The sequence below is a fragment of the Streptomyces sp. NPDC002698 genome (genome assembly GCF_042888945.1).
Taxonomy (GTDB): Bacteria; Actinomycetota; Actinomycetes; order Streptomycetales; family Streptomycetaceae; genus Streptomyces.
In genome coordinates this window covers 114,689-230,031 of sequence record NZ_JBIAQM010000008.1, presented here as the reverse complement: position 1 = coordinate 230,031, position 115,343 = coordinate 114,689, and the positions used below count along the sequence as shown (strand labels likewise).

Sequence of the window (115,343 nt, the reverse complement as noted above, 5' to 3'; positions counted from 1 at the left end):
CGGCCCGAGGTGGCATGGCAGGCCCTGGCCACCGTGGCCGCCCACCGGGCATAGCCGACACCTTCCAGAAACGGAGCAACAGTGGCCCTCAACGACCACGACCTTCCCGAGAGCGGTACCCCCGGCACCGTCGGCGAAGCCGAACTGCCCTACCTGCGCCGCTGCGTCGAGCTGGCGGCCGAGGCGGTGGAGGCCGGTGACTGGCCGTTCGGATCCGTGCTCGTCGACGCCGACGGCAAGATCCTGGCCGAGGAACGCAACCGCGAGTCCACCACCGGCGACCCGACCGCGCACCCGGAGTTCGAACTCGCCCGCTGGGCCGCGGCCCACCTGAGTCCCGAGGCACGGGCCACGGCGACCGTGTACACCTCGGGCGAGCACTGCCCGATGTGCGCGGCCGCGCACGGATGGGTCGGGCTGGGACGGATCGTGTACGCGAGCTCGTCCCAGCAGGCTCGGGACTGGAAGGCGGAGTGGGGCGTGCCCATCACCTCGCCCTTGAGTCCGCTGTCCATCCAGGACGTCGTCCCCGGTCTCGAAGTGGCGGGCCCCGTTCCGGAATTCGCCGAGCAGGTACGAGACCTGCAGTGGCGCTTCCGTACCAGGAACAGCACGACCGGCTGACCGCCGCACGAACGCCGGGCCTGGCAGCGGAAATCCGCTGCCAGGCCCCGGTCGTTCCCACGTGTTCGCGGATCAGACCATGAACTGGTCGTACTTCGCCATGTGCTCCTGCAGTTCCTCCAGGCTGGGGTTGCGCCCGTTGGCCGTGAGGCGCCCCAGGCCGCGGAAGTAGTCCTCACGGTTGTAGATCGGGTAGAACATGATGAGCAGCGTGGCGTCCTCGTTGCCCCTGTTCGTGAACCCGTGCGGCTCGCCCTTGGGTACGTAGGCGAACGCCCCGGGCTCACCCACCACCTTGCGGTCGCCGATGGTGAACTCGATCTCGCCCTTCACCACGTAGAACATCTCGGTGGACTGCTTGTGGATGTGCGGGCTGGCACCGCTCGCCTCCGGAGCCATGTGGTGCTCGAAGAAGCCGAACTCCCCGTCGGAGTCGGCCGTGGTGAGCTTGAGGTAGGTCCTCTTCGTGTCCCGGATGTTGACGAACTCGCCTTCGCCCGAGGGGACATACAGCGGAACGGACATTTCTCTCCTTGAATGCTGATCAACTGTGCTGAATCGACTACGGGTTCGGTGTGCGGGGATGGTTACGTGGCCTCGGCCAGGCTCGGGTCCGCCGGCGTCCTGCTGTCCGCCTGTGCCTGCGCCCACCGGCCGATGAGCGGCGCCGCCAGGCCGCAGACGGCGAACAGCGCGGCCAGGACCGCCCAGCCCGTGGCGCCGCTCGTCACGACCACGCTGACCAGGACCGGGGCCGCGATCTGCTGTACCGCCACGCCCAGCCAGAAGACCGAGAGGTAGACGCCTTCCTCTCCGGGCACCGCGAGCAGATAGGACCCGCCCCAGCCGCCGGCGGACTGGAACAACTCGCCGCCGGTCAGCGCGACCATGGCCAGCAGCAGCACCCCGACGGCCAGGACGACCGGCAGCTTCGGCGCCGCGACGAGCAGCAGGCAGCAGACCGCGAGGCAGATCCCGGCCCGCACCAGCGCCCGCGCCGCTCCGGCGATGGTGTCGGTGTCCCGGCTGGCTCGGACCTGCAGGGCGACCGCGAGCACGGTGTTGACCGCGACCAGGGGCGAGATCAGCGCGGAGGAGACAGCGGTGTGCCCGACGATCCACAGCGGGATCCCGATGCTGAGCAGGGTCATGTGCATGGTGAGCACCGCGTTGATGCCGGTGAACGACAGGAACGATCCGTCGCGCAGCACACTGACCGAGAAGCGACGGCGCAGGCTCTTCACCGGCGCGCCGAGCACCGGCAGCCGGGCGGCCAGTGTCGCGAGCACGGCGAAGGAGGCGGCGTTCACCAGCAGGATCGCGGAGTACCCCGCCCGGCTGTCGATCAGGAGCCCGATACCGCCCAGCAGGGCGCCGACCGTGAAGCCGACGTTGCGCAGCGACCGCAGGATGGCGACCACCCTGACCCGGTCGTCGGTCGCCGTCACCTGCCCGACCAGAGCCTGCTCCATCGGTGCCGCCGCCTTGTCGACCAGGCCGAGCAGACACACCACGGTCAGGAACTGCCACAGGTTCTGGACGAACGGGTAGAGCACGAAGCAGGCGCAGCGCCACAGGCTCACCCCGACCAGTACCTTCTTCGGGCCGATCCGGTCGGCCAGGATGCCGATCGGTATCGCCGTGCCCAGGGCGATGGCGGCGGACAGCGTCAGGCCGAGACCCAGGCTGCCCTCCGACAGCCCGACCGACCTGGTGATGAACGGCACGGACACGGCCAGGAAGGCACCGGTACCCACCGCGTCGATCATCGCCATCACGGCCAGCCGGATGCCGACCGAGCCTCCGGGCATGGATCCGCGCCATCCGCGGACGCGCTGCCACAGAACAGACATGTGTTTCCTCAATCGGTTGCGATACGGATGGCGGTCTCCGCGTCCAGGACGCGATGCCGCGTGGTGTTCGCGTCCGGCCCGGTCGCGATGACGTGCCCGGCGCGGTCCCAGGAGGACGCCCACGGCCGGACCTCCTGGCCGGGTTCGGCGTCCACCTCCACGACCTGGACGCCGGGCAGCGCCCGGGCCGTGTCCACGCCCACGACCTCGGTCACGGTGCCGGGACCGGCGGCCAGGAACCGGATCGCCGAGGTCCGCTGCGACGATCGGGGCAGCGTGACCGGACGGCCTGCCAGCAGGTCGATGAGGGTCAGCCTGATCCGTGTGTCGTAGGCCAGGTCGATCAGGTCGATGAGGTAGTCACCCGGGCACCTGCCGGCACATTCGACCAGGGTCGGTCCCGAGTCGGTCAGGATCCACTCGGCGTGCAGGATGCCGGTCCCGAACCCGATCGCGGTGACCAGCGCCCGCATGGCCGTGGCGAACGCGGTCTCGGTGTCCTGGTCGAGCGGCGCGGGCAGCAGATGGCCGAGTTCGACCGGATACGGTCCCGGAATCACGGTCTTGGCCGTGATGTTCCGGAAGACGATCTCGCCCCGCTGGACCAGTGCCTCGACGCTGTACTCGGGACCCCGCAGTCGTTCTTCGGCGAGGAAGCGCCACGCCAGTTGCCGGTCGGGCACCTGCTCGTACTCGGCGGCGGACGAGGTCCGCTCCCAGGCCTGTGCCGCGGTGGTGGCGTCGACCGCGTCCAGGAGCTGTACGCCGACACTCGCCTGCCGGTTCGCCGGCTTGACCACCACCGGACCGTCGCCGGCGAACTCGAGGATGTCCGCGGGCCCGTGCACCTCGCGCCAGCGCGGATTGCGGACGCCCCCGGCGCCGGAGACCTCGCGCAGCCGGACCTTGTCCCGCAACGCCTGCGCGGCGGCCTCGGTCGCGCCGGGCAGCCCGAGCTTCTCGGCCAGCGCGGCCGCCGCCGGCACCGCGTACTCGAGCCCGGGGACGACCGCCGCCACCGTTCGCGCGGCCGTCAGCTCGGCGGCCAGGTCCAGGGCTTCGGTCGACTGCTGATAGCTCGCCGGCACGATCCGGTCCAGGCAGTCGAAACCGGCCGCGGCGTCGCCCAGTTCCCGCTTGCGGATGATGTCGGGTTCCTCGATCACCACGACCGACCTGCTGGGAACCCTCCCGTCGATCGCGCGCAGGTAGGCCGCGTTGTAGCCGACGAACACCACCTGCGCGTCGGTGGGGGCGGCGGTCATGGCGACCTCCTGGTTGTCGTTGGGGACCACTGCATGGCCACTGCCTTTCTGCGGGGTGGGGGGACTCGTGACCGACGGTGCCCGTACGGGCGTCCCGGCCCGGCCGTCCGCCCGTACGGGCGTTTCGTCGATGACGACTTCGATCGCGGAGAGCACCTGCGCGCAGCGGGCCCTGGCTTCCTCGGGAGTGGGACCGGAGACGATGACGTGCCCGTGCCTGCTCTTCGAGTCGGTGACCGCCGCCACGGTGTCGCCGGGGCGCAGCCTGATGGTCAGCTCGTCGACGTGACCGAGCTCCGCGGCTGCCTCCAGGCCGCGGATCTCACCGACGCGGCCGGGCGGGAAGGTGAAGAACCGTACGATCGCCGTCGCCCGCGCCGCGACCGGCTCGGCCGCCGTGCCCGCGAGGCCGGTGAAGATCGCCTGTTCGATGTCCAGTCCGGTGGCCAGCTCGACGAGCCGCGGTATCCGGTCACCGCCGAGCCGGGCCTGTGACTCGACGATGCGCGGGCCGTGCGGGGTCCAGATCACCTCGGTGTGCGCGGGGCCGAACCGGTACCCGCACGCCGTGAGGAACTCCGTGGTGAGATCCTCGACGGTCCGCCGACGGTCCTCGGGCAGGGGCGCCGGATGGACGTGTCCCACCTCCACGAACAGCGGCGGCGGACCCAGTACCTTCTCGGTGACGCCGACGACCAGGTGCCTGCCGTCCTTGCTCAGCGTCTCGACGCTGTATTCGGGACCCCGCAGGTATTCCTCGACCAGGAAGGGGCCGTCGTAGCCGTACTGGTCGACGAGCGCGCTCCATGCCGACCGGTCCTCGGCGTCCCGCCAGAGGAATACGCCTCGGCTGCCGGCGAGCGCTGTCGGTTTGACGACCGCCGGGTAGCCGATCCGCTCGACCGCCTCCGGTACTTCGTGCCGGGTCGGTGCCGCCTCGAAGGACACCGGGGACAGACCGTGCCGTGCCAGCAGGTCCCGCATCGCGTGCTTGTCGACGAGGTGGCGGATCGCCGCGGCCGGGTTGACCTCGGCGTGCAGGTCCTCGGCCACCTCGTAGGCGGTGACCATCGTTTCTTCTCTGCCGATGTGGTAGATCACCGTGGCGTGGTGCTCCCGGGCCACCTCGCGAAGGGTGCGGCGCAGCAGCTCGGTGTCCCGGAAGTCGACCGCCACGAACAGGTCCGCCAGCTCGCGCACGTCGTCGAGGTACTCGGGTGACTCGAGCCGTGGGTCCCAGATCGCGCCGACCCAGAAGCCCTCGGCCTGTGCCTTCCGCACGAACTGGCGGTACGGCATCACCATCAGCAGGCGCGGCCGGTCGTCGGCGGGTGCGGGTGCTGTCACCGGGCACCTCCGCCGGCGGCGGCCCCGGAGGGTACCGGCTCGGTCTCGCGGCCGAGCAGGCTCAGGTACCGCTCACCGGTGTCGGGCAACAGCGTCACGATGCGCTTGCCCCGGTACTCCGGACGGCTGGCCACCACACCGGACGCGTGGACGACCGCACCGGCCGAGACACCGACCATGAGGCCCACGCCGAGCGCGAGCCGCCGGGTGGTGTCCAGCGCGTCCTGGTCGGAGACCGCGATCACCTCGTCGATCAGGCGTCGGTCCGTGGTCGGCGCGATGAAGCCGCCGTTGAACCCCGGAATGGAGTGGGTGCCGGGCTCACCGCCGGACAGCAGTGGTGACCCCGCCGGTTCCACCGCCACGATCCGGACGGCGGGGTGCCGCTCGCGCAGGTAGCGCCCCACACCGCTGATCGTGCCGCCGGTGCCGACTCCGCAGACGAACACGTCGACCCGCCCGTCGGTGTCGGACCAGATCTCCGGACCGGTCGACTCGTAGTGCGCACGGGTGTTGTCCGGATTGTCGTGCTGGCAGCAGAACCACGACCCCGGGGTCTGCCGGTGGAGTTCCGCGGCCTTGTCCACCGCGGCCTGGTAACCACCCGTGTGCGGTGTCCGCACCACCTCGGCGCCCAGCGTCCGCAGCATGGCCACGCGCTCCTGTGTGGCGTTGTCCGGCAGCACGATGACACAGCGGTAGCCGCGGGCCGCGGCCAGCGCGGCCAGCGAGATCCCCGTGTTGCCCGAGGTCGCCTCGATCACGGTGCCGTCGCCCGGGGTGAGCAGCCCTTGTTCCTCGGCGCCGCGCAGCATCCACAGCGCGGCCCGGTCCTTGCTGCTGGACCAGGGGTTGAACGGCTCCAGCTTCGCCAGCACCTCAGCATCGCCCGGGACACCGTCCGTGATGCGGTCCACCGGCAGCCGGAGCAGCGGTGTGCGGCCGATCAGGTCGACCAGGGAGTGTGCGACAGGACGCCGGGTGACCGGCTCCGTGCGGATGTCGATCTCCTGCACGGCGGCCTCGGCGGTCCGCGCCGCGAGCTGGGCGGTTTCGGCCACCACGAGGACATGACCGGCGCGGTCGCCGTTGCGGCGCAACTCCCGCAGCACAGAGCCCGGTTCCGGCTTGACGACGACCTCCTCGACTCCGGGCAGCGCGGCGGCCCGTTCCCGCCCGCTGACCGACACCACGCGGCCGGGCGCCGCCGTGAGGTAGCGGATGGCGGCACCGGCGACCGGCCGCTCGGGCAGTACCCGGGCCGGGAGCGGCTGTCCGAGGTACTGCCGGGCCACCAGTTCCAGTGAGCGGATGCCGAGGGCACGGTCGACGAGGTAGGTGATCTTGCCGCCGGCGGGCCTGGGGTTGATCTCGATGAGCTTGGGCCCGGACTCGGTCACCTTGATCTCGACATGGGCCATGCCCAGGTCGAACCCGACCGCTCGGAGCGCCTCCACGGCCAGGTCGCCGCAGGCACGGACCATCGGCTCGGGCAGGCTCGAGGGGAAGCTGTGGGCGAGCTCGACGAAGTAGCCCTGGCCGATCACCGACTTGTCGGTCACCCCGAACACCTCGTACCGGTCGCCGTCGGCCAGGACCTCCACACTGACCTCGGGGCCGCTGAGGTACTCCTCGACCATCAGCTCGTGGTGGCGGGCCTGGCCACGCGTGTTCTCCCGCCGTGACCGGATCAGCGCGACGTGCTCGGCCGCCTGGGACGCGGTCTCGACGAGCCGGACGTCGGCGCTGCTGGTCTCGTCGGCGGGCTTGACCACACAGGGCAGGCCGATCTCCGCCGCCGCCGCCTCCGCCTCGGCCGGGGTCTGCACGGTGCGGAACGCCGGTATCGCGACGCCTAGTTCGGCGCAGCGCCGGCGCATCGACGCCTTGTTGCGCGCTGTCGCCACGCCGTCGACGCTCACCGTCGGGAGTCCGAGGTGGACCGCCACCTGGGCGGCCACGACCACGTCGTACTCGGCCAGGGTCAAGAACGCGTCGAAGGGGTGCCCGGCCCCGGCCGCGTGCACATGCGGCAGGAGTTCCTCGAAGATGTTCGTCTCACAGTGGACGATCTCGTCGACGTAGTTGTCGAAGTAGGCCGGGCCGCCCGGTACTTCCAGGTACCGGTCCAGGTCGCGGGTGAAGAAGGTGACGCGGCAGTCGAGTTCCTTGATGATCTGCAGGCCCTCGAAGCCGGAACCGGAGAGGTTGCTCTCCACGACACCGACGTGAATCATCTATGCCTCCGATGGCATCCCGACGCGTGGTCGGGTTTGAGCGGGACGACGGGCGGCGGGTGAGAAGCGGCGCACGGAAACCGCGCACGACGAGCGACGGACGGCGACCGGTGAACCGGTCCGGGCGGACCGTCACCAGCACCCGGACGTGGCCAGCGAGCGCAGCAACTGGTCCGACTCCTCTCGGTCGGCGGCCGAGAGCCGTGGCACGATCTCCGCCACGGGGGCCATCACCCGGGCGCCCGAAGGCACATCGCGCAGTACGAGCGAACCCGCGCCGATCAGCGCGTCGTCGCCGACGGTGACCGGACCGAGCACGATCGCGTTGGTGCCGAGCACCACGCGGTCGCCGACGACCGGATGCCGTCGGGCGCCGGGCTCGCGTCGCCCGTCCCGCCACCAGCCGACCGCGCCCAGCGTGACCTGGTGGAAGATCGTGACGTCGTCGCCGACCTCGGCCGTCTCCCCGATGACCACCGCGGCCCCGTGATCGATGAACACGCGCCGGCCGAGCCTCGCGCCCGGATGGATCTCGATGCCGCCGGTGACCGCGCGCGCCAGGTAGGCCAGGAGCCGGGCGAGTTGACGGTGCCCGCGGGCGTAGAGGACGGAGGCCAGCCGGTGGGTCCACAGCGCCGGCAGCGCGGGGTGCAGCAGCGCCTCCGCGCGCGTGCGGACCGACGGGTCCCGCGCGACGATCACGGAGAGGTCCTCTCTCGCTCTCATGATCACCCTGCGCATGCGGTCCTCCGTGAATTCATGTCCTGGTTCTCCGTCGGCACAGTCGAATTCGGTCGCAGGCTTCAGTAGTTCGGGGCTTTGACCAGATTTCCGGTGCCTTCGACGATCTCCGGTATGTACACCCGCTCGGTCCAGGCGTCCTGAGCGACCGGTTCGAGGGCGATCGAAACCGCGCCCTCGTCGACCGAGAACGCGGTCCGGACCGCACGGGTGATCGCGTCGACGAGGGCCGATATCTGGTCGGCTGCGAGGTTGTTCGGGAAATGCTTGATGCTGACGTGGGGCACTCCGATGACCTTTCCGGGGAGTTGTGCGGCCTTGATGGCGGTGACGAGTTCGTCTATTCCGCTCGCGCGCAGCAATTCGTAGTGATCGGCCTTGAGCCGGCTGATCCTGGGGGGTGTGCTCGACAGCGTGTGACCGGTGTCGATGAAGGAGTCCTGGTCGCCGTCGGCGCGGAACACCGTGATCGGCGCGGTGATTCCGCGCCGGGCCAGTTCGTGCGGGGCGTACTCGAACAGAAAGGTCTGCCGCACCACGCCGACTATCCTGCGCACGAGCGCACGCTCCAGATGGGCGAACCGGCCGCAGACGAAGGCGATGAACGAGTCCTCGTCGTGGGTCGCGGCCAGACACGCGTCGACGGCCGACCGTTCGAGGTTCCCGGAGAAGACCGAGTAGAGAATCGCGACGAAGGTGGTGTCGGTGAAGCTGACCGCCACCTCGGCGGACGGGCGGGTCCCGGCGCGTTTCCCGACCGGTGGCTTGCCCGGGGCGATCAGGATCACCTCGTCGACCTGCTCGCCGGCGTACTCCAGTTGGCGGGCAGCCTCGAACGCGGCTCGGGCCCCGAAGGAGTAGCCCCACAGCGTGTACGGGCCGACCGGTTGGACCTGCCGGATGAGTTCGACGTCCTTGGCGACCATCTCGTCGAACGACGGGTAGGCGGTCTCGCCCGCGTTGATGCCGTGGGCCTGGACACCGAGAAACGGCCGGTCCTGCTCCAGCCGGCCGGCCAGCAGCCGCAGGCTCATCGGGTATCCGCCCAGACCGGGCCAGCAGAAGACCGGCCGGCCGCCTTCCGCGGTGTGCAGCCGCACCAGCCTCGACAGCGCGCTCGTGGGCTCACGGTCGACGCGCCGGGCCAGCTCCGCGATGGTCGGAGCGTCGAACAGCACCTGGAGCGGCAGGGCGCTGCCGAGTTCCCGGTTGATGCGGCCGACCAGGTTGACCGCGGTCAGCGAGTGGCCCCCGGCGGCGAAGAAGTTGTCCCGGATCGAGACCCGTTCCTGTCGCAGCACCTTCCGCCACAGCCCGGCGATGGCTTCCTCGGTGGGCGTGCGCGGGGGGACGACCGGCGCTTCGCCGTCCTCCACGGCGGCCTTGTCGAGGTCGCGCAGCGCCTGGTGGTCGATCTTGCCGTTCGGGGTGAGAGGGAAGGCGTCCAGGACGGTGACCCGGTTGGGCACCATGTACGGGGGCAGGGATTCTGCGAGATTGTCCTTCACGATCTCGGCCGGCCCGCGCATGTGGACCGAGTCCTCCTTCATGCCTTCGCTGAGCCGCTGCTCGGCACTGACGCGGCCGCCGACGGCGAAGTAGGAGGCCGTGTCCGGGCCGAGGCCGACGATGTCCGCGATGCGCCGGGCCGACGGCAGGGGGTTGCCGGTCTCCGAGCTGTAGCCGGAGGACATCAGCCCCAGATCGAGGCCGTTCGTCTGGAGGCGCTGCAGTTCCCGGCCGAGGTCGACGTAGCGCCGCCAGGGTTCGGACGCGTGGCCGATCAGGCTGACGCCGAAGTCCGCGCGCTCGTAGACCTCCTGGTTGATGGCGATGACGTCCTGCTTGCGGATCAGCTCGTCGGACACCCGCACCAGCTCGCCGTCGGCATAGCGGTACTGGCCGCCGTCGAGATCCACGATCCGGCCGGGATGAGCCTGCACGTACAGGTCGACCGGGCTGTCCTTCGCCGGGGTGTCCGCCTCCTCCACCTCGTACGTGGCCAGGTGGTAGTCCTCTTTCGGGCAGCGCAGGACGTCCTTGACCTCCGGCGCTTCCGGGCGGGCGCTGATCCGCAGCCCGTACGCGGGCAGCACATGGTCGAACAGGCCGGCCATGTGACCGGCTTCGAACCTGAGGACTTCCTGGATGTTGTTCCGGTAGACGGGCTCGATCGCCGACCGGCGCCCGATGACGTGGACGCGCAGCCTCGAAGCACCGGCGGGAGCACGGCTGATCAGCAACAGCCGATGACTGACCGGGTGGTAGTAGTAATAGCCCGGTTCGAGGCCCGCGACGCCGGACAGTTCCAGGTACAGCTGTGCGGCGTAGAGCGAGCCCGGCGAGGCGTACCCGTATTTGGGAAGCAGCCGTTCGCCGCTGGGGAACTGCCCGAAATAGCGCAGCAGGGAACCGAGTTCGGGAAGCGTCAGGGTGTCCGGCGTCCGGGGCGCGTCCGGTCGGCCGGCCGGCCGGGCGAGCAGGCCCAGGAGGTCGGACCGGGTTGTCGCGCCGCCTTCGAAGAACCGGTACGTCTTGCGGGCGAACACCGTGCGCCGCTGCCGGACCGTGGCCGTCCGTCCGGGCAGGTCGACGTACGGTGCCCCGCCCTCTTCACGGACTCCCGGATTCGAGAGCTGCGCCTTGAGTTGAAGCCTGCTGCCCTTGGACTGGTGGTGAGCGCCGTGGTTGCCCTGGTCCATCAGCGCGGCCCGCTGAGGGTCGAGCTCGATGAAGGCGATGAGGTTGGTGCCGATTCTCGCGTCGTCCCGGACCAGGACGGCGGCGCGCTTGACCCAGTCGTGTCTCTCGATGGAGACCTTGACCTCGTCGAGCTCTACCCGGAAACCGCGCAACTTGACCTGGGTGTCGGTACGGCCGAGGAACTGCGCGGTGCCGTCGTCGTTCCACCGGGCCAGATCACCGGTGCGGTAGAGACGGGCGGATTCGGGACCGGTGGCGAACGGGTTGGTGACGAACCGCTCGGCGGTCAGCTCGGGGTTGTTCAGATACCCGCGGGCGAGTTGGGGTCCCGCGATGTGGAGTTCACCCGATTCCCCCCGCGCGACCGGCCGGCGGGCGGGGTCGAGGATGTGGAAACTCATGCCGCGCACCGGCAGGCCGATGGAGACGTGGTCCGGACCGTTCTGGACGGAGCCGCGGTCCACCACGTGGGCCGAAGCGTTGATGGTGCACTCGCTCGGGCCGTACAGGTTGACCAGTTCGCAGCCGGGTAACGCGTCGAGCAGCTCGATCGCCAGGCTCTTGGTGAGTGCTTCGCCGCCGCTGAAGACATGGGTGAGCGAGGTGCAGTCGGAGAGCCGTCCGGTGTCGACGAGCGCCTGCAGCAGGGTCGGCACCCCCTGCAGAGTGGTCACGTCGTTCGCCACGATCAGGTCGATGAGCCCGCCGGGGTCGGCGTAGACCCCCGGCTCGCTCATCACCACGCTGCTGCCGCAGGCCGGCGCGAGGATCTCCCACTGTGCGGCGTCGAAACTCAGCGGTGTCTTCTGCAGCACCGTTCTGCTCGCGTCCAGGCCCCGTTCGTCGGCGAGCCAGCGCATCTGATCGACGATGCTGTGGTGTTCGATGCCGATGCCCTTCGGCTTGCCCGTGCTTCCCGAGGTGTAGATGACGTAGGCGAGGCCGGCACCCTCCACAGGGCGAGGGGCCGTTGGCGGGACGGCCCGGGGCTCCGGCTCGGTCACCCGGTGGGCACGTGTCCGGTCGAGGATGACGATCTTCGTCCCGGGCGGCGTCATCGCGGACAGGCGGGGCGCCAAGGACTCGTCCGTCAGGACGATCCTGGTCTGTGAGTCGGCCACCATGTAACGCACGCGCTCGTCCGGGTACTCGGGCGACAGCGGGAGGTACGCGGCGCCCGCGTGCAGGACACCCCAGACGCTCGCCATGAGGTCGACGGACGGCCCCATGAAGATGCCGACGGGGTCGTCCGCCGCGGCTCCGAGCCGTCGCAGACGGTCCGCCACGTCCTCACTGCGCTCATGGAGCTGCCGAAACGTCAGCCGCTCCGTGCCGCAGGAGACGGCAGTCCGGTCGGGTTGGGCGTGCGTGGCCGCACGCAGCATGTCTGACAGGGAAATCTTGTCGGGCCCCGTTGGTTTCGCCATCGTCCTTCGAACCTAGAATTCGTCGTTTCCGAGCAGGTCGACGCGCGTAACATGCCCTGGGAAATCAGGCATGGGAAAAGCGCGATCGGTGATGGATCTGGTTTCGAACACAAGCAGCCGGAACACTGGACTTCCATGGAATCGCTTGCTTGATCAGCGTCGCGACCACATGGTGTGAGGCCGGCACTCGGACCGTCTCGTACATCGCCCAGTGGGGTGCTGCGCTCGTTCAAGAAGTCGTGCGGACATGCCTTTCGCGCCTCCCCAACCAAGTCTCCGCGGCCGCATTTCGAGAGTCCGGGGCCGATACAGCACTGCCGCGGACCATGACGGTCTTTCACGGCACCCCGAGGGTGCTCGCAGGAAAACCAGAGCATTTCCTGCGGGCAATCGGAAGGTACACGATCGAGATGGGTGACGTGAGATCAGGAAATGGAGCGTCTTGCCCCTTTTGAACAAGTCCTCGCCCCGGCTTCCCGGTCGGCCACGCATGGCCGAAGTGTTGCGTGGCGCAAACAGGGTGACGCTGTTCCGGTTTTCGCCGTCGACATCAATGAGGAGGGAGGCCGATGGCTCCCGAATCGACCACCAGGGCCGAGCGGACGGAAATCGTCAGACAGGTTCTGGGCACCTGCTTCCCGCCGGCCGACGTCGAGCCCGTCCGCAGTTCTTCGGCACGCGAACGTTCGCAGCCATATGCGGCAGCGAATGCCCTGTGCAGTCAGTTGGACGGCGCGGGCGGCCGCTGGAAGCCGGGGCCGTCGGGAACAGTTCACGGAGCTGCAATGGAGGACGCCACCGGAACAGCCCGTACCGCCCCACCACCGTCACCTGCGGCCCGCCGAACGTGCCCCGCGACCCCCCGCACGGCACGGCAGGGCGGGACAGCCGCCGGGGAGTCGCCAGGAGTCGCCCTCCCCTATTTCCTATTGTTTTACTAGGAAAGCGTTGCGGCCCGCCCGACGAGTGCGCAGGATGGTGCACATGCCCGCTACGCAGCAACGGCTCGCCGGCATGCCGACTTCGGTCACGTCGTCAGCGCCGCCCGCTGACGCGCGTAGAGTGCGCAGCGGTCTGCTGTCACGCGCAGGGCAGGCAGCTCACATGTCGCACGTGCCCCTCCACCCCCTCTTCCGCCACCAGGCGATCAGGTGGACCCACGCCACTGCGCCCGGACGCCCAGACGCCCGACACACTCCCGAAGGACGACCGTCATGACCACGGCACCTCCGGCCCAGGCCACCCCGCAGGCTTCACCACTCTCCGACGCGCGCCGCCTCCGCCTTGTGGGCGACACCGCTCAGGGCCGCCCGGAGGCGCACGGTTCCGCACCCCTCGTCGGCTACCTCATCCTCGTCCCCGAGGGCACCGACCCCGCTCAGCTCTTCGCCGAGGGCGTGACGCGACCGGAGATCCGACGGGTCTCCTACACGGACCCACCTCCCGCGCAGGAAGCGGGAGTCAGCGTCGTCCACATCGATCCGACACGGCATGCCGCGGAACTCGACGGGCGCGAACTCGATCTCACCCAACTGGAGTTCGGACTGCTGGCCCATCTCGTCCGGGATCCCCACCAAGTGCATTCGCGAGAGCGGTTGATAGCCGGCGTCTGGGGCTACGACCACATCGGCGACGGCCGTACCGTGGACGTCCACATCGCGCGGCTGCGCCGCAAGCTGGGTAGGGCCCACCGGCACCGGATCGTCACCGTACGAGGCGTGGGCTACAAGTACGTTCCCGACCCGCGGTAACCCTCCGAGGTGCGGCACGAGGGACACCGGCCGGGGCGGAGGGGAACCGGACAGGAGCGGTGCGGGATACTACGCACATGCGGATCTCAGCCAGGGCGGACTACGCGGTACGTGCCGCACTGCAGCTCGCCGCGTCACGGGATGACGCGCCTCTGAAAGCCGAGGCCATCGCCGACTCACAGGACATCCCGCACAAGTTCCTCGAAAGCATCTTGAACGACATGCGCCGGGGCGGTCTCGTCCTCAGCCGACGAGGCGGCAACGGCGGTTACCGACTGGCCAGGCCCGCCGAGGACATCAGCATCGCCGACGTGATACGCGCGGTGGACGGACCACTGGTCTCGGTACGGGGGGTGCGTCCCCCGGAACTCTCGTACACCGGCCCCGCCGAATCGCTGCTCCCCTTGTGGATCGCGCTGCGCTCCAACGTGCGCGAGATCCTTGAGGGTGTGTCACTCGCCGACGTCGCGTCCGCCCGACTACCCGCCAGCGTATCCGCGTTGACCGACGCTCCGGGAGCCTGGACGAACCCCTGAGGCGCCGGGTCGTCCCCCATCGCGTCCCATAAAGCGAGACGGCAGGGTCCAACATCCGAACACCCCCTTGGGGTGGAGGCCACCTTCTGCCACGATCCCTACCAGCCAGGTAGGAATACCGGGGATCGGGGGGTGGCCATGGGAATGCTCGACTGCACAGGGCGGACGCTGCCGCTCCTGACCTCACGTCGCCACATCGACCTCGGCCGTACGTCCAGTGCCATCTGTCGGCCCGTCTGACGCCGCGGAACCCGCACCTTTCCGAGCCGCGACAGCTTCCCCGCCCGCCACGTCCGTGCCCGGCGGATCGGACACCCGTCCCCCGGCCGCGACCCCAGCGTTCCCTTTCCCCGCCTTCGGCTGCACGCGTGCCGCGGAAGGCGGGGAAGGGGCGTGCCGGTGCGCGCCGACGCGTTGTCGCCGCGCGGTTTCACACCTTCCTCGACCCATCTTCCGAGAGGACACCTCAGTGTCTGCCGCAAGACCGCTCTCCGCCCTGCGCACCATCGCCGTCATAGCCGCGGTCCCCCTCCTGCTCACCGCCTGCGGTTACGGTTCCGACTCCACCGACGACGACAAGCGGACCGAGGTCGCGGCGGGCGCCAAGAAGCTCTCCGCCGACGAGGTGAAGATCGGCTACTTCCCCAACCTCACGCACGCCACGGCTCTGGTGGGCGTCCAGGAAGGCCTGTTCCAGAAGGAACTCGGCGGCACCACGATCAAGGCCTCGACCTTCAACGCCGGCCCCTCCGAGATCGAGGCGCTGAACGCCGGCTCCATCGACATCGGCTGGATCGGCCCGTCGCCGTCCATCAACGGCTACACCAAGTCCAAGGGCAAGAGCCTCAGGATCATCAGCGGTTCGGCCTCGGGCGGCGTCAAGCTCGTGGTGAACCCCAAGAAGATCACGTCCCTGAAGGACGTCAAGGGCAAAAAGATCGCGACGCCGCAGTTCGGCAACACGCAGGACGTCGCGTTCCTCAACTGGGCCGCGGAGCAGGGCTGGAAGGTCGACGCCCAGAGCGGCAAGGGTGACGTGTCGGTCGTCCGCACCGACAACAAGATCACCCCGGACGCCTACAAGTCCGGCTCCATCGACGGCGCCTGGGTGCCGGAGCCGACGGCCTCCAAGCTGGTCGCCGAGGGCGGCAAGGTACTGCTCGACGAGTCGGACCTGTGGCCCGACAAGAAGTTCGTGATCACGAACATCATCGTGTCGCAGAAGTTCCTCAAGGAGCACCCCGACGTCGTCGAGGCCGTGCTGCGCGGCTCCGTGAAGACCAACGCGTGGATCAACGCCAACCCGGACAAGGCCAAGGCGGCCGCCAACGCGGCGCTGGAGAAGCTGTCGGGCAAGGCTCTGCCCGCCGAAGTCATCGACCCCGCGTGGAAGTCCATCGCCTTCCTCGACGACCCGCTGGCCTCCACCCTCAGCACCGAGGCGGAGCACGCGGTCAAGGCCGGCCTGCTGGACAAGCCCGACCTGAAGGGCATCTACGACCTCGCACCGCTGGGCAAGGTCCTCGAGGCCGAGGGCAAGGACAAGGTCGACGACGCCGGTCTCGGCGCCGAGTAACGACAACGGGACCCGACGACCTCCCAGGAGGTGACGACCGTGGCCACCACAACGGCCACGGTCGTCACCTCCTGGGGGCCCGGGACTGACGGCGGGTCCGCCCCCGTACACACGACTGACAAGAAGCTGTCACACACGAACCGGAATGCGGGATCGGACGCGGGCGGTTCTGACTGGCATGACCGTAGGAGTAGCACTCAACGCATCCGACGCGGAGAACCAGGTCGACGCCTCCGTGAGTCTGGCTCGCGAAGCCGCGGAGGCCGGCCTGCGCTCGGCCTGGTTCGGACAGACCTTCGGCGCGGACTCGCCGCAGCTCGCGGCGATCGTCGGGCGGGAAGAGCCCCGGCTCCACGTGGGCACCTCCGCCGTCCCCGTCTTCGGCCGGCATCCCCTGCTCGTCTCCAGTCAGGCTCAGACCGCCCAGGCGGCCACGCACGGCCGCTACCACCTCGGGCTCGCCCTGGGCACCAAGCTCATCACCGAGAGCGGCTTCGGTCTTCCCTTCGAGCGGCCCATCGCCCGCCTGCGTGAATTCCTCACCGCCCTGCGGCAGTTGACCCGGACAGGCACAGCCGACTTCCACGGTGAGCTGCTGACCGCCGCCCCGCCGATCTCCGCTCGCGTACCCGGCGCCGAGAACGGAGTGCCCCTGCTCGTCGCCGCGATGGGCCCGCAGGCCCTGCGGGCCAGCGGTGAACTGGCGGACGGGATCCTGCCCTATCTGGCGGGCCCGCGCGCTCTGGAGGAGCACATCGTGCCCGCTCTCACCGCCGCGGCGGCCGCCGCCGGCCGTCCCTCGCCACGGATCGTGGCCCTGGTGCCCGGCGTGGTCACGGACGACGTCGAGGCCGTACGCGCGAAGGCCACCGAGCAACTGGCCTTCTACGAACAGATCCCGTCCTACGCGCGGGTCGTCGAGCTCTCCGGCGGTCGGCGGGCCTCCGACGTGGCCGTGATCGGCGACGAGAGGACAGTCGCGGCCGAGGTACGACGCTACCGGGACGCCGGAGCCACGGAGGTGGTCTTCACCTCCACGGACATCGCCGGGGAAGCGGACCGGCGGCGCACCTGGGCACTGCTCGGCGAACTGGCCGGATGAGCGACCACCGGGCACATGGACACACAGGTCCCCGGAAGATCCACACACCGTCGCGAGGCCGGACCTCGCGGGACGAAGGAGCACTCATGACCACTGAGCTCACGACGACGGACCTCCAGGCCTTCACCGAGGACTGGCTGGGCTGGTACCGCGCCCAGGAGGAACGGCTCGCCGATCCGCACGGATTCCTCGCGATCACCGGCCTGCACTGGCTCGACGACCGCCCGCGGCGCTTCCCGGACGCCCCCGGCTCGTGGTGGACCGACGCCGACGGGGTCACCGTGGCCCTCGACGACGGCGAGGAACTGGTCGTGGAGGGAACGCCGGTGCACGGCGAGCACCGCTTCGGAGTACTGCCCGAACGCGGCGGCGTCGACGCGGTCTGGGGAGACGCCGTGATCGAGGTGGCCAAGCGCGGCGGGAACGACATCGTGCGTCCCCGGCACCCGGACGCGCCGCTGCGCACCGCCTTCACCGGAACGCCCGCCTACGCACCGGACCCGCGCTGGGCCGTGACCGGCCGCTACGTCGCCTTCGACGAGCCCCGGCCCACCACCGTGGGCGCCGCGGTCGAGGGCCTGGAGCACGTGTACGTCGCTCCGGGCCGCGTCGAGTTCGAACTGGACGGCCGGTCCCTGGCCCTGACCGCGTTCCCCGGACACACCCCGGGCGGGCTGACGGTGCTCTTCACCGACGCGACCTCAGGAGTCACGACCTACGCCGCGAACCGCTCCCTCAGTGTGGACGCGCCGGCCGCCGACGGAACCGTCGTGCTGGACTTCAACCGCGCGGCGAACCTGCCGTGCGCCTACACGGACCTGGCGACCTGCCCCCTGCCGCCGGCGGAGAACCGGCTGCCCGTGGCCGTCGAGGCCGGCCAGAAGATCCCCCGCGAGCGCGGAGGGTCCTGAGCACGCCGGGCCGGGAACCATCGGCCCCCAGGCCGGGAAGGACGTCAGGGCCGGTCGGTCACGAACCGGTCGAGCACGGCGGTGAGTTCCGCCGGCTTCTCCACGGGCAGTTCGTGACCGGCGTCCACGATCCGCACCACGGCGTCCGGGTAGGCCTTCGCCATCCGGAGCATCTGCGAGACGGGCAGTTGGACGTCGTGGTAGCCGTGGACCAGGAGGGTGGGGGTGCGGATCTCGCCGATCCGGTCGAGGACGTCGAAGGACCGCATGGCGCCGTAGCACGTCATGACCACCTCCCGGGGCGTGCCGGCCGAGGCCCGGACGTACTCGCGGATCTTCTCGCGCGGGTAGCCGGGGGCGAAGGCCCGTTGGATGTTGGCGGCCACGAACAGCTTGAACGGCACCATGGTCGAGACCGCCATCAGCAGGCCCCTCCCCCGGCTGTACGTCATCCTGCTGATCGAGTTCACCAGCACCAGCCGCTCGACCCGCTCGGGATGGTCCAGCGTCAGGGTCTGCGCGATCATCCCGCCCATCGAGTGGCCGACGAGTACGAACCGGTCGAGTTCCAGGTGGTCGAGTACGGCGAGTACGTCACCGGCCAGTTCCGCCACGGTCCGGCGCCCCGACCCCCCGCTCTCCCCGTGCCCGCGCAGGTCCAGGCGTACGACCCGGCGCTTCTGGGTGAAGTGGTCCAGCTGGTGGTCCCAGCGGTGCCGGTCGGCCGTCCAGCCGTGGATGAACACCAGGGGCACGCCGTCGCCGTCGCGGGGGCCCTCGTCGTCGTACGTCAGCGCGGCGCCGTCGACTTCGAGCTGCGGCATGGGGCCTCCTGGAATGTGGTCCGGTGGTTACTGGTCGGTACGGTATCCGGCGGAGGGGGCGCCGTCACCGGCGTTCGCCGAGGAATTCGAGGATGTGTCCGAAGACATCGAGTGCGGCGCCCCGGCCCAGGAACGTGTCGAGGTGGCCGTAGCCGGGGATCTCGGTGTACGACACGTCCAGCTCGGGCCGGCGGTGGGCCAGCACCTCGTGGCAGAGCTTCTGCGAGTCCAGCCACAGTCCGTTCTCGCTTCCCGCGAGCAGCAGCACCGGGGTGTCGATGCGGGCGGCCGCGTCGAGCGCGTTGGGCGGCAGGGCCCGGTAGCGGTGGTCGGTGTCGTGCCAGCGGACGACGCTGCGGGCCAGTTCGATCCGGCGCAGGTGCGGCAGGATCCACAGGGGAGCCGGCCCGAGGAGTTCGGCGAGCCGGTCGTGGGTGGTCTCGGACAGGTTCTCGTGCAGGAACAGCGAAGCTCCCGACCCCCAGGCCGAGTTGTGGAGGATCTGGCAGGTCGGGTCCGGGCACGCCGCCCCGCGGGAGGCCAGCGCGAACAGCGGTGTGTACCTCGACCGGAGACCGACCTTGCGGAAGTCGACCGGGATGTGGTCGATCCGGTTCCTCAGCAGCTCACCCGCCACCGTCATCCGCAGCGAGGTGCGTCCCGCGAGCTTCGGCGTCAGGAACACGCCCTGCGAGACGACGCCCGCGAGCCCGGGCACCAGCCCCGCCGTCAGGCTCAGGGACAGGGCGAGGGAGCCGATGCAGTGCGCGACCACGAACAGCGGCCGGTCGCCGATGCGTTCGCGGATGCGCGCGACGGCGTCGGGGATGTCGTGGAGAGCGACATCGTCGTAGGTGTACCTCTGGCCGGTCTCGTTGTAGGGAAGCCGGCGGCTGCCCCGCCAGTCGAGCAGCCAGGGCTCGTAGCCGTCGTCGAGCAGGACGTCGACCAGGTTGCGGGTCTCGGGGAGCAGGAACATGTCCGCGGACGCGGTGTGGCCGTGCAGGAGCAGCACAGCGGGCCGGTCCCGCTCCCCGCCGCCGACGCGGGTCAGGCCCAGGCGTACGCCGTCCCCGGCGTGGAACGGGATCTCCTCGACCTGCTCCGGGTCGAGGCGGTGGCGCAGCGGCCGCAGGACCGTGCCCGTCCTGACCTTGCGGATCGTGGGCCTGGTACGGGAGTTGGCGGATCTCAGGATCATCGGTGGCGCTCCGAGGGGGTCAGGGTGCGGCGCAGGTCGAGGAGGTCCGCGGCGGCGCGGGTGAAGGGGCCGAGCAGGCCGCGGCCCATCTCCGCGCCGAACCAGGCGAGCCAGGTCAGCTTGGCGGCGCGCTTCTCCCGGCCGGTCAGACGGGGGTCGACCTTGATGCCGTCGATCTGGTCGCGTACATAGCTGTCGGCGGGCACGACGAGTTCGCCGGTGAGGCTCGCCGGTTCGCCCTCGCGGCCGATCTCGACGCTCAGCGCGCGGGTCTGCCGCCATACGTCACGGCGGGCACGGGCGTACTTGTGGCCCTCCAGCCACCAACGGCCCCCGTCGGCGTCGCACAACGTCATCCGGTAGCGCAGGAGTTGGTGGCGCATTCCGTGGCGCTGCGGGATGCCCTCCTCGGGGCGGATCCAGACGTCGCCGTGTTCCACGAGGAGCGGCGCGGGATGGGCGGCCGCGCACACCAGCTCACCGCCGACGTCCACCCGGCGCTCCTGCACCAGTTGGTGCATGCTCGCGATGGAGAGGGTGAGCGCCATCGAGCAGGGGGTGTCGGCTCCGGCACCAGCACCGGCCGGGCCCACGGCGCCCTCGGTCGTCTCGGAGAACCACAGGTACGGCTGGTCGTCCTTGTCCGGCAGCCGGGCCAGTCCGTCCTCGGCGAGCCGCTCGAACGTCCTCAGCTGGGCCCGGGCGTCGTAGCGCGTCGCGGGCCGCAGTCCCAGTGCCTCGACGAGCGCGGCGGTGCGTTCGCCGCCGGCCGCCGGACCCTTCAGGGTCGCCTCGCACAGTTTGAGGGCGGTGGGACTTCGCAACACCCTTGTGAGGAAGTCGAGTTCGGGAACGGGTTCGGCCTCCAGCCGGGCCAGGACGCCGGTGCGCCACTCGTCCCAGTCCTGTACGCGCACGTGCATCCCGCCGAACGCCATGTCCCGTACGACGTCGTCGAGGGTGTTGGGTACGCCGGTGAGGTTGTAGTCGAATCCCCAGGCGTCGGGTTCGCAGATGACGGCGGCCGCGACCCGGCTCACCCAGTCCACCGGGGCCGCGTTCAGGCAGCGGAAGGCGGGAACGGTGCGGAAGCGGCCGAAGGCCGCGATGAGGCCGCTGCTGAGGTCCTGCGGGTTGTGGGCGCCCGTCCGGGTGTGGCCGCCGATGCCTCCCGGACGCATCGCGGTGACGATCAGGCCGTGGTCGCGGGCCCGCCGCAGGGCGACCTCCGCGGCCCATTTCGTCTGGTCGTAGCCGGCGACGAGACGGTCGGCGTGGGCGAGCGGGTCGTCCTCGCCCATGGAGGCGATGCCGACCTCGTTGAAGACCGCGATTGAGGAGATGTGGTGCAGCGGCTTGGGCGGGCCGGTCGCCGCCAGTTCGGCCAGGGTCAGCGCGCCGATGACATTGCTCTGCCGCAGCGACTGGTAGCCGCGCAGGAAGTCCACGGCCGCCGCCACTCCCACGATGCTGTCCAGCTCGTGGGCGAGTTCGTTCCAGCCGCTGTCGGACAGGCCGAGGCGAGGACGCCTGATGTCGCCGGGGAGCACCGTCACCCGGCGGCGGATCTCCGCGGACCAGGGCAGCCGGTGGCTCTTCAGCGCCTCGCCGAGACGGGCGGTGGCCGCTTCCTCGTCGGCCGCGCGCACGAGGCAGTGGACGTGCGCGTCACTGTGCCTGAGCAGATCGAGGAGCAGATGACCGCCGAGGAAGCCGGTGGCGCCGGTGAGCAGGATCCGGCGGGGCGGCAGGGGCTCGGGCGAGCCGGTCCAGGGCAGGCGGTCGGCCAGGGAGAGGTCGGCCAGGATCTGGTCGAGGTCCTCGGGGCGGGCGGTGGTGTACGGGGTGCCGCCGCCGCTCGTCCGTGCCGTGGCCGTCGCCCCGGACGGAACGCGGGGAGACGGGACGAACGGGGTGTCCGTGGCGGGAGCCGGGCTGGATCCCGGGGCGGAAGCGGGGCTGGTTCCCGGGACGGGGGCAAGAACCGAGGGCGGTGCCGGAACCGGGAGGGGAGGGGTGTCCGCGGCCCGTGCGGTGCGGGTCGTACCGGTCGCCGGGGCCGGGGTCCGTGCGGCCGGCGGGACTGCCGGCACACCCGGGGCCGAGAGGGCGGCCGTGGTACCCGCGGTCGCCAGCCAGCGCACGGCGAGGCTGCGCGGCCGGGCGTCGGCGAACACCTCGTCGAGGTCGATCTCCATGCCCAGCTCGTCCTCCAGCGCCGCGACGAGTTCCACGGCGCCGACCGAGGTACCCCCGGCGTCGAAGAAGTCCGTGTCGGGCGACAGATGCCCTCCGGGTACGAAGCGGCCGGCCGTCGCGGCGACGACGACGGCCAGGCCGTGCGCGTCGGGGCCGGCGGGGGCGCCAGGAGCGGGCTGGGCGCCGACGACAGGATCCGTCCCGGCACCGGTGTCGTCACCGGTGTCGTCACCGGCCCCCGCGCCGAACGGCGCGGTGGGCGCGTTCGCGTACGGATCCGTGCCGGCCCCGGACCGCCCGGCGACCCCACCGGTGTCCGCATCCGCGTCCCCTCGGGCACCGGACGCGCGGGGGTCCGCCCCGGCCCCCGCGCCCGGCTCCGTGCCGGTTCCGGTCGCCGTGCGTGCGGCGGCGGACTGTCCGATCCTGGCCAGCAGGGCCTCCACGCCCAGCTCGCCGTCACCCCGCTCGATCGCCTCACCGGTCGCCCGCTGTCCGGCGTACGCCGACGCGTTCTCGTTCATGTCACTCATGAGAGCCCTTCGCCCTGTGCACTGTTCATTTCCGCACCGCTCCCGCGGGCCGGGCCGCCGGCCCGCTCACCGGCGTCGCCAGGAGCGGAAGGTCCGCAGTTGTTCCGGGGTGGCCACGGTCTCCAGGCGTTCGTCGTCCTGGTCTCCGCCACCGAGCGCCGACAGCAGGCGCCGGGCCGGTACGTTGCGGTCGGTGCGCTCCGCCGTCAGCCGCACCTTCACGCAGCCCAGCCGGTCGGCTCGGTCCGCCAGCCACCGCAACAGCCGTTCCTCGACACCTCGGCCGAGCGCGCGGCAGCTCAGCTGCCATGCGAGGACGTCGAGTCGATCACCGTCCACGCGCAGTGCGAGCAGGCCGATCTGGCCGTAGTCGCCGAAGCGGTCCCGCGCCGCGGCCGTCCAGACCTCGCCCTGTTCGCGCCACCGCGCCAGATCGCCGCCGTCGGCGGACCGGGGGCGCAGGGTGAACTGATTGGTGCGGCGGACGAGTTGTTCGGCCCGCTCGACGTCGGCTCCGGACAGGGCCCGGATGTCGACCTCCAGCTCCAACCGGGCGAGGAACTCCTCGAATCCGGCCTGCTCGCGCACCGCGTCCCGCTGCCGCTCCTGCGCGTAGAACCCCGCCCGCAACCCGTCCTCGGCCGTCGCCGCCGCCGGAACGAGCGGCCACAAGCGCCGCAGGAAATCGTCCAGTTCGGCCGTCGGGGGGCAGGTCACCGACAGCACCTCCGGCAGCGCCGACCGCATCTTCTCGATCTCGACCGGGTTGTCGTCGAGGAAGAGGAAGCTGTCCAGACCCAGGCCGAGGGTGCGCGCCGCCTCCGTGAGCCGGCCCGGCTTCGGACCCCAGCCGGCCGAAAGCGAACTGAAATGCTCCGCCTTCAGCGTGCTGTCCGGACGGTCCAGGACGGCCCGTACGGTGTCCTCGTCGTTGTTGCTGACCAGCGCGAGCAGCGCGCCTGCCGCACGCCATCGCAGCAGTGTCCCCGCCAGCCGGGCGCGCGGTCCGCTCACGTCCACCGCCTCGGGGCCGATCTCCCCGGCGACCCCGCCCCACAGGGTCTCGTCGCCGTCCACCGCGATCACCTTCGGCGCGGGGCGCAGGACCGCTCGTACCATCTGGGCCAGCCGCAGGGCCACCGCCGCCTGGAACCGCGGGGTGAAGGGGAGATGGGCCAGCCGCTCGGTCCGTTCGTCGAATCGCTCCGTGACGGCGTGGTGGCGGGTCCACTCGTCCGGGCCGAGCACCGCGATGCCCGGCTCATCGGTCAGCTCGGCGACGAGGCCGCTCTCCCATCGCGCGAGGCGTTCGTCCTGCCGCGCCGAGGGAAGGACCCCGACGATCAGTGGTCTGCGGGTCCGCTCGGACAGGGACCGCAGCGCGGCCGGGTACGCGGCGCGCAGTTCGGTCAGCGCCTCGTCGGTGACCGGGCCGAAGCGTTCCAGGTCCGCCGCCCGTAGCAGCACCACGCCCACCGCTGTCGTGGGATCGGTGAAGACGCCCGAGGGATCGCGCAACGCGGCGAGCACCTGGTGGTACGGGGCCTCCGCCACCGTCGACCCCCCGTCCCGCGTTCGCTCCCCCTCCCGCGTTCCTTCCCGGGTGCCCTCCTCGATCGCCGCCTCGCACAGCAGCGGCAGATTGCCGAGGGCGAAGGTGGCGGCGAGCGCGAGCGAGCGGCGAGGGTGGGCAACGACGCCCGGAGCGACCGGAGTCGATGCCACGACCGTGGCTGCCGTCGTACCCGTCGCAGCAGGACCCATCGCGACCGGCGTTGCCACCGCGCCCGTCGCGGCGGCCGCCGTCGTACCCGTCGCACGGACCGCCGCTGCCGGGTCGTCGGCCGTCGCCGCGAGCAGCCGCAGGAACGCCTCCGCCAACTCGGTGGAGGTCTCCGCGTCCAGGATGTCGAGATTGTGATCCAGTCGCACGCGGCCGGCGTCCGGGGTCATGGTGACCATCAGATCGAGGTCCGAGTATCCGGTTCCGGCCGGGAGCACCTCCAGTCGGCCGAAGCGGTCCGCCGAGGAGCGTACGAAGTTGAAGTACACCTCCACGAGCGGGGCGTTCGCCCGGTGCAGTCCCTGCCCCGCCAGTGTGGACAGCACGTCCGAGAACATGGCGCCCTTGGCGAGGACCCGGTTCAGGCGCGTGTCCGTCCGGCGCAGTACGTCCTCGATCCGCTCCCCCGCCGCCGCTCGTGCCGGGAACGGCACCGGTACGCCGAAGAACCCCACCGCGTCGTACGCGTCGGCGTGGATGCGGGTGTCGACGGGCACGGCGAGCACGAAGCGCTCCCGCTCACGCGTCCTGGCCAGCAGGACGGTCAGGGTGCCGAGGCAGAAGGCCGCCGGTGTGACGGCCAGCCTGCTCGCGGTCGCCGACACCCGCTCCATCAGCCCGTCGGGTATCGCCACGGTCACGCTCCCGGCCCGGTACGAACGCGTCGCCGGGCGCGGCCGGGCGAGCGTCAGGTCGAGACGCTCACTGCCGTGGAAGGCCTCGCGCCATTCGGCGTCGGCGCCGGCGCCCGTGCCGACGGAGGCATCGCCGGTCCGCTGTGCCTCGATGAGCAGGTCGATGTCACGGTTGGTGACGGCGTCGCCGAGCGAGGTACCGGACAGTTCGGCGTCGATCTCCCCCGCGACGAGCAGCAGCGACTGGAGATCGCTCACCGCGTGGTGCGCTCCGAACACCAGCACCTGGCCACGAGTACCGGCGTCGAGCAGCTCGAACCGCCACAGGGGCGCCCTCGCCAGGTCGAACGGCGGCTCCAGCAGCCGGGACAACCGGTCGTCGGCGTCCGGTTCGGCATCGGCGGGCAGCTCCGTCCAGCGCAGCAGCGGCTCGGCCGGCTCCCGCACCACACACAGCTGTCGGCCCCGTCCGCCGCTTCCGGCGATCGCCGTGCGCAGGGCCGCGTGCCGTCCGGCGAGCCGGGTGACGACGTCGGTGAGTGCCTCGCGGGTGGTCGGCGTCGTGAGCCGGACGGCCAGGCCGACGGAGTGCGCCGCGCCCGGCATGCCCGGCTGGGCGCTGCGCAGCAGCCGTACGACGTCGCGGGTCGCGGGCCGCAGCTCGCTCTCGGGCACCTCGGAGGTGGCGTCGGGCTGTGGCTCCTCGCTCCGGGGCCCGGTGGCGCGTTCGGGCAGCACCTCGCCCAGGGCCCGTGCGAGGCTCCGGATGTCGGACGCCGAGAAGACGGCGGCGGCCGGGAGTTCGGCGCCGAGCTCGCGGGTGAAGGCGTTGCGCAGCCGGACCAGCATGAGCGAGTCCAGGCCCAGTTCCTTGAGGGCCGTCGTCGCGGACAGCTCCACGGCACCGCCGGAGACCTGGCTCACCTTGGCCCGTACATACGCTTCGAGGCGCCCGGCCCTGTCCTGGTCCGTCGTCGCCGCGAACACCCGGGCGACGAGGTCGTCCGTGCCCGCGGGGTCGGCTGCGACGGTGATCAGGTCGGCGAGGATCGGGCGGGTGCGCGCCGCTTCCTGGTCGAGCTCCAGTGCCTCCGGGTCCAGGGCGAGGGGGGCGAGCTGGCGGCGGGAGGTGGCGAGCACCCGCTCGAACAGGTCGCCGCCCTCCGCCGGGGTGAACGCGACGAGACCCGAACGGCTGGTCTCGGCCGCCCTGGCACCGGAACCGGCGACCATGCCGACCTCCGTCCAGGCGCCCCAGTCCAGGCTCAGCGCCCGGCGGTCGGTGCGGGAGAGGTGGTGTGCCCAGGCGTCGAGGAACGCGTTCGCCGCCGCGTACGGGCTCTGACCGGGCGAGCCGAGGACACCTGCCGCGGAGGCGAAGAGGACGAACCTCTGGGCCTCCGGGGCCAGTTCGGTGAGCAGGGCGGTGCCCAGGACCTTGGGGGCGAGCACGCGCAGGACGCGTTCGTCGGTCAGGTTCGCCAGCGTGGCGTCGTCGAGGACACCTGCCGCGTGGACGACGGTGGCGATCGGTCCGGCCTCACGTCGTACGGCGTCCAGGGCGGCCGTGAGCGCGGCACGGTCGGCGACGTCCGCGCGGGCGAGGTGGACGGTGACACCGCGTGCTTCGATCCCCTTGATCCAGCTCTCGGCCACCGCGTCGGGCCCGCCCCGGCTCAGCAGGGCCAGCCGTCGGGCACCCCGGCGGACCAGCCGCTCGGCGGCCACCCGGCCGAGACCGCCCAGACCGCCCGTGATCAGGTGCACGCCGTCCGGGGTGATCCCGTCGTGCCCTCCCTCGTCCGCTCGGGTGCGGGCGAGACGTGGCACGAGTCGGCCCGATTCCCGCAGCGCGACGAGCCGTTCGTCGTCTGCGTGCCGGAGCTGCGTCCACAGGCCGTCGTCGTCGTTCGTGGCCGGCAGGTCGATCAGCGTGGTGAGCAGTTCCGGGTGTTCCTGGGCCACGGAGAGTCCGAAGCCCCAGGCGAGAGCCTGCTGAGGGTGCGTCACCCGCGTGCTGGCGCCGGCCGCCTGGCTCCCCCGTACGACGACGAACAGGCGCGGCGAGCGGCCCCGGGGCCGCTCGGCGAGCGCGCGCACCAGGTGCAGGGTGCTCAAGCAGCAGCAGCGCGCGGCCTCTTCGGCCGTGGCGGCGTCCTCGACGGCCGGCGCGTCGAGGGCGGACAGCTGCACCACCCGCTCCGGCGGCCCGTCGGGAAAGGCCTCGTCGAGCAGGCGGGTCAACTGCCCTGGATCGGACGGGTCGAGGACATAGCGGCCGGGGCCCTGGGCGCCGAACGCCGCTCCCCTGCGCACGACCACATGGGGCACGGCGGCCAGGGCCAACCGTTCCGCGAGTGCGTCGGCCACGCCGGTCTCGTCGGCCAGGACGAGCCAGCCGCCGTCGACGGGCCCCTCCTGCGCGGGCGGGCGCGGCTGCCAGCGGGTCTCGAACAGCGCGCCGTCCAGCGGCGAGAGCGCGGCGAGCTGGAACTCCGTCGCCTCCAGGACCAATTGGCCCTGCTCGTCCCAGAGCCGCAGATCCAGGAGTGCGGTGTCGCCGTCCACGGTGCGCAGTCGGCAGGTCGCCCACGCGGGAGCGGAGCGCAGGCCGGTGAAGCGCAGCCGTCCGACACCGGCGGGCACGAAGGCCCGGCCCTCGGGCGCGTCGGCGGGCAGGGCCGCCGTGTGGAAGGCGGCGTCGAGGACCGCGGGGTGCAGCAGGTGACCGGCCGCGGGCCGACGGGTGAGTCGGCCGACCGCGGTGGTCGTCGTGCGGTGGCCCTGTTCCAGGAGCCGGAAGGAGGGGCCGTAGTCGATGCCCAGGGCCGTGAGCCCCGCGTAGACGGCGGGCAGGTCGGCCTCTTCCCCGCACCGTTCGCGCAGCGCGGCGAGCTCCTCTCCCGCGTCGGGCGCGGTGGGCGCGGGTTCGGCGGCGCCGTCGACGACCCGTCCGGTGACGTGCCGCTCCCAGGGCGCGTGCCGTTCCCCGGTGGCCGCCGAGGCGATGGTGAAGTCCCTCGAACCGTCCTCCCCGACGGGATGCAGGACCAGTTGCAGCCGTACGGGCTTGTGCGCGTCGAGGGCCAGGGGCCGTACGAACCTCACGTCGGCCAGTCGTGCCTCGCCGCCGTCCCGCAACGCGGACGCGGCCTCCAGCGCCAGGTCGAGGAAGGCGGCGCCGGGCATCCAGACCTCGCCGGTGACCTGGTGGTCGGTGAGGTAGGCGAAGCGGCTGTCGCGCAGGTCGATGTCGCTCTGGAAGACGTGCCGGCCGGGCGTGTCGCTGGCCTCGACATGGGTGCCGAGGAGCGGTGAACCCCCGGCCGGTCCAGTGGCCGGGGCAGGTGCGCGCCAATGGCGTTCGCGGGCGAAGGCGTAGGTGGGCAGGTCGGTCCGGCGGCCCTCGGGGAGCAGCACCGGCCAGTCGGGCGTGTGCCCGGCCTCGTACAACTCCCCGACCCGGCCCAGCAGAACGCCCCGTCCGTCCCTCCCACGGCTCAGCGAGCCGACCGCGACCGCGTCGATCCCGGCCTCGGCCGCCACCGCCTCGACGGACGCGGTGAGCGAGGGATGCGGGCTCAGCTCGACGAAGTAGCGGTAGCCGTCGTCCAGCATCCGCCGGATCGTGTCCGCGAAGCGGACGGGGCGTCCGAGGTTCGCGTACCAGTGGTCGGCGTCCAGCCGGTCGCCGGGCACCGGTTCGGCGAGCACCGTCGAGTACAGCGGGGTCGCCGTGCGCGTGCCCCTGATGCCGGAGAGCCGGTCCAGCAGATCCGCGCGGACCGGGTCCATCAGGGGGGTGTGGGAGGCGAACGGCGTCGACAGCCGCCGTACCGGGACGTCCCGCGCTTCGAGACGCGCGCGCAGTTCGGCCAGTGCTTCGGTGTCGCCGGAGACGGCCGTGGAGTGCGGGCTGTTGACCGCCGCGACGAACAGCCGGCCGGGGTGGAGCGCGAGCAGCTTCTCGGTCTCCGTACGCGGCAGTTCCAGGGCCAGCATGCCGCCTTGTCCGACCAGCGGGGCGACCGCGCGGGCGCGCCCGGTGACCACCGACACGGCGTCGTCCAGGGTGAGGGCGCCCGCGCTGTACGCGGCGGCGATCTCGCCCAGGCTGTGTCCGATCACGGCGTCCGGGCGGACCCCGAGCGCGCGCCAGGCCGCGACCAGGGACGCGTTGACGGCGAACAGCACCGGTTGCAGGAACTCGGTGCGGCCGAACGGAGCGAACTCCTCCGGCGCCCGCAGCACGTCGAGCACCGACCAGCCGACCTGTCCGCGCACCACCTCGTCGATACGGGCCAGCTCCTCGCGGAAGGCCTCCGACTCGGCCGCCAGCTCCACACCCATGCCGGGCCACTGGCCGCCGTGCCCGGCGAAGACGAAGGCCACCTTGCCCGTCCGCTCCGCGCGGATCGGCGCCAGCGGCAGGCGTCCGGTCGCCAACGCGTCGAGCCGTGAGCGCAGTTCGTCCCGGTCGCCGGCCACGATCGCCGCTCGCTGTTCGAAGTGGCTGCGGTGTCGCGCCAGGGTGTGGGCGACGTCGGACAGGGAGACGTCCTCGTCCAGGTGGCGGGCCAGGCGGGCGGCCTGCCCTCGCACGGCGGCCTCACCGCGCCCGGACAGCGCGAACAGCCGTGCGCCCGGGACGATTTCACTCCGCGTCGGGGCCTCGGCCCGCTCGGCCTCCTCCACGATCAGGTGCGCGTTGGTTCCGCTGATCCCGAAGGCGCTCACACCGGCCCGCCGTACGCGTTCACCCGACGACGGCCAGGCGACCGTCTCCCGCAGCAGGTGCAACCCGCTGTCGTCCCAGTCGACATGGCGACTGGGCGTGCTCGCGTGCAGGGTGCGCGGCAGGGACCGGTGCCTCAGGGACTGCACGACCTTGATCAGACCGAGCACGCCCGAAGCCGCCTGCGCGTGACCGATGTTGGACTTGAGCGAGCCGAGATGCAGGGGCCTGTCCTGGGGGCGGGAGGTGCCGAAGACCTCCGCGAGGGCGTTCGCCTCGATCGGGTCGCCGAGGGTGGTGCCGGTCCCGTGCGCCTCGACGTAGTCGATGTCGGCGGGTTCCAGGCCGGACAGCTCCAGGGCCCGCCGGATCACCTGTTCCTGGGCCGGACCGTTGGGCGCGGACAGGCCCTGGCTGCGGCCGTCCTGGTTGACGGCCGTACCGCGCAGCACGGCCAGCACCTCGTCGCCGTCGCGCCGCGCGTCGCCGAGCCGCTTCAGTACGACCATGCCCGCGCCCTCGGCCCAGATGGCACCGTCGGCGTCGTCGGAGAAGGAGCGGCAGCGGCCGGTCGGCGACAGTCCCCGCAGCCGGCTGAACTCGACGAAGGTTCCCGGCGTCACCATCAGCGTCACCCCGCCGGCGAGCGCCAGATCGCACTCGCCCGACCGCAGTGCCTGCGCCGCCAGGTGCAGCGCCACCAGGGACGACGAGCAGGCGGTGTCCACCGTCAGCGCCGGTCCGTTCAGCCCGAGCGTGTACGCGAGCCGGCCCGAGGCCACGCTCGGCGCGGACCCCGTGCCGACGTAGCCGTCCAGTTCGTCGAGCCGGGAGCCCGCCAGGTAGTCACTGCCGAACATGCCCACGTACACACCGGTGTTGCTGCCGGCCAGCTCGGCCGGCACGATCCCGGCGCGCTCCAGTGCCTCCCAGGCCGTCTCCAGCAGCACGCGCTGCTGCGGGTCCATGCTCTCGGCCTCCTTCGGAGTGATCCCGAAGAAGCCGGCGTCGAAGGACTCCAGGTCGTCGAGGAAGCCGCCTTCCTTGGCGTACGACGTGCCCAGGGCCTCCGGGTCGGGGTCGTGCAGCGACTCCACGTCCCAGCGGTCCGCCGGGAACGGTCCCACCGCGTCGCGTCCCTCGGCGACGAGGCGCCAAAGTCCCTCGGGGTCGCTCACGCCGCCGGGCAGGCGGCAGGCCATGGACACCAGGGCCAGCGGCTCGTCCGCCGTCACCGCCGGGGCGACGGGGGACCGGGGATCGAGCGTGCCGCGCCGGGTGGTCCGGCCGTCCGTGGCGAGCGCGGTGGACAGCAGGTGGGCGGAGAGCCGGGCCGCGGTGGGGTGGTCGAACAGCAGGGTGGCGGGGAGCCGGGCGCCGATCCGGGTGCCGATGCGGTTGCGGAGCTCCACCGCCGTCACCGAGTCCATGCCGAGCTCGCGCAGCGGCTGATCGGGACGGACGGACTCCGCCGCGGGCAGGCCGAGCGCCCGGGACGCCTCCTCACGGACCAGGGCCAGGACCCGTGCGGCGCGGTCGGCCTCCGGGAGCCGGGCCAGCCGGTCGGCCAGACCGACGCCGCCGTCCTGACCGGTGCGGGGTGCGGGCAGCAGCGAGCGCCACAGGGCCGCCGTACCGTCGTCCGCGGCGGCGGTGGCCGCGCGCAGGCGGGGCAGGTCCAAGGACGCGGCGATCAGGTGCGGTGCGCCTCGGCCCAGGGCGAGTTCGACGAGTTCGCGGCCCTGGTCGGGGGTCAGGGCGCGGTGGCCGAGCCGGGCCATCCGGTCCAGGTCGGCGTGTTCGGCGGCGAGACCCTCACCCGCCCAGGCACCGAAGGAGACGGAGACCGCGGGCAGGCCCAGAGCCCGCCGGTGGTGGGCCAGTTGGTCGAGGAAGACGTTGGCCGCGGCGTAGTTGCCCTGGCCCGGGTTGCCGAGCACGCCGGCCGCGGAGGAGATCAGCAGGAACAGGTCGAGCGGTGTGCCGGCGGTGAGCCGGTGCAGATGGGCGGCCCCGTCCACCTTGGGGCGCAGCACCCGCGCGAGGCGTTCGGGCGTCAGCTCGGCGACCACCCCGTCGTCCAGGATTCCGGCGCAGTGCACGACTCCGCGCAGCGGCGACGCGTCGCCGGCCCGGGCGAGTACGCCGGCCAGGGCCGCCGCGTCCGCGACGTCGCACTCCGCGATCTCGACCTCGGTTCCGAGCGCGGTCAGTTCGGCGGTCACCTCGGCGGCACGTGGATGCGCGGCGCCTTGACGTGAGGTCAGGAGCAGTCGGGGGACGCCGCGTTCGGCCAGGAGCCGGGCGATGTGCCGGCCGACGGCACCGAGCCCGCCGGTGATCAGCACGGTGCCGTCGGTGGGCACGGGGGTGCTGCGGCCGACGGGGTCGAGGGCGACCGGGGTGTCCGACGCTTCGCCCCGCCGGAGCGCCTCGCGCGCGGCGGTGACGGGCGGGATCCGCAGGGGGGTGGCGGCGCGGGCACGGACCAGCCGTGGAACGAGCAAGGAACCTTCGCGGAAGGCGAGTTCGGGCTCGCCGGTGTGCGCGAGGGCCGCCGGAAGGACGTCGGCGGGATCGGCGGGATCGGCGCCGCCGAGGTCGAGCAGAGTCAGCCCGAGGTGCGGGTGTTCGGCCCGGGCGCTGCGGGCGAGTCCCCACAGCACCGACTGGGCCAGGCCGGGCACGGTGTCCTCGGCACCGGTCGCGACCGCGCCGCGGGTCACCCAGACGGTCCGGGCAGGCGGCGGGTCGTCCGTGAGCGCGATCAGGGCGCGCAGTTCGGCGAGCGCCGTCGCGGCCAACTCCTGTGCTGCTGCGGCCGGTTCGGCATCGAAAGCCGGACGCGGCCAGAATCGTACGACGATGTCGGCGCCGGAGTCGCGCACCTGGACGCCCGCCGCCGTCAGGCCCCGCAGGGCGGCCGCGACCTCCGGGTCGGAGCGGTCGCCGCGCAGGGCCCACACGGCCTGCGACGCTGCCGCGGGCTGTTCGGTCACCGGCGGTTCGGTCACGGCCGTCCACGCCACTTCGTACAGGTGCCGGTCGTTCTCCGAAGCGCCGTTCAGGTCCGCCGGGTCGGCGGCCCGCAGCCGTACGTCCTCCAGCCGGCCCGCCGGGAGGCCGTCGGCGTCCCACAGGGTCACGTCGAGGGCGAGGTCCGTCGCCGAGCCGCCCGTCCGCCGTACCAGCGCCGTGAGGTCGCCCGCGCCGCCGGGCGGCAGGACGCAGCGGCCCACCGCGACCGGCAGCAGCACCCGGCCGTCGGACGCGTCCAGCGCGGCGGCCACGTGCAGTGCGGCGTCCAGCAGAGCCGGGTGGACGGGGTAGGGATCGGCCGAGCCGCGGGCCACGGCCGGCAGCGACAGCCGGGCCAGCACTTCGCCGTCGGCGGTGGTCGTGACCGCCGACCGGACGCCTTGGAAGGAAGGACCGTAGCCGAGACCGAGAGCGGCCAGCCGTTCGTACGTCCGCGCGCCCCAGGCGGACTCGGCGGCCTCCGGCCACACCGGCGGCAGCGCCGCGGTCGCCGGGGCGGGGGCGGACGCCGACGCGGTGGCGTGCAGGGTCCAGCCCGGGGCCTCCGGGCCGCGCGGGCGGCTGTGCACGGTGACCTCGGGCGCGGATCCGGTGGTGACCACTTCGACCGACACCTCGACCGTGCCGGTCCCGGGCAGCACGAGGGGCGCGAGCAGGAGCAGATCGGTCACGTCGCCCGGGAGGTCCGGGCGGGCCACGGCGAGCGCCGCACGGCACAGCTCCATCATGGTCGTGCCCGACACCACGGTCCGCCCGAACACGGTGTGGTCGGCCAGCCAGTCGGCGGTGGCCGGGGACCATTCGTTGCGGAAGGTCCAGCGGGTCTCGTCCGCCGAGCGCAGCTGAACGCCCAGCAGCGGGTGCGCGGCACGGTCGAAGAGGCCGGAGGCCACCGGCCCGGACTCCGCTTCGGGGCCGGTCCAGTACGACTGTGGATCCCAGGCGTATGTCGGCAGTTCGGCCGTCGCCCCATCGGGAACGACGCGGCGCCAGTCGATCCGCCGTCCGTGGACGTGGAGTTCGGCGGCGGCCCGGTCCAGGCAGGCGGGTCCGTCCTCGTCGCGGCGCAGTGATCCCACGGCGACCAGGTCGTCGTGGCCGTGGTCCTCGGCGACCGTGCGCACGGCGGTGACGAGGGAGGGGTGGGGGCTGAGTTCGACGAAGTGGCGGTATCCGTCGGCCACCATGCGTTCCACGGCGGACGCGAAGCGCACGGGCTCACGCAGGTTCGTGTACCAGTAGTCGGCCTCCAGCTCCTGGGTGACCGGCTCGCCGGTGACCGTGGAGTACCAGGCGACGGTGGTCGGGGAGGTGGTAACGCCGTCGAGTTCGTCGAGGATCGTCGCGCGCAGTGGCTCGACCCGGGCGCTGTGGGAGGCGTAGTCGACGTCGAGGCGGCGGACGAACACCTGCTCCCGGTCGAGGTCGGCGAGCAGGGCGTCGAGGGGCTCCACGTCACCGGAGATCACCGTCGAGCGGCCGCTGTTCACGGCGGCGACGGACACCCGGCCGCCGAGGCCGGCGAGGCGCGCCTCGACCTCGCTGTGAGGCAGGGCGACGACGGCCATGGTCCCGGTGCCGGACATCTCGGTCAGGGCCTGGCTGCGCAGGGCGACCACCGCCGCGGCGTCGTTGAGGCTCAGCGCCCCGGCGACGCAGGCCGCGGCGACCTCGCCCTGACTGTGTCCGACCACCGCGTCCGGCCGGACGCCACGGGCCCGCCACACCGCGGCCAGGGAGACCATCACGGCGAAGAGGACCGGCTGGACGACGTCGACCCGTTCCAGGGAAGGAGTGCCCTCGTCGCCGCGCAGGACGGCGGCCACCGACCAGACGGTGAACGGGCGCAGCGCGGCGTCGCAGCGGTCGAGTTCGTCGGCGAACACCGGTGAACGGTCGAGGAGTTCGCGTGCCATGCCGGACCACTGGGCGCCCTGTCCGGGGAAGACGAATGCCAACTTGCCCGATGGGAGGGTCTGTTGCGGGCCCACGACCAGATCGGGGTCCGGCTCCCCCTCGGCGAGGCCGCGGAGGGCGGTGAGCAGTTCGTCGTGGTCGCCCGCCCTCACGACGGCGCGGTGCTCGAAGTGTGTGCGGTGGTGGGTCAGTGTTCCGGCCACGTCGGGCAGTTCCGGCCGCGGTTGCGCGGCGAGTACGTCGAGCAGGCGGGCCGCCTGGCCACGGAGGGCCGAGGGGGTGCGGGCGGACAGCGGGAAGAGCGCGGGTTGCCCGGTACGGGGGTGCCGGGCGGGCGTCGGAGGGGTGGTCGGCGTCGTGGCCTGTGTCGGAGTGGCGGCCGGTGTCGGTGTCGCGGTCTGCACCGGGGCGGGGGCGGGAGTCGGCGCCGCCGTGGCGTGTGCCGACGTGGCGGCCGGTGTCGGTGTCACGCCCTGTGTCGGAGTGGCGGTCGAAGTCAGGGGCGCAGCCTGCGTCGGTGTCGCGGCCGACGTCGGTGTCGCACCCTGCGTCGGTGCCGCCGTCGGTCCCGTCAGGTCCTGCGGTGACTCCTCCAGCACCACATGCGCGTTGGTGCCGCTGATCCCGAACGCGCTCACCCCGGCCCGCCGCACCCGGTCGGCCCGCCGCGGCCACGGCTCGGCGCCGCCGTGCACGCGCAGGCCGCCCTCCGCCCAGGCGACGTGCTCGGTCGGGGTCTCGGCGTGCAGGGACGCGGGGAGGCGTTCATGGCCGAGGGACAGGACCGTCTTGATGACGCCGCCGATGCCCGCCGCGGCCTGTGTGTGACCGATGTTGGACTTCAGGGAGCCGACGCCCAGCGGCCGGTCCGCCGGGCGGCCAGGTCCGAAGACCGACGCGAGTGCGCGACCCTCGATGGGGTCACCGAGCGGCGTACCCGTGCCGTGGGCCTCGACGTAGTCCAGGTCGCCGGGCAGGAGCCCGGCGTCGTCTAGGGCGGCGCGCAGCACCCGTTCCTGCGCCGGACCGTTCGGCGCGCTCAGGCCCTGGCTGCGGCCGTCCTGGTTGATCGCCGACCCCTTGACGACCGCGAGGACCCGGTCACCGTCCCGGCGCGCGTCCGCGAGCCGCTTGAGAAGCACCAGACCGCAGCCCTCGGCCCACACCACCCCGTCCGCGTCGGTGGAGAACGGGCTGCACCGACCGGACGGCGACAGCCCGCGCAGTCTGCTGAACTCGACATGCCCGCGGGGTGTCACGAGGAGTGTGGCGCCGCCGGCCAGCGCGAGGTCGCACTCTCCGCCGGCCAGTGCCCGCGCCGCCAGGTGCAGGGACACGAGAGAGGAGGAGCAGGCGGTGTCGACCGTGACGGCGGGCCCCTGGAGTCCCAGGGTGTAGGCGATGCGCCCGGACGCCACGCTGGACGCCGAGCCCGTGCCGACGTGCCCGTCGAGCCGGTCCAACGGGGCCGAGGCGAGGTATCCGCTGTCGTACAGGCCGACATAGACGCCCGTCCGGGTGCCGTTCAGCGACTCCGGGACGATCCCGGCGCGCTCGATCGCCTCCCAGCCGGTCTGGAGCAGCAGCCGTTGCTGCGGGTCCATGGCCGCGGCCTCGCGCGGCGAGATCCCGAAGAAGGCCGCGTCGAAACGGTCGATGCCGGTCAGGAAGCCGCCACGCAGGGAGTACGCCTTGCCGGCGGCGTCCGGGTCGGGGTCGTGGAGCCCGTGGGTCTCCCAGCGGCCCGCGGGCACCTCGCCGACGGCGTCCTCGCCCGCGGCCAGCAGCCGCCAGAGCGATTCCGGGTCGTCCGCGCCGCCGGGGAACCGGCAGGCCATGGAGATGATCGCGATGTCGTCGCCCCCGCGCACGGACCGGCCGGCCGGTGTCGAGGCCGGGGCCAGGGCCAGATCGGGCGTGCCCAGGGGCTGTTCGTCGAAGACGGCTGCGGCGATCCCCGCGATGGTGGGGTGGTCGAAGACCACGGACGGCTCGAGAGGCCGCCCGGTCCACTCGGACAGGCCCGCGACGAGCGTCACCAACTGCACTGACCCCAGCCCGAATTCGGCGATCGGGCGCTCCGGCGCGACGGCCGACGGGGCAAGCCCGGCAACTTCCGCGACGGCGGACGTCAACCAGGCCCGCGCCCCCTCGGAGGTCTTCGGGGACATCTCGGTGTACCGCTTCGGGGACTCGTTCGCAGGCATCTGGGCTGGTGTCCTCGTGAACTTGGGCGCAGGTGGATTCCGTACGGCCGACACGACGGTGAGCACGGCGGCGTACGACCGCTGCCGCCGACAGTGCACGGCAGACGGCAGACGGCAGACGATGGAGGGTGGAGGGTGGAGGGTGGATTCGGGTGAGGAGCGGCGGATTCCGGCGGTCGTACGAGCGCCGTACGACTCCCATGGCGCCGGCGCTGACGCTGGCGCCGACGCTGACGCTGACGCACGACCGTCGCAGCACCGTCCGCGACCACCGAACAGACGTGTCCGAAGCGGCCGTTGATCCGCCGGCGGCGCGTGGGCGCACCGCCGGCGGACGCCGTCAACTCGTCTCGGGCCCGCCGACCAGGGAGAGCGTGCCGTCGAGATACGCCGCCCGGGACGCACGGCGCTGGATCTTCCCGCTGGACGTCTTGGGGATGGTGCCGGGGTGGACGAGCACGACGTCGCGTACCGGCAGGCCATGTGCCTCGCTGATCGCGCCGCGGATCAGATCGATGATCTTCTCGGACTCGCCCACCGCCTCCGGTGCCGTCTCGGCCACGACGACGGGTTGCTCGCCCTCTCCCCCGACGTCCACCGAGAAGGCGGCGGTGCAGCCGGGCCGCAGCGCCCAGTGGGACATCTCGGCGGACAGTTCCAGGTCCTGCGGGTAGTGGTTGCGTCCCTCGATGACGATCAGGTCCTTGAGACGACCGGTGACGAAGAGTTCGCCGTCCCGCAGGAACCCGAGGTCTCCGGTGCGCAGGAAGCGGCCCTCGCGCCCCGCGAGGCCGGCCCGGAAGGTCTGCCGGGTGGCGAGCGCGTTGCGCCAGTAGCCCTTGGCGACACTCGCGCCGGACACCCAGATCTCGCCGACCTCGCCCTCGGGCAGTTCTTCCTGCCGTTCGGGGTCGGCGATCACCACGGTGATGCCGGGGCCGGGCCGGCCGGAACCCACCGCCGCCGCGTCCACCGACCTGACCTCCGACGCGATGGCGCGCGCCCCGGTCCCGTCAGTGGAAGTGGCGGTGGTGGCGGCCGCGGCTGCGGTGGCCAGTGTGGGCGGGGCGTGCACCGAACCGCCCGTGACGATCAGCGTGGCCTCGGCCAGGCCGTAGCACGGATACAGTGCCTCGCGGCGGAACCCGGCCGAGCCGAAGGTCTCGGTGAACCGGCGCAGGGTCGCGGCCCGCACGGGTTCGGCGCCGTTGAAGGCGACCTTCCACCGGCTCAGGTCGAGGGTGTCGAGAAGCTCCGGTGTGGTGTGCTTCAGGCACAGCTCGTAGGCGAAGTTGGGACCGCCGCTGGTGTGCGGGCGGTACCGGCTGATGGCCGTCAGCCAGCGTTCGGGCCGTTGCAGGAAGTGCAGCGGGGAGAAGAGGGTGGCGGTCACGCCGAGGTAGGCCGCGTTCAGGACCGGGCCGATGAGGCCCATGTCGTGGTAGACGGGCAGCCAGCTGACGAAGAGTTCATGGTCGTACTCCTCGATCACGTCGGGTGTGTGGCCCATCCGCTCGGTGATGACCCGCTCGTTGTCCAGCAGATTGCCGTGGGTCACCATCACCCCGCGCGGGGCGGAGGTGGATCCGGAGGTGTACTGGAGGAAGGCGACGGAGTCGGCGGTGAGGTCGGGTTCACGCCAGGAACCGGCCGCCTCGTCGGGGATGTCCTCGGTGGCGACGCAGGTGATCCCGGCCAGTTCGGGCAGGTGTTCCGCCATGGTGGCGAGGGCCGCGATCACCTCGCGGCCGCCCAGGATCACCTGGGCGTCCGCGTCGGCGATCAGGCGCTTCATCCGGAGCAGGGCGCGGTGGTTCTGTGACCGCCCGTGCGGCGGCAGGCCCGGCACGGCGACGGCCCCGGCCGAAAGACAGCCGAGATAACCGCAGATGAACTCGATGCCGGGCGGATACAGCAGCATGACGCGGGAACCGGCAAGGCCGCGCTCCTGGAGCCAGGCGGCGATGGCCCGGGACCGCTCGGCGAGCCGCGCGTAGGAGATGTCCTGGATCTCTCCGTCGCAGTCGCCCGTGACGAGGTACCGGTAGGCGGTCCGGTCGGGTTGCCGGGAAGCGTGCAAAGTTAATAGATCGACCAGGGAACGAGCCATAGGACGAGTCTCACCTGTTCGGATGAGTGAGCGAGAAGACTGGAGTTCGAAGGCCGCGTCATGGGTACGCGCAGATACCGCGTCCGCCTGGCCCCCTTGCCAGAACGTCCGTCTCGGCCAATCCGCCCAGGCAGCGCCGGCGACATGCGCGCCGGCCTCCCGGGGCCCCCTACGGATTGCTACCAACGAGTAACACGATAGCAAGCTCGATCGACTCGACAGATGTAACCCCGGGTACTAAATGCGGAATTGGCCGTCCTGACGGTCGGTCACCACACATGAACCGAGCGAAGTGGCTGGTAAGCGGGGTGCACCGGGAAAACATGTGTGCCGCATCACGTCCTCCGAACAAGGTTCGAGCCACCCGGCCACCTCGTGACCCACCGCTGCCGCTGCCGCTGCCCCTGCCCCTGCCCCTGCCCCTACAGCTCCGCCCGCAGGGTCGACGCGGGTGGGCGTCGATGTCCTGCGGGCGGAACCTGCGAACTGCCTAGCGTTCGGGAGTGATCCCGGGTGTCCGCGTCAGGAGCGACGCGCGCGGCGGGACACGACGACCGCACCGGCTCCGGCGACGATCACCAGGGCCGCACCCGCCGCGATGGGCCCGAGCGGGCCGCTCGCACCGGTCTCGGCCAGCGGCGGCGTGCTGCCGCTGGGCGACGGCGACGGGGTGGCCGGCGGCGTCGACGTCAGCGGGGGCACGTCCGGCGTCGTGGAGGGCGTGCTGGACGGCTTGGGACCGGCGGGCTCCGTCGTCTTGTCGGCCGGCGGCTCGCTCTCCGCGGGGGTGGTGGGCGTGGCGGGGGTGGACTCCGACGGGGAGGGCGAGTCCGGTGTCGCGGGGGCGCACGGCTTCTCGCCGCCGTTCCAGGCGGCTATCAGGTGGTAAGGCGTGGCGATGTTGTCGGGCTGATAGGGCAGGGGGCCGTGACCCTCCCCGGTCTTCCCGTCGTACGAGACGTCGTCGCCGTACAGGTCGATCTGGCCGTAGCAGTCGGGCGCCCGCACCTCGAGCTTCTGCCAGGTCTGCTTCGCGTCGGCCGAGTCCGCGACGTCCGCGGCGGTGAGGTAGACGGTGGCCTTGTCGACCAGGGCCTGGTGACCGGAGACGAACCAGTTCGGCCCCTCGGTGGTGTATTCGGCGAGGGAGACGGGGTACTTGCAGCCGTCGCCGACGCTCTGGCCGGGGGCCAGCCGGACCTCCACCGTTCCGGGGACGGTGTCCCACTGGTGGAACCCGCCCTGGGAGGACCAGTCCGCGCCCACGGGCTTTCCGTCGGCGTCGACGATGCGGTACTGGACCGTGGCGGACTGGCAGTCGCCGGACGTCGTGGCGCTTGCGGCCCCTGCCCCGACGAGGGGAACCACGGCACCGGCGAAAGCCGTTGCCGCGAGGGCGGTGAGGAATCGTGTTTGTTGCGAACGCGACAAGATGAGCCTCTGTGAAGGTCAAGGATGTGGGAGGTGGCAGAGTGCGAGCGGGCGATACGGACGGATGCCATGAAGACATGACCGACGAAGACGTGGACGCCTGTGTCACTCACGTCGCTCGCGTCACTTCGCTCTCTTCAGACACAGCGAAGCGAGCCACATTCTTGTCGCCTTTCACAACTCCCGTCAATTCTGCACGGGTTGAGCACAGCCACCCTCTCGACGGGCGGCTCCCCCGTCGGCGACCGACAGTGCGAAGCCGACTCGGAGGACGGCCGAGCCGCCGTCTGCCGCACGGTGGAAGGCCGTACTGAGCACAGGCGGCCATGGGCGTGGCGGAAGTGCGGATCCCTACCCGGAGGCTGCGGGGCGGGAAGACCTCGAGCGCCCTGTCGGCGCCGCGTTCCGGCCGACCCCGGACCTCGGCGGCGGGCGGGTCACAGCTTGAGCACATGGATCTGGAGCGGGCGATGCACAGACGATGATGCCTCCCTCGGCTCGCACGACCAAGGGAAACCATGCGCACCCGAACCCCCACCGTGACCGTCGCCCTGCTGCTCACCGCCGTCACGGCCTGCACCGGCGGCGGCGCTCCCGCGGAGTCGACCACGAAGCCCGGCACGACAAGAGCCGCCGAGGAAAGCACCGCCGCGAAGCCGGACCCGAAGCCGGACCCGGACCCGAAGGCGCCCCGCGCGCTCGGCACACCGTTCTCCTTCACGACCGACGGATCGACGATGGCGATGACCGCGCTCCGGTACGAACAGGGCACGTTCCACCTCCGGCGTTCCGCCGACGAGGAGTTCGGGACGACCGGGTTCACTTGGGCCGCCGTCGAGATCAGGGCGTGCCTCAAGAACGGCTTCGCCGTGGTCACTCGCAACTCGTGGGTACTCGCGTACGCGGACGGAACGCGGATCAAGCCCAGCCGCGTGACGTACGACGACCTCCCGCGACCGGAGTACCCCCTCATGGGGACCGTGAAGGCGGGCTCGTGTGTGCGCGGGAAGACGGTGTTCGCGGTGCCGGCGAAGAAGCGGCCCGTGCGCGTGCTGTACACCTCGACGGCACCGGAGGCACCGGCGGAGTGGTCGGTGCCGAAGGCGTAGCCGACCCTCGCGTGTGCACACCGCTGCCACTCGTCGGGGGGTATCCCCGGACCGGAGCGGGCGAAAACACCGGGAGCGCCTTGGTGGGTGTCCGGCGATGGGCACGTCGTCGTATCTGCGCCCCGGTACGCCACGACCACAGGAGCTAGTGCTGTGACCGCATAGGTTCGCCGGGTTGCGGCAGGCGGTGCAGGGCTCGCGGAAATCCATTTCGACCGTTGCCCTGGCGCCTCTACTGTGGCGCGGTGATGACTCAGGTGATCGTTGTCAACGGTGGTTCCAGCTCGGGGAAATCCGGGATCGTTCGGTGTCTGCAGACAGTCCTGCCGGATCCATGGCTGGCTCTCGGGACAGACACGCTGGTTGAGGCGATGCCGGCGTCCATGCAGGCGTCGGATGGCGGGATCGAGTTCGTTCCGGATGGAACGGTGATCGTCGGTCCTGAGTTCCGAACACTGGAAGCGGCATGGATCGAGGGGGTCGCCGCGATGGCCCGTGCAGGCGCCCGGGTCATCGTCGATGAGGTCTTCCTCGGCGGAGCGTACTCACAGCAGCGATGGCAGAAAGCCCTGGGTGAACTGCAGGTGCTGTGGGTCGGCGTCAGGTGTGACGCGGCGGTGGCCGCAGGCCGTGAGGTTGCACGAGGCGATCGGACCATCGGGATGGCTGAATCCCAGGCGGAAGTGGTGCACCAGGGCGTGGCCTATGACCTGGAGGTGGACACCACACATGCGGAGGCGATGGAGTGCGCACGGACCATCTCCGCACACGTCAAGTGATCGACATGCCGCTGCGACGCCGGGACGAGTCATGCGGCGGTGGCGGTGTTTTTGCGGCGGCGGTTGACGCCCACAGTGTGTCGTCGCCGACGGAGTAGCAGCCGTGGAAATAGGTGACGCCGTGGGTGCGGCGGTAGGTCGCGGGCAGCCGGTCGGGCCTGCCCTGCTTCGCCCAGCAGGAGCCGGCGGTCGGCCGGATCCCGAGCGGGCCGAACTCGTCGAAGGCAAAGACCCGCTCCGGGAAGAGCTCCAGGACGTGCTCTATCCGGTCGAGCTTGACATCGCGTTCGGGGCAGCTTCTGCCCTTCTTGATCGGTCAGTCTGCGCACGCGTACAGGCTCCGCCACCGCACCTCCAGTGGTCTGAATGGACGTCCCAACCCATCCAACCGCCCCAACCAACCCGGCCAACCTTCCCGGTCAGAGCACTAGGCAGGCCTGCGCGCCTGGATTCGAAGGTGCGACCCGATCGAAACTGGACGGGAAGATCCCTGGAGGTGAGGTGACACATGCGCGCGATCGACGCCGCGCCGAACCCGACCCGTCCGACTGGCTGACTGACCATCAGCAGGTCCTGCGGTACTGCGGAGGGCACACAGCGCGAGCGGACGTTCACGAAATTCGGCGACACGGCACTCGCGTCGCCGGTCGAGTGCCATGATCACTCGGCGGCCCCACGCCTCGGCACGTCTTCCGGCGGCTCCGGGGCCGTCGTGACGACGTAACCACCGGAGGGAACCCGGCATGCGCAAACTCGTCCACTACATCGCCACCACTCTCGACGGCTTCATCGCGGGCCCGGACGGCGACGACCCCACCGGGCCGAACGGCTTCTGGCCCATACCGGCGGACTACATAGAGCATCTCGTGGCCGAATACCCGGAGACCTTGCCGGTCCAGGCCCGGCAGGCACTGTCCGTGACGGCGGAGGGCACGCACTTCGACACTGTTCTCGAAGGGCGACGCAGCTACGAGATCGGTCTTGCGGCCGGAATCACCGACGCCTACCCCCACCTGCGTCACCTGGTGTTCTCCCGGACCCTGGCCGAGAGCCCGGACCCGGCCGTCGAACTGGTCGCCGACGACCCGGTGGCGACCGTACGCGAACTCAAGCAGCAGGACGGCAAGGACATCTGGCTGCTCGGCGGCGCGGAGCTCGCCGGCTCCCTGTACACCGAGATCGACACCTTGATCCTGAAAATCGGCCCCCTGACCGTGGGCAACGGGATCCCGCTGTTCTCCCGCAAGGCCGCCTTCGACCCTTGCACCTGGACACTCGCGGACCACACCGTCCTCAAGAGCGGCGCGGTGTTCCTCACCTACACGCGCGTCGACGGCTGAGCGCGCCACGGGCCGACGGCGCTCGTGCGAGCCGGAGCGACGGAGCGCTCTGACGGCCGAGCAGGCCTCTGCCGTGGCGACGTACCACGGCAGAGGCCGGCCGCAAGGGAAGCGAGTACGGCAGGGACGCCCCTCACAGTCCGCGCGCGGCTCGACCGTCGGTTTCTCATGCCCCATGAGGAGGGGCTGGCCACGGTCGCGCGGGTCCAGCGCTACGGGCGAGTTCGGCGGCCCCGCGTCGGACGATCGTCCCGCGCTCCGAGTACAACCATGGGCGAACTTCGGGTGTCTTCTGGGTGAGCGGAAGAGGGCGTCGTTCTCACCGCGCTGTCGGACCAGGGGGCTTCGCATGACTCCATGCCGCGTCGCGGCGGGCACCACGTCGTTCCGAGCCTCTACGACCGTCAGCACCCACAGCGTTCTGTTCGGCGGTGTCGCCGGTGAACGGCCGACTGCGTACGTGTACCGCCCCCAGGCCCCGTCCGACCCCTCCGCCTCGGCCGAGCAGGACGCCGCGGGCAGTCCAGAAACTCAAGGAGGTTGGCTCCTGTGCGTCACATCACCCGCGCGGCCCTGACAGCCGCGGCAGTGTTCGCCCTCGGTGGCGGCGCGATGATCGCGGCCCCCGCGGCACAGGCCGTGGCACCCTTCCCGTCCATCGGCTGGCAGCAGCACAACTGCGACTTCGACGGCAACGGGTTCGACGACGTGCTGATCGGCGCCCCGGGCGCCACGGTGAGCGGTGCCAAGGCCGCGGGCTACGTCTCCGTGCAGTACAGCTCGTCGAGCGGTCTCAGCACCACCAAGAAGAGCGTCCTTCACCAGAACACCTCAGGCGTTCCGGGCGCCTCCGAGGCCGGCGACGGCTTCGGCAGCGCCGTGGCCTCCGGTGACCTGGACAACGACGGCTACGACGACGCGATCGTCGGCATCCCCGGCGAGGACCTGGCCGGACTGTCCGACGCGGGCGGTGCCGTCGTCTTCTGGGGCTCGCCGAGCGGGCTGCACGGGTCCGACAGCACCTGGCTGGAGGACACCGGCCGATCGCGGGCCGGCGCCAGGTTCGGTCTGGCCGTCGAAGCGGCCCGGTACTTCGCCCCGGATCCGGCAGAGCCCGACGCCAGCCCGCGCGACAGCATCGCCGTCCTGGAGAACGACACGCTGCTGTTCTTCACCTCCGCGCCAACGGCGACCGCCCGACAACTGAGGGCGGTGGACGCGGGAGTCCGTGCCCGGGACGTGAGCCCGCTGGAGACCGGCTTCGCCTTCCGGAGCCTCAGCCACGGCAATTACAACGAGGACTCCTGGGCCGACCTGGCGATCTCCGGTGTGACCACCGGCGACCGGCCCGGCATCGGTGCCACCCAGGTGCTCCACGGCGCGCCCGACGTCGATGCGCTGGGCGACGGCGGCGCGTTCGAGGGTGGTCCTTCGGTCGTCTCCAGCGACTTCAACCACGACGGCCAGGACGACCTGGCCATCGGCGACACGGGGGTCGGCTCACCCGTCGGCGGGTCCGTCTCCGTCTACCTGGGCAAGGGCGACCTCTCCGGCCTCGACCCGGCCCCGGCCCAGACGTGGACGCAGGACTCCCCCGGCGTCCCCGGCACGGCCGAGGCGGGCGACCGGTGGGGTGCCGAGCTGTCCTCCGGTGACACCGACGGCGACGGCCGCCCGGATCTCGCCATCGGGGCACCCGGGGAGGACGTGGGTTCCGTGTCCGACGCGGGTGCGGTCTGGACGCTGCGTGGCGCACCGGGCGGGCTGACGGCGACCGGGGTGCGCAGCTTCGACCAGAACTCCTCCGGTGTTCCCGGCGCGGCGGAGGCCTCGGACCGCTGGGGCGGCCAGGTGCGGTTGATCGACGCCAACGCCGACGGCCGCTTCGGTCTGCTGGCGGCGGCACCGGGGGAGAACACGGACGACGGCTTCGTGTGGGTCCTTCCCGCGTCGTCCTCGGGACTCACCGCCACGGATTCGTGGACCTATGACGGGGCGCGCCTCGGAGCGACAGCGGCCGACGCGCGGTTCGGCGCGGCGATCGACGAGTAGCGGAAATCCCGGGGAGGCCTGAGAGTTCGCCGGATTCGCGTCGGAACCCACCCTTCCTGTTCCGGCCTCACGGGCCGGTGCGAGGTGTGCACCGGCCCGTTGTCCGTGCGTGTTCCTGATCCCTGACGCTGCCGATCGGCCATGGGCCGGCGTCGGGGCGCGGGGTTATGGTCGTGGTCGCGGTGGTTCCGGGGAGAGGACGAGTGGTGCAGACGGCGTTCGACGAGTCCGAGCGGCGTACGTGGACGGGGCGGGCCGATGCCTATGCCGCGAGTTTCGCCAGGCTCTGCGCGTATGCGGTGCCTGTGCTCCTCGACGCGGCCGGGGTCGGGGAGGGGGTACGGGTCCTCGATGTAGGGGCGGGCACGGGTACCGCCACCGCGGTCGCGTGTGCGCGGGGAGCGAAGGTGACGGCGGTGGACGCCGAACCCGGCATGGTCGCCCGGGCCGCGTCGGCGGTTCCGGAAGCTGACGTGCGGCTTGCCGCCCTCCCCCGCCTGCCGTTCGCCGACGACGCGTTCGACGCCGTGGTCGGCAACTTCGTCCTCAATCATGTCGGACGGCCCCGGGATGCCCTGACGGAGTTGCGACGGGTGACACGGCCCGGCGGACGGATCGCCGTCACCGTCTGGGCGCTCCCCCCGGCCGCCGGACAGGCACTGTTGGGCAGAGCTGTCCGAGCGGCAGGTGTCACGCGGCCGGCTCACCTGCCGGTCCTCGCTCCCGAAGACGACTTCCTCCGTACGGAACAGGGCTTCGCCGCGCTGCTCGGTGAGGCGGGTCTGGCGGACGTCGTCTGCGACGCCTTGGCCTGGGACCATCGGACGACGGTCGAGGAGTGGTGGGGCGGAGCCGCCGCGGGAGTGGCGACGATCGGCCAGATCGTGACGAGTCAGGAGCCGGCGGTCATCGCCGCGATCAAAGACCACTTCGAGTCGTTGTGCGCGGAGTTCACGGGTCCGGGCGGTGTACTGAGTCTGCCGCACGCGGCGCTGATGGCGCACGGCCGGGCTTGACGTCGCCCGGCCCTCGTGAACGGCCCGCGTGAACGGGCCGCGCCCATGGGCCTCGACCGGTCAGGCTGCCCCGCCTCCGCTTTTCGGGCCCGACAGCCGGACCGTGCCGGCCACCGACGCCACGCAGCCCAGGACGAAGAACCACGCGCCCGAATCGAGGAAGGACAGGTCCCCCCGCCCTCCGAGGCCCAGAGCGACGTAGAAGGCGAGGAGCCCTCCGGCGAGTGCGGTCGCCAGGTAGTGCAGGCGCCGGACAGGACGGGGGACCGGGCCTGTCGGGAAGCGCCGAAGCCGGGTCAGCACGGCGACGCAACCGGTGATCGCGAGCACGGCTGTGAGCACGAACGGCCAGGTGCCGCCGAACGGCCAGTCGGACGTCCACCACGGCCACCAGTCGATGGTCAGCCGGGATCGTCGGCCAGTTCCGGCCGCATCACCTTGACCGCGACCAGCCGCCCGCTGGGCGAACAGCCCATATTAGACACCACCGGATCACCGGCGCCCGCACAGATCACCGTCCGCTGGTCTCAGGCCCGCCCGTCACGCAGTACGGCGCGAGCGGGGAGGCTGACGGCGAGCAGGCCGAGGCCCACGGCGGCCGCGGCGAACGCCCCGTACACCAGTGGGGGCACGTACGGGGACTCCCCCGTCAGGCCGCGCGTCATCGGGACGAGCGTGGCCGCGGCGATGGCCGTGCCCAGGACCACGCCCGCCACGGCCACCAGCAGACCCTCCCAGCGGAGCATCCGCATCACCTGGAGCCGGGTGGCGCCCACCAGGCGGAGCATGCCCAGTTCGCGGCGTCGGGCGAGGACGGTCATCACCAGCGTGTTGGCGGAAGCGACGGCCGCGAAGCCGCCGAGGACACCGGCCATCGTGTAGTTGGCCCAGGCGTTGAGCTCGCGCTCGGCGTCCTGCCCGACGGCGTAGCCGGAAGCGTCGGTGACCTCGCCGAGCGGAGCCAGGGCTCGGGCGTCGCCGCCCCGTACCAGCAGCGTGCTGTCGAAGCCCGACGTGACGTGGGCGGCCAGAGTGGCCCGGTCCATGGTCACCGTCGCGAGACCGAGGCCGCGGCCGTACACGGCGACGACCTCGGGACTGACCCTGGTGCCGTCCGGGAGGTGGAGCGGCAGCCTGTCGCCGATCTCGACCTTCGCCGACGTGGCGAGCGTCCTGCCGATGGCGATCCGGCCTCTTTCGACCCGTTCCAGGCTGCCGCTGAGCACGTCGAGGTCCTGCACCTTCGCGAGCTGCGCGCCGGAGCCGGAGATGCCTTGGGTCGCCGCGCCCTGGAGCCACCGGTCGCCTCCGGAGCCGACCGGCACGAGTACCTGTGTGTCGAGCAGGCCCACGGCCACGTCGACACCGGGCATCCGGGCGGCCCGGTCGACCGCGTCGGCGGGAAGTCCGGCCGGATCCGTGACCACGTGGTCCGCGGTGACTCCGGCGCGCACCTGCCGCGCGGCGACGTGGCTCTCGCTCGTGTGCATGAAGACGAGCGTCGAGGCGAAGGCCACGGCCAGCACGATGGGGGTGATCGCGGACGCCAGCCGACGGGCGTTCGTACGGGAGTTGGCGGCCGCGAGCGAGGCCGCGGCGCCGCCCTCGCGCAGCGCCAGTGAGAACAGCGTGGCACAGAGCCGCGCCACCGAAGGACCGAGGAGCGCGACGGCGAGCATGAAGAGCATGACGACGCCGAGAGCCGCGTTGGCGGCGTCGTCCCCCGCCGAACGGGCGGCGAGGCCGGTGAGGAACCCGCCCCCGGCGAGGGCGCCGACGCCCAGCCCGGTACGGATCACACCGGGCCGCAGCCGCTCCACCGACGCCTCGGTGAGCGCCTGTCCCGGCTTGATCTTCGCGGGCCTGCGGCCGGCGGCCCAGCCGGCCGCGAGCGCGGTCAGCAGTCCGACGCCGACGGCGACGACGAGCGGGATGAAGGACACGTGCAGGTTCACGGCCCGCGGGACGGCGCCACGGTCCTTCAGCTGCCCGAACCACCAGTGCGCGAGGCCGACCCCGGGCAGGCAGCCGGCCAGTCCCGCGGCGGGCGCGATGAGCAGCGCCTCGGCGGCGACCGCGCGGCGGATCTGCCGCGGGGTGGCCCCGATGGCGCGCAGCAGCGCGAATTCCCGGGCGCGCTGGGCGACGGACAGCGCGACCGTGCCGGCCGCCGTGAAGACGGCGACCACGGCGGCGATCCCGCCGAAGGAGCCTCCGAGACCGGTGAGCGTCTCCTTCGCGTACCCGAGACCGCGCTCCTCCACGGCGCCACGGTCCTCGCCGGTGTACACCTTCGCGCCGGCGTGGGCGAGCGCCCTCTTCACGTCGGCGGCAAGGGCGTGGGTGTCGACTCCGGTCCTCGCCAGTACGGCGATCGCGTCGGCCTTGCCCGGATGCCCGGCGAGGGCCGGGGCTTGCGTGTCGGCGAACCAGCCGGTGGCGTCCCTGGTCACGTCGCCGGGTCCGGCCTTCGCCAGCCCGGAGATCCGGAAGTCGGCACGCCCGGTGGCGGTTTCGAGCGCGACCGTGTCGCCGATGCCGGCCTTCGCGGTCCTGGCGGCCCGGGCGTCGAGCACGACCTCGCCGGTACGGGGCGCGGCCCCGGAGACGAGCGCCGCGCCGGTGAAGGCGTGCGATCCCCAGCCGTGCCCGGTCAGTGTGCCGTCGCCCTGGCGCACCGGGAACACGAAGTCCGGCACCGCCGCCCTCACGCCGGGCACGCGGGCCGCCTCGCGCGCCAGGGCGCCGTCCACGCGCGCCGTGTCCGGCAGCGGTGCCGGGGAGTCCGACCGGCTGTCGCCGCTGCCCGTGACCAGGTGGGCGTACTGGTCGGCCGCCACGACGACCGGCGCCCTCGCGTAGCGCTCGGCCGGCACCGAGGCACGGGCGCCCGTCTCCAGGAGGATTCCGCAGGCGGAGACGATCAGCGCCGACATCATCAGCGCGATGAACGTGCCTACGAACGAGGCGGGTTCGAAGCGCACGGCCGCGCGGGCGAGGCCGTTGGGGGCGAGGCTCCTCACGCCGCGGCCCTCGCCATCGCGCCCGTCCGGGAGGTCAGGGCGGCCATCCGCGCCGCGATCCGCTCCGGCGAACCACGGTCGAGGCCACCGGCGAAGACGCCGTCCGCGAGGAACAGCACGCGGTCGGCCCAGGCGGCCGCGGCGGGGTCGTGGGTGACCATGACGACGGTGGCGCCGAGGGTGTCCACGGCGTGCCGGAGCAGGCCGAGGACCTCGGCGGCCGTGGTGGAGTCCAGGGCGCCGGTGGGCTCGTCGGCGAAGATCACGTCTGGGCCGGCGACCAGCGCGCGGGCGATGGCGACGCGCTGCTGCTGGCCGCCGGAGAGCTCGCCGGGCCGACGCCCGGCCTTGTCGGCGAGCCCGACCTGCGCCAGCACCTGGGCGGCGCGGCGGCGGTCCCGGCGCTGTCCGGCCAGACGCATCGGGAGCAGCACGTTCTCCTCGACGGTGAGGGACGGCAGCAGGTTGAAAGCCTGGAAGACGAAGCCGAGGCGGCTGCGGCGCAGTTCGGTGAGCCGGTTCTCACGCATACCGGTGATCTCCGTACCGCCGAGGCGCACCGACCCGGCGGACGGCCGGTCGAGGCCGGCGGCGCACTGGAGGAACGTGGACTTGCCGGAGCCGGACGGGCCCATGACGGCGGTGAAGGTACCGCGGGACAGCACGAGATCGATGCCGCCGAGGGCGTGCACCGCGCCCTTGCCGCGGCCGTACTGCCGCCGGACGCCGCGCAGTTCGACGGCGAGACCGGACGTGTCCTGAGGATCCGGCCGGTCGTCCGTCTTCCGGCGCCTGTTCCCGCGCAGCCTCAATGTCCCGCCCTCTCACGATCTTCGCGTAGCGATACCTCGAAGCTACGGATCGCGGTCACGGCGGACCATGGCGGCTGCCGGCGGATCGGGGGTGGGGTTAACCCGAGACCGGGTGACGACGCGGCTGCCGCCGGGCACCTCGACGTCGGACCTCGGACCTCGGACCTCGGACCTCGGACCTCGGACCGACAGGGCGTACCCCGTCCCGCCGGAGCGGCCGACGGGCGGGACCGCGGGGGGCACGGCTCGCGGGCCGCTTCGCCGCAGGGGCCCTCCTCGCCGTAGAGGCCCACTTCCTGACCGGGATCAGGCCTTGCGGGCCATCCCGGCGGCGATCAGGTGTTCCCAGACGGTGAGTTCCCGCTCCCCGCCGTCGCCCCACGGCTCGCCGACCGCCGCGGGGCGCCACAGGGAGGCGGGGACGACTCCCGGCTCGAGGATCTGCAGACCGTCCAGCAGGGAGGCGATCTCCTCGTCGGTGCGCCAGCGGCCGCGGCCGAACGTCTGCTGGAGGACCTTCTCCGCCTCGGCCGTCTCCGGGTTGTTGCCGGAACGGAAGTGGCTGACGAAGAAGTAGCTTCCGGAGGGCACGCGGTCGCGCCAGTACCGGACGATCGCGGCAGGGTCCTCCTCGTCGTTGACGTGGTGGAGGATGGCACTGAACACGACGGCGACCGGGCGTTCGAAGTCGATCATTTCCCGGGTCTCGGGGTGGTCGTAGACGGCCTCGGGGTCACGGACATCGGCCTCGATGACCCGGGTCCGGTCGTTCTCCTCCAGCAAGGCACGCCCATGGACGAGCACTTGAGGGTCGATGTCGACGTACACCACGCGGGACTCCGGGGTATGGCGTTGCGCGACCTGGTGCACGTTGTCGGCGGTCGGCAGACCACTGCCCAGATCGATGAACTGGGTTATGTCGGTGGTCGTAGCAATCTCCGCGACCGCCCGGGTCAACGCGGAGCGGTTGGCGAAGGCGATCGCCACCGAGCCGGGAAGGTCGCGTTTGAACACGTCGCCGATCTCCCGGTCCACGGCGTAGTTGTCCTTGCCGCCCAGCAGATAGTCGTAAACACGCGCGATACTGGGCTTGGTCGCGTCGATCGAGGTGCCTTCGCTCGTCATGACGACCATCCTCCCCCGCGCGCGATCCCGCCGCCCAGCACTTCGGACGATCGAACCGGCCGCGGGGGTGTCCCCCACGGGGTCCGGCACCTTGTGCTTCTCTTCAGCCCGGGTACGAGATCGAGCCCAGCGGCGGACAGGGGCTGAGCGCGGTGCCGACGCCGGGGCGTTCGACGAAGGCCCGTGCCGCGGCGGCTTGTCGGCGCTGGGATTCCAGCTCGTCGGCCCGCCGGGCATCGCGCCTGGCGCGCGAGTGGTCCCACGAGTCGTCGATGACGCTCAGGCCGATGTTGCCGGAGCTGCGCTGGATGTCCGAGTCCGTGGCGGCCTGTTGGAGCGAGGTCTGGGCCGCGGCGAGATCGATGCGGGTGATCAGGACGCCGGCGGTGTTCGGTGTGCGGGTCGGGAGGGGAGCCTGGGGCAACAGCGACACCCCGACGTCGCGGCGGCCGATGTTGTCGATGCTCGTCCTCTGGGCGTCTCGTGACATGACCCGCATCTCCTGGTGCAGCCAGAAGAACTCGTCGAGGTCGGCAGGTGTGACGCGCATCCGCTGGTACACGGCACGGAAGTGGGGATCGTTGTGCAGCGGTCGCAGAGCGGGCATGTGGAGCGCCACGCAGTCGTTGTAGCCCGCTGTCACCGCCACGTCGAGGTGGGAGAGCGCCTGCCCTGTCTGTCGCCGCGCGACGGCCAGGCCGGCGAGCCCGGCGTTGCCCGCGGCGACGAGCCAGGTGCCGTCGGGGCCGAGCGCCGTGGCGCGCGCGACGACGTCATGGAAGCCCGCGGTGACGTCGACCTGCTGGGGGACACCGAGGAACGTACGCGCGAGCGAGGAGAGGACGCTCTGTCCCGGAACCACCGCGGCGGCAGCGTTGGCCATGTTCGCCACCAGCAGTTCGTGAACACGTGCGGCCAGTGAGTTGACCGTGTCGACCATGGATTTCCTCGGATCTCGGTGCTGAACAGTGCCTGCGCGGAATTCTTTCCGGGGGACGATCCGGGAAGATCAAAACGGCCGAATCCGGGATCCCGCAGGCCGCCCGGTGGTAGGCCGCCGAGGCCGAGGGCCCCGGTATCGAACCGTTGGCCTGCCGCGAGCCGCTCCGGCGGGAACGGGCGGATGATCGCCGCCCCGCCCGGAGGACCCGTCGAGCCTCCACCGATCGCCACCGAGCTCGCGGCGGGTCGGCCGGCACGTGCCGTATGGGAGAACGAGCTCGGCGGACTGACGTTCCGGATCGGCTCCGGTGATACGCGACGGTTTGCGAAGTGGATGCCGGCCGGCGGTGGAATCGACCTTGCGGACGAGGTGGCGCGCCTCCGGTGGGCGGTGGGGTACACCGTGGTGCCGCGGGTGCTCGGTGAGGGTGCCGACTCCACGGGTTCATGGATCATCACCCAGGGCCTGCCAGGGCGGGCGGCGGTGGACGAGCGCTGGAAGCGGGACCCCGGCACCGCGGTGCGCGCGATCGGATCCGGGCTGCGGGCGTTCCATGACGCGCTGCCCGTCGCGGACTGCCCGTTCGACTGGTCCGCCGAAAGGCGTCTGGACCGTGCTCGGTCACGAGCGGCGGCGGGCCGGACGAGTCCGGCGGACCGGCATCACGACCTTCAGGAGTTCGGCACGGTCGAGCGCGCCTTGGGCGTCCTCGCGGACATGCCGCCCGTCGACCGGCTCGTGGTCTGCCACGGTGACGCCTGCGCTCCCAACACCCTGGTCGGCGAGGACGGCACGTGCAGCGGCACGTCGACCTCGGCACGCTCGGTGTCGCGGACCGCTGGGCCGACCTCGCGGTCGCCACCTGGAGCACGCAGGGGAACTACGGCCCGGGATGGGAGGAACCGCTGCTCGAAGCCTACGGGGTCGAGCCGGGCCGGGAACGGATCATGTACTACCGGCTGTTGTGGGAACTGTCGGACTGAGCGGTGCGTCCGGACTGACCTATTGTGCTCGGGCACCGGGTGGCCGCCCGGAAGTACTTCGCGTACGGCTTGGCCCGGTCGGCGTCGCGGTACTTGAGGTGGCGCGGCTGCGTGACATGGCCGTCCGGAGGAGCCGCACGATCAGCGGTGCTCGGCTCATACGGCATCGGGAGTCTCCTTGCGGGCTCGCGACACGCCAGCAGGGCGGGATCAAGGGGAGGACCGAGTCATGCCGATCGGTCTCTGCGTTCGGTGCCCAGGCGGGCGTAGTAGTCGATGAGGTCGGGCGCGTCCACCGTGGCCGGGTTGAGGACTTCTTCGGCCGGGGAGCCCTGGAGGAGGCGTTTGACGGGGACTTCCAGTTTCTTGCCGGTGCGGGTGTGCGGGATGCCCGGCACTTCGATGATCTCGTCGGGGACGTGGCGGGGTGAGACGCCGCTGCGGATCGCGTCCTTGATCTGCTTGCGCAGGTCGTCGTCCAGGACGGCTCCGGCCGTCAGGGTCACGAACAGCGGCATCCAGTAGCCGCCGTCGGGCTCTTCCGCGCCGATGACGAGGGCTTCGGTGATCTCGGGGAGGCGTTCGACGATGTCGTGGATGTCGGCGCTGCCCAGGCGGACGCCGTTGCGGTTGAGGGTGGAGTCGGATCGGCCGTGGACGATGACCGAGCCGTGCCGGGTGAGGGTGATCCAGTCGCCGTGGCGCCAGATGCCGGGGTAGGCGGTGAAGTAGGCGTCGTGGTAGCGGGTGCCGTCGGGGTCGTTCCAGAAGTACAGCGGCATGGACGGCATGGGGCGGGTGACGACGAGTTCGCCGACCTGGCTGGTGACGGGGAGCCCTTCGGTGTCGTAGGCGGCCAGCGCCACACCGAGGTGGGGTGCTGAGAGTTCTCCGGCCCAGACGGGGGTGTTGGGTGCGCTGCCGGCGAAGCCGGAGACGATGTCGGTGCCGCCGCTGGTGGAGGCGAGCAGGACGCCCTCGCCGACGTGGTCGCGGACCCAGGGGTAGGCGGAGGCGGGCAGGGCGGAGCCGGTGCAGCCGACCACGCGGACGGACGACAGGTCGTGGACGGCGGGATCGATGCCGGACTTGGCCATGCCCAGCAGGTATTGGGGGCTGGTGCCGAAGACGGTGACGCGGTGGCGGGAGGCCAGTCTCCACAGGATGTCGGGTTGTGCCAAGGGGGCTGGGCTGCCGTCGTAGGTACAGGCCGTGGCACCGGTCAGGAGAGTGGAGGCGATCAGGTTCCACATCATCCAGTGGGTGGTCGTGTACCACAGGAGGCGGTCGGCGGGACCGAGGTCGGAGTGCAGGCCGAGGGTTTTGAGGTGCTCCAGCAGGACGCCGCCGTGGCCGTGCACGATGCCCTTGGGCAGGCCCGTGGTGCCGGAGGAGAAGACGACCCACAGGGGGTGGTCGAACGGTACGGGGGTGCAGGTGAGTTCTTCCGAGCGGGTGGAGGCGTCCTCCCACGGGACGACGAGCGAGGGACGGTCGCGGGACGGCCAGGGCAGGCCGACGTGGTCCACGAGCAGGGTGGCCTTCAGTGTGGGCAGCGCGCCGGCCAGTTCGAGGGCTGCATCGCGCCGGTCGTGTGTGGTGCCGTTGAAGAGGTAGCCGTCGGCGGCGACCAGAACGGTCGGCTCCAGCTGGGCGAACCGGTCGGCGGCCGCCGTGGGGGCGTAGTCCTGCCCGCACACCGACCAGACGGCGCCCAGGCTCGCGGCGGCCAGGAACGCGACGATGGCGTGCGGGGTGTTGGGCAGGTAGCCGACGACGCGGTCGCCGGGGCGGACGCCCAGGTCGCGCAGGGTGGCGGCGACGGAGGCGACGTGCGCGCGCAGCTGCCTGCCGGTCAGCTCGTAGGCGGCGCCGGTCTCGTCCAGGGCGATGACGGCGCTCCGGTCGTCCGGGAGATGACGTAGGGCGTGGTGGGTGTAGTTGAGGGTGGCTCCGGTGAACCAGCGGGCGCCGGGCATGGTCTCTTCGGCGAGCACCTGCTCGTAGGGGGTGTCGGCGTCGATGTCGAAGTACTCCCACACGGCACGCCAGAAGCCTTTCAGGTCGGTGACCGACCAGTGGTGCAGGGCGGCGTAGTCGGTGCCGTCCAGTCCCACGTGGCGGGCGAAGTCGGCGATGCGGCTGTCGGCGACGTCCTTCGGGTCGGGTGTCGTGAAGGGGGCCGGGTCGGGGCTGGTGGTCATCGGGTGGCGCTCCTCAGCGGGCTCTTGCGGGCGGTCCGTGGGCGGGGGCGGGGGCTGCGCGTGGTGTGCAGGAGGAATGCCCAGGCGGCGGTGTCGGTGAAGGCGCCTCTTCCGGTGGGGATGACGTCCAGGACGACGCGGTCGGGGCGCAGGAGGACGGCGTCGGCCCGGCCGGCGCGCAGCCAGGCGGCGAGGGTGCCGTCGTCGCCCAGTTCGGTCACGTGGATCGGGCGGGCGCCGAGGCTGTGGGCGAGGGCGCTCAGCGAGGGGGTCGGGGCGTCGGCGGTCAGGATGGTGAAGGAGTCGCCGAGCAGGTCGTCGAGGCGGGTTCCGCCGGTGCCGGTGTCGGTCCACGGCTGCGGGCAGTGGGTGCCCGCGAGGCCGCGCCGGCCGGGCCGCGTCCGGCGTCGTACGAGCGGCCCGGTGGTCAGGGCGGGGCTGAGGTCGCGGCCGGCCGCAGCGGTCAGGCCGGGTATGCGGCAGGCCGCGGCCAGGAGTCTGCGGCGGAGTGCCGCGGCGCCGTCCTGGCCACCGGTCATGGCCCAGCCCATGGCGACCGCGAGGCGGATCACGTGCCGGGCGTGTGGTCTGCGTTCACTCTCGTAGGTGTCCAGCAGCCGTTCGTCTGCGCCTTGTTCGAGGACGCGGGCGAGTTTCCAGGTGAGGTTGTAGGCGTCGCGCAGGCCCGAGCACAGCCCCTGCCCGACGAAGGGCGGAGTCAGGTGGGCGGCGTCGCCCAGGAGGAAGACGCGTCCGCTGTGCCACCGGTCGGCGACCAGCGCCCGGAAGGTGTACTGGCTCTCACGGACGACCTCGAAGTCTCCTTCGTGCGAGGGCGGCAGCCATGGGGCGAGGAGTTCACGGACCGTCTCGTGGCCGTCTTCCAGGCGGAACTCCCAGCGATAGCGGTTCTCGCCGACGCGCATGAAGGTGGCCGGCCGGTCGGGGTCGCAGATCTGCTCGACCCCCTCCCAGCAGCGGACGTCGGCATCGGTGCGGATGTCGAGGACGGTCCAGCGCTCTTCGAAGCGCAGGTCCTCCCAGGCGGCGCCGATGGCGGTGCGGGTGATGCTGTTCGCACCGTCGCAGCCCAGGACGGCCTCCGCCCGCAGCTGGTGCTCGCCGTGCTCGTCGCGGTAGGTCACGCGGACGGGGCCCGTGCCGTCCGGGCGGATGCCGGTCACTTCCGCGCCGCTGCGCAGTTCGCACTCCGGGCGCAGGGTGAGGGCGTCGCGCAGCAGCCGCTCCAGCTCGGGCTGGTCGAACATGCTGGTCTGCGGGTAGCCGTGGTGGCCGAGCGCCGCTCGCGGGAACTCGGCCATCACCCGGTGCCGGGCGTCCAGCAGCCGCAGTCCGCGGGCCGGGCGGCTGATCGCGGTGAACTCCTCACCGACACCGGCGGCCTGGAGGATCCGGTGGACCTCGTCGTCGGCTGCGACGGCGCGTGGCAGCGGATAGGGGGCGTGGTGGCGTTCCAGGACGACGGTGCGGACTCCGCGCCGGGCCAGGAGGAGGGCTGCGGTCACGCCCACCGGTCCGGCGCCGATGATCACCACGGGTATGTCGGCCGGGATGTGCTCGACGGTCATGTGCGGCTCGTTTCGGGTTCAGTTCACGTCGGTCACGTCGCGTCGGACACGGAATTGCGCTGCTCGCCGAGGTCGATGCGCCCGTCCGGGGTGGCGATGGTCGCGGTCACGACGTCGCCGGGGCGCAGGTAGTGGGGATTGCGGGCCTGGCTCTTGAAGAACGTCTTCCATTTCACTGCGGGCGGCAGGAGGGCGCCGATCTTCTCGATGGCCTTCGGCGGGGCTTTGAGCGCGGTGCCGCCGGGGGTTCCGGTCAGCAGGAGGTCTCCGGCGTCGAGGGTCTGGAACCGGGCGAGGAGTGTCAGCGCCTCGGCCGGCCGCACGATCATGTCGGTGAGGGTGCGGTCCTGGCGGAGGTCCCCGTTGACGCTCAGCTTCAGTCGCAGATCGAGGAGGTGGGCGAAGTCTTCCGCGTCCAGCAGGGCCAGGTGGGGGCCGGTGGGGGTGAAGGTCGGGTACGACTTGCTCTCGTAGAACTGCGTCTTGGTCAGCTGCACGTCCCGCGCGCTGACGTCGTTGGTGATGACGAGGCCGGCGACGTACGAGGGCAGGTCACCCTCCTGGACGACGGTGCCGACGGGCAGCGGCGCGGCCATGACCAGGCCGAGTTCCACCTCGTAGTCGAGGAACCGCACGTGCTGGGGGCGGACGATGGCATCGCCGGGGCCGCTCACCGAACCGGACGCCTTGCGGAAGAAGGCGGGCGGGATGTCGCCGGTGAAGCCGGAGTCGCGTGCGTGGCTGCGGTAGTTGACCATCTGGGCGACGACCCGGCAGGGGGTGGTGACCGGGGAGAGGGCGGCGAGGTCCGCGACGGGTGTGCCCGAAGCGGTGCTCTCGGCGGCCTCACGGACGGCCTGGCGGTCGGCGATCAGGTCGGCGGTGGTGACGGCCTCGGTGCCGACGAGGACGGCGCGCTCGTCGCGCACCACCCACCAGCCGTCGGCGGTGCGCAGGATGTTGGTGCTCATGTCGGTGCCTTTGTGTGGGGGCGGGTCAGGAGTTGGTGGCCTTCATCAGGCCGAACAGACGGGCGGGGTCCATCTCGTTGTCGCCGCGCAGGGCTTGGACGACGTCGCGGATCCGTCGCGGAGAGGGGCTCGCGCCGAGGAAATCGCGGGTGGCGGGCGGCCCCCACTGGGCCAGTCCGCTGGTCGACATCGGCGCCCAGCCCGGTTCGAGGTCGCGGGAGAACAGGTCTCCGTCGGCGAAGTGCTCCAGCATGAAGCGGTCGGGGTCGCGCCAGTAGTCGAACAGCTGGCTGCCCTGGATGTGCCGGCCGATGCCCCAGCTGCGCTTGTAGCCGCGCTCGCCCAGGTATTCGCCGCCTGCCGCGATCGAGTCCAGGTCGGTGACCTGGTAGGCGGAGTGGACGTAGCCGTTGGCGGGGCCGAGGTGCATGGCCAGGGTGTGGTGGTCGACGGCCAGACCGCCCTGGTCGCAGCGGATGAACGCCATCGTCGGACCGCGCCCGCGCTGCCCGTCCAGGAACAGGAAGTCCGACACGATCATGCCGAGGGTGTCGAGGTACCAGTCCAGGGCCCGCGCGAACACCCGCGTCTCCAGCACCACGTGCCCCAGACGCTGGATCCGGGACGGCTCCCGCGGTGGGCGCTGGGTGGCGTCGGTGCGACGCCGCTCGGTGCCGAAGTTGAGGAGCTGCGGCTGCTGCCCCGGCAGTTCGGGGAGCGGTTCCGCGCAGTGCACGACCCGTACCGGAAAGCCGGAGGGGTCGAGCAGGTCGACCACCGTGCCGCCGCCGGGCACGTCCGCGCCGCGCACGTCGCCACCGGTGGCGCGCGCGAGGCGGTCCAGGTCGCCCCGTTCGGCCGCGCGGAAGGCGGGCCCGATGAAGCGGGACGTGCGGCCGCGCCGGATCACCATGCAGGGCGATCCGGAGAAGGTGCCCCGCAGCCACAGTTCGTGCTCGGTGCGTGCGGCGGTCTGGAAGCCGAAGTCGCGGGCGAAGACTTCCGCCCGCTCCAGGTCCGGCTTCTCGAATTCCAGCCAGGCCAGGTCCGCCACCTTGATCACGGGGTTCCGGGAGCGTCCCGGATGCTCACCGCGCTGGGCACCCTGCTCACTGTGGAGGTCTTGATGGGCCGTCTTTGCGTCAGCCCCGTTGAGGCGGGTTTCCGACATGGTGTCCTCCCAGCAACATCGCCGTAATGATGAAATCATCAACTGTGATGGTTCCGTCGTCAATACGTTCGCGACGGGAAATGATGAGTTCATCAAGATTGCGACAGTCATCGCCACGGCGGTTAGAATCTGCGCATGCCTACGTCAGCCCCGCCCGGCAACCGGTTCGACCGCCGCCGCGCCAAGACGCGCGGCGCCCTCGTCCACGCGGCCCGGCAGATCCTCGCCGAATCCGGGGACACCAGCGCCAGCATCCAGGTGATCGCCGAACGCGCCGACGTCGGCTTCGGCTCCTTCTACAACCACTTCCAGTCCAAGACGGAGCTGTTCGACGCGGCCGTGGTCGACGCCCTGGAGGAGTTCGGCAGGACCTTCGACGAGCGCCTGACCGGTATCGACGACCCGGCCGAGCTCGTCGCGGCCGGTTTCCGCCTCAGCGCCCGGCTGACCACGTCCCACCCGGAACTGATGCAGGTCCTGCGCCGCTGCGGCCTGTCCCACATCCACTCCGACAACGGCCTGGCCGCCCGGGCACTGCGGGACCTGCAGGCAGGCATCGCCTCCGGCCGCTTCACCGCCCTCGATCCGGCGGTCGCCCTCACGGCTCTGGGCGGAACCCTCCTGTCCCTGGTGGAGCTGCGGTTCGCGCGCCCCGACCTGGACGGGGACGAGGCGGCGGCGAACCTCGCCGAGATGGTCCTGCGCATGCTGGGCGTCCCGCCGGACGAAGCCCGCGAGGTCGCCCGACGCCCTCTTCCCGACCTCGCCTCCCCCGTCGTCTGAGGCGTGGTGCGGAATCCCCTGACTTGCAGGTCAGGGTCTGGCCCGGGTGCCCTGATCGCGCGGCCAGGCGAGATTGCGCATGCGGGCGGTGGCCTGGACCGCTCCGTGGAGGCCGTCGCCGCGCTGCCGGACGTGCTGGACGTCGCGGCGGACGCGGGCGGGAGTGAGCCTGTACGACGGGGTTGGCCTCTCCCACCTCGTCTCTGTCGGGGGTGGGAATGGAACGGGCGGTTCTCGAATCCGTCAGGTACTCCGCCGTGTGCCCGGACTGCGGTTCGGAGCTGGAGTGCTGGGGAGTCCAGGCACTGGTGGATGGCCTGTTGCGATGGGACGTCGAGTCAACCTGCTTCGCCTGTGGCTTTGCGATAGCCGTGTGCGATGGCGCCCTGCCGGCCGAACGGCGGGATCAGATGCTCTCCGAGCACGGACTCGCGAGGCTGCAGGTGAGTAGCCCGCCGGCGAAGAGCGTCGCCATCATGCGCGTGCTGCGCGCTGAGCTCGGGCTCGATCTGATGAACGCCAAGGCCGTGCTGCGCCGTGTGCTGGACGGTGACTGCTCAGGAACGCTTCCCGAGATGGAACGACTGGCCCGCAGGCTTCGGGAGTCCGGCATCGCTGCCGCGGCTACTCGCCCTCAAGGCTCCTCGCGCGAACTCCCGCAACAGCCGGTTGAGTTCCCCCGTCGGGACGCGCCGAGCCGGCGAAGCGGAACGTGATCTCGAACTTCCGGCGGCAGCCCCCTTTCCTGGTCAGGTCCCTCCAGGATGGGCAGGACAGGCGGAGCGTGAGATCACGGCGGGCGCGAGGGAGCGTGCCGTCGTCGACTCGCCACCCGGGCATCCGAAGGGCGTGGCGTTGATTCTCAAGGGGCGGGCCGGGGAACGCCGTGTCCTCGAAGGGTTCGTGGCAGGGGTTCGTGACGGGCTCAGCAAGGTGACGGTGCTGCGCGGGGACCCCGGGATCGGCAAGACCGCGCTGCTGGAGTACGCGGCGGCGGAGGCCGCCGACCTGCGCGTGGTCTCGGTGGCGGGGATCGAGTCCGAGAGCGCGGGGTTCCCCTTCGCCGCGCTGCACCGGATGCTCATCCCGCTGGTGGACGGACGGGACGGCCTGGACGCGCTCAAGCACTCCGGCGCGCTGCCGCCCACCCAGCACGACGCGCTGCGCGTGGCCTGCGGACTGGCCGACGGCCCGCCGGCCGACCGGTTCCTCGTCGGGCTCGCGGTGCTGACCCTGCTCGCCGAAGCGGCCAGGAAACGCCCTGTGCTGTGCCGCGTCGACGACATGCAGTGGCTCGACGACGAATCGCTGGGTGTCCTGTCCTTCGTGGGACGACGGCTCCACGCCGAGGGCGTCGGGCTGCTGTTCGCGGCCCGTACCGGTTTCGAGGTGCCCGCGGGGCTGCCGGTCATCGAAGTAGGCGGCCTGGCGGACGAGTTCGCCCTGGAACTGCTGCGCGAGGCCGTCCCCGGTCAGCTCGACGCCCAAGTCGCCGCACGGATCGTCACCGCGACCTCCGGGAACCCCCTGGCGCTGGCCGACCTCGGACAGGAGCTCTCCGCCGAGCAGTTCTCCGGCGGACTCGCCCTGCCCGAACCGCTGCCTCTCGGCGGCCGGTTGGAGGCCCACTACCTCCGGCAGGTGCGGGCGCTGCCGGAACCGGCCCGGACCTGGCTGCTGCTGGCCGCCGCCGAGCCGGGCGGCGATCTCGGATACGTCACCAGCGCGGCGCGGCGCCTCGGCGTCGACCCCGAGGCCTCCGGCCCCGCCGAGACCGAGCGGCTCGTGGTACTGCGGACCACCGCGCGGTTCCGGCATCCCCTGGTGCGGTCCGCGGTCTACGGCGGCGCGAACGACGGCGAGCGCCGACGCGCCCACCGCGCCCTGGCCGAGGTCACCGACCGCCCGGCCGACTCCGACCGGCGCGCGTGGCACCTCGCCGCGGCGGCGCTCGGCCCGGACGAGGCCGTCGCCGCCGAGGTGGAGCGGGCGGCCGACCGGGCGGGCGCGCGCGGCGGCTACGCGGCCCGCGCCACCTTCCTGACCCGGGCCGCCGAACTCACCTCGCAGGCCGGGACGCGCGCCGAGCGGCTGCTGGCCGCGGCCGAGGCCGCGCTGCGCGCCGGAGCGCCGGTGCAGGCGGAATCGCTCCTCGACACCTTCGACGTCAAACTGCTCGACGACGTCGGCCGGGGCAGGGCGCTGCTCGTCCGCGCGCACACCGTCATCGCGCTCGGCGACGCCGGTTCGTTCGCCAAGGCACCGGCGCTGTGCCTGAACGCGGCCCGTTCCCTGACCGGCGGAGCACCCGGCCTCGCCCGTGAGGCGCTGCTCAGAGCCGTCGAGCGTGTCATCACCGCCGAACACCTCGCGGAGGGAACGACACCGGCCGAGATCGCCCGTGCCATCGAGGAACTGGTGCCGCGCGACGCGCCCGCCACCGGTGTCGACCTCGTGCTGCGCGCGTTCGCCGTCCTGGCCACCGACGGGTACGAGAGCGCCGTACCCCATCTGCGGAGGGCCGCCGCGATGCTGCTCGACCCGCGGACCGGCGACGAGGACGTGCTGCGGGGCCAACTGCCCGTCGTCACCATGACCATGGTCCTGTGGGACGAGGAGGCGCACACCGCCGTCATCCGGCGCGGTGCCGACATCAGCCGACGGGCGGGCGCCCTGTGGCAGTTGGACTCCGCCCTGTACTGCGCCTCCATGTCCGAGACCAATCTCGGCGAACTGGCCGCCGCGGACGACCTGCTGACCGAGGGTCACCAGATCCGTTCCGCGATCGGTGCCAACGACGAGGTGTGGGCCATCTACCGGCACCCGGAACTGCTCGCCTGGCACGGTGAGGCCGACGATCTCGACGCCGTCCTGCGCGGCTCGGCGGAGGCCGGAACCCGGCTCGGCGCGGGCGCCGTCGCGTCCATCGCCCGCATCGGCGCCGTCGTCCTGGCGCTGAGCCGCGGCGACTACGCGCAGGCACGCGCCACCGCCCACGAACTGATCGAGCACGACGCCCTCGGGGTGCACTCCCGTCTGCTGCCCCACCTCGTCGAGGCGGCGGTGCGCTGCGGCGACCGCGTGCTGGCCTCGGCCGCGCTGCGTACGCTCACCTCCCGCGCCAGGGCGGCGAACACACCGTGGGCGCTGGGCGCACTGGCTCGTTCGGAGGCGCTGCTCGCTCCCGCCGACGAAGCCGAACCGCTCTATCGCGAGGCGGTCACCCTGCTCTCCGGCACCAGGGCCCGCTCCGATCGTGCCGTCGCCCATCTGCTGTACGGCGAGTGGCTGCGCCGCCGCAGGCGCCGGAAGGACGCCCGTGAGCAATTACGTACGGCCCTGGCGATGTTCGACGGCATGCGGGCCATGGGCTACGCGGCGCGCAGCGCCCAGGAGCTGGCCGCGACCGGGGAACACCCCCGTCGTGGATCCGCGGGGCCGCAGCCCGCGCTGACCCCGCAGGAACTCACGATCGCCCGGCTCGCGAAGGACGGCGCGACCAACGCCGAGATCGCCGCACAGCTCTTCATCAGCGCCGGCACGGTCGACTACCACCTGAGAAAGATCTTCCGGAAGCTCGACGTCACCTCCCGACGCCGGCTCGGCGAGGCGCCGGGGCTCTGAGCCCGGAGCGGGCCCAGGCACTCCCTTCGGACCCGCGGCGCAGGGACCGGTCCGCCCGGTCCGGGCGACCGGGCGGACCGGTCGCAGGGCGGTCACCCGGTGACGCGTCCGGCGCGCGGCGGTCACGACTACGCGCCGTACGGGATTCGGGGCCGCCCGGTCCCGGCGGACGATCAACCGGTCGGAAATCGTCCGAAGACGGGAGCACCCATGCCGTACGTCACCGCGGCCGACGGAGCGCGGATCCACTACAAGGACTGGGGCCAGGGCAGGCCGGTCGTGCTCAGCCACGGCTGGCCGCTGAACGCCGACAGCTGGGAGGCGCAGCAGCTGTTCCTCGCCGCGAACGGCTTCCGCGCCATCGCCCACGACCGGCGCGGGCACGGCCGTTCCGACCAGACCTGGAACGGCAACGAGATGAACACCTACGCCGACGACCTCGCCACCCTCATCGACACCCTCGACCTGCGCGACGCGACCCTCGTCGGCTTCTCCACCGGCGGCGGCGAGGTCGCCCGCTACGTCGGTCGGCACGGCACCGCACGCCTCGCCCAGCTCGTCCTGGTCTCCGCCGTACCGCCCTTCATGCTCAAGACCGACGACAACCCCGGCGGGGTGCCCCTCGAGGAGTTCGACGCGCTGCGCGCCGGCTCCCTCGCCGACCGCTCACAGCTCTACCACGACCTCGCCGACGGACCGTTCTTCGGCAACAACCGGCCCGGCGCCGAGGTCTCGCAGGGCATCCGGGACGCGTTCTGGCGGCAGGGCCTGGAGGCGGGACACCGCAACGCCTACGAGTGCGTCGCGGCCTTCTCCGCCACCGACTTCCGGTCCGACCTGGACGCCTTCGACGTCCCCACGCTGGTCGTCCACGGCGACGACGACCAGGTCGTGCCCTTCGAGGTCGGGGGCAAGGCGTCGGCCGCCCGTATCAAGAACGCGACCCTCAAGGTCTATCCGGGCGCACCGCACGGCATCACGGACACGCACAAGGACCAACTGGGCGCCGATCTGCTGGAGTTCCTCAACTCCTGAGCGGGAGCGAGCGAGCTTCCCGCATCGTGCCGGGCGATTCCTCGCCCGCTGTCCGGAGGGCCTCCCGCCCGCCCGAGCCGAAGGAGCCATACCGTGACCTCCCCCGCCCACCCCCGCCGCCGCGTCCTCGGCGGCCTGCTCGCGACCGGCGCGTTCACGCTCGCCGGTGGCACCGCGTCCGCCTCCGCGACGGCCCGTACCGGCGACACGAGCAGACCGACCGTCGTCCTCGTCCACGGCGTGTTCGCCGACGCGTCCGGGTGGAACGACACCATCGCCCGGCTGCAGAGGGCCGGCTTCCCGGTCATCGCCCCCGCCAACCCGCTGCGGGACCTCGCGGGCGACTCCGCGTACGTCTCCAGCGTCGTCGACACCGTTCCGGGTCCGGTCATCCTCGTCGGGCACTCCTACGGCGGCGAGGTCATCACCAACGCGGGACGCGGGCACACCAACGTCAAGGCACTGGTCTACGTGGGTGCGTTCGCGCCCGACGAGGGCGAGAGCGCGCTGCGACTCGCCTCGATGTTCCCGGGCAGCATGCTGCCGGACGCGCTGCTGACCCGGCCGTTCCCCCTGCCGGACGGCACCCCCGGCGGCATCGACGGATACATCGACCCGGCCAAGTTCCACGACGTGTTCGCGCAGGATCTCCCGCGCTCCGTGACACGGCTGATGGCGGCGACCCAACGCCCCGGCTCCGTGGGCGGGTTGGGCGCCGGAAGCGGTGTCCCGGCCTGGAAGAGCCTGCCGTCCTGGTACGTGATCCCGACCGCCGACCACGTCATCCCGCCCGCGGCGCAGCGCTTCATGGCCGAGCGGGCGGGCAGCGCGACCGTCGAGGTCAAGGGTGCCTCGCACGTCGTGATGATGTCCCACCCGGACGTCGTGGTCCGCCAGATCCTGGCCGCGCACCGCGCCACCCGCTGACACCTGTCACCGCCTCCCGAGGAGCTTTGATGAGCACTGCCCCCGACACCATCGTCCTGATCCACGGTTTCTGGGTCACACCCCGTAGTTGGGAGCACTGGATCGACCGCTACGAGAAGCAGGGCTACCGCGTGATCGCTCCCGCGTACCCCGGCTTCGAGGTGGAGGTCGAGTCCCTGAACGCCGACCCCGCGCCGATCGAGAAGATCACCGCCCCGCGGATCATCGAGAGCCTGGCGAACGTGGTCCGCGGGCTCGACAGGCCGCCCGTCCTGATCGGCCACTCCGCCGGCGGTGCCTTCACGCAGGTCCTGCTCGACCATGGCTACGGCGCGGCCGGCGTCGCCATCAACTCCGCCCCCACCGAGGGCGTATCGGTGGTGCCCCTGACGCAGGTGAAGGCCACCTTCCCGGTGCTGAAGAACCCGGCGAACCATCACAAGGCCGTCGGCCTCACCCATGACGAGTGGCACTACGCCTTCACCAACACGTTCACGGAGGAGGAGTCGCGCGCGCTGTACGAGCGCTACGCGGTCCCCGCCTCGGGCCGCATCCTGTGGAACAGCGTGCTGGCCAACCTCCAGCCCGGCCACCAGGACATCTGGGTGAACTACCACAACGACGACCGCGCGCCGCTGCTGTTCCTCTCCGGCGAACTCGACCATCTGATGCCGCCCAAGGTCCAGCAGTCCAACGCCCGGCACTACAAGTCGGACACCGTCACCGAGGTGAAGGTGTATCCCGGTCAACCGCACCTCATGCCGGCCTCGCCCGGCTGGGAAGAGGTCGCGGACCACGCCCTGTCGTGGGCGCTGGAGCACGCCACCCGCTAGACGGAACCGAACGGCACGGCACGGCACGGAACAGCCCGGCCGGGGCGGACGTACGCGATCCGTCCCGGCCCGGGGGACCGCGTGCGGCCGACACCGCATACGGTGACACCGCGAACGGCTGGACGGCCCCGGTGACACCGCGAACGACCGGACCGCACAGGCGGCACCGCGGACGACGAGACTCCGGACGACGAGACAGCCGACGACGAGACCGTGAACGGGGACCGGCATGAGCGAAGCACGCATCACCCACATCGGCGGTCCGACCACCCTGATCGAGGCCGGTGGCTGGCGACTGCTCACCGACCCGACGTTCGACCCGCCCGGCCACCGCTACCGCTTCGGCTGGGGAACGTCCTCGTACAAGACGGCCGGCCCCGCGCTCACCCCGGCCGAACTCCCTCCGATCGACGCCGTTCTGCTCAGCCACGACCACCACGGCGACAACCTGGACCTCGCGGGACGGGCCCTGCTCGCCTCCGCGGACACCGTCCTCACCACGCCGTCCGGCGCCCGCCGCCTCGGCGGCAACGCGCGCGCCCTCGCTCCCTGGACGACCCACCGCCTGGAGGCTCCGGGCCGACCGGCCATCACTGTCACGGCGACCCCCGCGCGCCACGGTCCACCGCTGTCCCGCCCCTTCACGGGCGAGGTGACCGGCTTCGCCCTGCACTGGGAGGGGCAGCGGCACGGGGCCCTGTGGATGTCGGGCGACACCGTCCTGTACGACGGTGTACGGCAGGTGGCCCGGCGTCTGGACGTGGGGACGGCCCTGATGCACCTGGGCGGTGTCCGCTTCCCGTTGACCGGCCCGGTCCGCTACACGATGACGGCGGCCGAGGGCGTGGAACTCTGCCGTCTGCTCGCCCCGCGCACCGTCATCCCGGTCCACTACGAGGGCTGGCACCACTTCCACGAGAGCCGCGCGACCATGGAACGGCACCTGGCCGCCGCCCCCGAGGACATCCGGGACCGCTTCCGCCTGTTGCCCGCCGGGACGGGTGTGGACATCACCCTGTGACGGTGAACGCCTGTGCCGGTGGACGATGGCGGAAACGCCAGGTTCCCCGACGGCCGGACCGGCTGGTACGCCGCCGCACCAGAAGCTCTAGGCGCCGCCGCCCCGGGGCCCGTCCAGGGTGATGTCATCGGCGTAGTAGGTGCCCTGCGCGTACCAGCCATGCACGTAGACCGTCACGCTGGTCTGGGAGGCCTTCGTCGTGAAGGAGACGGTCAGTGGGCTGTATCCGGAGGGGGAAGTGGTCCAGGTCGAGGCACCGCCGTTCACGCCCAGGTAGACGTTGGAGCCGCGGACCCAGCCGCTGAGTGAGTAGGTGGTGTCCGGCCGTACGGCGACGGTCTGGTCGCACTGCGCGGTGTCGCTCGAACTCACCTTCCCCTGGAGGGCCTTGGAGCCCGCATGGACCGGGGAGGAGACGATCGAGCCCAGGTTGCCGGTGCACCTCCACGGCGAGAGGCCGCCCGACTCGAAGCCGGGGTCGGTCAGGACGTCGGCGGCCCCGGCCGCGCCCGGGACGACCGGCGTCGGGGCCGCCGACGCGCTCGCCCCGGGTGCGGCCGGGGTGGCGTCGGTGCGGCCGGGGATCAGGAGGGAGCCGCCGAAGCCGACGACGGCCGCCGCGACGACCGCGATCACCACGGCTGCCCGGCGCTGTCCGGGCCCGAGGCGCGGGCGGCCCGAGGAATGCGGTGGGCGGACGTCGCCGTCGGGTGCGGGACGTTCCTCCGTCTCGCCGCCGGGGACAGACTCGAGTTCCTCCGTCTCGCCGCCGGTCAGGGTGTGTGGGTCGGGTGCGGCCACGGTCTCGTGACCGCGGTAGTCCTTGTCCTGGCGTATCTCGTCGAGCAGCTGGGCCAGCGCGTCGGTGCGGCGCGGGCGCAGCACGCGGATGGGCTCCAGCGCGTGGTCGTCGTCCGATGAGCCGGACGCGGGCGGTGTGGGCATGGCACTCTCCTTCCGTCCCGTGGTGGAGACCTGAGCTGTCCCTCCGGAATTGATACGCAACGCCCGCTCCGGAGGTTCAGCCGACGCCGGCGCCCGGGGAAGCCGCGCGGTCGCCGCTGATGCGGCAGGTCCTTCACCACCGGGCTCACTCGGCGCGCTGCCCGACACGGAGGACGCTCAGGTAGCGGCGTGCCGCTCGGTCGCCCATCCGGGTGCGGACGCGTTCGGCGATCGCGTCGAGCAGGGGTTCTCGGACGCCGCGGTCGAGCCTCCGGTACAGCGACGTCGAGCGAAGGAGATCGGCGAAGCCGTCGCCGTCGAACCACTGAACGGTCGGGTACCAGCGCACGATCGTCGGGCCGAACAATCCGCCGGGATCTTCGACCGGTCCCCAGCCCTCGCCGGTGGTGCGCACGGCGCTCTCCAGCGGCGGATGGCCCCAGCCGGGGTTCCCGGGGCAGAACCGCTCGTGCAGATCGGCGGTCTCGGCGTACACCTCCGGCTCTCCCGTCCGGCGGACGACGACGTTGCCGAGCAGTGCCATCCAACCTCCGGGATTCAGCACGTCGTGCGCCCGTCGCCAGCCGGTCGACGGGTCGACCCAGTGCCACGACGACGCGGCCACGAGGACGTCGAAACGTCCACCGCCGTCGTCCCACTCCTCGAAGGTCGAGGTCTCGATCTCGACGTTGCCGAGAGCGGCGATCCGTCGGCGAGCGAGTGCGGCCATTCCCTCGCCCGGTTCGACAGCGGTCACGGAGCATCCGAGCGCCGCCAGCGAGCGCGTCGCCTGACCGGTGCCGCAGCCCACCTCCAGCACCGACGACCCTTCGTCCATGCCGGTGACCGTGACAAGGTCCGCGAACAGCTCGTCGGGGTATCCCGGCCGGACCCGGTCGTAGAGCTCCGGCACCTCGTTGAACAGCCGACCGAGGTCTTGTCGATCGAGGTCTTGTCGATCCGGGCGCGTCTTCGGGTCATCAGTCACGGGCGCACAAGCTGTGCGGCGTTTCCACCTTGCTTTCGGGCAGGGTGCCCGGTTCTTCGGGGCCGGGGTGAATGCCCGCTCGGCCGGCTTCCGTTCGCAACGTGCGCGCTCGCTCGGCCGGGTCGTAGTCCGGGCCGACGCCCTCGATCAGCACCAAGTCGCCCTCCACGTGGTCGGTGCGCAGACGCAGGATGGCCCGGTAGGCGGGAGAGTCGTACCAGGCACGGGCTTCGGCCAGGCCGGGGAACTCGATCAGCACCATGCTGCCGGGCCACGTGCCCTCCACGACCTCGACCGGCGGACCGTGGATGACGAAGCGGCCGGCGAAGGGGTCGAGGGTCGCCTGGATGCGTTCCAGGTACTCGATGATGTCGGAGTGATTCCGGCGGCTGCGGAGATGGGCGAAGCCGTAAGCGGGCACCACAGGGCTCCTTTCGTTCCGGGGTGTGCGATGACCGGAACGTAGCCGAGGGTGGTTGGCCCGTGCGATTACCTCGGAGGTAATCGCCGGGCGTCGCGTCGAGGACACGCGCCGGGGCCGGAGCCCGCCCAGGCGTTCTGCCTCTCACGGCATGTGTGCCAGGACCCCTGCTCTAGAGCACGCGCAGGACGCCGACCACCTTGCCGAGGATGCGCGCGTCGTCGCCGGGGATCGGGGCGAAGGACGCGTTGCGCGGCATCAGCCACACCTGTCCGTCCTGCCGGTGCAGGACCTTGACGGTGGCCTCGTCCTCCAGGAGAGCGGCGACGATATCGCCGTGTTCGGCGCTGTCCTGCTTGCGGACGGTCACGATGTCGCCGTCGCAGATCGCCGCGTCGATCATGCTGTCGCCGGACACGGTCAAGGCGAACAGCTCCCCCTCACCGACCACCTGACGGGGCAGGAAGTAGACGTCCTCGACCATCTCGTCGGCGAGCAGGGGCGCGCCGGCCGCGATCCGTCCGACGAGCGGCACCTCGGCCGGCTTCGAACTCCGGGCGGCGAGCTCGGGGGCCCAGGAAGGGCGCACACGGTAGGCGCGGGGACGGTGCGGGTCGCGGTAGAGCACACCCTTGTGTTCCAGGGCGCCCAGTTGGTGGGAGACCGAGCTGGTGCTGGAGAGCTCCACGGCCTGGCCGATCTCGCGCATCGACGGCGGGTACCCCTGCCGGGCGACGGACTCGGTGATGTAGCGGACGATGGCCGCCTGGCGGGCCGTCAGCTCACCTTCGACGGCCTGTACGCCCGGGGGTCGTCCCCGGCGTACTGGCGTGCTGTTCTCCATCCGCCGGCCCCTCCGTACATGATCCTCGCGGAACCCGACCCTAACCCGCGATCCCGTGCGCGGGGAACGCCGGGATCGGAAACGCCGGCTGCCGGGACGCGGAGGGGACTTCTCGACAGCCGGGCCGGCGGCGCCCGGCGTCGAGCGCGGGGTCGCCGACCCGTCACCAGTGCGGCGTGGGCACGGTCGGCGAGTCGTCGTCGCCCTCGCGCAGCGGGCGCGGAGGCTGGTCGAGGATCTCGCGTGCCGTGGTGCCGGCGCCACCGCCTCGGCGCCGCCGGGCACGCACCCGGTGGCCGAGCACGGTGAAGCGCTCGAAGAGCAGGACGAATGCGCCTTTGGCCGGTTTCACAGTGATTCCTTCCGAGGGGGTCTGGGAAACTCCATCGCACATCTGAACAATGGACACAGCAGCGGCTGCTGAGGTCTTGTGGCTGATGAGGGGGCTGGGTGGGCGGCATCGGTGAGGACGGCACGGTTCCGGTCCTGCGTACGGCGGCGGGGTGGCCGTCGCACGAAGCGCAGTTGTCCGAGGACGCCGTCCGGGTGTTCCGGTGGGTGAGCGACCAGGGATCGTGCGACGCGGGGACGCTGGGCGCGACGCTGGGGCTGCCGGAGAGCCGGGCGGCCTCGGCGGTGGCGACGCTGACCGAACTCCTGCTGCTGCGCCGTCTGCCCGGGGACCCCGACCGGTTCGTGGCGATGGCGCCGGACGCGGCCCTCGCCGCGCTGGTCGCGCCGCGGGAGGCGGGGTTGCGCCGGCAGCTCGCCGAGATCGATCGGCTGCGGGCAGAGCTTTCCCTCCTGGCGCCGTTCTATACGGAAGGCCGGCGGCAGTGGCAGGGGCGGGCTCCGCTGACGGAGATCACGGACCTGAAGACCGTCGTGGGAATGATCACCGAGGCGACCATGCGGTGCCGGAAGGAGGTCCGCACCTGTCACCCCGGCGGCGGCCGCTCCCCGGCGCTGCTGGAGCAGGCGTTCGTGCAGGACCGCGACATGCTGCGCCGCGGCATACGGATGCGCACCCTGTACCAGCACACCGCCCGCTACCACCTGCCCACGCAGGAGTACGCGCGGCGGATGACCGACGAGGGCGCCGAGATCAGGACGCTGAGCGAACTCTTCGGCCGCATGGTCGCCTTCGACGGGGAGACGGTGTTCATCCCGCACCAGGACGACCTGGACGCGGCCATCGTCATCCAGGAGCCGTCCACGGTCTCCTATCTCTGCGCGACCTTCGATCACGCCTGGTCCCTGGCCGAGCCCTATCAACCGGCCTGGACGGAGAGTTCGGCGCGGGACGAGGTGAAGCAGGCGATCGTCCGGCTGCTGGCCGAGGGCATGAAGGACGAGATGGTGGCCCGGCGGCTCGGGATGTCGCTGCGCACCTGCCGCAAGCACATCGCCGAGATCATGGAGCAGTTGGGCGCGGCCAGCCGCTTCCAGGCCGGATATCTGGCCCGTGTGCAGTCCTCCGGTCCGGCCTCGGCCACGACGGGCGGAGCCTGACAGCCCTGCCGGGGCGAGCCTCGGGCCGCTGAGGGCCGGGCGACGCGCCGATACCGATACCGGTGCCGATACGGATACCGGTGCCTGTACCTGTACCCGTGCCGGTGCCTGTACCCGTGCCGGTGCCTGTACCCGTGCCGGTGCCGGTGCCGGTGCCGATATCGATCCCGGTGCGGAGCCGGCCTCACCCGTCACGACACGTCGGCCGCCCCAGCACGGCCGTGGCCACCGTCGTCGGCCTCCTGATCCCGCTCCCAGGAGATCGCGGACTCGGCCCGGGGTCCGTCGTTCGGATCAGGTGGCGGCGGAACCCGGCGCCTTGCCGGCCGGCCCGGGCGGGCCCCGCGTCCCGCCGTGTGATCCGGACGACAGGCCCTAGCACCGCTCTCCCGACGCGGCTGCCTGCTCGCGGGCGAACAGCAGGGTCAGCCAGGGCAGTTCGTAGCGCACCGCTTCCGGGGCCGTGGTCGTGTGCGCGGTCACCTCGGGCAGGGACGGCGGTGGCAGGACGCCGACGTCGATCAGCTCCTCCAGGGAGCGCTGCGCGTCCCGTCCGGCCTTGCCCAGGACGCGGGCGGCGGAGGGGAGGGTGAAGGAGACGTCCGGCAGTGCGGCCAGCGCGTGGAGGGAGTCACGGACGGGAACGGGCAGCCGGGCCCAGGCCCCGGCGAGACGGGCGCGGACCCCGAGGCCGCCGGACGCGAGTTCGTCCAGCGCCTCCCGAGGGTGTTCGAGGCGGTCCGCGTACTGGCCGAGCGGCATGTGGCGCAGCACGGACAGGCGGTTTCCGGCCGCTCGCAGAGCGAACGGGAGGAACCCCGTGGCGGCGACGACACGTTCCGCCGCCGCGCGCTCGGCGGCCAGCCGGGGCCGACCGATGATTCCTCCGAGCAGGTCCCGTGCCTCCTCGGGGGACAGCGGCGGGAGTTCCACCCGGTGCGCGCACTCCAGGCAGGGCAGCCGGCCGCGGGAGGTGACCAGCGCGGCGGCGCTGCCCGACGGCGGCAGCAGCGGGCCGAGGGCGGTGGCGTCGGGGGCGTCGTCCAGGAGCAGCAGGATCCGGCGCCCGGACAGCCAGGAGCGCCAGACGGTGGCGGCCTCCTCCCGGTCGGCGGGCAGCCGCTCGGTGCAGCCGAGGGATCGGGCCAGCTCCGCCAGTACCGACGCCCAGGGACGCGTCGAGCCGTCCTCGGCGCACAGCCGGGTGGCGACCACGCCGTCGGGGTAGTGCGCGGCGAGACGGTGCGCGACACGTACGGCGAAGGCCGACTTGCCGACGCCGACCGCGCCGGTGACGAGGACCGGGGGGCCGCCCTCGGTCTCCAACCGGGCCCGGACGGCCTCCAGTTCCCCTGTGCGCCCGGTGAAGTCGGCGAGGTCCGGCGGGAGCAGCAGCCGTGATCCGGTGGGGCCGCCGCACGGCCGGGGCGGGGCCATGTCGTCCAGCAGGGAGCGGTAGGCGCCGTGCAGCGCCGCACCGGGCTCCAGGCCCAGTTCCCGGGACAGCCGCTGGCGGCAGTCGTCGTAGGCGGCCAGCGCCTCCGTTCTGCGGCCCACCTGGTGCAGCGCGGTGAGCTGGGCGGCGCGCAGCCGCTCCCGCAGCGGGTGGCGGCTCACCATCTCGTCCACGCTGTCCGCGACCGGGCCCGGGTCACCGATCTCCAGCTGCGCCTCCGCCCAGGCCTCGTAGACGGCCAGTCGCCGGGCGTGCTGCCGTTCGACGGCGGCGCGCAGCACGTCGGCCCGGGGGGCCAGGTCGCTGAAGGGGTCGTGCCGCCACAGGTCCAGCGCCTGGCGGTACGTACGGGCCGCGTGACTCGGCGCGCCCGCGCGCGCCTCGGTGTCGCCGCGCCGGGCGAGTTCGTCGAAGCGCAGGGTGTCGCATTCCTCCGCGGTGAGGTGCAGTACGTAGCCGCCGGGACCGTGGCTCAGCCGGCCCAGGTCGTCGGGGTCGAGCACGCGGCGCAGGACCGACACGTACGCCTGAAGGTTCTTGCGGGCCGTACGGGGCGGGTCGTCCGGCCAGAGGGCGTCGGTCAGTTCCTCCACCGACACCGGCGTGTTGGGGCGAGTGAGCAGGACCGCCAGGACGAGGCGCTGCTTCAGCGGTCCGAGCGCGAGCGGCAGACCACCGCGGGAGGCCCGCAGCGGCCCGAGGAGGGTCAGCCGTAAGGGGGCGGCGGTTTCACGGCCGATTTCACCGGCCGGCTCTCGCGGAATTCCGGGAGCCGATGCCGTGCCGCGGGTTTCCGTGAGTGCTTCGGCCATCTCGCCCCCTCAGCCCCTTCCCCAGCCGGTGTCGTCGGAGGTCTGACAGAGGAAGGGAATTCTGTGCACGAAAGCCTCCGAGGAGCGGCAGGGGGTGAGGGAATCCGCGAGGAGCCGTGAACCCTTCGGGAATTCGGTGGAATTCCTTCGGCCTTCACAGGATGCGCACGGGCCGGTTCCGGGGCCATGGACTCGAGGATGGCTCAAGGTGCATGCAGCAACACACCCGCCGGGATAAAGAGCGAACAAGTGCACAAATCTGCTCGAATCGACCGGCCGTGCCGCGGTCCGCCCCCACGGCCGGTCCGCCCCGCGCCGCGTACCGGCTCCGAACCGTCCGCCAACCACGACCGAACCGGCGCACCGCACGCTGAGCCCGCACGTCCCGGTGGCCTACGGAGGTGACGAGATGCGGCTGGCCGAGATCATCGAGCTACGTCCGGTGCCGGCGGCCGGGCTCCTCGCCACCCTCACCAGGCGCTGCCCGCTGAGCTGCGCCCACTGCTCCACCTCGTCGGGGCCGCGCGGCGAGGACACCCCGGCCGAGGCGCTGCGCCGCTTCGTCGGCGGCTTCGCCCCCGGCGACCGTCCGGAGGTCCTCATGCTCACGGGGGGCGAGCCGCTGCTGCGGCCCGCGCTCGTGACGGACCTCGCGGAGCTCGCGACGGCGGCCGGAACGCGTACGTCGGTCCTGAGCGGCATGTTCTTCGCCGCCGACGGCCGGGTCCCTGACCGCATCCTGCGCGCCCTGCGGCACGTCGCCCACTTCTCGGCGAGCATCGACGTGTTCCACGAACGCGAAGTACCGCGCGCCGCGGTCTTTCGCGCGATGCACCGCATCAGGGAAAGCGGAATCGACGTGAGTTTCCACGTGGCGGGAACACCGGCGGACGACGCCTATCTCGCGGACATCACCGCGTCCATTCGTACGGAATTCCACGACCAGGCGGCCGTCCTGGTCAATCACATCCGGCCGGTGGGCCGGGCGGCGGGCTGGGCGTCCGCGCGGACCGTCCGGTTCCGGGACACCGCGGAGGAGAGTTCCTCCGGGGCGCCCCCGGCACCGTGCGCGATGGCCGCCTGGCCGACCGTGGCCTTCGACGGCACCGTCGCGGCCTGCTGCAACCAGCGCGTGGTGGACGCCCGCCCCGTCCCGGAACACCTGCGCCTGGGGCACATCGCACGGGACGACTGGGCCACGATACGGCGCCGCTGCCAGGCCTCTCCCGTGCTGCGCACCATCCGTACGGCCGGAGTCGGATCGTGCGCGGACTGCCGAAGTCTGGCCCGGCGGCCCGCGGCCCTGGACGCGGCCGAACGGTCCGGTTCGCGCCCAGCGGCCGGTGCGATGGACGCGCTCGGCGCCCGGCTCCAGCACGACGCGGGGGCCGCCTCACTGCTGCGACGGTACGGAAGCGACCGGTACGCACCGCTCGTGCTGCTCGGAGGTCCCGGGGACGAGGAGGTGTCCGGGTGAGCCCGTCGGCCGTCGCGAGCCTGCGACTCGAACTGTCCCTCGTACGGCCCGTGCTGTGGACCGCCACCGCGCGCATGTGGCGAACCGACTCCGGGCTCCCCGGCCGCTACCGGCGCTACCTGTGCGCCATGCACCAGGTGATCCGCGCCTCCGTTCCGCTCATGGAGCGGGCCGCCACCCGCTGCGAAGCGCTGCCGCGGGACCCGGTGGCGCGCCCCCTCGCGCGGTACCTGCGGGCGCACGCCGAGGAGGAACGAGGCCACGACGACTGGCTGCTCACCGACGCCGCGGCGGCCGGGACTCCGCCGGACGAGCTGACCGGCACCGTGCCGCCGGCCCATGTGGCCGCCCTGGTGGGGGCCCAGTACTACTGGATCGAGCACAGTCATCCGGTGGCCCTGCTCGGCTACATCGCGGTACTGGAGGGCAACGCGCCCGCGCCCGGCCTGGCCGGCCGGCTGGCCCGCGAGACCGGGCTGCCGCCGGCCGCCTTCGAGACCGTACGCCTCCACGCGGACCTCGACGACGGACACGGCGCCGACCTGGACCGGCTGATCGAGCGGCTGCCCCTGGACGCCGCGCAGCGTTCCCTGGTCGCCGTCAGCGCGCTGCACACGGTCGCCTCCCTCGCCGAGCTGTTCGACCGCATCACCGCGGTACCAACCGAATGGGAGAGCACCGATGACTGACCCCGCACCCGATCGCGACCGCCTCCGCGCGCTGGAGGACGCCGGGTTCCCTCTGCACAGCCTCTCCCCCGAGCAGCGAGAGGTGCTCCAGGACCTCAGCGCACAGGAGCTGACCCTGCTGCTGGGCCTGAAGGAGCGACTGGACGCGGCCGAGCCGGAGGTGCAGGCGCACAGCGAGATCGCCGGCGGAGCGCTGTTCTGATGACGGGCTCGATGACCGGCGGCACGCGCGTGAAGTGCCCGCGGTGCCCCGAACCCCCGCCGGACGGCGCGGCGTTCTGCCCCCGGTGCGGAACCGCGTGCGTGGCCGCGGGCGACGCCGCCGCGGCCGAGGAGCGCCGGGTGGTGACGGTGCTCTTCTGCGACCTCGTCGGATCCACGGCCCTGTCCGGGCGGCTCGACCCGGAGACCCTGCGCACGGTCACCCTCCGGTACTTCGCGCTGATGCGGGCGCGGATCGAGGAGCACGGCGGCACGGTGGAGAAGTTCATCGGCGACGCGGTGATGGCGGTGTTCGGGGTGCCCGTGCGCCACGAGGACGACGCCCACCGGGCGCTCGCAGCGGCGCGCGGCATGGTCACCGGCCTCGACGGGCTCAACGCCGAGCTGGAGCGCGAGCACGGCGTACGGCTCGCCGTCCGCATCGGTGTGAACACCGGTGAGGTCGTCGTGAGCGTCGATCCCGCCGCCCGGCAGGCCCTCGTCTCCGGCGAGGTCGTCAACATCGGGGCCCGGCTCGAACAGCACGCCGGCGCGGGGGACATCCTGATCGGCCCCGCCACACTCGACGCCGCCGGTCCCTCGGCGGTCACCGAATCCGCCGGATCACTGTCCCTCAAGGGCGTCGGAGTCCCCGTCCCGGCCCACCGCCTGGTCGCACTCCACGAGGACGACCCGGAGCGGGTACGCCGGTTCGACACCCCCTTCATCGGGCGGGAGCAGGAACTGGCCGAACTCCGCCTGCTGTCGCGCAAACTGGAGACGGACCCGCGCTCGCACCTGGTGACCGTCTACGGCGAGGCGGGCCTCGGCAAGACGCGCCTGCTGCGCGAGTGGCTGCGGGACTGCCCGGCGTACGGCGAGGGCCGGTGCCGGCCCTACGGCGAGTCCGGCTCCCTGTCGCCGCTCGCCGAAGCGGTACGCCAGGTCCTCGGCGCCGTCGGCGAGGACCTGGCCCTCGCCGCGCTGCCGGCCCCCGAGCGCACGGAGGCGGAACAGGCGCTGCGCCTGCTGCGGACCGGCCTCCTCGCGGACGGCACGCCCAGCCCTTCGGCGGACGACACCCTCATGGCCCTGGCCTGCCTCCTGGACGCGCTGTCCCGTGAGCGGCCCGTGGTGCTGGTGCTGGACGACTGTCACTGGGCGTCCGGGCCGCTGCTCGACCTGGCGGACCGGCTGCTGGACGAACTCGACCGCTCCCCCGTGGCCCTGGTGTGCGTCGCGCGGCCCGAGCTCCTGGAGACCCGTCCCGGCTGGGGCAGCGGGCGGATGCGGTCCGCGTCGCTGCTGCTCACACCACTCACCCGGGAGGAGGCCGCCGCACTCGCCGGGGAACTGGTCGAGGTGGCGGCCCACCGGCAGGACGTGCTGGAGGGCGCGCTCGACCGCGCCGAGGGCAATCCGCTGTACCTGGAACACCTGACGGCGATGGCCGCCGAGTGCGACGACCTGCCGCTGACCGTGCATGCCCTGCTCGGCGCCCGCATCGACGCGCTGCCCCCCGAGGAGCGGACGCTGCTGCAGGTGGCCGCCGTCCTGGGAAGGGAGTTCCAGCGCGCCGACCTGACCGAACTGGCCACCGCCGAGGAGCCCGGGGACCCGGCGGAGTCCCCCGGCGGTCTGCTGCGCGGCCTCGTGCGACGGCGGCTCATCGAGACCGGTGGCCGCGCCCGGTCCACCGGCTCCGTACTCCGGTTCGGCAGCGCGCTGGTGCAGGAGACCGCGTACCGCGGGATGGCCAAGAAGGTACGTGCCCGGCGCCACGAGCACGCCGCCCGGGTCCTCGTCCGCCACGACGCGGGCGATGCCGCCGTCGGCTCCCATCTGGCCCGCGCCCACCGTCTGCTCACCGAACTGGGCATCCACGACGGCGACACCGACGCGTTGCGGACTCGCGCCGCCGCTCTGCTCACCCGGGCCGGTACGGCCGCCCTGGCGCGCTCCGACCTGCCGTGGGCCGACGACCTGCTCACCCAGGCCCTGGACCTGGCCGCGCCCGGCGAGCCCGTCGCCCGCGCGGCCGCCCGCCGGCTCGGCGAGACGAAGGCCGCCCGCGGTGAGCCCGAGCGCGGCCGGGAACTGCTGGCGGACGCGCTCGACGCGGCGGACCGGGCCGGGGATCCGCTGGACGCCGCCCACGCCCGGCTCGCGCTGACCGCGCTCGACCCCCGGCACGGTTCCGCCGCCGAGGTGGCGGAGGCCGCCCTCCCGCTGTTCGCCCGGGCGGGCGACGACCAGGGAATCGCCCGTGCCTGCGTCCGTATCGCCCAGGACCGTCAGCGGCGCGGACTGCACGCCGAGGCCGAGGAACTGCTCCAGCGGGCCCTGGAACACGCCGACCGCGCCGACGCCGAACCCGAACGGGCGCTGGCGCTCGGCGCGGTCGGTATCTCCCTGTGGCGCGGACCCACCCCGGTCGGGCGCGCCGTCGGGCGCTGCGAGGAACTGCTGTCGGCCCACGGCGCCGGCCGGCCGACCGTGCGCGCCACGCTGGGCTGCCCGCTCGCCGTGCTCCTGGCGCTGCAGGGCCGGCACGAGGAGGCACACGTGCGGCTCACCGAGGCGGCGCGGCTGGCCCGCGGCCTCGGCTACGCGGAGAGCGCGTTGTTCATCCCGCTGTTCGCCGCGGAGGTCGAGGCCCTGAGCGGTACGCCGGCCCGTGCTCTGCCGCTGCTGGAGGAGGCGGAACGCGCGGGCCGTGAACTGGGCGCCACGGGCGTCCTGCCCGGCATCGCCCGGGAGCGGGCGCGGATCCTGCTGGACCGCGGAGAGCCGGCGCGGGCACTGGCTCTGCCGGACCCCGAGCGGTCCGCGCTGCCTCCGGCCGAGTCCGCCGACGCCTACGGACTGCGGGCCCGTGCCCTGGCGCTCGCCGGTGAGCCGGACCTGGCGCGTGTCTGCGCGGGCCGGGCCGTCGCCGCGGCGGGTGAGACGGACTCCCCGGTCGTACGGGGTACCGCGGCCCTCGACCTCGCTCACACGCTGCGCGCACTCGGCCTGGCCGCGGACGCGGCGCGGGAAGCGCACACGGCACGGGGACACTTCGCCGCCAAGGGACACCGGCCGGGCACGGACCGCGCGTCCGTGTTCGCCGACGAGACGACGGCCACGGTCCGGGGCGCGGAACGCCCGGCCGGACGGGAAGGCGGGACCGGATGACCACAGGAACGGCGGGAGGGCTCACCTGGAGCCTGCGTGACCGCTCCCCCGAGGACCTCACGATGCTCGCCGACACGGTGCCGGACCTGCCCGCCGATCCCTCGGCGTGGTCGGACGGCGCCGGGGTGCGGGTGTGCGTGGTCGACACGGGGGTGGAGTGCGGCCACCCCTCGGTCGGCACCGTCCAGGGTTCGTACGAGGTGGCGCAGGCCCCCGACGGAGGCCTGCGCGTCGTCGACAGCGGCCCGCTGCCCGACGGCGCCGGCGACGGCTGCGGGCACGGAACGGCGTGCGCCGGCATCGTCCGGCGCGTGGCACCGGACTGTGAGCTGTACAGCGTGCGGGTGCTGGGCGAGGGCTTCACCGGCACGGGCGAAGCCCTGCTCACCGGGTTGCGGTGGGCCGTCGACCAGGGTTTCGACGTGGTCAACCTCAGTCTGTCCACGACCCGTCCGAAGTTCCTCGAAACGCTGCGGGCCCTGGCCGACCAGGCGTTCTTCACCGGGACCACGCTCGTGGCGTCCGCCCACAACACACCGGTGGAGAGCTTCCCCTGGCGGTTCTCGTCCGTCATCTCGGTCGGTACGCACCGCGAGGACGACTCCGGGCTCTTCCTCTACAACCCCGCGCCACCCGTCGAGTTCTTCGCACCGGGCCAGAACGTGCAGGTGGCCTGGACGGGCGGCAAGACCATCCGCACCACGGGCAACAGCTTCGCCACCCCCTTCATCAGCGGGATGTGCGCACGCCTGCTCGGCACGCACCCGAAGCTGACACCGTTCCAGATCAAACACGCGCTCTACCTCTCCGCCGCGAACGTGCGCATCGGCGAACCAGGAATCAGAGGTGACTCATGACCCAGTCCCCCGGCCTCGTCCCCGCCACAGGCGTGGATCCCGCGACAGGCGCCGGCAGCGCGGAGCACGATCTGCTGCAGTCCGTCGTCGACACCGCGCGGGCCATCTTCGGCGCCGCGGCCAGCTCCGTGCTGCTGCACGACCGGGAGACCGACGAGCTGGTCTTCCAGGCCGTGGCCGGGGAGGGAGAGGACTCCCTCGTGGGCTCGAGGTTCCCCGCGGGGCGGGGCCTGGCGGGCTGGGTGCTCGTCTCGGGTGAACCCATGATCGCGGACGACCTCCGGGAACAGAGCATGTTCGCCGAGGACGTCGCGAAGTCGACCGGGTACGTGCCGAACGCGCTGATGGCGGCGCCGCTCGCGCACCGCGACCGGGTGCTCGGCGTACTCGAAGTGCTCGACCCCGCCGAGCAGTCCCGTTCCAGCCTCTCCGAACTCGACCTCCTGGCCCTCTTCGCCCGGCAGGCCGCGGCGGCTCTCGCGGTCATCGCCGACCGGCGCCACGAGGAGACGCCGTCGGCGGTCCGCGCCCGGGGCCTGGAACTGCTGGCCGCGCTACGGGACGTACTGCTCGACGGAGTACCGCCCCAGGGGTCGTACGAGGGGTGAGGTGGGACCGGGGCTGCCGCCGCGCTTTCGGGGGCGGCCCCGGCCCCCGCATTCCCGCCGGGACTCGGGGAACAGCCCCTTGGCGAACAGCCTCCGGAATTCAGTGTGCCGCCGATTCCACGGCGTCGGCGGCACGACTCTCGCTCTTGCCCTCGGCGAGCAGGCCGCCGATCTCCTCGGCGCGCGCCCGCAGTCGGGGATCGCGTGCTGTCGTCTCGACCGCGGCCCGCAGTTCCGCAGCGGGAGCGCCCGGCTCCGGCAGCCTGCGGGCGACGCCGGCGCGCAGGCAGGCGGCGGCCAGGACCTGCTGTTCCGAGCCGTTGGGGGCGACGAGCAGGGGTTTGCCGTGAAGGAGGGCGGCGAGTACGGGGGCGGAGGTCGCGTTCGTCAGGACGAGGTCGGCCCGGTCGACGAGCGGCCCCATCCAAGGGCGGCGGCCGACGATCAGGTCGGCGTCGGCGGCGGCCTCGGGCGCGCCCGACCGTCCCAGTTCCACGACGGCCCGGTAAGTGCCCGAGGCGAAGGCCGCGTTGAGCCGCGGCCAGAGGGAAGCGCCGCCGAAGGTCCGGCCGAGATGGACGTAGGCCAGGGGTTTGGAATCCGGCAGCGGTTCGGTGGACGAAGGCTCCGGCTCCCACCAGCAGGGGCCGGCATGCCGTACGGCCGGGGGCAGTTCGGCGCCGGCCGGTTCCAGAGCGGGGTGGCCGCGCAGCAGGAAGGCGGTGCCGAGCAGCGGGGTGTCGGGGTGGCGGTCGTGCCGTGGTGCGAGGCTGGCAGCTTCTCGTACCGCTTGATAGTGCTTCAGGGTCTCCGTCAGCCGCCACGCGCGGTCGTGCGTGTCCGCCGGGCCGGTGCCTCCGGAGCGGTAGGGCCACAGGTGTGCGGTGAGTCCGAGCACCACGACCGGCAGGCCGGCGGCCTCGGCGGCCACGAGCGCGCCGTGGCAGAGCACGGAGGTGACCAGGACGTCGGGCCGCAACCGCCGCACCGCCCGCGCCACCTCGGTGTACTGCTCGGGGCCGCGGACCGTCCAATGGGTCACCGACACGGCTGTGGCGTCGGTGACGGCGGACACCTCCAGGCCCGCCGCGGTCGTCGGCGGAGCGGCTCGCGGCCCGGCGAGGACGTGCACCGTATGGGCGCGGCGGCGCAGTTCGCGGCCGACCGCGAGGGCGGGGTACAGGTAGCCCGGGTCGTTGAGCGGGCACAGCAGCACGTTCATGTCAGCCGTCCCCCGGCAGTGGAAGGCCCAGATAGTGGGCGAAGAAGGCCATGACGTCCGCGTAGAGGCGGGCGCTGCGCGAGGTGGCACGCGCGCCGTGTCCGACGCCGTGCTCGGTGCGCAGCACGACCGGCGCGTCACCGGTACCGGCCCATTGCAGGGCGGCGCACATCTTGCGTGCGTGCGCGGGGTCGACGCGTGTGTCGCTGTCGAAGACGGCCAGCAGCACGGCCGGGTAGCGCGCGCCCTCACGGACCTGGTGGTAGGGCGAGTACGACAGGAGACGGGTGAACTGAGCGGGGTCCGCGGCGCTTCCGTACTCGTCACGCCAGCTCGCCCCCATCCCCGACAGTTCGTAGCGCACCATGTCGAGCAGGGGTGCCGCGCAGACGACGGCCGCGTAGGTCTCCGGACGGCGGGTGAGCGCGGCGGCGGCCAGCAGGCCGCCGTTGGAGCTGCCGAGGACGCCGAGCCGGCCGGGCGCGGCCCATCCGTCACGGAGCAGACGGTCCGCCGCGGCGTCGAAGTCGTCGAAGGTGTTGTGCTTGTGCTCGCGGCGCCCGGCCCGGTGCCACTCCTCCCCTTCCTCTCCCCCGCCTCGCACACAGGCCACCGCGTACACCCCGCCCGCGCGTACCCAGGGCACGGCCTGTGGGGTGAAGCCGGGGGTCATCGAGGCGCCGAAGCCGCCGTAGCCGGTGAGGACGGCGGGGCGGGGTCTGTCGGGGCGGCCCGTGGGGGACATCACGAACATGCGCACCTCGGTGCCGTCGCGGGAGCGCAGGACCTCCTGGGTGACGTTCACGCCCTCGGCGGGGGCCACCGCCGGGAAGTGGCCGGGCCAGGGACTCAGACGTCCGGCGGCGGCGTCGTAGTGCAGGACGACGGCGGGTGTGACGTGGTCGGTGTACGTGAACCAGAGTTCGTGGCCAGGATTTTGACGTGCGGTCAGGGACGTGATCGTCCCCCGTCCGGGCAGGGGCACGGTCCCGGTCGGGGTGCCGGTGCGGGCGTCGTGCAGGGTCAACTCGCCGACGGCGTGCCGGGTTCGTACGACCGCCAGCAGGGTCCGGTCCAGCGCCGGGCCGTCCAGGACCGCGAAGTCCTGCAGTACGGTGCCGGGTTGCTCGGGGACCAGGGTGCGCCAGCGGCGCGGATCCGTGGCGTCGCGAGGCGCTGCGGCGATCCGGCCGCGCGGCGCGCCGACGGTGGTCCTCAGCAGCAGCGGTCCCCCGCCCGGCCTGAGGCGGACCGCGGTGTGGCCGTCGGCGCCGTGCTGGAGGCGGCGCAGGTCCGGCCGGCGGGGACCGGTCCCGGTCAGGTCGGCGGTCCAGAGATCGGTGCGCGGGGAGGTGCCCTCGCTGGCGCCGACGACCAGGAGCCGGCCGTCGGGTGCGGTGGCCACGGTGTAGTACTGGGTGTCCGACCGTCCGGCCCCGAAGATCTCCGCGTCCTGGTCGGCCGGTGTGCCGACCTGGTGCAGATACACGCGGCGGCGGGGTCCCGCCCCGGCGGCCGTGTGCCCGGACGGGAGGCGGCGTACGTAGTAGAAGGCCCTGCCGCCCGGCAGCCATGCCACGGGGGAACGGCGGACCCGGTCCACGGGCCCGTCGAGCGTCTCGCCCGTCGCCGTGTCGAGCACACGCAGCACCGAGTGCTCCGTTCCGCCCGAGGACAGCTGGACGGCGACGAGGTCGCCCTCCCAGGAGGGTTCGAAGGCGTCGAGGACCGTCGTACCGGACGGATCGGTGTCCAGCGGGTCGAGCAGGATCCGCGTCCGGCCGGCCTCGCGCACGGCCAGCGCGGCGAGTTCGCGCCCGGGTTCCCTGCGCAGGTGGAACTCCCGCCCGCCGCGCGCCACCGGCGGACGGGCGCCTCCTGCGGCGAGCAGGGCGGTCATCCGCGCGAGCAACGCGTCCCGGGCCGGCCAGCGGGCCTCCTCCTCGGCGTAGAGCAGATCCTGGGCGGCGCACCACGCGGCGGTGGCGGGGTCCTGCGGATCCTCCAGCCAGCGGTAGGGGTCGGTCACCCGCACTCCGTGGATGATCTCCTCCGGTCCGCTGCGGGGGGCCGGCGGGTAGGTGTACGGGGCGGGCGCCGGCCTGGCGTCGCGGGGCGGGGACTGGGTCATCGCGGCGCTCCAGGGAGAACGGATCACGTCGGTCACGTGGAGGGGGACGGGCTAGGCGTCACCGGTGCCCGGGCGTTGCGCGGGGGACGCCGGAGACGGGTCCTCGGGCGTGGAGCCGTCGGCCGGGGCCGGTTCGCCGTGCGCCTCGACCGCCGGCCGCTCGGCACGGCTCGTACCCGCGAGGGCCGGAGTGTTCAGGAAGCCGGAGGCAGCGATGGTGTCCGCGGGCTCGGGCACGTCCGGGAGGCCGACGGGGCGGACCCTCTTCACGTCGGCCGCGACGGCGCCGAGGTGGGACCCGAGGTGGGACCCGAGGTGGGACCCGAGGTGGGACTTCTTCACGTCGGGCGCCACGGCGTCCACAGTGGACTTCTGCGCGTCGGCCGCGACGGCGCCGAGGCCGGTGTCCTTCGCCTCGTCCGCCACGGCGTCGACGCCGGGCTTCGCGTCGTCCGCCACGGCGTCGAGGCTGGTCTCGCGCAGCAGGGGCACGGAGGACACCACCGTGACGACGGCCGCTGTCCCGGCGAGTGCCAGCCAGGTGTGGCTCGCCCCCAGGGAGTCCACGAAGGAGCCGGCCAGGAGCGGTCCCAGGGAGGCGAGACCGGCCATGACCAGTCCGGTCGCGGTGCTGACCCTGCCGAGCAGGTCCCGTGGCGCGAGCACCAGCATCGCGCGGCCCACGACGATGCCCGCGGGCGGGCTGAAGAACACGACCACGACCAGCACGGGGCCGATCGTCCAGGGGTGCGTGGTCCCGGCGAACACGGCGAGGCCGATCGCCCAGACGGCGCCGATGAGCAGGAACAGACGGGCGGCGGTGATCCTCTTGATCAGCCATGGCGCCGCGGCGGCGCCCAGCATCGCCCCGATGCCCGCGCAGCCCATCACCGCTCCGATCGCCGTCCCGCCGGCGCCGCTCTGCCGCAGGGAGACGACCATGGTCGTCTGGGCCGCCGCCGAGACGACGTTGATGCCCGCGGCGAACAACAGCGCTGCCAGGAGGGTCCGTTGGTGCGTCAGCCACCGGAGCCCGGCCGTGAGCCGGTCGTCGCGGTCGGTGGCGGCCACCGGGCGAGGGGGTTTGGTGGCGATCCGCAGCAGCAGGACGGCGGACACACCATAGGAAAGGGCGTCGGCGGCGAACGGCAGCATCGGATCCATCGTGTACAGCCAGCCGCCGAGGAACGGGCCGAGGAGCGAGCTCGTCGCGATGGCGGCCTGGCTGCGGCTCAGCGCGTCGGTGAGGTCCTTCTCCGGGACCACGTCGCGGACGGCGATCGTGGCGGCCGGCGCGAAGAGCGCGGTGGCCGCGCCCTCGACCACGGCGACGCCGAGGAGGTGTGCCTGCCCGAGATCTCCCAGTGCCGACGCCAGGGGAATGCTGGCCAGCGCCACGAGCCGCAGCAGATCGGTCCCGACCATGATCATCCGCCGGTCGAGCCGGTCGGCGAGCTGGCCCGCGGGCAGGCGCAGCAGGGTCCGGGTCACCAGCGAGAAGGTCGCGACCGTACCGGCTTGTGCCGCGCTGCCGCCGATGGAGAGGACGAGCAACGGGAAGGCGAGCAGGGACAGTTGAGAGCCGAGGGTGGACAGGGTCGTACTGAGCCAGTAGCGGCGGAAGTCGGCGTTGGTCCGCAGGATGCCGGCGCTCTTCACCCCAGCCGCCCGACGGCGTGGAGACTGTCCAGGACTCCGGCGTCGACCCGGTCCTGGAAGACGGCGCGGACGGCGGCTTCCTCGTCGTACTGGTAATGGTCGTGGCAGCTGACCCAACGGCCCTTCGTCTGCTCGGCGTCGAGATAGCCGTCGGTGATGGTGCCGACCTCCATGCCGGGCTTGCCCGCGGTCTCCCAGCAACTGGCCAGGACCCCATCGGCGTTGACGACCGCGCCGTAACGGCCGTCGGCGAAGGAGCAGGCCTGGCAGGGGACATGGGCGCGCGGACGGGCCACCGTGAAACCGAGTTCCAGCGCGCGGGCGTGCCAGCGGACGAAGTCGTCGACGAGGCCGTTCTCGTGCAGCAGGTTGTTCGCGTAGCCGACGCCGACGTCGCCGACGCGGGCGAAGTGGATACCGCAGCGGGCCGGATCGAGACGTGCGCCGAGCCGTTCGACCAGGTCGTCCACGCCGTGGCTGTTCAGGTGCGAGACGTTGACCCGCAGCATCCAGCGCAGGGACGTCTTCTCGATGGCGCGCGCGATGTTGGAGACGATGACGTCGAAGGTGCCGCCTCCGGAGCGGCGTACCCGGATGGCGTCGTGGTCGGCCCGGTCGCCGTCGAAGGTCACCTGCACGGAACCGAGGCCCGCGGCGTTGAGCTCCTTGGCGACCAGCGGGGTGAGCAGGGTGCCGTTGGACGTCATCGACGCGGTGAGGGCGCCGAGTTCACCGGCCCTGGTCAGCAGGTCGCGGCAGCCTCGCGGGTTGAGCAGCGGCTCGCCGCCGAAGAGCAGCAGCGACAGCTTGTCCATGCCGGCCGCGGTCATGCGTTCCCGGGTGAAGTCCAGGACCTGTCCCACGGCTTCGGGGGTCAGCCGGGCGTGCCGGATGCGCGGCGGCCGGCTTCCGCCCTTGGGGTCCTGTGCGGTGTTCTGGAAGCAGTAGCCGCAGCCGAGGTTGCAGTCCGTGCTGGTGAGCACGGTCAGCGAGTACGAGGTGTAGGGCTGTACGTCGTACAGGCCCGCCTCGCGGAGATAGCGTTCGGCGGAGGGCCGCAGGGTGCCGTCGGCCTCCACCTGGCCGGGACGCATCAGCGCGTATCCGCCCGCGCCCAGGAACCACCACCCCCTGTCGGCCTGGATCAGACGGGCCCCGGCGGCGGGGACGGCGACGGACTGCGTACCGGGCACGGCAACCTCCGGAGCGGGGGCGGGGGATGGGGGCGGGCGCGGCCCGGTCGCGGCGGCGTCAGGCGCCACCGCGACCGGGAGGACCGCGCCGGGGGTGAGCCGATCAGGCGTTGTGCTCCTGGTGGACGCCGCACCAGGGGGTGTCCTCGCCCTCCTCGGAGTGGGCGATCACCTCGGGCTCGTCGACGGCGGACTCCTGGTGCACGCCACACCAGGCGACGTTCGACGCGGCGTGCGCGACGACCTCGGGCTCGTCGACGGCGGACTCCTGGTGCACCCCGCACCAGGCGACGTTCGACGCGGCGTGCGCGACGACCTCGGGAGTCTCCTCCGCGGGCGTCTCGGTGGTCTCCTCGTTGGGCTCGACGTTCTCGGCCATGATGGTCCTCCATACGACGGGCGTTCGGGACGACGGACGGCAGCGGTGCGCCGACCGGCAGGAAGCTAGGAGGAGGGGGTTCGACACCGGTTCACCGCCGGTTGGCCCGTGGTGAAACCCCTGGTGGGCACGTCGGCTCAGCCCATGACGGCCGGCCGGGACCGCGACGGGGGGCCAGGCGTCTCGGGGGTGTCGCCGGCGAGGCGGGCCGCGCCGGCCGCATACCGGAATCGCACCGGGCGCGAACCGGCGGGCAACCGGCCGTTCCTACGGTGGCCGCCGCACGCTCCGCGACCGCGAGAGGACGCCTCCGTATGGACACCGAGCCCGTCGTCACGGCCGCGCCGTCCGCCCAGCCCGCGGCGGCGCGACGGCAGCGACTGCCGGAGCCGCTCGGGGCCGCGTTCCTGGCCCGTCCCGAGGAGACGCTGGCCGGGATCCGGGAGACGTGTCCCGTGGCCCGGATCAGGACGCCCGCCGGACGGCCCGCTTGGCTGGTGACCCGTGCCGAGGACGTGCGGGCCGGGTTCCTGGACCCCCGCCTCTCCCTGAGCGGCGGCCACGTTCCCGACCCTGGCGTGCGCCGACGCGCGCTGGACGTGACGCTGGTCAACTACGATCCGCCGGACCACACGCGGATCCGCCGCCTGGCGACTCCGGCCCTCACCCCGGCACGCATGGCCGCCCACCGGGAGCGCATCGGGCAAGCCGCCGGTGAACTGCTCGACGCGGCGGACGCGGCGCGGGGGCAGGGGCCGCTGGAGCTGATGGACGCCTTCGCCCGCCCGTTCGCCTTCCGGTCGCTGTGCGAGGTGTTCGAGGTACGTGAGGAGGAGCGGGCCGCACTGTACGAACCGGTGGCGCTCCTCGCGGAGAAGGCGGGCCGCTCCGCCCGCGCCGTCGAGGAGAGCGTGGCCCGTATCGACGCGTTCGTCCGCGGCGAGATGGCCCGCCGCGCGGCCGCTCCGGGTGACGACGTCGTCTCGCGCGTCCTCGCGGCATGGCGCCAGCAGGGCGGCGCGACCGAGGACGAGGTCGCCTCCCTCCTGGCGATGCTGCTGCTGGCCGGCTTCGACAGCACGGTGCAGGCGATCGGCATGAGCGTGGTGGCGCTGCTGGGTCACCACGACGTACAGGACTCCCTGCGGGAGGAGCCGTCGCGGATCCCGCGCGCGGTGGACGAGTTGCTGCGCTGGGACACCCCGGGGCCTTTCAGCACCAAGAGGGTGGCGCTGGAGGACGTCCGGTTCGGGGACACGGTCATTCCGGCGGGCAGCGGAGTCCTGCTCTCCGTGGCGGCGGCCAACCACGACCCGCGCTGCCATGCCGACCCCGGCACGCTGGACCCGGACCGCGGTACCGCCGCACGCCACCTGTCCTTCGGCCTCGGTCCGCACTACTGCCCCGGATCGGCTCTGGCCCGTCTTGAGCTCACGGTGGCCCTGACGGCCGTGCTGGGCCGCTGGAGCCGACTGGAGCCGGCGGTGCCGCTGAACGAACTGACGTGGGGCGGCGGCTATCTGCACCGCCGGCTGGCCGCGCTGCCCGTGCAGCCGCACGGGTCCGCCTGACGGATATCGGAGCACCGCGCACGGGATTCGGTTCAGGTCGGTGAGCGACCTCGACTGCCCGCACAAAACGGTGATTCGGTTCGGCCGTCCTCGTGCGACGATGCTCCGGCCCGCCTCGGCCAGGGGCCCGGCAAGAGGGAAGAGAAGAGACAGCACCCTTTGAGCGATCACGAGAGTTCTGCCGGCACGCCCGGCCCCAAAGCCCACGAACTGGCGAGGTTCTACCTCGACGCCCTCGAAGACATCATGGATCCCAAGGAGTACGCGGACCTGCGTCTCCTCGTCTTCACGCTGCTCCAGGCGATGACCGAGCCCATCGACCCGGACGATCCCGACCCCGAGCGTCACCTGGAGGTCGTCATGACCCCGGCCGTCCATGACGAGTGGCTGACCATCATGGGCATCCTTGGCAGCGGTCGCCTGGACCAGACGATCATCGAGGTCGGTGACGGCTCCCGCACGGTCGTGGACAGCGACACCGCCGCCGATCCTCGAGCCCTGGCCGCCTACTGCGCACAGGTCCGGGAGCGGAACCGGATACGCGAAGAGGAGCGGGCGATCCTGAAGGGGATAGAGGCCAGTTCCGCCTGACGGCTCGCCATCGCGATGACCGCTTCGCCCCCGTCCCGGTCCGTGGTCCCGGCCGACTCGGCGCCTCCGGGAGGGCGGTGACGCGGGCGCCTCAGACCGGACGGGCCGGGGCGGGGGCGAGGGCGGCTATCGCGCCGACGACACGGTCGACGTCGGCCGCCTGGACCGCCGCGTCGGGGTGTTCGCCGCGGCGCAGCAGGGCGTTGCCGCCGAGAGCGATGACGATGCGCATGCCTCAGTCCTCCAGGGTGGCGACCGGGGGCGGCCTCGACGGGGGCGGTCGGTTCCGCGCCGGGTCGCTCCGGGTGAGTCGGTCCGGACACGATCCTTCGCGACGGCGGCGACCGTGGTCAGTGGCCGAACCTCCCCGGCCGGGACCACTGGTCCCGGCCCGTCCTGTCCCGATCGGCCCACCGGCACGGCGAGTCGTCGGCCCACCGGTGCGGAGCCGACCGGCTGTCGTCGGCCCCCGGCCGACGAGACGGTGCCGGTCCGCGAAGACATCGGAGGACATCACCCGGCGCGGGCGCTCCTGCACGTCCCCGTCGCCGCGCATCCATCCGCCGCGGCCGTGTGTCACGGTGGGAGCAGCACGCTCGCGAAGGTGGGCCGACCGGCCCCGCGAAGGGGCCCGACAGCACCTGCCCCTCCGTCCGCGCCGGTCGGAGGCTGGAGTCGCACGCTCCGGCCCGCAACCCGACAGAGGAGACCGGCGACATGGTCCGCTACGTGTACGACTTCGCAGAAGGCGGCCGCGACCAGGCCGACCTGCTGGGCGGCAAGGGAGCCAACCTCGCCGAGATGACCCGGCTGGGGCTGCCCGTCCCGCCGGGCTTCACCGTGACCACGGACGCGTGCCGGGCCTTTCTCGCCACCGGCAGCGAGCCGGCCGGCCTGATGCGGGAGATCTCCGACCGGCTCACGGTCCTGGAGGAGGAGGCGGGACGGCGGCTGGGACAGCCGGACGATCCCCTGCTGCTGTCCGTGCGCTCCGGGGCCCGCTTCTCCATGCCCGGCATGATGGAGACGATCCTCGACGTCGGACTCAACGACGAGTCCGTCCTCGGTCTGGCGAAGGTCTCCGGCAACGAGCGCTTCGCCTGGGACTCCTATCGCCGCCTCGTGCAGATGTTCGGCAGCACGGTCATGGGCGTCGACAGCGCCCTCTTCGAGGGCGTCCTCGCCGACCTCAAGCGGGTGCGGGGCGCGGCGAGCGACGTGGACCTGACGGCGGCGGACCTGGCGGGACTCGTCGAGTCGTACCGGAGTCTCGTGCGCCAGGCGACCGGTGAGTACTTCCCGCAGGCGCCCGCCGAGCAGCTCCGGCAGGCGGTGCTCGCCGTGTTCGAGTCCTGGAACGGCGAGCGCGCCCGGATCTACCGCCGCCGTGAACACATCCCCGACGACCTCGGCACCGCGGTCAACGTGCAGACCATGGTCTTCGGCAATCTCGGCGCCGACTCCGGCAGCGGGGTCGCGTTCACACGCGACCCCGCCACGGGACGGCCCGGCATGTACGGCGACTACCTCGCGAACGCTCAGGGCGAGGACGTCGTCGCGGGCATCCGCAACACCGTCCCGCTGACCGCTCTCGCGGAGCTGGATCCGGTGTCGTACGAACGGCTCCTCTCCCACATGAGGACGCTGGAGTCGCACTACCGGGATCTGTGCGACATCGAGTTCACGATCGAGCGCGGCCGGCTCTGGATGCTGCAGACCCGGGTCGGCAAGCGCACCGCGGAGGCCGCGTTCGCCATCGCCACGGAACTGGCCGAGGAGGGTCTGATCACCCCGGACGAGGGGTTGGCCCGGGTCAGCGGGGAGGGTCTCGCCCGGCTGATGTTCCCCCGGTTCGACACCTCGGCCGTCGGCGAGGCCCTGGCGCACGGCCTGCCGGCCTCCCCGGGCGCGGCCGTGGGCGCCGCGGTGTTCGACTCCGCGGAGGCGGTACGGCGGTCCGCGGCCGGCGAGAAGGTCGTCCTGGTCCGCCAGGAGACCACCCCGGACGATCTGCCCGGCATGATCGCCGCCCAGGCGGTGCTGACCAGCCGGGGCGGCAAGACCAGTCACGCGGCCGTCGTCGCCCGCGGCATGGGCACGGTGTGCGTGTGCGGGACCGAGGAGATCACCGTGGACACCGCGGCGCGCCGGTTCACGGTGGGGGACACCGTCGTCGAGGAGGGCACGGTCGTCTCCGTCGACGGCTCGGAAGGCGCCGTGTACCTGGGCGCCGCCCCGCTCGTCGACTCCGCGGTGATGCGCTACTTCGAGACGGGTGAGCGGTCCGACGGGCTGGTCGGGGCCGTCGCCGGCGCCATGGAACGGGCGGACGGCCTGCGGCGCCTGGAGGTCCGTGCGAACGCCGACACCCCCGAGGACGCGGCCCGCGCCCGGCGGTTCGGCGCCCAGGGCATCGGCCTGTGCCGCACCGAGCACATGTTCCTCGGCGAGCGCCGCAAGCTGGTCGAGGCGATGATCCTGGCCCGGGACGATCGCGAGCGTGAGCGGGCCCTGGCCGCGCTGCTGCCCCTCCAGCGGCAGGACTTCACCGGCATCCTGGAGGCGATGGACGCTCTGCCGGTCACCATCCGGCTCATCGACCCGCCTCTGCACGAGTTCCTGCCCGACCACACCGGACTCGCCGTGCGGATCGCCGCCGCCGAGGCCCGGGGCGAGCGGCCGGACCCGCACGACACCGAACTGCTCGACGCGGTGAACCGTATGCACGAGGAGAACCCGATGCTCGGGCTGCGCGGCGTGCGGCTGGGCCTGGTCGTCCCGGGACTGGTCGCCATGCAGGTCCGCGCGATCGCCGAGGCGGTCGTGGAGCGCACGCGGGCCGGAGGCCGGCCCAGGGCGGAGATCATGGTGCCGCTGGTGGGCGCCGTCGAGGAACTGCGCATCGAGCGGGCCGAAGTGGAACGCGTCCTGGCCGAGGTCTCCGAGGAGTCGGGCATCCCCGTGCACTGCCCGGTCGGCACCATGATCGAGCTCCCGCGAGCCGCGCTCACGGCCGGCCGGATCGCCGAGGAGGCGGAGTTCTTCTCCTTCGGCACCAACGACCTCACCCAGACCACCTGGGGCTTCTCGCGCGACGACGTCGAGGCGGCGTTCTTCTCCGCCTACCTCGACAAGGGCATCTTCACCACCTCACCCTTCGAGACCCTCGACCGTGACGGTGTGGGCCGACTGGTCCGCATCGCGGTGGACGAGGGCCGCGCCGCACGCCCCGACCTGAAGATCGGCGTCTGCGGTGAGCACGGCGGGGACCCCGACTCCGTGCACTTCTTCCACGCGGCCGGGCTGGACTACGTGTCCTGTTCGCCGTTCCGCGTCCCCGTCGCACGCCTGGAGGCCGGACGGGCCGCACTCTCCTCGACGCGGACGAGCGACAGCAGGTGAAGCACGGTGGAGGAAACCAGGACCGCGTGAGTCCCTGAGGACAGGGGCCCGGTCGGCGTCATGCACCGACCGGGCCCCTGTGCGTGGCTCAGGCCGCGGGAACGGCGAGGTCCTCGTGCGACGGTGCGCCGAGCACCACCTTGAGGGCGCCGGTGTCGGCGGCGCGGGAGAAGACGTCGTACGCCGTCTCCATGTCGTCCAGCGGGAAGGTGTGGGTGACCAGCTCCGCGGTGGGCAGCCGGCCGGCGGCGGCCATGCGCAGCAGGGTGGGGGTGGAGTGGGTGTCCACCAGGCCGGTGGTGATGGTCACGTTCTTGATCCACAGGTCTTCCAGGTGCAGCGTCGCGGGTTTGCCGTGGACGCCGATGTTGGCCACGTGGCCGCCGGGCCGCACCATGCGTGTGCACAGTTCGAAGCTCTCCGACACCCCGACCGCCTCGATGACCACGTCCGCGCCGAGACCGTCGGTGAGATCGGCGAGCAGCTGCTCCGGGTCCTCCCCCGCGTCGGCCACCGCGTCGGCGCCCAGCCGACGGGCCGCCTCCAGCCGGGATGCGGCCAGGTCGACGGCGACGATCCGCTCGGGCGAGAACAGCCGGGCCGTGGCGATCGCCGCGAGTCCGATGGGCCCCGCCCCGACGACCGCGACCGTGTCGCCCGGACGTACCCGCCCGTTGAGGACACCGACCTCGTAGGAGGTCGGGAAGATGTCCGCGAGCAGGACGGCGTCCCTGCTCTCCACGGTTCCGGGCAGAGCGTGCACCGACAGGTCGGCGAAGGGGACGCGGACGTACTCGGCCTGGGTGCCGTCGATCAGATGGCCGAGGATCCAGCCTCCGCCGCCCCGGCACTGGCCGTACACGCCCTCCCGGCAGAAGCGGCAGCGGCCGCAGGAGCTGATGCAGGAGACCAGCACCCGGTCGCCGGGGCGTACGGTCCGCACATCGCCGCCGACCTCCATGATCTCGCCGACCGCCTCGTGTCCGAGGACCGTTCCGGGACGCACTTCGGGGACATCGCCCTTGAGGATGTGCAGGTCCGTGCCGCAGATGGTGACGGCGCCGACCCGCACGATGGCGTCGGTGGGTTCCTTGACCGCCGGGTCCGGGACATCCTCCCAGGCGGACTGCCCGGGACCGTGGAAGACGTAGCCCTTCATGATCGCCCTCACCCTTCCCTGTCCGGTACGAGATGACCTCTCGAGTCCAGCTTGTTCCGTTGCGCGGTGTTCCGCTTGGGCCGTCCGGCCCTCGATACCCGCCGCCCGGCCTCGGCCCCGGCCCCGGTCCCGAGCGGCCACGCCACGACACCTACCGGCCGCTGACGACGTGTTCGCGCGGCAACGCGCCGAACGGCAGTCGGTCCGCCCCGTGGTCCTGCACGACGTCCCGCCGACCGCCTCCGGGCCGGGCGCGGGCTCCGGCCGTCCTCGGCGGCCTGGCGTTCGGTGCCGGCGCGGTCGCCCGCCGACGGCTCGGCCGGCGCCGTTTCGACGCGTGGGGCCGGGAACGGGTTCTGGTGGAACCGCGCCGGGGGCGCAGGACCGGCCGGCCGAAGGAGCCACTACAGCTGACCGGAGAGCCGCTGCAGGCGGGCGAGCGAGACCGCGATGCCCTTCGCCCACTCCTCGATGACACCGAAGTCCCGGAAGTCTCCGCCTTTCCCGGAGCTGATGATCATCTTGGCGATACGCCCCTTGGCTCCTTCCTTCAGGCACCCGCCGAAGGTGACGTGGCCCTGGACATCCAGCTTGTTCATGGTCCGCCGGACGCCCCGCACCGGCGGGATGTCCCGGTCGGCGGCGGAGTTGTCGAGCGGTCCGCTGCTGAAGAGCCACACCGGACGGTGCGCGAGCTCCGCGCGGTGCCGGCGGACGAACCCCCGCGCGTCCTTGTGCCAGCGTCCCGCGTAAAGTCCGCCGCCGACCACGACGGCGTCGTAGGGCGCCACGCTGGTGACCGACCGGGCCGGAAGGGCCCGGGCGGTCAAACCGCCCTCGCGCAGGGTTTCCGCGACCGTTTCGGCGATCTCCGCCGTCGATCCGTTCGTCGTTCCATAGGCGACCAGCACGGTCTCGGCCATGACGGTCCGCCTCCTTTCACTGTCCGCGTTGCGCGGTTCACGGTCGGCCTTTCACAGTCGGCGCAGCCGGTCCTCCTGATCCTCAGCGCAGTCTGCGCAGGTAAGGGTCCTGAGAGCGGCGTGGCAGCGGGCGCACCCGTGCGTCGAGCACGGTGATGCCGCCCGGCGCCGCCAGCACGGGATTGAGGTCGGCCTCGGCGAGCTGCGGCAGGTCCGCGGCCATCCGGGACAGCCGCTGGAGCAGTTGCTCCAGTCCTTCGAGGTCGACGGGGGCGTTTCCGTTCGCGCCCAGCAGCAGCGGGGCGCACCGCGGCGAGGTGATCAGCTCGTGGACGTCCCGGTCGGTGAGCGGAGCGAGGCGGGCGGCGTGGTGCAGGACTCCGTGGGCGACACGGCCGAGCTGGAGCCCGAAACGGCCCTTGTCGCGCCGGGCACCGACCACCAGCAGACCGGCGTCGCGGGACGCGTCCAGGAGGACATGGCGGGCCGGTCCCTCGACGGTGCGGCGACGCAGATCCACGTCGGCCGGCACGTCCTCCAGCGCCTCGCCGAGCGCCTTGACGGCCTGCTCCTCGTGCAGCCGCGCGGGCTCACCGGCGAGCAGCGGGTGGTCCACGCTCTCGTGCGCGGGGCAACGCCAGGCCCGTACGGCGTCCAGGGGTGCCCGGCGCAGCCTCGCCTCCTCCACGGCGAACCGCAGCGCCGCCGACCCCTTGCCCGTGCCACCGACACCCACGACCACGCGGCGCGCGGGCGCGGCGCCGACCTGGTTGTCGTGGCAGCCGCGCAGCACGACGACCGGGCAGTCGGCGTACGCGGCCACCGCCAGACTGACGGAGCCGAGCAGCGTCTCGACGAAATCGCTGCGGCCACGGGTGCCGAGGACCAGCGCGGAGGCGTCGCGCCCTTCCCGCGCCAAGGCGTACTCGGGCTCCTCGGCCAGGATCTCGGCCGATACGTCGAGGTCCGGGTGACGCTTCAGGACCCGGCGGAGGCCGACCGCCACGATGTCCTCGGCGCCGACCGCCACGATGTCCTCGGCACGGACCTCTTCGAAGGGTTTGTGCTCCGCGGCGAGCGCCGTGCCCTCGTAGCGCTCCCAGAGGGAGGCGTAGACCACACGCAGGGGGACACCGCGCAGCGCGGCCTCGTCGGCCGCCCAGTCCGCGGCCCGCAGACTCGGCTCCGATCCGTCCACGCCGACGACCAGCGGGGCCTCGCGGGAGGGGAGGGTGTCCGCGGGGGCGGCTTCCTCCGCCGCGCCGGGCCCGGAGTCGGACGCGGCCGCGCGGTTCCCGCGCGGGGAGGACGGGCGGAGACCGGAGCCCTGGTGCGGGTGCTCGTGAACGGCCATGGCGGAACCCCTTCGGGAACGGTCGGATCATTGCCTGACCCGTCTCACCGTCGTCCCCCGCGACGCGCGGCACCCGATGCCGAAGGGCCGGCGCCGTGGGGCCGAACGGCCCTTCGTCCGAGGCCTGTTGGCATCCGTTCCGCCGTCCCGGCCAGGGCCGCCGTCCGTCACACCACACTCACCGGATGCCGCACCACCGCGCCGAACAGGTATCCCTGTGTGTTCGGTACGGCGGTGTCCGGCTGGGTCCGGCCGGCTGTGTCCGTGGCGCGCGCCAGCAGGTGGGTGGCGCCGGGTGTGTCGGGGCGCCAGCCGAGCGACCACCGGGTCCAGGTGCCGGTCCGGGGCCGGTCGTGCAGCCGGGCGGGCCGCCAGTTGGCACCGCCGTCCGTACTGACGTCGACCTTGGTGACGCCTCCGGCCCCCGACCATGACCGTCCGTGCAGGACGTGCCTGTTTCCGGCCGTGAACGTGGCCCCGCTCGCCAGTTCGAAGGCGCTCTTGGTGGCCTGCCGGGTCAGCGGAGCGCTCCCGCCCTCGGGGTGGGCGGGGCCGAACAGCCGGTAGAAGGTGGTGTTCCAGGGCGAGTAGAGCGGCTGTGCGGACACTTCGATGTCGCCGACCCACTTGATCGACGCGATCCCCACCCAGGAGGGCACCAGCACCCGCACCGGATGACCGTGGTCGTACGGAAGCGGTTCGCCGTTCATCTCGTACGCGAGCAGTACGTCGTCCAGGGCTTTGGCCAGCGGCAGCGGACGTCGTACCCGCCCCAGGCTCTCGCCGCCGCTGACGTACTCGGCGTCCAGACCGCGCGGCTGCACGTCCACGGCGCGCGGGGACAGCCCCGCCCTGCGCAGCACGTCGCCGAGCCGCACCCCGCGCCAGCGGGCGACGCCGATCGCTCCCAGGGTCCACGCGGTACCGGTGACCGTCTCCCCCTGTTGCGTCGTGTAGTAGGAGCGGCCGTTCCCGGCGCATTCGACGAACGCGGTCCGGGTGACGGCCGGCAGTGCGCGCAGATCGTCGTACCCGAACTCCACCGGACGGTCCTCGCCGTGGTTGCCGCGCAACCCGCTCCCCCACAGCCGCAGCCGCCAGTCGTCGGCGTTCAGGACGGGTGTGGCGGTGTGGTTGCGCACGAAGAACAGTTCGTTGGGGGTGTGGTGGCCGGTTCCGCGCAGCGCCTCCCACCGGGTCTCGGCGTTGGTGCCGCGCTCGATGAACCACTCGGCGGGCAGCGGCTTGACGATCGGCCTGTCGGCGGCGCGGGCGGGCTGCGGGGTGCCGAGTGCGGTTCCGGCGGCGGCAGCGGTGAGCAGGGTGAGCAGCCGGCGGCGGGTGACCCCCTCGGCTCTGGCCTCACCCGCGAGCCACTGGCGCAGCCTGCGGCGGTCGTACTCGGTTTCGTAGCGGCGACCGACGGGGGTGGGCGAAGGCATGGCGGGTCCTCGTCATGACGGGGCGAGAGGAACGAGAGGGCTCGGCACAAGTCGGCGCGGGCGTGCGCGAGGTCGACCGGTATGCGCTCTACCGGCTTGTCCGGAGCGGAAGTTCGCGGAAGCGCGTGATCAGCCGGTCGTCCGACACAGCGCGGCGGCGACGCGGACGAGGTCCACGGCGCGGCGGCGGGTCAGTGGCTCCGACATCGGCATGGCGGGATGAAAGCACACGGGGCGGAAGGCGTCAACGGAGCACTCGTGCCGGTGAACCAGGCGTCCGGGCACGTCGGTTGGCGTGGCCGGCGTGGCGGCCGCGCCCCCGCGATCCCGCACCTGACCGGCGGACCTGCGCGAAGGTGTCCGTTCCCGAACGCCGGATCTCCCCCACCGTGACGGCGGCCGGCCCGTGCCCCCGGCACGACCGCGGCCTACCCCGTGTCGCCCGACATGTCCGCGGCCGGCCCCGGGTCGCCGACATGACGGGCGGCCGGCCGGTGCTCTCCGGCGGAGTCCGGTGCCGCCATTGACGTACGTCAGAACCGCTCCGTACGATCACGAACGGCATCGAGTGTCAGCGTCAAGCCCTGGCTTGCTGACCGGCAACCCTCCCGCGCGGTGGGGTGCTCCAGGTGAAAGCCCGGCGGGATCAGCGACGATCCGCGCAAGCGCGTGGCCCCATGACCGGGGCCGGAGATGGGGGGAGGACCGTTATGCGACACGGTGGTGGCCCTCGTGCCTCCTTCTCCGTCGCCATGGTGTTCTCCCGGCTGGCGCGCCGGCGCCACATCGATCTGAAGCGCTCGACCAGCTGCTTCTGTCAGGCCTGACGGCCCTTTCCGCAGCGGAGCGCTGACGGGCCTGCCCGCCGAGGGTCCCCGTCCGTGACCGGCGATCGGGGTATGTGTCCCCGCCCGGGTCCCGCTTCCTCCCGCTCCTCCTGATCCTTCGGATCCACCTTCCGACTGGCCCCTGTCCGCAGGGCATCACCCCCGTCACGGCACCGCGCCGGCCGGGCCGGCACGCCTGTGCGTGGCCGTGCCCCGCGCGGTGTCACGTGCCTGGCGACACCATGAGGAGAACCCTCCGTGAGAGCACTTCCGGACTTCAGATCTCCCCGATGGGCGGCGCTCACCGCCCTTCTCACCACCAGTGTGCTGCTGACCGCCTGCGGGCCGGGCACCGGCGGCTCCGGCGCCGGTGGCGGCAAGCCGCGTTCCGGCGGGACCCTGACCTTCGCCGTGGGGTCGGACGCCGGCTGTGTGGATCCCCAGCAGGTCGGCAGCAACGACACGATCTACTCGGTGCGCCAGGTCGTGGACTCCCTGACGGACCAGGACCCCAGGACCGGCAAGATCGTGCCGTGGCTGGCGAAGAGCTGGGACATCAGTGCCGACGCGACCTCCTTCACCTTCCACCTGCGCTCGGGTGTCACCTTCAGCGACGGATCCCCGCTGACCGCCCAGGTGGTCAAGGACAACTTCGACGCGGTGCCGCGTCTCGGTGTCCTGGGGACCCTGGCCGAGGGCTACCTGAGCGGCGTCAAGAGCACCACGGTGGTCGACCCGCTCACCGTCAAGGTCACCTTCCAACAGCCCAACGCCCAGTTCCTGCAGGCGACTTCCACGCATTCCCTGGGGATCGAGTCGTCGGCGAGCGCGAAGAGGTCACCGCAGCAGAAGTGCAGTGACGGGGTCATCGGATCCGGACCCTTCGTGCTGAAGCGGTACGTGCAGAACCAGTCGATCACCCTGGCCAAGCGCCACGGCTACGCCTGGGGTTCCTCACGGTGGGACAAGAAGGGCGAGGCGTACCTGGACGAGCTCGTGTTCAAGGTCGTGCCGGAAGCGGGCGTGCGCGCCGGCAGTCTCCGCTCCGGCCAGGTGGACGCGATCGGCAGTGTGGGCCGGGCCGACGAGGCGGCGCTCAAGGGCGGCCAGGTCACCCTCCAGAGGCGGGCCAACCCCGGCATCGTCTTCGGACTCGGCTTCAACAACGCGCGGCCCCTCCTGAAAGACGCCAGGGTCCGCCGGGCGATCCTGTCCGCCATCGACCGCGAGCAGATCGCCGACACCGTCTTCCCCACCGGCACCCGGGCGGCGACCAGCGTCCTCGCGCACACCACGCCCGACTACACCAGCCTCGCCCCGGACCTGGCCTTCGACGCGGCCAAGGCGAAGTCCCTGCTGGACGCGGCCGGCTGGAAGGCGGGCGGCGACGGCACGCGCACCAAGGACGGCAGGAAGCTGAGCCTGACCATCGACTGGGTTCCCAACGCGGCCACGAATCAGCCCGCGTTGGAGCTGATACAGCAGCAACTGAAGGCCGTCGGGGTCCAGGTGACCCTCAAGCAGCTCCAGCTCACCCAGCTGACACCGACACAGCAGTCGGGCGAATTCGACGCGACCTGGGGGAACATCACCCGCGCCGACCCCGACATCCTGCGCAGCTCCTTCTCCACGAAGCTGGCCAACTTCTACCGCGTTCCGGCGAGCGGCCTGGACAGCACCCTGTCCGCGCAGGCCGCGACCACCGACCCGGCGGGGCGCAGCAAGCTCGTGGCCCAGGCACAGCGGTCGATCGTGCGCGACGCCTACAACGTGCCGGTGGTGGAACTGCAGACCCAGCTGGGCCTGTCCACGAAGGTGCACAGCCTCGCCTTCGACGCCTCCAGCCGGATCCAGCTGCACGACACGTGGATCGGCTGACCCGTGCGCGGTTACGTGCTCAAACGGCTCGCGCAGGCGGTCGGGGTGCTGTGGGCGGCGTACACCGTGTCGTTCCTGGTGCTGTACTACCTGCCGGGCGACCCGGTCACCGCGATGGCCGGTGCCGGGATGGACTCGGGGCAGGTCGATCCCCGGCAGATCGCCGCCCTGCGGCACGAGTACGGCTTCGACAAGCCGGTGCTCACGCAGTACGCCGAGTACCTCGGCCGGGCGGTGCGCGGGGACTTCGGCGACTCGGTCGCCACCGGCCGCCCGGTCGCCTCGACACTGGCCGACGCGCTGCCCCAGACCCTCCAACTGACGGCTTCGGCACTGCTGTTCGCGGTGGTCCTCGGCGGCGGGCTGGCGGTGGCGGCGACGTACACCACACGGCGCTGGCTGCGGCAGCTGCTGCTGTCGCTGCCGCCGCTGGGAGTGTCCGTCCCGACGTTCTGGGTGGGACTCCTGCTCGTCGAGGCGTTCTCCTTCCGGCTGCGCTGGTTCCCCGCGTTCGGCAACGACGGGCCGAAGGGGCTGGTGCTGCCGGCACTGACCCTCGCGGTCCCGACCGGCGCCCTGATCGCGCAGGTGCTGGCCAAGAGTCTGCTCACCGCGCTCGACCAGCCGTATGTGGAGACCGCCCGCGCGAAGGGCGCGGGCCGATGGCGGGTCCATCTGCGGCACGCGCTGCGCAACGCGTCCCTGCCGGCGCTGACGGTCGCCGGCCTGCTGGTGGGGCAGCTGATCGCCGGTTCGGTCGTCGTCGAGACGGTGTTCTCCCGTGACGGCCTGGGCCGCGTGACCGCGGCGGCCGTCACGGCCCAGGACATCCCGGTGGTCCAGGGGGTGGTGGCGTTCGGCGCACTGATCTTCGTGACGACGAACCTCGTCGTCGACCTGGTCTATCCGCTGCTCGACCCCCGGATCGTGGTGGCCTCGGACAGAAGGGCACGCATCGCATGAGCCAGAGTCTTGTCGACGACCCCGCCGAGGCCGCGCCCGGTCTCGTCCGGCCGGTGGGCGCACCGCCGGATCCCGCACCGGGAAGCCGCGTCCGCGTACGGCGGGTGCTGCGGTTCGTGCTGCGCCGGCCCGGTCTGCTGCTGTCCGCCGCCGTCCTCGTGCTGGTGGTGCTGGCCTCGTTCCGGCCGCGGCTGTTCACCTCTCGCGACCCGCTGAAGGGGGTACCGGCGCAGAACTTCCGCGGCCCGAGCGGCGCGCACTGGTTCGGCACGGACGAGCTGGGGCGCGATGTGTTCTCCCGGGTGGTGCACGGCGCGCAGCTGTCCCTGAAGGCCACGCTGATCGCGGTGCTCGTGGCGTTCGTGGTGGGTGGCCTGCTCGGCGTGGTCGCCGGGTTCGTCGGCCGCTGGGTGGACGACGTGCTGATGCGCTTCGTCGACGTCCTGCTCGCCATCCCCGCGCTGTTCCTGTCACTGGCCCTGGTGACCGCGCTGGGATACGGGACGGTGAAGGTGGCCGTCGCGGTCGGCATCGCCAGCGTCGCCTCCTTCGCCCGCGTCGCCCGCGCCGAGGTGCTCCGGGTGCGTCAGGCGGTGTTCGTCGAGGCGTCGCGCTCCTGCGGGGCCCGCTGGTACTCGGTGCTGGGCCGGCATGTGCTGCCCAACGCTGCGGGCCCGGTGATCGTCCTGGCCACGCTCGACTTCGGCGCCTCCATCCTGGCCGTGTCGGCGCTGAGCTTCCTCGGGTACGGCGCTCCCCCGCCGGCCCCGGAGTGGGGCACGTTGATCTCCGAGGGCCGCAACTACCTGGCCAACGCCTGGTGGCTGACCGCGCTGCCCGGACTGGCGATCGCCGCGACCGTACTGGCCACCAACCGCGTCGCGCGGGCTCTGGACGGCGAATGGTCCCGGCAGCGATGACCGACGAAGCCGAGAACGGCGAGGACATGACCACACCACTGCTGGAGATCCGCGGCCTGTCCGTCTCGTACCGCACCCGCGGCGGTGACGGCGTGGCGGCCGTCCGGGGCGTGGACCTCGACGTATGGCCGGGACAGGTGACCGCGGTGGTCGGTGAGTCCGGCTCCGGCAAGAGCACGACCGCGCACGCGATCACCCGTCTCCTCCCGGACAACGGCGTCATCGACGCGGGCTCGGTGCGCTTCGGCCGGCACGACCTGGCCACGCTGTCGGAGGCGGAACTGCGCACCGTACGCGGGGCACGGATCGGGCTGGTGCCGCAGGACCCGACCGTGTCGCTCAACCCGGTCAAGCGGATCGGCGAACAGGTCGCGGAGGTGCTGCGCATCCACGGTCTGGCGAACCGCCGCTCGGCCGCCGTCGAGGCGCTCGCCGTTCTGGACCGGGCCGGACTGCCCGACGCCGCCCTCCGGGCCCGGCAGTACCCGCACGAACTCTCCGGAGGCATGCGGCAACGCGCCCTGATCGCCGTCGCGATCGCCGCGCGACCCGAGCTGATCATCGCCGACGAGCCGACCAGCGCGCTCGACGTCACCGTGCAGCGGGTCATCCTCGACCATCTCCAGCGCCTGGCCGAGGAGTCGGGCACGGCGATCCTGCTGGTGACCCACGACCTCGGGGTCGCCGCCGAACGGGCGCAGCGGCTGGTGGTCATGGCGCGGGGCCGGGTGGTGGAGGCGGGAGCCACCCGTGACGTCCTCGCCGATCCCCAGGACGCGTACACCCGGCATCTGCTGGCGAGCGCCCCGAGCATGACCGCGGCTCGCCGCCGCCCGTCCGCGCCCGTGGCCACGGCGGACACGGTTCCTCTGGTGGAAGCGCGCAACCTGGTCAAGGAGTTCCGGCTGCCTCGCACCGCGGACGGGCCCCGGACCCTGCGCGCGGTCGACGACGTCAGCTTCGCCGTCCATCACGGGCGGACCCTCGCCCTGGTGGGTGAGTCGGGCTCGGGCAAGTCCACCACCGCACGGCTGGTGCTCCGGCTGGCCGACGCGACCGCCGGGCAGGTCCTGTTCGACGGCATCGACGTCACCACCGCCGGGGCCGCCCGTGCCAGGGTGCTGCGCCGCCGTGCCCAACTCGTCTACCAGAACCCGTACGCGTCCCTCGATCCGCGTTTCTCCATCGGTGAGGTGATCACCGAGCCGCTGCGTGCCTTCAAGGTCGGCGACCGTGCCTCCCGGCTGGCGCGGGCCCGCGAACTGCTCGACCGGGTGGCTCTTCCTGCGGCCGTGCTCGAACGCCGGCCGGCGGAGCTGTCCGGCGGGCAGCGTCAGCGCGTGGCGATCGCCCGTGCGCTGGCCCTCTCCCCCGACCTGGTGGTGTGCGACGAGCCCGTGTCCGCGCTCGACGTCTCGGTGCAGGCCCAAGTGCTGGAGTTGCTGGCCGAGTTGCAGGCCGGCACGGGGGTGGCCTACCTCTTCATCTCCCATGACCTGGCCGTCGTACGCCAGATCGCGCACCAGGTCGCGGTCATGCGGGCCGGCCGCGTCGTGGAGGCGGGTCCTCCGGAGGAGCTCTTCACCCGCCCCCGCCACGCCTACACCCGCGAGCTGCTCGCGGCGATCCCCGGCGGCCGGGTCCCCTCCCCCGCCGCCGAGACCATCACGAGCTGAGGACGGGCCTCACATGACCACTCCCACCATCACGTCCCTCGCGTTTCTCACCCCGGGCAACTTCGCCGACGACGACCCGTACACCGGCCTGGAGGAGACGCTCCAGCTGTTCGAGTACGGCGAACGGTCGGGCTTCGACGGTGCCTGGATCAGGCAGCGGCACCTCGAACACGGCGTCTCCTCGGCGGCTGTGTTCCTCGCCGCGGCGGGCCAGCGCACCGAGCGGATCGAGCTCGGCACCGCCGTCATCCCGATCGGCTACGAGAGCCCCTTCCGCCTCGCCGAGGATCTGGCGCTGGCCGACGTACTGTCCCGGGGCCGACTCCAGATCGGCTTCAGCACCGGCATGCCGCACGCCGAGCTGCTCGGAGACCTGGTGTACGACGGGGACTGGCGCGGTTTCGACCTCTCGTACGGCAGGATCGCCCGTGTCCTCGACAACCTGCGCGGCGACCATCTCGGCGGTCCCGACACGGTCATCCACTCGCCGGGCAACGTGCAGCGTCCCCGTCTGCAACCGCACGATCCCGGTCTGGCGCACCGCATCTGGTACGGCGGCGGGAGCCTGCGTTCGGTCCGCTGGGCGGCGGAGAACGGCCTGAACCTGCTCTCCGGCAACATCGTCTCCGGTGAGGGCACCGACGACTTCACCACGGCCCAGCTCAATCTGCTGGCCGAGTACCGGCGGGCGCTGTCCCGGCAGGGTGCGGAGCGTCCGGCACGGGTGGCCCTGGGCCGGGTGATCGTGCCCTTCGACGGCGCCGACGCGGCCTGCCGGGCCCGTTACCGCGCCTACGCGGCCGGCCGCCACGCCCGAACCCTGACGCCTCAGGGACCCAAGCGGACCTTGTTCGCCCCCGACGTGGTGGGCACCGCCGAGCAGATCCTCGAACAGCTCACCGCCGACCCGGTCCTCGCGCAGGTGTCGGAGCTGCGCCTTGAACTGCCGTACGAGTTCCACCGGGAGGAGTACGAACAGATCCTGCACGACACCCTGCACCTGGTCGCACCCGAACTGGGCTGGCGCCCGGCGTCCCTGACGGCACGGCAGACAGTCGGCTGAAGCCGCTCCCGGAACCGGGAGGAGCCGGCGGCCCTCGACTCTCACGCGAGTGAGGGCCGCCGTGCGAGGGGCGTCAGCCCTGTACCGCCACGGAGCTCCGGGTGCCGCGCGTCGCTCGCTCGGCGTCGCGCTTGGCGACCTCTTCCCGGACGATCGGGATCACGTACCGGCCGAAGTCGATCGCGTCGTCCAGCAGGTCGTAGCCGCGGGCGGAGAGGATGTCGACGCCCAGGTCGTAGTAGTCCAGCAGCGCCCGGGCCACCGTCTCCGGGGTTCCGACCAGGGCGTTGGAGTTGCCCGCGCCTCCGGTCGCGGCGGCGGTGGGGGTCCACAGGGCGCGGTCGTACCGCTCCCCCGCCTCGGCGATGGCGATCAGCCGCTGCGAGCCGGTGTTCTGCGGCCGGCCACCACCGCTGTGCCGCCTGGTGAGCGGCTCGCCCTTCTCCCTGCGGGCCTTGATCGCGCCGACGGTGCGGTGTGCCTTCTCCCAGGCCAGTTCCTCGGTCGGGGCGATGATCGGGCGGAACGCCACCTGGATGCGCGGCACTTCGGTACGCCCCGCCGCCTTCGCCGCGGCCTTCACCGCCTCGATCTGTTCGGCGGTCCTCTCCAACGGCTCGCCCCACAGGCAGTAGACGTCCGCCTCGGCGCCTCCGGCGGCGTACGCGGCGGGCGAGGAGCCGCCGAACGACACGGCGGGACGCGGTTGCTGGACCGGAAAGACGTCACTCACGAAGTCGTGGAAGCTGTAGTGCTCGCCTTCGTGGTCGAAGGGCTCGTGGGTGGTCCAGATCTTCTTGACGATCCGGATGTACTCCCGTGTGCGGGCGTAGCGTTCGTCCTTGGTGAGGGTGTCGCCCTCGCGGCCCTGCTCACGGTCGTTGCCGCCGGTGATGAAGTGCACGGTGAGCCGGCCCTCGCTGATCTGGTCGAGGGTGGCGAAGGTCTTCGCGGCGAAGGTCGGGTACGAGACGTTGGGCCGGTGGGCGAGCAGGATCTGGAGGCGGTCCAGCCTGCTCGCGATGTAGGCGGCGGCCGGGGCGGGATCCGGCGATCCGGAACCGTAGGCGAACAGCACCCGGTCCCAGCCGTTGTCCTCGTGCGCCCGCGCGAGCCGGAGCGTGTACTCCTTGTCGAAGGCCGCGCCGGAGCGCGGGGTGGTCTCGGAGCCGTCATGGGTGGCTGCGATGCCGAGGAACTCCACGGGCATGGGAGATGGCCTTTCTGCGGTCCTGTGGGTGTGCCCGGATCCGGGCCCGGGTCGCGTCGGGCGACGGGAGCGCGTGACAGGTCGCGCAGGACCGCCCGTACACGAAGACAAGGAAGAAGGCTGGGAAGAAGAAGGCTGAGAAGAAGACGAGGACGGATTCAGCGGGTGTTCAGCACACGCTCACGGCGATGCCGCGAAGGGAGAACTCCGCCCGGGACGGGTCACCGGGGGAAGGAGCGGGCCGTTCGGACGGCCCGCTGCCGCGTCAGGCGCAACAGGCGGCGGACCACACCCGACCGAAGTCGATGTGGTCGCGGGTGACCAGGCGATGCTCCGCGTTCATGCGACTCATTGAGCAATACATCTGGCGTCCCGTCAACTACGGCCCGCATGCCGGACGACCGGCCTTGGCCGGTACCCACCGGCCCGCTCCACCGTCCGTGGGACCGCTCCCGCCGATTTCCTATTGATTTACTAGGAAACCGTTGACCGCACGTCCAACGGATGCGCAGGATGATGTACATGCCCCCCACGCAGCAGCGACTGGTTCGCCGTCGGCACGTCGACTTCGGTCACGTCGCCAGCGCCATCTGTCGCGCCGCGTAGGGCGCCCGGCACCCGCCGCGCGTGCCGCCTGACCCTCACTCCCCGGCGATCCCCGCGAAACCGCCCCCGCCACAAGCGGGGCGGGACCCAGCGGGCACCGCATCGTCACCGTCCGGCGCATGGGCCACGCGCGCGTGCCCGGCCGGCAGAAGATTCCCGACACGGCGCCTGGCCGCCGAATTTTGAGGAAACCATCATCATGGCCGTTGCCACCGCACCGTCCGGAGCCGACTCCGCATCCGACCAGACCGGACCCGACCACGCGCACTGGCTGCGCGCGGCCCGTGAGACGGCCGATGACCTGGCCACGGACGCGGTGACCAGGGAGCAGGCGGGCAAGACCCCCTTCGACGAGGTGTCCCGGCTGCGCGAGGCGGGACTGCTGACGCTGCTGGTACCGGCCGACGCGGGGGGAGGCGGCGCGGACTGGACGACGGCCTACGCCGTCGTCCGGGAGATCTCCGCCGCCGACGGCGCCATCGGTCAACTGCTGGGCTGTCACTACTTCTTGTCGTGGAGCGCACTGTCCTTCGCCGACTCCGCCCGCGCCACCGAGGCCGTGCAGCGCTCCACGAGGAAGCCCTGTCTCTGGGGTGGCGGCTTCGCCCGTCAGGAACCGTCCCTGAGACTGGCCAGGAAGGGCGGCGGTTTCGTCCTGGACGGCCGGCAGAGCTACGCCACGGGGGTCCTGGTCGCCGACCGCCTGGCCGTACGGGGCGAGCGGACCGACACCGGAGAGCCCTTCGCCGTAGTCGTCGATCCCTCCCATCCCGGCGTACGGATCGAGGGCGACTCGGACGCCTTCGGGCAGCGGCTCGCGGCCGGCGGCAGCGTGGACTTCCACGCCGTGCCGGTCGCGGCCGCCAACGTGCTCGGATCCCTGTCCGCGGACGAGGACGTCCTGTCGCCGCTGACCGCCTTCACCTCGCCGGTCGGACACCTTCTTTCCGTCCAGCTCCTTCTCGGCATCGCCGAGGGAGTGCTCACCGAGGTACGCGAGTACAGCAGGGCGGGCCACCGGCTCCGGCACCCCGCCTGGCCGGACGGCTCCGCCCCCGACCCGCAGGCGCTGACCCTGCACGGAGAACTCACCGTTCTCACCCGCTCCGCCGCGGCGCTCGCCGAGCAGGCGGTGCGAGCCGTGCACGGCGGACTGGCACGCGGCGAAGACCTGAACTACGACGAGTACGCGGAGATCTCCGTCCTCGTGGCCATGGCCGAAGCCGCCGCGTCCAGGGCCGCGCAGGAGTCCACCACGCGCGCCCTCGACGTCATCGGTGCCCGCTCGGCGTCCACACGGCTGGGCTTCGACCGCTTCTGGCGCAACGTGCGGACCCACACGTTGTACGAGCCCGTCGGTCACCGTCTCCGTGACGTCGGGGACTACTTCCTCAACGGCGCGCACCCCCCGTTCGTCCTGCCCGTCTGAACGAGAGAGCGTCGAAACCGACCCGAGCCGTACGGATGGTGCGCCCGCGCGGATTTCAGCCAGGGCGAGATCCTCGAAGGCGTCACGTTCGCCGGCGTCGCGGCAGCCCGACTGCCGCTGATGTCCGCGCGTCGACCGACACCCGCGGAGGTGGGCGAACCTCTGACGCCGCGCGCCCGCGGCCTCCCTCCCCGGACAGGGAAGCCGGGACGGTGTCCCTGTCCGGCCGACGCTCTGATCCACCGCGCCGAAGCCGCCGCCGGCGCCACGGCGGATCGCGCCCGGCATCCCGTCCCCGAAGCGGCGGCAAGCGGCACATGTTCGTGTCAGCCGCCGGAAACCCCAGGTGAGCGGGGCATCCGGCCGGGCATCAGGTGGCGCAACATTCCGGCAACACGGCTTTCCCCATCCGATCGGTAGGGTTCGATCCGTGCCTCCCACCGACCGCGTCCGAGACCACGCCGGCCAGGGCGCGACCACCGTCGCCGCCCACCGCGCGCGGCGCCGGCTGCGCGCCGACCGGGCCCGGCAGCTCGCCGACCTGCTCCGCCACCAGCTCCTCACCGGCGGCTTCCCCACGGACACGTTGCCTCACGAGTCGATCCTCGCCGGCGACTACCGCGCCTCCCGCAACACCGTCCGCCAGGCCCTCGACCTGCTGCGCGCCGAAGGGCTCGTCGAACGCCAGCCGGGCGTCGGCACCGTGGTCGTCGCCCGGAAGTACCGTCACGGACTCGACCGCCTGATGGGCCTCGCCGAAACCCTCCATGAGCACGGCCGGATCACCAACGAGGTCCGCACGGCGGGCCCCGCCCCGGCACCGGCCCCGGTCGCCGAACGCCTCCAGGTCCCGCCCGGCACCGACGTCCTCTACATCGAACGCCTGCGCCGCCTGGCCGGCCTCCCCCTCTCCCTCGACCTCACCTACATCCCCCTCGACATCGGCACCGCCCTGCTCGGCGCCGACCTGGAGAACACCGACGTCTTCCGTCTCCTGGAGACGATCACCGGCCGGCCCCTGGGGCACGCCGAGATCACCCTGGAGGCGGTCACCGCGGACGCGCACTCCGCCGCCGTGCTCGAAGCCCCGCGCGGCACGGCCGTCCTCATGCTGGAACGGCTCACGCACCTCGCCGACGGCCGCCCGGTCGACCTGGAGTTCATCCGGTTCCGCGGCGACCGCATCACCATGAGCGGCCTCCTGCACCGCTCGCACTGAACACAACCACCTTCCTCCGCACGACCTTTCGGGAGACAGCCATGCCCTTGGCGCCCCAGCGGGCCGACGTGCCCGTGACCATCGACCAGTCGAAGTGCATCGACGGCTGCACGCTCTGCGTGGACATGTGCCCGCTGGACTCCCTCGCCATCGACGAGAGCAACGGCAAGGCGTACATGCACGTCGACGAGTGCTGGTACTGCGGCCCGTGCGCGGCCCGCTGTCCCACCGGAGCCGTCACGGTCAACATGCCCTACCTGCTCCGGTGACAGGTCCCGAAAGGTCTCGAACTCCCATGAAACGCACAGCAGTTGCCTCCACCTTCCTCCTGCTCCTCCCGCTGACGGCGTGCGGCGGCACCACCGCGGCGGGAGGCGACGGCTCCACCGTCACCGTCACGGTCGGCTACCAGTCCAAGACCATCAACACCGTCACGGCGGGCACCCTCCTGCGCTCGCTCGGCGCGTTCGAGAAGGAACTCGACGCCCTCCACGACGGCCACACCTACAAGGTCGACTGGCAGGACTACGCCACCGGCGCCCCCATCACCGCCCAGATGACCGCGGGCAAGATCGACATCGGCTCGATGGGCGACTTCCCCCTCCTCATCAACGCGGCCCGGGGCAGGCAGCTCAACCGCCCCACGCGCCTCGTGTCGGTCACCGGCTACAACCTCCGCGGCGGCCTCAACACCATCGTCACCGCTCCCGACTCCAAGATCGGCTCGCTCGCTGGTCTCAAGGGCAAGAAGGTCTCGACGAGCATCGGCTCGGCCGCCGACGGCACACTCATCCGGGCCCTGCAACGCGCCGGCATCGATCCCGACAAGGGCATCCGGAAGCTCAACCAGCAGCCCGCCGTGGGGGCTTCAGCCCTCTCCGCGGGCAGCGCCGACGCACTGTCCCAGTTCGTCGCCTGGCCGGGTCTGCTCGCCTACCAGGGCAAGGCGAAGGCCCTGTACGACGGCGCCGAGCTCAACCTGCCGACCTTCCACGGTGTCACCGCGCGCGAGGACTTCGCCCGGAAGCGGCCCGCCGTCCTGGAAGCCTTCCTCAGGGCCCAGGCCGAGGCCACGGAGTATCTCGACGCCCACCCCGTCCCCGCCGCCGAGAAGGTCGCCGAGGCCACCGGACTGCCCGCCGAGGTCGTCTACCTCTACAACGGCGCCCACGGCATCTCCACCTTCGACCCGGCGGTCAAACCGCGGCTCGTCTCCGCCCTGAAGCAGGACGTGACGATCCTCAAGGCCGCGAAGCTCACCGGTGACGTGGACGTCGACGCCTTCGTCGACGACCGGTACGTCAGGAAGGCACTCGGAGCCGGCTACGCCGAACACCTGGCCACCCGGCCCCCGGCGGCCGCCGGGGAGGTGTGGCCCAAGGACGCCCAGCAGACCCGTACCTTCGAGTCCCCGGAACAACTGCTGGGTCATGTCGCCGAGCACAAGGCCACGATCCGCGCCGCGTACGTACCCGACGCCACCACCGGCACCCTGTGGTTCGCCGACAAGGCGGTCTGGGTGACGGACGGCGGCCGGCTGCTCCCCTTCGTCGCACCGGCGACCGCGAAGGCGTACGTCACCGGGCACACCGGCGCCCGTGTCATCACGTACGCCGACGCACTGCGGCGGGCGTCATGAGCCGCGCCCCGCGACAAGCCGCCCGCTTCACGCCCCGATACCCGGGGCGGGCGGGCCGGTTCGCCCTGCGGTTCGGCTCGCTCGCGGGCGCTCTCGGCGTCTGGCAGTTGCTGACCGGCCTCGACGTCGACCTGTGGCTGCGCTTCTCGCAGTTCCCCACCGTCGCCGACGTGGCACGCGCCTTCGCCGACCGTCTGTCCGGCCCCGACTACTGGACGGACCTCACCGACAGCCTCACCCGCATCCTCACCGGCTTCCTGCTCGCCGCCGTCCTGGGCGTGGCCACGGGCGTGCTCGTGGCCCGCTCACGCCTCGCCGAGGACCTGCTCGGCCCGCTGCTGGAAGTCGTCCGGCCCATCCCGGCCATCGCCCTGGTCCCCGTGGCGATCCTCCTGTTCCCCTCCAACGAACAGGGCATCGTCTTCATCACCTTCACCGCCGCCTTCTTCCCGGTACTCGTGTCGACCCGGCACGCCGTGCGGGCGCTGACCCCGGTGTGGGAGGAGGCGGTGCGCACCATGGGCGCCGGACGTCTGCGCGTCCTCGGCTCGGTCGTCCTGCCGGGCGCGCTGCCCGGTGTCTTCGGCGGCCTGTCGGTCGGCCTCGGCGTCTCGTGGATCTGTGTCATCTCCGCCGAGATGATCTCCGGCCAGTACGGCGTCGGCTACCGCACCTGGCAGGACTACACGATCGTCAACTATCCCGGTGTGTTCGTGGGGATGGTCACGATCGGTGTCCTCGGCTGGATCACGTCGACGGCCGTGGAGGTCCTGGGCCGTCGTCTGACCCGCTGGCTGCCACGTACGTCGTACGTGCCCGGCGCGCGGGTGCCGCGGCAGGCGCGCGGCGCCGCCGTCCCCGTACGGACCGTGCCCAGGACCGAGAAGGACGTGCCCCATGACCAGTTCGTCTGACGTGCGTTCACCGTCGCGCACCGGGGCGGCCCTCGCGCTGCGCGACGCCTCCCTCGGCCGCCCGGGCGCGCCCGTGCTGCAGGGGGTGGACCTCGACGTCGCCCCCGGCGGGATCCTCACCGTCGTCGGCCCCTCCGGCTGCGGCAAGTCGACGCTGCTGCGCACGCTCGCCGGACTGCTGTCTCCCCTCACCGGGGAGGTCACCCAGGACGAGCACCGGCTGACGGGCCCCTCCGCCGACCGTGCCCTGGTCTTCCAGGAGGACGCCCTGCTGCCCTGGCGGACCCTGCGCGCGAACGTCGAACTGCCCCTCGCCATCCAAGGGTTGTCGCGTGCCGATCGCCGTGCCCAGGCCGAGTCCTGGCTCACCCGGGTCGGACTCGCCGACCAGTCGGGGCAGTTGCCCCACCGCGTGTCCGGCGGCCAGCGCCAGCGCGCCCAACTGGCCCGCGCCCTGGCACCGGCGCCGCGCGCCGTCCTCATGGACGAACCCTTCGGCGCACTCGACGCCCAGACCCGCGCCGGCATGCAGGATCTGCTGGTGGAGGTGTTGCGGGGGACGGGCGCGACCGTCGTGTTCGTGACCCACGACGTCGACGAGGCCCTGTTCCTCGGCGACCGGGTGGCGCTGCTCGGCTCCGGCCGGCTCGCCGCGCTGCACGACGTGCCGCGCCCCCGCGACCGCACCGCGCACGACGACCCGGCGCGCGTGGCGCTGCGACGCGAAGTCCTCTCCTCGCCCGGTACCTGAAAGGCCCTTCGGTGACCACCTCCGTGAACACCCCCCTGGAGATCCCCGCCCTCGCCGACGCCGAGGAGCTGAGCTGCGACGTCCTCGTCATCGGGGGCGGCACCGCCGGCACCATGGCGGCGCTGACGGCCGCCGAACACGGCGCGGACGTCCTCCTGTTGGAGAAGGCCCACGTCCGCCATTCCGGCGCGCTCGCGATGGGCATGGACGGCGTCAACAACGCGGTCGTCCCGGGTCGCGCCGAGCCCGACGACTACGTCGCCGAGATCACCCGCGCCAACGACGGCATCGTCGACCAGTCCACCGTCCGCCAGACCGCCACCCGCGGCTTCGCGATGGTGCAGCGCCTGGAGTCGTACGGGGTGAAGTTCGAGAAGGACGAACACGGCGAGTACGCGGTCCGCCAGGTGCACCGCTCCGGCTCCTACGTGCTGCCGATGCCGGAGGGCAAGGACGTCAAGAAGGTCCTGTACCGGCAGTTGCGGCGGCGTGAGATGCGGGAGCGGATCCGCATCGAGAACCGGGTGATGCCGGTGCGCGTGCTGACGGCGGACGGGAAGGCCGTGGGTGCGGCCGGGTTCAACACCCGTACGGGGCGGTTCGTCACCGTCCGCGCGGGCGCCGTGATCCTGGCGACCGGCGCCTGCGGCCGCCTCGGCCTGCCCGCCTCCGGGTACCTGTACGGCACGTACGAGAACCCGACCAACGCGGGCGACGGCTACGCCATGGCGTATCACGCGGGCGCCGAACTCACCGGTATCGAATGCTTCCAGATCAACCCGCTGATCAAGGACTACAACGGTCCGGCCTGCGCCTACGTGGCCAACCCCTTCGGCGGCTACCAGGTCAACCGGCACGGAGAGCGGTTCGTCGACTCCGACTACTGGTCCGGGCAGATGATGGCCGAGTTCGCCGCCGAGGTGGCGTCCGACCGCGGCCCGGTGTACCTGAAGCTGAGCCATCTCCCGGAGGAGTCGGTCGCCGCCCTGGAGACCATCCTCCACTCGACCGAACGCCCGACGCGGGGCACGTTCCACTCCGGCCGCGGCCACGACTACCGTACGCACGACGTGGAGATGCACATCTCCGAGATCGGTCTGTGCGGGGGCCATTCGGCCTCGGGGGTACGGGTGGACGACCACGCCCGTACGACCGTCCCGCGCCTGTACGCCGCCGGGGACCTGGCCTGCGTACCGCACAACTACATG

At 72.2% G+C, this 115,343-nt stretch carries 79 protein-coding genes, 5 pseudogenes and 1 riboswitch (2 of these 85 running past the window's edge); of the genes and pseudogenes, 44 read left to right on the top strand and 40 right to left on the bottom strand.

The window, feature by feature from the left end; all coding sequences use genetic code 11:
• Both ACFYW9_RS14920 and ACFYW9_RS14915 read left to right on the top strand, forming a co-directional pair.
• On the top strand, nt 1–54 hold the end of the coding sequence (locus tag ACFYW9_RS14920; RefSeq protein ID WP_351863769.1) for an LLM class flavin-dependent oxidoreductase. It extends 783 nt beyond the left edge of the window; only the last 54 of its 837 coding nucleotides appear in the window; its start codon lies off the left edge, out of view; its stop codon occupies nt 52–54.
• A 27-nt stretch (nt 55–81) separates the two neighbouring features.
• A complete protein-coding gene (locus ACFYW9_RS14915) occupies nt 82–624 on the top strand; it encodes a nucleoside deaminase (protein WP_389149421.1) in 543 nt (180 codons plus the stop codon).
• Nucleotides 625–696: 72 nt separating this feature from the next.
• Here the strand turns inward: ACFYW9_RS14915 and ACFYW9_RS14910 are convergent, their stop codons facing one another.
• The 7 genes and pseudogenes from ACFYW9_RS14910 to ACFYW9_RS14880 form a co-directional block, all read right to left on the bottom strand.
• Nucleotides 697–1,149 (bottom strand): cupin domain-containing protein, encoded by a 453-nt coding sequence (locus ACFYW9_RS14910; protein WP_067238279.1) that lies wholly within the window; start codon nt 1,147–1,149, stop codon nt 697–699.
• 62 nt (nt 1,150–1,211) lie between these two features.
• Nucleotides 1,212–2,477: an MFS transporter gene (locus ACFYW9_RS14905; RefSeq protein ID WP_389149417.1), complete on the bottom strand. Its 1,266-nt coding sequence runs from the start codon at nt 2,475–2,477 to the stop codon at nt 1,212–1,214.
• Nucleotides 2,478–2,485: 8 nt separating this feature from the next.
• Nucleotides 2,486–5,089, bottom strand: a complete 2,604-nt coding sequence (locus ACFYW9_RS14900; RefSeq protein WP_389149414.1) for an ATP-grasp domain-containing protein — start codon at nt 5,087–5,089, stop codon at nt 2,486–2,488.
• Nucleotides 5,086–6,384, bottom strand: a complete 1,299-nt coding sequence (locus ACFYW9_RS14895; RefSeq protein WP_389149640.1) for a cysteine synthase — start codon at nt 6,382–6,384, stop codon at nt 5,086–5,088. Before ACFYW9_RS14895 ends, ACFYW9_RS14900 begins: the two co-directional genes overlap by 4 nt.
• Nucleotides 6,373–6,969 (bottom strand): annotated as a pseudogene (locus tag ACFYW9_RS14890) (acetyl-CoA carboxylase biotin carboxylase subunit family protein); the annotation flags it as partial. The gene ACFYW9_RS14895 and the pseudogene ACFYW9_RS14890, both read right to left, overlap by 12 nt.
• A gap of 489 nt (nt 6,970–7,458) precedes the next feature.
• The gene (epsC, locus tag ACFYW9_RS14885) at nt 7,459–8,067 is read right to left on the bottom strand and encodes a serine O-acetyltransferase EpsC (RefSeq protein ID WP_326790268.1); all 609 of its coding nucleotides are present in this window, start codon (nt 8,065–8,067) and stop codon (nt 7,459–7,461) included.
• A gap of 62 nt (nt 8,068–8,129) precedes the next feature.
• On the bottom strand, nt 8,130–12,155 hold the full coding sequence (locus tag ACFYW9_RS14880) for an amino acid adenylation domain-containing protein (RefSeq protein WP_389149410.1): 4,026 nt from the start codon (nt 12,153–12,155) through the stop codon (nt 8,130–8,132).
• A 1,256-nt stretch (nt 12,156–13,411) separates the two neighbouring features.
• Between ACFYW9_RS14880 and ACFYW9_RS14875 the strand changes: the two genes are divergently transcribed.
• The 6 genes from ACFYW9_RS14875 to ACFYW9_RS14850 all read left to right on the top strand — a co-directional run bounded on the left by ACFYW9_RS14875 (nt 13,412) and on the right by ACFYW9_RS14850 (nt 18,073).
• Nucleotides 13,412–13,948 (top strand): winged helix-turn-helix domain-containing protein, encoded by a 537-nt coding sequence (locus ACFYW9_RS14875; RefSeq protein WP_389149407.1) that lies wholly within the window; start codon nt 13,412–13,414, stop codon nt 13,946–13,948.
• A gap of 77 nt (nt 13,949–14,025) precedes the next feature.
• Nucleotides 14,026–14,484, top strand: coding sequence for an RrF2 family transcriptional regulator (locus ACFYW9_RS14870; RefSeq protein ID WP_389149404.1), 459 nt, complete (start codon nt 14,026–14,028; stop codon nt 14,482–14,484).
• A gap of 138 nt (nt 14,485–14,622) precedes the next feature.
• Nucleotides 14,623–14,724, top strand: coding sequence for a putative leader peptide (locus ACFYW9_RS14865; protein ID WP_389149401.1), 102 nt, complete (start codon nt 14,623–14,625; stop codon nt 14,722–14,724).
• Between the two features lie 229 nt (nt 14,725–14,953).
• Nucleotides 14,954–16,060, top strand: a complete 1,107-nt coding sequence (locus tag ACFYW9_RS14860) for an aliphatic sulfonate ABC transporter substrate-binding protein (protein WP_389149398.1) — start codon at nt 14,954–14,956, stop codon at nt 16,058–16,060.
• Between the two features lie 178 nt (nt 16,061–16,238).
• Entirely contained in the window at nt 16,239–17,162 is a 924-nt protein-coding gene (locus ACFYW9_RS14855; protein WP_389149395.1) for an LLM class F420-dependent oxidoreductase, read from the top strand.
• Nucleotides 17,163–17,248: 86 nt separating this feature from the next.
• Nucleotides 17,249–18,073: a DUF1684 domain-containing protein gene (locus ACFYW9_RS14850; protein ID WP_389149392.1), complete on the top strand. Its 825-nt coding sequence runs from the start codon at nt 17,249–17,251 to the stop codon at nt 18,071–18,073.
• 44 nt (nt 18,074–18,117) lie between these two features.
• Here the strand turns inward: ACFYW9_RS14850 and ACFYW9_RS14845 are convergent, their stop codons facing one another.
• The 6 genes from ACFYW9_RS14845 to ACFYW9_RS14820 form a co-directional block, all read right to left on the bottom strand.
• The gene (locus ACFYW9_RS14845) at nt 18,118–18,897 is read right to left on the bottom strand and encodes an alpha/beta fold hydrolase (protein ID WP_389149389.1); all 780 of its coding nucleotides are present in this window, start codon (nt 18,895–18,897) and stop codon (nt 18,118–18,120) included.
• A gap of 64 nt (nt 18,898–18,961) precedes the next feature.
• The gene (locus ACFYW9_RS14840; RefSeq protein ID WP_389149386.1) at nt 18,962–20,098 is read right to left on the bottom strand and encodes an alpha/beta hydrolase; all 1,137 of its coding nucleotides are present in this window, start codon (nt 20,096–20,098) and stop codon (nt 18,962–18,964) included.
• The gene (locus ACFYW9_RS14835) at nt 20,095–22,830 is read right to left on the bottom strand and encodes a thioester reductase domain-containing protein (protein ID WP_389149383.1); all 2,736 of its coding nucleotides are present in this window, start codon (nt 22,828–22,830) and stop codon (nt 20,095–20,097) included. The genes ACFYW9_RS14840 and ACFYW9_RS14835 overlap by 4 nt, the downstream gene beginning before the upstream one ends.
• 66 nt (nt 22,831–22,896) lie before the next feature.
• Nucleotides 22,897–37,146: an SDR family NAD(P)-dependent oxidoreductase gene (locus tag ACFYW9_RS14830; protein WP_389149380.1), complete on the bottom strand. Its 14,250-nt coding sequence runs from the start codon at nt 37,144–37,146 to the stop codon at nt 22,897–22,899.
• A 340-nt stretch (nt 37,147–37,486) separates the two neighbouring features.
• Nucleotides 37,487–39,256: a fatty acyl-AMP ligase gene (locus tag ACFYW9_RS14825; protein ID WP_389149377.1), complete on the bottom strand. Its 1,770-nt coding sequence runs from the start codon at nt 39,254–39,256 to the stop codon at nt 37,487–37,489.
• Nucleotides 39,257–39,778: 522 nt separating this feature from the next.
• Nucleotides 39,779–40,624, bottom strand: a complete 846-nt coding sequence (locus ACFYW9_RS14820; RefSeq protein WP_389149374.1) for a hypothetical protein — start codon at nt 40,622–40,624, stop codon at nt 39,779–39,781.
• Between the two features lie 581 nt (nt 40,625–41,205).
• Between ACFYW9_RS14820 and ACFYW9_RS14815 the strand changes: the two genes are divergently transcribed.
• Both ACFYW9_RS14815 and cpt read left to right on the top strand, forming a co-directional pair.
• Nucleotides 41,206–41,796, top strand: coding sequence for a hypothetical protein (locus tag ACFYW9_RS14815; protein WP_389149371.1), 591 nt, complete (start codon nt 41,206–41,208; stop codon nt 41,794–41,796).
• Nucleotides 41,797–42,044: 248 nt separating this feature from the next.
• Nucleotides 42,045–42,575 carry a chloramphenicol phosphotransferase CPT gene (gene cpt / locus ACFYW9_RS14810; protein ID WP_389149637.1) on the top strand — a complete coding sequence of 177 codons (531 nt, stop codon included), beginning with the start codon at nt 42,045–42,047 and terminating at the stop codon, nt 42,573–42,575.
• A 50-nt stretch (nt 42,576–42,625) separates the two neighbouring features.
• On the opposite strand, the pseudogene ACFYW9_RS14805 reads toward cpt, so the two are convergent.
• A pseudogene (locus ACFYW9_RS14805) lies at nt 42,626–42,867 on the bottom strand (IS630 family transposase); the annotation flags it as partial.
• 451 nt (nt 42,868–43,318) lie between these two features.
• Here ACFYW9_RS14805 and ACFYW9_RS14800 point away from each other — a divergent pair.
• The 3 genes from ACFYW9_RS14800 to ACFYW9_RS14790 all read left to right on the top strand — a co-directional run bounded on the left by ACFYW9_RS14800 (nt 43,319) and on the right by ACFYW9_RS14790 (nt 46,983).
• The gene (locus ACFYW9_RS14800) at nt 43,319–43,915 is read left to right on the top strand and encodes a dihydrofolate reductase family protein (RefSeq protein ID WP_351863819.1); all 597 of its coding nucleotides are present in this window, start codon (nt 43,319–43,321) and stop codon (nt 43,913–43,915) included.
• A 549-nt stretch (nt 43,916–44,464) separates the two neighbouring features.
• Nucleotides 44,465–45,967, top strand: a complete 1,503-nt coding sequence (locus ACFYW9_RS14795; protein ID WP_389149367.1) for an FG-GAP repeat protein — start codon at nt 44,465–44,467, stop codon at nt 45,965–45,967.
• A 167-nt stretch (nt 45,968–46,134) separates the two neighbouring features.
• Nucleotides 46,135–46,983, top strand: a complete 849-nt coding sequence (locus tag ACFYW9_RS14790) for a class I SAM-dependent methyltransferase (RefSeq protein ID WP_389149364.1) — start codon at nt 46,135–46,137, stop codon at nt 46,981–46,983.
• A gap of 60 nt (nt 46,984–47,043) precedes the next feature.
• Here ACFYW9_RS14790 and ACFYW9_RS14785 read toward each other — a convergent pair whose 3' ends face one another.
• From ACFYW9_RS14785 to ACFYW9_RS14765, 5 genes are all read right to left on the bottom strand, one after another.
• Complete coding sequence (locus ACFYW9_RS14785) at nt 47,044–47,325, bottom strand: hypothetical protein (RefSeq protein WP_389149361.1); 282 nt, start codon at nt 47,323–47,325, stop codon at nt 47,044–47,046.
• A 185-nt stretch (nt 47,326–47,510) separates the two neighbouring features.
• A complete protein-coding gene (locus tag ACFYW9_RS14780) occupies nt 47,511–50,006 on the bottom strand; it encodes an FtsX-like permease family protein (protein ID WP_389149358.1) in 2,496 nt (831 codons plus the stop codon).
• Complete coding sequence (locus ACFYW9_RS14775; RefSeq protein WP_389149355.1) at nt 50,003–50,818, bottom strand: ABC transporter ATP-binding protein; 816 nt, start codon at nt 50,816–50,818, stop codon at nt 50,003–50,005. The genes ACFYW9_RS14780 and ACFYW9_RS14775 overlap by 4 nt, the downstream gene beginning before the upstream one ends.
• Before the next feature lie 306 nt (nt 50,819–51,124).
• Entirely contained in the window at nt 51,125–51,943 is an 819-nt protein-coding gene (locus tag ACFYW9_RS14770; protein WP_389149352.1) for an SAM-dependent methyltransferase, read from the bottom strand.
• A gap of 103 nt (nt 51,944–52,046) precedes the next feature.
• Nucleotides 52,047–52,883, bottom strand: a complete 837-nt coding sequence (locus ACFYW9_RS14765; RefSeq protein WP_389149349.1) for a hypothetical protein — start codon at nt 52,881–52,883, stop codon at nt 52,047–52,049.
• Between the two features lie 183 nt (nt 52,884–53,066).
• Between ACFYW9_RS14765 and ACFYW9_RS14760 the strand changes: the two are divergent.
• Both ACFYW9_RS14760 and ACFYW9_RS14755 read left to right on the top strand, forming a co-directional pair.
• Nucleotides 53,067–53,630: pseudogene (locus ACFYW9_RS14760) on the top strand (phosphotransferase); the annotation flags it as partial.
• A 50-nt stretch (nt 53,631–53,680) separates the two neighbouring features.
• Nucleotides 53,681–53,869, top strand: a complete 189-nt coding sequence (locus tag ACFYW9_RS14755) for a hypothetical protein (RefSeq protein WP_389149646.1) — start codon at nt 53,681–53,683, stop codon at nt 53,867–53,869.
• Nucleotides 53,870–54,096: 227 nt separating this feature from the next.
• Here ACFYW9_RS14755 and ACFYW9_RS14750 read toward each other — a convergent pair whose 3' ends face one another.
• From ACFYW9_RS14750 to ACFYW9_RS14735, 4 genes are read right to left on the bottom strand one after another with little or no spacing between them, the layout of a single operon-like run.
• Nucleotides 54,097–56,073 carry an acetoacetate--CoA ligase gene (locus tag ACFYW9_RS14750; protein WP_389149346.1) on the bottom strand — a complete coding sequence of 659 codons (1,977 nt, stop codon included), beginning with the start codon at nt 56,071–56,073 and terminating at the stop codon, nt 54,097–54,099.
• Nucleotides 56,070–57,662 carry a bifunctional 3-(3-hydroxy-phenyl)propionate/3-hydroxycinnamic acid hydroxylase gene (locus tag ACFYW9_RS14745; protein WP_389149343.1) on the bottom strand — a complete coding sequence of 531 codons (1,593 nt, stop codon included), beginning with the start codon at nt 57,660–57,662 and terminating at the stop codon, nt 56,070–56,072. Before ACFYW9_RS14745 ends, ACFYW9_RS14750 begins: the two co-directional genes overlap by 4 nt.
• Nucleotides 57,663–57,694: 32 nt before the next feature.
• Complete coding sequence (locus ACFYW9_RS14740; protein ID WP_389149340.1) at nt 57,695–58,633, bottom strand: fumarylacetoacetate hydrolase family protein; 939 nt, start codon at nt 58,631–58,633, stop codon at nt 57,695–57,697.
• Nucleotides 58,634–58,658: 25 nt separating this feature from the next.
• Complete coding sequence (locus ACFYW9_RS14735; protein WP_389149337.1) at nt 58,659–59,804, bottom strand: VOC family protein; 1,146 nt, start codon at nt 59,802–59,804, stop codon at nt 58,659–58,661.
• Nucleotides 59,805–59,939: 135 nt separating this feature from the next.
• Between ACFYW9_RS14735 and ACFYW9_RS14730 the strand changes: the two genes are divergently transcribed.
• From ACFYW9_RS14730 to ACFYW9_RS14700, 7 genes are all read left to right on the top strand, one after another.
• Nucleotides 59,940–60,587 carry a TetR/AcrR family transcriptional regulator gene (locus ACFYW9_RS14730; protein ID WP_389149334.1) on the top strand — a complete coding sequence of 216 codons (648 nt, stop codon included), beginning with the start codon at nt 59,940–59,942 and terminating at the stop codon, nt 60,585–60,587.
• Between the two features lie 308 nt (nt 60,588–60,895).
• Nucleotides 60,896–61,303, top strand: coding sequence for a hypothetical protein (locus tag ACFYW9_RS14725; protein ID WP_389149331.1), 408 nt, complete (start codon nt 60,896–60,898; stop codon nt 61,301–61,303).
• Nucleotides 61,304–61,436: 133 nt separating this feature from the next.
• Nucleotides 61,437–64,211, top strand: coding sequence for a LuxR C-terminal-related transcriptional regulator (locus ACFYW9_RS14720; RefSeq protein ID WP_389149328.1), 2,775 nt, complete (start codon nt 61,437–61,439; stop codon nt 64,209–64,211).
• Between the two features lie 210 nt (nt 64,212–64,421).
• Nucleotides 64,422–65,246, top strand: coding sequence for an alpha/beta hydrolase (locus ACFYW9_RS14715; RefSeq protein ID WP_326790228.1), 825 nt, complete (start codon nt 64,422–64,424; stop codon nt 65,244–65,246).
• Nucleotides 65,247–65,339: 93 nt separating this feature from the next.
• Nucleotides 65,340–66,173 (top strand): alpha/beta fold hydrolase, encoded by an 834-nt coding sequence (locus tag ACFYW9_RS14710; RefSeq protein WP_389149325.1) that lies wholly within the window; start codon nt 65,340–65,342, stop codon nt 66,171–66,173.
• Between the two features lie 29 nt (nt 66,174–66,202).
• On the top strand, nt 66,203–67,006 hold the full coding sequence (locus ACFYW9_RS14705; protein ID WP_389149322.1) for an alpha/beta hydrolase: 804 nt from the start codon (nt 66,203–66,205) through the stop codon (nt 67,004–67,006).
• A gap of 229 nt (nt 67,007–67,235) precedes the next feature.
• Nucleotides 67,236–68,027: an MBL fold metallo-hydrolase gene (locus ACFYW9_RS14700; RefSeq protein WP_389149319.1), complete on the top strand. Its 792-nt coding sequence runs from the start codon at nt 67,236–67,238 to the stop codon at nt 68,025–68,027.
• 93 nt (nt 68,028–68,120) lie between these two features.
• Here the strand turns inward: ACFYW9_RS14700 and ACFYW9_RS14695 are convergent.
• The 5 genes and pseudogenes from ACFYW9_RS14695 to ACFYW9_RS14675 all read right to left on the bottom strand — a co-directional run.
• Nucleotides 68,121–68,663: pseudogene (locus tag ACFYW9_RS14695) on the bottom strand (carbohydrate binding domain-containing protein); the annotation flags it as partial.
• Between the two features lie 454 nt (nt 68,664–69,117).
• A complete protein-coding gene (locus ACFYW9_RS14690; RefSeq protein WP_389149316.1) occupies nt 69,118–69,960 on the bottom strand; it encodes a class I SAM-dependent methyltransferase in 843 nt (280 codons plus the stop codon).
• Complete coding sequence (locus tag ACFYW9_RS14685) at nt 69,953–70,381, bottom strand: DUF1330 domain-containing protein (RefSeq protein WP_389149313.1); 429 nt, start codon at nt 70,379–70,381, stop codon at nt 69,953–69,955. The genes ACFYW9_RS14690 and ACFYW9_RS14685 overlap by 8 nt, the downstream gene beginning before the upstream one ends.
• A 172-nt stretch (nt 70,382–70,553) precedes the next feature.
• Nucleotides 70,554–71,225 carry a transcriptional repressor LexA gene (gene lexA, locus ACFYW9_RS14680; protein ID WP_351863861.1) on the bottom strand — a complete coding sequence of 224 codons (672 nt, stop codon included), beginning with the start codon at nt 71,223–71,225 and terminating at the stop codon, nt 70,554–70,556.
• A gap of 163 nt (nt 71,226–71,388) precedes the next feature.
• The gene (locus ACFYW9_RS14675; protein ID WP_389149309.1) at nt 71,389–71,577 is read right to left on the bottom strand and encodes a hypothetical protein; all 189 of its coding nucleotides are present in this window, start codon (nt 71,575–71,577) and stop codon (nt 71,389–71,391) included.
• Nucleotides 71,578–71,675: 98 nt separating this feature from the next.
• Between ACFYW9_RS14675 and ACFYW9_RS14670 the strand changes: the two genes are divergently transcribed.
• Nucleotides 71,676–72,737: a LuxR C-terminal-related transcriptional regulator gene (locus ACFYW9_RS14670; RefSeq protein ID WP_351863867.1), complete on the top strand. Its 1,062-nt coding sequence runs from the start codon at nt 71,676–71,678 to the stop codon at nt 72,735–72,737.
• A 375-nt stretch (nt 72,738–73,112) separates the two neighbouring features.
• On the opposite strand, the gene ACFYW9_RS14665 is transcribed toward ACFYW9_RS14670, so the two are convergent.
• A complete protein-coding gene (locus ACFYW9_RS14665; RefSeq protein WP_389149306.1) occupies nt 73,113–75,005 on the bottom strand; it encodes a BTAD domain-containing putative transcriptional regulator in 1,893 nt (630 codons plus the stop codon).
• 409 nt (nt 75,006–75,414) lie between these two features.
• Here ACFYW9_RS14665 and ACFYW9_RS14660 point away from each other — a divergent pair, with 409 nt between their 5' ends.
• From ACFYW9_RS14660 to ACFYW9_RS14635, 6 genes are all read left to right on the top strand, one after another.
• Nucleotides 75,415–76,482: a radical SAM/SPASM domain-containing protein gene (locus tag ACFYW9_RS14660; protein WP_389149303.1), complete on the top strand. Its 1,068-nt coding sequence runs from the start codon at nt 75,415–75,417 to the stop codon at nt 76,480–76,482.
• A complete protein-coding gene (locus tag ACFYW9_RS14655) occupies nt 76,479–77,171 on the top strand; it encodes an iron-containing redox enzyme family protein (protein WP_389149300.1) in 693 nt (230 codons plus the stop codon). The genes ACFYW9_RS14660 and ACFYW9_RS14655 overlap by 4 nt, the downstream gene beginning before the upstream one ends.
• The gene (locus ACFYW9_RS14650; RefSeq protein ID WP_037623557.1) at nt 77,164–77,373 is read left to right on the top strand and encodes an aroma-sacti cluster domain-containing protein; all 210 of its coding nucleotides are present in this window, start codon (nt 77,164–77,166) and stop codon (nt 77,371–77,373) included. Before ACFYW9_RS14655 ends, ACFYW9_RS14650 begins: the two co-directional genes overlap by 8 nt.
• Before the next feature lie 101 nt (nt 77,374–77,474).
• Entirely contained in the window at nt 77,475–80,549 is a 3,075-nt protein-coding gene (locus tag ACFYW9_RS14645; protein WP_389149297.1) for an AAA family ATPase, read from the top strand.
• A complete protein-coding gene (locus tag ACFYW9_RS14640) occupies nt 80,546–81,406 on the top strand; it encodes a S8 family serine peptidase (protein ID WP_389149294.1) in 861 nt (286 codons plus the stop codon). The genes ACFYW9_RS14645 and ACFYW9_RS14640 overlap by 4 nt, the downstream gene beginning before the upstream one ends.
• Complete coding sequence (locus ACFYW9_RS14635; protein WP_389149291.1) at nt 81,403–82,014, top strand: GAF domain-containing protein; 612 nt, start codon at nt 81,403–81,405, stop codon at nt 82,012–82,014. The genes ACFYW9_RS14640 and ACFYW9_RS14635 overlap by 4 nt, the downstream gene beginning before the upstream one ends.
• Before the next feature lie 100 nt (nt 82,015–82,114).
• Here the strand turns inward: ACFYW9_RS14635 and ACFYW9_RS14630 are convergent, their stop codons facing one another.
• From ACFYW9_RS14630 to ACFYW9_RS14610, 5 genes are all read right to left on the bottom strand, one after another.
• Nucleotides 82,115–83,236, bottom strand: a complete 1,122-nt coding sequence (locus tag ACFYW9_RS14630; RefSeq protein WP_389149288.1) for a glycosyltransferase — start codon at nt 83,234–83,236, stop codon at nt 82,115–82,117.
• Nucleotide 83,237: 1 nt separating this feature from the next.
• On the bottom strand, nt 83,238–85,367 hold the full coding sequence (locus tag ACFYW9_RS14625; protein ID WP_389149285.1) for a prolyl oligopeptidase family protein: 2,130 nt from the start codon (nt 85,365–85,367) through the stop codon (nt 83,238–83,240).
• A gap of 51 nt (nt 85,368–85,418) precedes the next feature.
• Nucleotides 85,419–87,026, bottom strand: a complete 1,608-nt coding sequence (locus ACFYW9_RS14620; protein WP_389149282.1) for an MFS transporter — start codon at nt 87,024–87,026, stop codon at nt 85,419–85,421.
• A complete protein-coding gene (locus ACFYW9_RS14615) occupies nt 87,023–88,219 on the bottom strand; it encodes a radical SAM protein (RefSeq protein ID WP_389149279.1) in 1,197 nt (398 codons plus the stop codon). Before ACFYW9_RS14615 ends, ACFYW9_RS14620 begins: the two co-directional genes overlap by 4 nt.
• Nucleotides 88,220–88,322: 103 nt before the next feature.
• Nucleotides 88,323–88,598, bottom strand: coding sequence for a hypothetical protein (locus ACFYW9_RS14610; RefSeq protein WP_326790209.1), 276 nt, complete (start codon nt 88,596–88,598; stop codon nt 88,323–88,325).
• A gap of 314 nt (nt 88,599–88,912) precedes the next feature.
• Between ACFYW9_RS14610 and ACFYW9_RS14605 the strand changes: the two genes are divergently transcribed.
• Nucleotides 88,913–90,169, top strand: a complete 1,257-nt coding sequence (locus tag ACFYW9_RS14605) for a cytochrome P450 (protein ID WP_389149275.1) — start codon at nt 88,913–88,915, stop codon at nt 90,167–90,169.
• Nucleotides 90,170–90,328: 159 nt separating this feature from the next.
• Nucleotides 90,329–90,760, top strand: coding sequence for a hypothetical protein (locus ACFYW9_RS14600; RefSeq protein ID WP_389149271.1), 432 nt, complete (start codon nt 90,329–90,331; stop codon nt 90,758–90,760).
• Between the two features lie 115 nt (nt 90,761–90,875).
• Here the strand turns inward: ACFYW9_RS14600 and ACFYW9_RS14595 are convergent.
• A pseudogene (locus tag ACFYW9_RS14595) lies at nt 90,876–90,992 on the bottom strand (carbamate kinase); the annotation flags it as partial.
• Between the two features lie 485 nt (nt 90,993–91,477).
• On the opposite strand from ACFYW9_RS14595, the gene ppdK reads away from it, so the two are divergent.
• The gene (gene ppdK, locus ACFYW9_RS14590) at nt 91,478–94,162 is read left to right on the top strand and encodes a pyruvate, phosphate dikinase (protein ID WP_389149268.1); all 2,685 of its coding nucleotides are present in this window, start codon (nt 91,478–91,480) and stop codon (nt 94,160–94,162) included.
• A gap of 88 nt (nt 94,163–94,250) precedes the next feature.
• Here the strand turns inward: ppdK and ACFYW9_RS14585 are convergent, their stop codons facing one another.
• The 4 genes from ACFYW9_RS14585 to ACFYW9_RS14570 all read right to left on the bottom strand — a co-directional run bounded on the left by ACFYW9_RS14585 (nt 94,251) and on the right by ACFYW9_RS14570 (nt 99,040).
• Nucleotides 94,251–95,321: a zinc-dependent alcohol dehydrogenase family protein gene (locus tag ACFYW9_RS14585; RefSeq protein WP_389149265.1), complete on the bottom strand. Its 1,071-nt coding sequence runs from the start codon at nt 95,319–95,321 to the stop codon at nt 94,251–94,253.
• A gap of 404 nt (nt 95,322–95,725) precedes the next feature.
• The gene (locus ACFYW9_RS14580; RefSeq protein ID WP_389149262.1) at nt 95,726–96,244 is read right to left on the bottom strand and encodes a flavodoxin domain-containing protein; all 519 of its coding nucleotides are present in this window, start codon (nt 96,242–96,244) and stop codon (nt 95,726–95,728) included.
• A gap of 82 nt (nt 96,245–96,326) precedes the next feature.
• On the bottom strand, nt 96,327–97,598 hold the full coding sequence (locus ACFYW9_RS14575; protein WP_389149259.1) for a universal stress protein: 1,272 nt from the start codon (nt 97,596–97,598) through the stop codon (nt 96,327–96,329).
• A 167-nt stretch (nt 97,599–97,765) separates the two neighbouring features.
• Nucleotides 97,766–99,040, bottom strand: a complete 1,275-nt coding sequence (locus ACFYW9_RS14570) for a sulfite oxidase (protein WP_389149256.1) — start codon at nt 99,038–99,040, stop codon at nt 97,766–97,768.
• Between the two features lie 560 nt (nt 99,041–99,600).
• Nucleotides 99,601–99,714: riboswitch (SAM riboswitch) on the top strand.
• Nucleotides 99,715–100,125: 411 nt separating this feature from the next.
• On the opposite strand from ACFYW9_RS14570, the gene ACFYW9_RS14565 reads away from it, so the two are divergent.
• Genes ACFYW9_RS14565 through ACFYW9_RS14545 form a run of 5 tightly spaced genes read left to right on the top strand, consistent with a single transcriptional unit; the run spans nt 100,126 to nt 106,367 of the window.
• Entirely contained in the window at nt 100,126–101,745 is a 1,620-nt protein-coding gene (locus ACFYW9_RS14565; RefSeq protein WP_389149253.1) for an ABC transporter substrate-binding protein, read from the top strand.
• 3 nt (nt 101,746–101,748) lie between these two features.
• On the top strand, nt 101,749–102,708 hold the full coding sequence (locus ACFYW9_RS14560; RefSeq protein ID WP_389149250.1) for an ABC transporter permease: 960 nt from the start codon (nt 101,749–101,751) through the stop codon (nt 102,706–102,708).
• On the top strand, nt 102,705–103,628 hold the full coding sequence (locus tag ACFYW9_RS14555) for an ABC transporter permease (RefSeq protein ID WP_389149247.1): 924 nt from the start codon (nt 102,705–102,707) through the stop codon (nt 103,626–103,628). Before ACFYW9_RS14560 ends, ACFYW9_RS14555 begins: the two co-directional genes overlap by 4 nt.
• Nucleotides 103,625–105,304: a dipeptide ABC transporter ATP-binding protein gene (locus ACFYW9_RS14550; RefSeq protein WP_389149244.1), complete on the top strand. Its 1,680-nt coding sequence runs from the start codon at nt 103,625–103,627 to the stop codon at nt 105,302–105,304. The genes ACFYW9_RS14555 and ACFYW9_RS14550 overlap by 4 nt, the downstream gene beginning before the upstream one ends.
• Before the next feature lie 13 nt (nt 105,305–105,317).
• Nucleotides 105,318–106,367, top strand: a complete 1,050-nt coding sequence (locus ACFYW9_RS14545) for an LLM class flavin-dependent oxidoreductase (protein ID WP_389149241.1) — start codon at nt 105,318–105,320, stop codon at nt 106,365–106,367.
• A 73-nt stretch (nt 106,368–106,440) separates the two neighbouring features.
• Here the strand turns inward: ACFYW9_RS14545 and ACFYW9_RS14540 are convergent, their stop codons facing one another.
• Complete coding sequence (locus tag ACFYW9_RS14540; protein ID WP_389149238.1) at nt 106,441–107,577, bottom strand: LLM class flavin-dependent oxidoreductase; 1,137 nt, start codon at nt 107,575–107,577, stop codon at nt 106,441–106,443.
• A gap of 805 nt (nt 107,578–108,382) precedes the next feature.
• Here ACFYW9_RS14540 and ACFYW9_RS14535 point away from each other — a divergent pair.
• From ACFYW9_RS14535 to ACFYW9_RS14505, 7 genes are all read left to right on the top strand, one after another.
• Nucleotides 108,383–109,612, top strand: a complete 1,230-nt coding sequence (locus tag ACFYW9_RS14535) for an acyl-CoA dehydrogenase family protein (RefSeq protein WP_389149235.1) — start codon at nt 108,383–108,385, stop codon at nt 109,610–109,612.
• Between the two features lie 430 nt (nt 109,613–110,042).
• Nucleotides 110,043–110,831 (top strand): GntR family transcriptional regulator, encoded by a 789-nt coding sequence (locus tag ACFYW9_RS14530; RefSeq protein WP_351870124.1) that lies wholly within the window; start codon nt 110,043–110,045, stop codon nt 110,829–110,831.
• A 41-nt stretch (nt 110,832–110,872) separates the two neighbouring features.
• Entirely contained in the window at nt 110,873–111,100 is a 228-nt protein-coding gene (locus ACFYW9_RS14525) for a ferredoxin family protein (protein WP_351693958.1), read from the top strand.
• Nucleotides 111,101–111,126: 26 nt separating this feature from the next.
• Entirely contained in the window at nt 111,127–112,470 is a 1,344-nt protein-coding gene (locus tag ACFYW9_RS14520; RefSeq protein WP_389149230.1) for an ABC transporter substrate-binding protein, read from the top strand.
• Nucleotides 112,467–113,384: an ABC transporter permease gene (locus ACFYW9_RS14515; protein WP_389149227.1), complete on the top strand. Its 918-nt coding sequence runs from the start codon at nt 112,467–112,469 to the stop codon at nt 113,382–113,384. Before ACFYW9_RS14520 ends, ACFYW9_RS14515 begins: the two co-directional genes overlap by 4 nt.
• Entirely contained in the window at nt 113,368–114,135 is a 768-nt protein-coding gene (locus ACFYW9_RS14510; protein ID WP_389149224.1) for an ABC transporter ATP-binding protein, read from the top strand. The genes ACFYW9_RS14515 and ACFYW9_RS14510 overlap by 17 nt, the downstream gene beginning before the upstream one ends.
• A gap of 11 nt (nt 114,136–114,146) precedes the next feature.
• On the top strand, nt 114,147–115,343 hold the beginning of the coding sequence (locus ACFYW9_RS14505) for a fumarate reductase/succinate dehydrogenase flavoprotein subunit (protein ID WP_389149221.1). 1,581 nt of this gene lie beyond the right edge of the window; only the first 1,197 of its 2,778 coding nucleotides appear in the window; the start codon lies at nt 114,147–114,149; its stop codon lies off the right edge, out of view.

Excerpts from the sequence above, each read along its gene's own strand:
- ACFYW9_RS14905 (WP_389149417.1), bottom strand. The coding sequence starts at position 2,477 with ATGTCTGTTCTGTGGCAGCGCGTCCGCGGATGGCGCGGATCCATGCCC.
- ACFYW9_RS14510 (WP_389149224.1), top strand. The coding sequence starts at position 113,368 with ATGACCAGTTCGTCTGACGTGCGTTCACCGTCGCGCACCGGGGCGGCC.
- ACFYW9_RS14575 (WP_389149259.1), bottom strand. The coding sequence starts at position 97,598 with ATGGCCGTTCACGAGCACCCGCACCAGGGCTCCGGTCTCCGCCCGTCC.
- ACFYW9_RS14730 (WP_389149334.1), top strand. The coding sequence starts at position 59,940 with ATGCCTACGTCAGCCCCGCCCGGCAACCGGTTCGACCGCCGCCGCGCC.
- ACFYW9_RS14845 (WP_389149389.1), bottom strand. The coding sequence starts at position 18,897 with ATGCCGCAGCTCGAAGTCGACGGCGCCGCGCTGACGTACGACGACGAG.
- ACFYW9_RS14660 (WP_389149303.1), top strand. The coding sequence starts at position 75,415 with ATGCGGCTGGCCGAGATCATCGAGCTACGTCCGGTGCCGGCGGCCGGG.
- ACFYW9_RS14520 (WP_389149230.1), top strand. The coding sequence starts at position 111,127 with ATGAAACGCACAGCAGTTGCCTCCACCTTCCTCCTGCTCCTCCCGCTG.
- ACFYW9_RS14625 (WP_389149285.1), bottom strand. The coding sequence starts at position 85,367 with ATGACCCAGTCCCCGCCCCGCGACGCCAGGCCGGCGCCCGCCCCGTAC.
- ACFYW9_RS14740 (WP_389149340.1), bottom strand. The coding sequence starts at position 58,633 with ATGAGCACCAACATCCTGCGCACCGCCGACGGCTGGTGGGTGGTGCGC.
- ACFYW9_RS14635 (WP_389149291.1), top strand. The coding sequence starts at position 81,403 with ATGACCCAGTCCCCCGGCCTCGTCCCCGCCACAGGCGTGGATCCCGCG.
- ACFYW9_RS14525 (WP_351693958.1), top strand. The coding sequence starts at position 110,873 with ATGCCCTTGGCGCCCCAGCGGGCCGACGTGCCCGTGACCATCGACCAG.
- ACFYW9_RS14825 (WP_389149377.1), bottom strand. The coding sequence starts at position 39,256 with ATGGCTCGTTCCCTGGTCGATCTATTAACTTTGCACGCTTCCCGGCAA.
- ACFYW9_RS14770 (WP_389149352.1), bottom strand. The coding sequence starts at position 51,943 with ATGACGAGCGAAGGCACCTCGATCGACGCGACCAAGCCCAGTATCGCG.
- ACFYW9_RS14715 (WP_326790228.1), top strand. The coding sequence starts at position 64,422 with ATGCCGTACGTCACCGCGGCCGACGGAGCGCGGATCCACTACAAGGAC.
- ACFYW9_RS14665 (WP_389149306.1), bottom strand. The coding sequence starts at position 75,005 with ATGGCCGAAGCACTCACGGAAACCCGCGGCACGGCATCGGCTCCCGGA.
- ACFYW9_RS14545 (WP_389149241.1), top strand. The coding sequence starts at position 105,318 with ATGACCACTCCCACCATCACGTCCCTCGCGTTTCTCACCCCGGGCAAC.
- ACFYW9_RS14750 (WP_389149346.1), bottom strand. The coding sequence starts at position 56,073 with ATGACCACCAGCCCCGACCCGGCCCCCTTCACGACACCCGACCCGAAG.
- cpt (WP_389149637.1), top strand. The coding sequence starts at position 42,045 with ATGACTCAGGTGATCGTTGTCAACGGTGGTTCCAGCTCGGGGAAATCC.
- ACFYW9_RS14540 (WP_389149238.1), bottom strand. The coding sequence starts at position 107,577 with ATGCCCGTGGAGTTCCTCGGCATCGCAGCCACCCATGACGGCTCCGAG.
- ACFYW9_RS14835 (WP_389149383.1), bottom strand. The coding sequence starts at position 22,830 with ATGAGTGACATGAACGAGAACGCGTCGGCGTACGCCGGACAGCGGGCG.
- ppdK (WP_389149268.1), top strand. The coding sequence starts at position 91,478 with ATGGTCCGCTACGTGTACGACTTCGCAGAAGGCGGCCGCGACCAGGCC.
- lexA (WP_351863861.1), bottom strand. The coding sequence starts at position 71,225 with ATGGAGAACAGCACGCCAGTACGCCGGGGACGACCCCCGGGCGTACAG.
- ACFYW9_RS14580 (WP_389149262.1), bottom strand. The coding sequence starts at position 96,244 with ATGGCCGAGACCGTGCTGGTCGCCTATGGAACGACGAACGGATCGACG.
- ACFYW9_RS14790 (WP_389149364.1), top strand. The coding sequence starts at position 46,135 with ATGGTCGTGGTCGCGGTGGTTCCGGGGAGAGGACGAGTGGTGCAGACG.
- ACFYW9_RS14855 (WP_389149395.1), top strand. The coding sequence starts at position 16,239 with ATGACCGTAGGAGTAGCACTCAACGCATCCGACGCGGAGAACCAGGTC.
- ACFYW9_RS14875 (WP_389149407.1), top strand. The coding sequence starts at position 13,412 with ATGACCACGGCACCTCCGGCCCAGGCCACCCCGCAGGCTTCACCACTC.
- ACFYW9_RS14865 (WP_389149401.1), top strand. The coding sequence starts at position 14,623 with ATGGGAATGCTCGACTGCACAGGGCGGACGCTGCCGCTCCTGACCTCA.
- ACFYW9_RS14850 (WP_389149392.1), top strand. The coding sequence starts at position 17,249 with ATGACCACTGAGCTCACGACGACGGACCTCCAGGCCTTCACCGAGGAC.
- ACFYW9_RS14535 (WP_389149235.1), top strand. The coding sequence starts at position 108,383 with ATGGCCGTTGCCACCGCACCGTCCGGAGCCGACTCCGCATCCGACCAG.
- ACFYW9_RS14570 (WP_389149256.1), bottom strand. The coding sequence starts at position 99,040 with ATGCCTTCGCCCACCCCCGTCGGTCGCCGCTACGAAACCGAGTACGAC.
- ACFYW9_RS14870 (WP_389149404.1), top strand. The coding sequence starts at position 14,026 with ATGCGGATCTCAGCCAGGGCGGACTACGCGGTACGTGCCGCACTGCAG.
- epsC (WP_326790268.1), bottom strand. The coding sequence starts at position 8,067 with ATGCGCAGGGTGATCATGAGAGCGAGAGAGGACCTCTCCGTGATCGTC.
- ACFYW9_RS14650 (WP_037623557.1), top strand. The coding sequence starts at position 77,164 with ATGACTGACCCCGCACCCGATCGCGACCGCCTCCGCGCGCTGGAGGAC.
- ACFYW9_RS14800 (WP_351863819.1), top strand. The coding sequence starts at position 43,319 with ATGCGCAAACTCGTCCACTACATCGCCACCACTCTCGACGGCTTCATC.
- ACFYW9_RS14700 (WP_389149319.1), top strand. The coding sequence starts at position 67,236 with ATGAGCGAAGCACGCATCACCCACATCGGCGGTCCGACCACCCTGATC.
- ACFYW9_RS14880 (WP_389149410.1), bottom strand. The coding sequence starts at position 12,155 with ATGCTGCGTGCGGCCACGCACGCCCAACCCGACCGGACTGCCGTCTCC.
- ACFYW9_RS14735 (WP_389149337.1), bottom strand. The coding sequence starts at position 59,804 with ATGTCGGAAACCCGCCTCAACGGGGCTGACGCAAAGACGGCCCATCAA.
- ACFYW9_RS14630 (WP_389149288.1), bottom strand. The coding sequence starts at position 83,236 with ATGAACGTGCTGCTGTGCCCGCTCAACGACCCGGGCTACCTGTACCCC.
- ACFYW9_RS14815 (WP_389149371.1), top strand. The coding sequence starts at position 41,206 with ATGCGCACCCGAACCCCCACCGTGACCGTCGCCCTGCTGCTCACCGCC.
- ACFYW9_RS14610 (WP_326790209.1), bottom strand. The coding sequence starts at position 88,598 with ATGGCCGAGAACGTCGAGCCCAACGAGGAGACCACCGAGACGCCCGCG.
- ACFYW9_RS14640 (WP_389149294.1), top strand. The coding sequence starts at position 80,546 with ATGACCACAGGAACGGCGGGAGGGCTCACCTGGAGCCTGCGTGACCGC.
- ACFYW9_RS14555 (WP_389149247.1), top strand. The coding sequence starts at position 102,705 with ATGAGCCAGAGTCTTGTCGACGACCCCGCCGAGGCCGCGCCCGGTCTC.
- ACFYW9_RS14705 (WP_389149322.1), top strand. The coding sequence starts at position 66,203 with ATGAGCACTGCCCCCGACACCATCGTCCTGATCCACGGTTTCTGGGTC.
- ACFYW9_RS14515 (WP_389149227.1), top strand. The coding sequence starts at position 112,467 with ATGAGCCGCGCCCCGCGACAAGCCGCCCGCTTCACGCCCCGATACCCG.
- ACFYW9_RS14765 (WP_389149349.1), bottom strand. The coding sequence starts at position 52,883 with ATGGTCGACACGGTCAACTCACTGGCCGCACGTGTTCACGAACTGCTG.
- ACFYW9_RS14840 (WP_389149386.1), bottom strand. The coding sequence starts at position 20,098 with ATGATCCTGAGATCCGCCAACTCCCGTACCAGGCCCACGATCCGCAAG.
- ACFYW9_RS14550 (WP_389149244.1), top strand. The coding sequence starts at position 103,625 with ATGACCGACGAAGCCGAGAACGGCGAGGACATGACCACACCACTGCTG.
- ACFYW9_RS14585 (WP_389149265.1), bottom strand. The coding sequence starts at position 95,321 with ATGAAGGGCTACGTCTTCCACGGTCCCGGGCAGTCCGCCTGGGAGGAT.
- ACFYW9_RS14605 (WP_389149275.1), top strand. The coding sequence starts at position 88,913 with ATGGACACCGAGCCCGTCGTCACGGCCGCGCCGTCCGCCCAGCCCGCG.
- ACFYW9_RS14745 (WP_389149343.1), bottom strand. The coding sequence starts at position 57,662 with ATGACCGTCGAGCACATCCCGGCCGACATACCCGTGGTGATCATCGGC.
- ACFYW9_RS14830 (WP_389149380.1), bottom strand. The coding sequence starts at position 37,146 with ATGCCTGCGAACGAGTCCCCGAAGCGGTACACCGAGATGTCCCCGAAG.
- ACFYW9_RS14910 (WP_067238279.1), bottom strand. The coding sequence starts at position 1,149 with ATGTCCGTTCCGCTGTATGTCCCCTCGGGCGAAGGCGAGTTCGTCAAC.